The organism is Nocardia sp. CA-136227 (assembly GCF_050955695.1).
Taxonomy (GTDB): domain Bacteria; phylum Actinomycetota; class Actinomycetes; order Mycobacteriales; family Mycobacteriaceae; genus Nocardia.
Genome location: NZ_CP192081.1, coordinates 6,207,923 through 6,322,332 on the forward strand (window position 1 = coordinate 6,207,923; position 114,410 = coordinate 6,322,332).

The window sequence follows — 114,410 nt, forward strand, 5'->3', positions numbered from 1 at the left end:
TCCTGCCCCAGCGGGTCCCACCCGTTCGCGGTGAACGAGTCACCCAGAATGACCAGTTCTCTACCTTGCGGAGTCGAATCCGCCTGTGCCCCCGAAGTTCCCGCCATGGTCGCGGCGACTGCCATCACCGCGGCACACAGCCACCGTCCGTTGTTTCCCGACACGTGCACTTATCTCCGTCTTTCAGAACCTGCGCTGGTGCGTCAGTACCCTGCGCGAGGCTCGAAGCCGGGGGCGTCCAGCGTCGGCGGCGCCTGCTTGGCGGGCGCTTCGACCTGCGGCGCGGGCTTGGGCGCGACCGGCTGCGGCGCGACCTGCTGCGGCGCGGGTGCCTCGACCTGCGGCGCGGGCGCCGGGGCGGGGGCCTCGGCCTTGGGGGCCTCGGTGGTGGCCGGCGGGGCGGCGGGCGCGGGGGCCGCGCTGCTCGCGGGAGCGGCCGAGCTGCTCGCCGGGGCGACCACGGAGGTGGTCGTGGCGGGCGAGTCGGTGGCCTTGTCGCTGCCACACGCAGCGAGTCCACCGATGAGCAGGACGGAACCGATGGCGGCCACGGTGGCGCGAGCGGTCGACTTGCCGGTGATGCGGATGTTCATGTTGGAACCCTCGTATCGCAAATTGAACTGCGGATTTTTCACTTTTGCGCGGAGTGTACAAGAGGCTGCGAGAGCCGCGACAGGGGTTCGGCAAACTGCAAAACCCCTGCGCAACCAGCAGACTCGACGAGTAGCTACCGACGGACAAACCGTCGATAACCGGCTGTGCACACGGTCAGTGACCGTAGCGGTCGTAGATGGCGCGGGCGACGACGGTGTCACCCTGGGTGGACGGATGGAAGAACAGACCGTCGAGATCTGTCCGGGGGTCGAACACACCGTTCAGCCACGGCTGCGACGAGCAGAGCCCATGACCGGTGGTGAGCCCGCGGGCATCGAGGAACTCGATCCCGAGTAGTTGGGCGGCTTCTCGCTCCGCCTTGTCGATGCGGTCGAAGTACTCGACCACCGCGCGACCGCGCGACTGGATGAAGGGCGCGACGCCGCCGATGCTCAGGCAGACCGTGCCAGTGCCCGGCGTGAACAGCTCCGGGTAACCGACCAGGACGATCTTCGCGTTCGGCGCGTAGTACTTGATGTAGGTGACGGCATTGCTCATGCGCTTGGCCATCAGCGCGCCGGAGACCCCGTTGTAGTCGGGGAAACGGTTCTCGTCGACGGCCTCGGGGTCACAGCCGAGCGGAAGGTTGAACACGCACTTCTGCAGCGACCCCCACAGCGTCTGGTCGTTCTTGCCCCACTTGTCGTTGAGGCTGAACTGCAGCGTCACCAGCTTGGTCCTGGGACCGAACGCGCCTTCCTTGTCGGCCTTCTGCGCCTGCTGGGCCATGGTCCAGCCCGGGCCGCTGTCGATCGACGAACCGGGGCAGGACGGGTCCGACACCCGGTCGGTGCCGTGCACGCCCATCAGCTCGGCCAGCTGCACCGGCCAGGCGGTGCGCCCGTGCCGATTGCAGGAGTTGTCCGCGTCCATGAAGTCCCAGGCGTTCGCCGAGAACGAATCGCCCAGGGTCACAAGCTCTCTGCCCCCGGCGCCCGGATCGGCGCCGGCGGGGGTGGTACTCATCGCGGAGACCGAGGCCGCCACCGCGACGACGGCAGCACACAGCCACCGTCCATTCTTGCCCAGCAACTGACTAGTCCAGCTCTCTCAGTATCCGGCGCGGGGTTCGAAGCCCGGTGCGTCCAGGGTGGGCGGGGCGGGCTTCGCGGGCTGCTCGACCTGCGGAGCGGGCTTGGGCGCCACCGGTTGCGGGGCGACGGGCTGCGGCGCGGGGGCTTCCGGCGCGACGGGCTGCGGGGCGGCCGGTTCGGTGGCCGCGGGCTCCGGCGCGGGAGACTCGGCGGGCGCGGGAGCGGCGGCCGTGGTGGTGGGCGCGGGGGCGCCCGTGGCCTTCACCGCCGACGACACCACCGCACCACCGGTCGGTGAGCCCTCTGAGGACTTGTCGCTGCCGCACCCTGTGACCCCCGCGAACAACAACGCCCCGCCGAGCACTGCCGCGGCGGCACGAACGGCGAACACCCCTGGTGTAGCAGACTTCATCAGTACCTCGAATCGGAGCTCAAAACTGAAGTGATAGATGTTCACTTCAGCGGGGAGTGTACAAAACCAGCCACCCCTACCCGCCCGGATTCGGAAAACTGGCCCCGACTGCTGGGGGCATCGGATCCGGTCCGCCCTGATCAGGCAAACCGTACCCGCAACCACCGGTTCCAGTCGGTCGGCACCCGAAACTATCCCACCCAGTGGTCCGGGGCTACCCCCCAGCGAGCCCCGGACCCCTCGGCGCGCCGCGGAACTAGTCCGGGATCGCGACCGTCGACGGGAGGTTCACCCAGCTGGGGGCGTCGGGATCCAGCCGCAGATGTTCGGGCTTCAGACCGGAATCGGCCAGGAAGATCATCGGCGGGAGGGCCTTGGGGAAATTGCTCGCGTAGACGTCGATCCGGAGGCGGTGGCCGGGCCGCAGGACGGCCTCGATCGGGGTCAGGGCGATATCGAGGGTGACCGGGACGCCGGGGACGGTCTGCTGCCGCCGAGCCAGGTCCAGGTAGTAGTGGGGTTCGGTGTAGTCGCCGTTGGCGGAGCGGAGGCTGGCGTCCTCGTCGATCTGACGCATGGAGGCAACCAACTGGCCGGTCGCGATCTCGTGCGAGACACCGTCGGGGGCAACATCGTTGACGGTCGCGACCCAGTACCCGTCGGCGGCGTCCTCGACCACGTTCAGGTGGACGTTGATCGGGCCCGACACCGTGGTCGGGGCGGACACCGGGCTACTGGTGAAGGACAGGCCGTCGTTCTCCCAGACACGGGAATCGTTGGTGCACAGGTCGAGAATCGCGGTCAGGCCCGCGGTGATGCGGGCGGCGTCGCGGCCGCACAGGCTCGACAGGGCCGGGGTGACCGTCAGATCGCGCACGGCCGGCTGCCCAGGGTCGGCGGACAGGCCGCCGTCGTAGCGGGAGCCGGGACCGGTGCCGGACGGGATGTCGTTCAGATACATCCGGCGGTAGACGGCGTCCGCGCGCGGGAACTCCGGCGCGTCGGTCCAGCCGCCGCCCTGCTGCTTCACGATCAGCGGCGTGAATCTGTCCACGCCATTGTCGATTCCGCGCAGCCAGTGGTCGAACCAGGCCCGCTGCAACACATCCAGGCGCGGCGGCATCCCCGGATGGCCGAAACCGCCGACGCCGGAACCCAGGTGGTAGCCGTCGCCCATGATCAGTTTCTTCTGCTCGGGCGGCAGCGGGATGGCGGCGAAGGTGTCGGTGGGCGTGGTGCCGAAGATGTCGAACCACGCGCCCACCATGAAGGTCGGGACCCGGATGTGGGTGATGTCGGTCTTCAGGCCCCGCCGGAAGCCCGAATTCGGGTCCACCAGTTCACGGGTCCGCGCGGTCAGCTGGTCGGGGGTCAGGGCGGTGTAGCCGTTGACGACCATGTCGACCAGGGTCAGCGGATCGGCAAGGCGGTCGCGCAGCCAGCGGGATTGCTGTGCGGGATCGAACTTTCCGACCAGCAGCGCGGTCACGTCCGGAATCATCTTGAGCGCGTTGACCCCCAGCAGCCACGGCACCAGGAAGCCGACGCCCACCGCGGCGCCCGGGCCCGCGATATCGGTGAAGATGTCGGCGCTGCCCTCGTAGGCGAACACCGCCTTCAGGCCCGGCGGCATCCGGTCGGTGGCCTCCAACGCGGTGATCGCGGTGAACGAGATCCCCATGGCCCCAACGGTTCCGTCGCTCCAGGACTGGCGGGTGATCCAGTCCACCACCTCGGCGACATCCTGCTTCTCCCGGTCGCCGAAGACCTGCCAGGCGCCCTCGGAGGTGCCGGTGCCCCGGGTGTCGACCTGCACCAGGGTGTATCCCGCCTCGGCGAGCGCCCAGTCCTGCGCGGCCGCCTCCAGCGCCCCGGAATCCAGCTGCCGGGTCATGTCGAACAGGCCGTCCACCCCGACGCCCGGCAGATTCAGCGACGCGGCCCACGCCTCCAGCGGCTGTTTGATGCCGAGGCCGTCGGCGGCGCTGAGCACCGCCTCGCCGATCAGCAGCGGCAGCTTGCCGTATCCCTGCATCTGGAGGATCACCGGCCGGCGACCGTCCGGGACACGGCCGTTGTCGGCGGGATGAATGATGTCGGCCTTCAGCACGACGCCGTCGGACATGGTGATCGGCACGGCGAGATCGGGGACGATCCCGTTGTGCGGCTGCGGTCCGTCCACCGCGGCGGTCCAGTCCGCCGCGTACGGGCCGCCGTCGATTCCGGTGAATGCGGTGTCCGACACGGCCATCGGGGCGAGGAACTGGGTTCCCGCCACCACCGCGGCCATGATCACCAGCACTTTCCCGGCCGATCTCCGGGTTCGCCATCGCACCTTCAGCATTGAGTCCCACCTCTCGCACCGTTGTTGGGACAGATTGTTGCTACTGGCCGGTAATAACGACTCGCCCCAGGGCGACATCGTTTTACCCCTGTACGACAAGCCCATTCGGCCATTCCGTCCCAGACAGTCGGCGGGCCGGGTTACGATCCCCCGCGCAGACGAAGAACCGGCGGGAGGGCGACCGGCCGATGGCGATCATGGCGCGCGCGGCGAGCCTGCGCGGATACCGCGAACTCATCGACGAGCTGGGCGGCGACGGCGCGGCCCTGCTCCGGCGATTCGGGATCACCCCCGAGGCCATCGCCGACGGCGACGCCCTGGTTCCCGCCGAATCCCTGGGCCGGGCACTGAAAGTCGCCATGGAGTTCCTGGACCGCAACTACCCCGGCCCCGACCGGACCACGGCCGCGCGGGTCCGGGCGGCCATCGATCGCGCCCTGCTCGAATCCCGGGCCGACATCGACACCGTGGCCCGCATGCTCACCGTGCACGAGCGCACCCTGCAACGCGCATTGGCCGCCGAGGGAACGACTTTCACGGCCCTGCTCGACGCGGCCCGCCGCGATATCGCGCACCGGCTGCTGTGCGAGACCGATCTGCCGATGAGCCGCATCACCACCCTGATCGGGCTGCGCGAACAGTCCGCGCTGACCCGGGCGGTGCGGCGCTGGTACGGCCGGACGCCGCAACAGGTCCGGAACGCGGCCCGCGCGGTCGAACCACGCGGGGCCGGGACCGGTGTCGACCGACCTACGACGACGGGGCGATGAGGCGTTCGGAGAGCCCCCACAGGGCCGCGGCGGTGGCCGGGTCGGTGGCGTGCGGACTGGCCTGGGCGACAGCGCAATCCGCGAGGTAGCCGCCCGAGTGCGTGGTCAGGTCGGGGGCGGTCGCCGCCAGGACCGAGGTCGCGGCCGCTTCCGGGATCGTCTTCAGGGCGGTCACGGCCGAGGGATTGCGGGAGGTGAGTTTGCGCATCTCGGCGAAGTCCTCGCGGGACATGTGCCGGGACAGGTCGGTGGCGCACACGCCCGGGTGCACGGCGTAGGCGTGGATGCCCCGCTCCGCGCCTCGGGCCGCCAGTTCCACCGTCATCAGGATGTTCGCGGACTTGGATTGCCCGTAGCTCGCGAACTTGTCGTACTCGCGGCGCTCGAAGTTCGGGTCGTCGAGGTCGGCCGGGTACGCGTGATGCGCTGCCGAGGACACGGTGACGACGCGGCTCGCGGCACCGGACCGGTCCGCACCCGCCGACAGTGCGGGCAGCAGGCCGGTGGTGAGGGCGAAGTGGCCGAGATGGTTGGTGCCGAACTGCGATTCGAAGCCGTCGGCGGTGCGGCCGAACGGCGTGTACATCACCCCGGCGTTGTTGATCAGGAGGTGCAGCGCGGGCGCGCGCTCGGCCACGGCCCGCACGGCCGCGCGGACGCTGCCGAGATCGCTCAGGTCCAGCCCCACGACATCGACTGTCGCACCGGGAAACCGCTCACGGATACCGGCCGCGACCGTGCCCGCCGCGGCGGTGTCACGCGCGGCGAGCAGGACCGTGGCGCCGGCGGCCGCGAGGGCACGGGCGGTCTCGGCTCCGAGACCACCCGTGGTTCCCGTGACCAGGGCTACGCGACCGGTGAGGTCGATTCCGGCGATGACCTCATCGGTGTCCATCGCGTACCGCTCAGCCCGCGAGCTTCGCGAGGTTGGGGAAATTGCTCAGCTCCCAGCCGCCGTCCACCACCATGTCGATGCCCGTGACATAGGAGGCCTCGTCGGAGGCGAGGAACAGGCACGGGCCTGCGATCTGTTCCGCGGTCGCGGGCGCGCCCATCGGAATGCGGTCCAGGAACATCTGTTTGGCGGGCTCGTACCCCATGACCGCCGCGACCAGCGGGGTGTCCACCAGGCCGGGCAGCACGGCGTTCACCCGGATGCGGTGCTGCGCCAGTTCCAGGGCCGCGTTCTTGGAGAACATGACCACGCCCGCCTTACCCGTGGAGTACGGGCTGCCGCCGGGCATGGGGACCCGGGCGTCCAGGGACGAGATATTGACGATCGAGCCGCCACCGGTCGACTTCATCAGGCGCGCTTCGTGTTTGGTGCACAGGAAGACGCTCTTCTGGATGAGGTCGATGGTGAAGTCCCAATCCGCCTCGGTGAGGTCGGTGACCGCCCCGATGCGGGACGCGCCCGCGCAGTTGAAGGCGGCGTGCAGACCGCCGAACCGCGATGCGGCGACTCCGATTCCCGCCTCCACCTGGGCCTCGTCGGTGACATCGGTGACCGCCGGGACGAAGGCGTCACCGAGTTCGGCCGCCCGCTTCTCCAGTCCGGCCGCGTCGATGTCGAGGCCGACGACATTCCCGCCCTCGGCGATCACGGCGGCCGCGATGGCCGAACCGATGCCGGAGGCGGCGCCGGTGACGACCGCGGTGCGGCCCTCGAATCTGCGTGCGTTCATCGGGCACCCGCCTTCAGGAATTCGCCGGTCCGTTCCGTGCCGAGCGTCTCGGCCTTCTCGCCGAGCCCGAACACGAACTCGCCGTTGACCAGCACCGCGGTGACGGTCTCGTCATTGCGGTTGACCATGCGCGACAGGTTGTCGTACTCCGGAACCGGGTTCTCGGCGTAGGCGGTGAGGCTGTCGTCGAGCCGCTCGGGATCGATGATCAGCACATCGGCCCGGTCGCCCTCGCGCAGATGCCCGGCGTCGAGGTCGTACCAGTCGGCCAGCTCACCGGTGACCCGGTGCACGGCGTGCTCGACCGTCATGAACGGGTTGCCCGCCCGCTGCGCCCGCTGCACCCGCTCCAGCAGCCGCAGCCCGAAGTTGTAGAACGCCATGTTCCGCAGGTGCGCGCCCGCGTCCGAGAAGCCCAGCTGCACACTGGGATCCGCGGCCAGCACGTTCAGCACCTCGGGCCGGTGGTTGGAGATGGTGGTGCGCCAGCGCACCTTGGGCCCGTACTCCACCACCAGATCCAGGAAGGCGTCCACCGGGTGCACGCCGCCGCGATCCACGCCGACCTGACCGAAGGTCTTGCCGATCACGCTCTCATCGGGGCATTCGGTGATCTCGGCGTCGAAGAAGTCGCGGTGCCAGACTCGCGGGCCCCACTTCTTGTCGTAGTCCTTGCGGAACCAGCGCCGGTATTCCTCGTCGGCCAGCAGCGCGCGGCGTTCCTCGATCTGGTTGGACAGGTGCAGAGCCGCGGCGCCGGAACCGAATTCCTCGAACACCGGCAGGTCGATACCGTCGGAGTACACCTCGAACGGCACCGGCAGGTGCTGCCAGCGGAAGTCGCCGCCCAGCTTGTTGATGATCTTGCCGAGCAGCGGGAAGACCTTCACCACACCGGGAATGGCCTTGATGTCGGCCGCCGACAGCAGGCTCACCTTCAGGTGCGGGCGGAAGAAGCCGAGGCTGCTGGCCGCCATGCCGATCAGGCTCTGCGGCTTGGCCACGTCCGGACCGCCCTGCAACGCCCGCTTGCGATCGCGCAGAATGCGATTCAGGCGACGCCGCTCCTTGGCGGTGGCGTAGGTCGAGGGCAGGGTGCGCGAACGGCACACCTCGCCGTCGAGCTTGTCGAACAGCAGCTGCTGCGAGGACATGCCGACGAAGCCCGCGTCCAGGGCCTCGGTCAGCTTGTGCTCCATGGCCGTCAGCTCGTTCTCGGTCGGCTTCACCTTCGGGTCGGTGGCGCGGGTCAGACCCAGCTGCGCCGCCCGGATGTCCGAATGACCGATGAACGCGGCCACATTCGGGCCCAGCGGCAGCGACTCCAGCGCCGCCACATAGCTGTGCGCGCTGTTCCAGGTCTTGAGCGCGTCGACCGCCTCCACCACGTGCTTGCGCGGAATCGCCTCCACCCGGCCGAACAGGTCGCCCGCGTCCGAACCGCCGACGTGCACGGTGGACAGCGAGCACGAGCCCAGCAGCAGGGTGGTGACGCCGTGCCGCAGCGACTCCGACAGCGTCGGGTCGAGCAGCACCTCCACGTCGTAGTGGGTGTGGATGTCGATCATGCCAGGCATGACCCAGCGGCCGGTCGCGTCGATCACGCGCCCGCAGTCGGTTTCGTCCAGCGGCGCGGCCGAGACCGTCGCCACCCGGCCGTCACGGATGCCGAGATTGCGGATGGCCGACGGCGCGCCGGTTCCGTCGAACCAGCGGCCGTTCTTGATGATGGTGTCGTACACAGGAATTCACTTCCCCAGAGTGAGGTCGCGGCGCAGCACCTTGCCGGTGGCGTTGCGCGGCAGCGGATCCGCGGTGACCAGCCAGCGGGCGGGCACCTTGAAGTAGGCCAGTTGCTTGGCCACGTGGTCGCGTAGTTCGTCCTCGGTCAGCGCCTCCGGATCGTCGATCACGACGATGGCGGCCACCTCCTGACCGAGATCCTCGTGCGGGACACCGATCACGGCCGACTCTCGCACCAGCGGGTGCTCGTCGAGGACGTTCTCGATCTCCTGCGGGTAGACGTTCTCGCCGCCGCGCAGGATGAGATCCGAACGGCGGCCGGAGATGTAGAGCTTGCCGCCGCGCAGGGTGCCGTAGTCGCCGGTGCGCAGCCAGCGGTTCTCGTCGATGGCCGCCTTGGTGGCGTCCTCGTTGTTCCAGTAGCCGAGCATGACGTAGGGGCTGCGGATGCAGATCTCCCCCTCCTCGCCGTCGGGCACCGGCTTGCCGTCCGGATCCCGGACCTCCAGCGAGACGCCGACCACCGCGCGGCCCACGGTCTCGTTGTCGGCGGCCAGTTCCGGCGGGGTCGCCACGGTCGCGGCGGTGCCGGACTCGGTGCACCCGTAGCTGGTGGTCAGGCCCTGCAGCGCCACCGGGAACTTCTCGCGCAGCCGCTGCACCAGCGCCGGGGAGGACGGCGCGGAGTTCAGCGAGAACGCGGTCAGCGAGGACAGGTCGTACTTCGAGATGTCCACGCCCAGAATGCGGCTCGCCAGCGTCGGCACGGCCGCCCAGTTGGTGACCTGCTCGGTCTCGACCAGCTCGAGCAGCGATTCCGCGTCGAACTCGCCCGAGGTCGGGAAGACCACGGCATCACCGGTGGTGAGGCGCGGGATCGACAGGTTGTGCAGGCTCGCGATGTGGAACAGCGGCATGGTGGCCAGGTAGCGGCGGCCGGCCGGGGAACCGTCCCAGGCCTGGCCGCGGAAGCCGGCGGCCAGCGCGTCCATGAAGCGGTGGTAGTCGGCGACCGCCACCATGTTCCGCTGGGTGTGCACCACGCCCTTGGGGCGGCCGGTGGTGCCGGAGGTGTAGAGGATGATCGCCGGATCGTCCTCGGTCACCTCGGCGGCCGGGTTGCCACCCGCGAACTCCGCGATCAGCGCGGGCAGATCGGTCTCCATGGTCAGCACCGGGATGTCGGTGCCGGTCTCGGCGGCCAGCGCGGCGCGCTTGGCGTCGGCGATCACCACCTTCGGGGCGGAGTGCTCGAGACCGTACTCGATCTCGCGCGGCACCCACCAGGCGTTGTAGCCCACCGGGATCGCGCCCAGGCGCTGCGCGGCCCAGAAGGTCAGCACCCATTCGGGGGTGTTGGCGGCCAGGATGCCGATCCGGTCGCCCTTGCCGACGCCGTAGCGCTCGGCCAGCGCGGCCGCGAGCGCGCCCGCGGCGGCGTAGTGCTCGGCGAAGGTGTAGCGGGTGCGCGCGGACACGAGGTAGTCGAGTTCGCCCAGGTCACGGGAGGCGTCCAGCAGCTCCAGCAGCGACGCGTGGCGGTGCTTGAACACCGGCTGCGGCACGCCCAGCACCTGCTCGACCGTCATCTCGAACGGGCCGCCCGGGCCGGTCAGCTTTCCGGCGACCTGCGCGGCGAGCGCCTGGAGGTCAACTGCGTTGGTCATGAATCAAGTCCTCGAATCCTTGTGCGCGAACCGTGGCGGGTGATCGGAGTGAGGCCGGTCACGCCGCCCCCCGGACTGTATCGAAGGTCGCTTTCAGGTAGGCGTCGGCACGAGGCGAACCGATCAGGCCGGCCTCCATCCGGTTCATCGCGTAGGCGAAGGTGACCCGGTGGTCCAGGTCGTTGACCACCATCGACCCGCCGATCCCGGCCCACCAGCACACCCGGCCGTCCGGCACGTGCGGCGCGGTCTGCGGCTGCGGCAGGCCGTACCCGATGCCGAAGCGCAGCGGCACCATGATGGCCAGGTCCACGCCGTCGGACTGCTGCTCGAAGATGAGGTCGATGGTCTTGTCCGACAACAGCTTCCGGCCGCTCAGCTCGCCGCCATTGCTGATCAGCGACTGCAGCCGGGCGATGGAACGGGCATTGCCGTGCCCGCCCATGCCGCCCAGCTCGGCCTGCTGCCACTGCGGGGTGCCGCATTCGGCGAAGTCCAGCAGCGGCTGGAACAGGGTCTTGAACATGACGCTGTCCTGCGGCAGCAGCGACGGATCGAAGTCCGGCAGCTCCGGCGGGACCAGGGTCGCGACGCGGCCCAGATCCTCGGTGGCCATGCCGATGTGGAAGTCCGCGCCCAGCGGGCCCGCCAGCTCCTCGGCGAAGAAGCGGCCCAGCGGGCGCCCGGTGACCCGCTTGACCAGCGCGCCGAGCAGGTGGCCGTAGTTCATGGCGTGATAGCCCGACGCGGTGCCCGGCTCCCACCAAGGTTCCTGCGTCGCAAGGCGATCCGTGGCCGCGTCGGTGTCGTAGATGTCCGACAGCACGATCGGGGCCTCCCAGCTGGAGACGCCCGAGGTGTGCGACAGCAGGTGCCGCACCTCGATATCGGCTTTGCCGTTGGCGGCGAACTCCGGCCAGTAGTGGGCCACCTTCTGGTGCACGTCCAGCTCACCGCGGTCGACCAGCAGCAGCACACTCAGCGCGACCATGGTCTTGGTGATGGAGAAGGTGTTCACCACGGTGTCCGCGGCCCACGCCGTGGTCTTGCCCGGGTCGGCGTAACCGCCCCAGAGATCCACCACGGTCTCGCCGTCCACGGTCACGCAGACCGAGGCGCCCAGCTCCGCGCCCGACTCCACCTGCTCGGTGAAAGCGGTACGGACAGCTGCGAATTCGTCGGCACAGAATCCAGCGACGTTGCTCATCCCGACCGTTCCTCCCTTACGCCTCGACCAGCGCGCGACTGCGGACCGGCAGGCTGTTGCCCACGGCCGCCGCGCGGCGCGCGCCATCGGTGAGTTCCTTCTTCAGCTCGCGCACGTAGACGTCGAAGTCGATCTGGATCGTGTGCCGCGGCGAGTTGTAGTAGCGCTCGGCGCGCTCGGCCTCGGCCTTGGCCACGGCGGAGCTCATGTCGGCCTGCGACGGGAGGCGGTAGTTGCCAGACAGGTACGCCGCGACCAGCTTGGACTGCTGCTCGGCGAAGTTGACCAGGGTCGGCATCGGCTGGGCCAGACCGAGATAGAACAGATTGTCGATATCGGGCCTGACCATCTGACGCCACAGCGGCAGCTTGTTGCTGGTGTCGGGCTTCAGCGCCGAATCGGCGAAGAACGGGAAGCTGATGTGATAGCCGGTGGCGCACACGACCACGTCCACCTCTTCGGTGGAACCGTCCGCGAAGTGCACGACCTTGCCGTCGAGCTTGGTGATGGCGGGCTTGAAATCGATGTCGCCGCAACCGACCTTGTGCAGGAACTCCTCACTGGCCGACGGATGCGCCTCGAAGGGCAGGTGATCCGGCTTGGGCAGGCCGTAATCCTCCATGCGGCCGCGGTTCTTGACCACGAAGCGCTGCTTGAGCTTGAGCGCCAGCTTCTGCGGCATCCAGGACGGCACCACCTGGGTGTCGCCGACCTTGCCGCCGACGTACTTGGGCAGCACCCACACGCCACGGCGGGCCGAGACCCACAGCTTGTCGGCGATGAACTTCTGCGACAGCTCGCAGGCGACGTCCAGACCCGAATTGCCCATGCCCACCACGACGATTCGCTTGCCGCGCATGTCGATCGGGTCGAAGGGGTCGTTGTAGGAGTGCGAGTGGATCAGGGTGCCGTCGAACTCGCCCGGGTAGTCGGGGGTGCGCGGATCCCAGTGGTGGCCGTTGGCCACGATCAGGGCGTCGTAGGTCTCGACGGTGCCCTGGTCGGTGGTGACCGTCCACAGGCCGTCGGCGGCGCGATCGGCCGAGGTCACCTTGTGGTTGAACCGGATTCGGTCGCGGAGGCCGAAGTGCTCGACGTAATCCTTGAAGTACTGGTGCAACTGGCTGTGGTGCGGGAAGTCCGGCCACTCGTCGGGCGCCGGGAAGTCCTCGAACTGCAGACGGAACTTCGAGGTGTCGATGTGCAGGCTCTGGTAGCAGGCCGACATCCCGTTCGGGTTCTTGTAGTACCAGTTGCCGCCCACCTCATCGGAGGCTTCGTAGCAGTCGAAGGGGATGCCGTATTCGGCCATGCGCTTCGCGGCGGTGATGCCCGAGGGGCCCGCGCCGATGATGGCGACCCGGGGTAGCTCGCGGTTCTGTGCGGATTTCGCAGCCAATTCACTCTCCTGATTCGGCGACGGGTCTGAGAGCCCTGCCGGACGTGACGTGCCACACACGCTAACACTCACTAGACAGTGTGTCTAGTGAGTGAACTTGCGTCTATCATTCAAGCGTGACCCGATCCGATGTAGACCACCCCGAAACCCCGCGGCGCACCTCGCTGCGCGACGAACAGAAACGGCTCACCCGCAGCCGGCTCATCGACGCCGCCAAGCAGCTGTTCACCGAGCAGGGCTACGCGCCGGTCCGCGTCGACGACATCGCCGCCGCCGTCGGCTGCAGCCGCGCCACCTTCTACCTGCACTTCACCGGGAAACCGGACGTGCTGCGGGCCATCGCCGAACAGGGCACGCTGCCCAGCGTCCGGAACTTCTACGAGGACCTCGACCACGTGCTCGACACCGGCTCGCGCGAGGAATTCGCGGCGTGGATGCGCCGGGCCATCGACTGGTTCCAGGAATACAAGGACCTGCTCCCCGCCTGGGACGAGGCCACCACCCTCGAACCCGAATTCCGCGAAGTGGCCAAGGAGGGCATCATGTCGCTGCCCAGCGTCATGAGCTCCTACCTGTCGCGCTGGCCCGCCGATCGTCAGGAGGAGGCGCGCCTGCGCGTCGAACTCCTGGTCGCCCAGCTGGAACGCTTCTTCACCCGCTGGGCCATGCAGGGCACCATCGACGTCTCGGCCGACGAGGCCGCCGCCGTTCTCACCGATATCTGGTACCCGGCGCTCCAGACGCCGAAGGGCTAATTCGAGACCGGTGTGACGCGGGCGCGATCCAGTTCCCAGAACGCGCGCAGCGTAATGATTTTCCCGTCCGCGTTCACGCGGTAGACGGCCACCAGATCGACTTCGACGCTCACCTCGGGGCGCGTACTGCGAATGGTTCCGGTGAAGGCCGCCTCGTCGCCGCAGGCGAAGGAATCCGACCAGGTGAATTCGATTCGGCTGGGCTCGATCGCCAGATCCCAGAATGCCGCGATGGCCGCGTGCCCGGAATGCCCGTGACCCACCGGGTCGTACGGGGAGACGCCGACGGGATCCTCGACACGGGCGTCATCGGCGAACAGGGCCAGCCACTCGTCCTTGCGCTTGGCGCGCACCGCCGCCTGCGAGGCGAGTCCGGCACGGCGAGCGGGATGTTCGGGCGACATCCCGCCATCCTGACCGCCACTCGCGCGGACCGAACCGGCAAATTCCGGTGAGCGGGATGGCGAGTGCGCGAAATAGACTCGGGCCGGCGTCGAATGACGCCGGCCCGAGATCTGAAAATCAATTGTTTTAGAGATCAGCGGGAGAACGAGGAACCGCTGTAACCCAGACCCGCGCCCTGATCGGTCGGCTGGGTGTTGTTGACCAGCGCCTGGCACTGCTCGACCGTCTGACCCGCCTGGATGCAGGCCGCCCACGGGTCGTAGATCGTGGGGAAATCGGCGGCGGCGGTGGCGGCCGGGCCGGCGATACCGCCCGCGATCACAGCGGCGACGACAAGCTTCTTCACGTGGGAATCCTCCAGAGTCTTTACCGAATTGCGGTAAAGGTTGCCACGCGAATCCGAAAATCACCAAGCGGTACGGGAATTCGGCGTGGGAATTAGGGCAGAACCCCTAATCCCCACGGGACGGAAGGGACCGATCAGGCAACTCGGACGTCGGCCGCCGAGGTGTCGGCCGTCAAGGATTCGACGGCCCTGTAATAGCGATCGGCGAGCAGGCGCACCACCGACGGGTGCACGCCGATCGGCTCGGCGACGCCGTCCGCGCCCGCCTCGTGCAGGCGCTGATGGAACAGGCCGTGCGCGAGCAGGTACGAGGCCACGAAGACCCGGCGCGCGCCCGCGGCCCGGACCCGGGCCACCACTTCGGGGACCTTGGGCTCGCCGGTGGCGATGTAGGCCAGATGGGCCGGCGTGCCGACCCGCTCGGAGAGCAGGTTGGCGGCGCGCTGCACATCCTGGCGCGCCCGGGCGTCCGAGGAGCCCGCGGCGGCGAAGACCACCGCGTCCCCCGGCCGCCAGCCCGCCGCGCGCAGCCGCAGGTGCATGACCTCGGCCAGCGCCGGGTCCGGACCCATGGCCTGGGTGACCGCGACCGCGTCGTGCGCACTCGCGGCCACCTCTCGCGGCACATCCTGATACACGTGGTAGCCCGAGGCCAGAAAGGCCGGAACCACCACGGCGGGAACCGGATCCAGATCCCGCAACACCTCGGCCGGGGACGGGCCCAGCACGTCCACGAACGCGGTCCGCACCTGCGGCGCGGCCGTGATCGCCACTTCACGCAACGATGCCGATGCGGCCCCGAAATCGGCACCGGCACCTGTCCCGGACAGCCGGGCCGCGTGTGCGAGCGCCGAGGCGCCCAGCTCCCGCGCGACCGCCTCGGCCAGCTCGGCGATCATCTCCACACCGCGCGCGCTGCGGGTGCCGTGGGCGACCAGCACCAGCGCGGGGGCGCTCACCACGCACCCCGCGGCGGACGGACGGCTCCCGACCCCGGCGGGATGCCGGGAGAGCCGTACGAGCGGGGCGGGAAAGCCTGCCGTGATACCGAACTCGACTGTGTGGCATTGGGATTCGACGGGCGCGACGCCGACACGGCGCGAGCGGTGGCCGCCGACCGGGCCGAGCCGGCCGCCGGACCCGCGACCGGGGTCACGGGTGCCGCGCTGCCGGGCTGCGCCGGAAGACCAACGGGGCGAACATCATTCGCCGGGGACGCCGATCGCACCGGGGCCGCGCCCGGTCGCGCCGCCCCGGTGCTCGGGCCCGCCGGAGCGGGCGCCGATCGCAGCGGCGCGGCGGTGGACCGCGCCACCGGCGACGGGGCCGCGGACGGGTGAGCCGTGCCGTTGACGGCCGACGGGGCGCCCGGGCGGCGAGGAGCCACGGCGGGCGGGGTGTCGGTCAGCGGCTGCCGGGTGCCCGGGATCCGCGACGCCGGGACCTCGCGACGGGCGCCCAGACCGGTGCTCCGAGCCGGGCCCGCCTGGCGGGCAACGGGATTCGCGGCCTCATGCGGATTGTCGATGCACTCGGCCGGGTCCAGGGCGAGACGGTACCCGCGCTTGACGACGGTCTGGATGGCCTTGGGGGTGCCCAGACCCGCCCGCAACCGGGCGATCGCGGTCTCCACGGCGTGGGTGTCGTCGCCACCGCCGGGGAGGGCGGCGAGCAGGTCCTCACGGGAGACAACGCGGCCGGGCTGGCGGGCCAGCGAACGCATGAGCGCCATCGGCGCGGGAGCCAGCTGCCGCACCTGACCATCCACCACGACGCAGCCGCCGCGGACGCTCAGGACGTGACCGGCGGCCTGAATCCGGTTGGCGCGCCGGGGCAGTTCCTCGGCGACGTGCCGGGCCAGGGCGCCCAGGCGCGCACGACCGGGGCTCGTGGTGGGCACGCCCAGCTCCTCCAGCGGCGCGGCCGTGATCGGGCCGACGCAGGCGGGCAGCACGCGGGTGCGGAAGGCGTGCAGTACCGCCTCCAGCAGACCGGTTTCCTTGGCGCGCATGAGAAGTGACGCGACGGCCGGGGCGCTGGTGAAGGTCACGCAGTCCAGTCCGGCCGTGACGATCCCCTCGATGAGGCGATCCATCGGGGTGCGGTCGTCCGGCGGGATCCACCGGTAGACGGGCACCGGAACCACGTCGGCTCCGGCGCAGCGCAGCACCTCGCAGAAGTCGGGGACGGGCTCCCATTCGGTGGTCGCGCCGTGCAGCTGCACCGCGATCCGCACTCCCTCGACGCCCTGCGCCAGCAGGTGATCGAGCACCTCGGCACTGGATTCCGAAGCGGGAGACCATTCTTCGCGCAGCTCGGCCGCGCGGATGGCGCCCTTGGCCTTGGGGCCGCGGGCCAGCATGCGGGTCGAGGCCAGCGTGGAGCGCAGCTCCTCGGCCAGGCCCCAGCCCTCCGCGGCCTCCATCCAGCCGCGGAAACCGATGCCGGTGGTGGCGACCGCGATCTGCGGCGGGTCGGCGACCAGCTGTCGCGTCACCCGCTCCAGCTCGTTGTCGTCGGCAAGGGGAATGATCCGGATGGCCGGGGCGGACACGACATTCGCGCCCCGGCGGGCCAGCAGGGTGCCGAGTTCGTCGGCACGCCGGGCAGCCGTGATGCCGACCGTGAAACCGGCCAGCGGAGTACCGCCGTCGACCTCGGTCATGCGGTACCGCCGACGAATTGCACGGGGTCGTTCGACACCGCGACCACGCCGTCCTCCACGCGCACCGCGTAGACCGGCAGGGAGATGGCGTCGTCGTCCAGGCAGCGCCCGTCGATCAGCGAGAACGCCTGCTTGAGCAGCGGGGACGCCACGACGGGCACGCCGCCGCGGTCGCCGACCAGGCCGCGCGACATGACCGCCGCGCGCCCGAACGGATCGATATTGCCGACGGCGAACAGCGTGCCGTCGGTGGTGAGGAACAGGGCCGCCTGGCGGCCGCCCTTCAGCAGCACCGCCACGCCGCGGCCGGGAATCAGATAGTCCTGCCGGCAGGCCTGGGTCCACCCCGAGGTGGTGGTGACTGCGGTGCCGGGTGTGTCGATCACGGTCATCGGTAACTCTCCTCCGAACGCCTTACCTATTGGTACCGGCGCCCTGTTTCCAAGTCGTTAAGCAGTCATTTCCCGGTTGTGGCGGCTTCTGTGGCCTGGGCCGCACCGACCGGAAGCTCCGGAATGCCGAGCAGGACGGGCACCTTGCGCTCGCCGCTCTCGTCGAAGCCGATGGTCGGGTCCGACTCCTCGGGGGCGTTGACGAAGGACACGAAGCGCGACAGCTTGCCCTCGTCCTCGAGCACGGCGGCCCACTCGTCCTTGTAGCCGTCCACGTGCTTGGCCATGGCGGCCTCCAGGTCGGCGGCGATGCCCAGGCTGTCCTCGCAGACGACGGCCTTGAGGTAGTCGATGCCGCCCTCCAGGGCCTCCTGCCACGGCGCGGTGCGCTGCAGGCGGTCCGCGGTGCGGATGTAGAACATCAGGTAGCGGTCGATGTACTTGATCAGGGTCTCGTCGTCGAGCTCGCCGGCCAGCAGCACCGCGTGCTTCGGGGTCAGACCGCCGTTGCCGCCGACGTACAGGTTCCAGCCGTTCTCGGTGGCGATGACGCCGACGTCCTTGCCGCGCGCCTCCGCGCACTCACGGGCGCAACCCGACACGGCCAGCTTCAGCTTGTGCGGGGAACGCAAACCGCGGTAACGCTTTTCGAGCAGCACCGCCATGCCGACCGAGTCCTGCTGGCCGTAGCGGCACCAGGTCGAGCCGACGCAGGACTTCACCGTGCGCAGCGACTTGCCGTAGGCGTGGCCGGACTCCATGCCCACGTCCACCAGGCGCTTCCAGATCAGCGGCAGCTGCTCGACGCGGGCGCCGAACAGGTCGATGCGCTGACCGCCGGTGACCTTCACATACAGGTCGAATTCCTTGGCGATCTCACCGATGGTGATGAGCTGGTCGGCGGTCACCTCACCGCCGGGCATCCGCGGCACGACCGAGTAGGTGCCGTTCTTCTGCAGGTTGGCCAGGAAGTGGTCGTTGGTGTCCTGCAGCGAGGCCTGCTCGCCGTCGAGGATGTGATCGCTCGAGGTGGAGGCCAGGATGGAGGCCACCGTCGGCTTGCAGATGTCGCAGCCGGCGCCCTTGCCGTGCTTGGCGATCAGCGCCGAGAAGGTGCGGATGCCGGTCGACTGGATGATGTGGAACAGCTCGGCGCGCGACTGCGAGAAGTGCTCGCACAGCGACTTGGAGACCTCGACGCCCGACTGCTCCAGCAGCTTCTTGAGCATGGGAACGCAACCGCCGCAGGAGGTTCCGGCATTGGTGCAGCTCTTGATGGCCGGGACGTCGCAGGCGCCGTCGGCGATCGCGCCGCAGATGGAACCCTTCGAGACGTTGTTGCAGGAGCAGATCTGCGCGTCGTCGGGCAGCGCGTCCGCGCCCAGTTCCGCACCGGCCGGGGAGATCAGCGCGGCCGGATCGGCGGGCAGCGGACGGCCGACCAGCGGACGCAGCGCCGAGTACTGGGTGGCGTCACCGACCAGGATGCCGCCGAGCAGGGTCTGCGCGTCGTCGGAGACGACCAGCTTGGCGTAGGTGCCCTTGGCGGCGTCGTGCAGCACCACCGACAGCGCGCCCTCGGTCCTGGCGTGCGCGTCACCGAAGGAGGCCACGTCCACGCCGAGCAGCTTCAGCTTGGTCGACATGTCCGCGCCCGGGAACTCGCCCTCGCCGCCGAGCAGGCGGTCCGCGACCACCTCGGCGGTGCTGTAACCCGGGGCCACCAGGCCGTAGCAGACGCCCTGGACCGCGGCCACCTCACCGATGGCGTAGATGCTCGGGTCCGAGGTGCGCAGGCCCAGGTCGGTGATGACACCGCCGCGCGGGCCGACCTCGATGCCGGCGGTCTTGGCGATCTCGTCGCGGGGACGCACACCGGCGGCGAAAACCACCAGCGCGGCCCGCAATTCACTCTCGTCGGACAGCTTCACCGACAGCTTCTCGGCGAGCGCGGCATCGGCGACGATCTCGACCGAGGAGGTGCCGACGCCGGTGTGCACCTCCAGGCCGAGCTCGGTGACCAGCTTCTCCAGGATCGCGCCGCCGCCCTCGTCGACCTGGGCGGGCATCAGCCAGTTGTTGTACTCGATCACGTGCGGGGTCATGCCCAGCAGGCGCAGCGCGTTGGCCGCCTCCAGACCGAGCAGACCGCCGCCGACCACGACGCCGACCGCGCCCGGACCGGCCGCCTCGGCGGTGGCCCGGATGCCGTCGAGGTCCTCGAGGGTGCGGTAGACGTAGCAGCCCTCGGCGTCGGCGCCCGGCACCGGCGGCACCCAGGCGTAGGAGCCGGTGGCCAGCACCAGCGCGTCGTAGCCGATCACGTCGCCGGTGGAGGTGGTGACCTTGCGGGCCGCCTTGTCGATGCTGTCCGCGCGCTGGCCCAGCCGCACCTCGACCAGCTCGTCACCCTCGTAGTCGTTGCCGGGCAGCGCCAGCGCCGAGGTCTCCCAGATGCCGACGTAGGACGAGAGCCCGACGCGGTCGTAGGCGGCCAGCTTCTCCTCGCTGAGCACGATGACCTGCCACACGCCGGCCTCGTCGCGGGAGCGCAGGGCTTCCACGAAGCGGTGTCCGACCATGCCGTGGCCGACCACTACGACGGTCTTGCGTTCGATGTTGTTGGTCATGACGGTCCCTTTCGAGAACGGGCAGGTCAGGCGCGAGCCGACGTAGCGGACGAAGCGGGGTTGGATGCAAGATCGGCTGCGGCGGAGTGGGATTCGGCCTCGAGGACCACGGCCTCCGCCTCGACGACGACATCGGCGCCAGAGGTCTCGGCGGACAGCGCCCGCAGGCTCGGACGGCGCATGAAGACCGCCCAGCAGACCACGCCGCACAGCACGTAGAAGGCCATGAAGACCCAGAAGGCGGTGGTCGCGGACTTGGTGGAGGCGTAGGAGGTGCGCAGCATCAGGTTGATGCCGACGCCGCCCAGGGCGCCGATGGCGCCGACGAACCCGATCAGCGCGCCCGAGGTGTTGCGGGCCCATGCCGCGCGGCTGGCCGAATCACCTTCCAGCGAGCGGGATTTGGCCTCGAACACCGAGGGGATGATCTTGGTGACCGCGCCGTTGCCGAAACCGGAGATCACGAACAGCGCAGTGAAGCCGATGATCATGGCCACCAGCACCCCGCCCGTCGGGTGCCCGGCGCGATCGCCGAGAGTCGAGGCCACCGCGACCACCACGGCCGCGGCCGTCATCGCGACGAAGGTGAACAGCGTGACCTTGCTGCCGCCGATGCGGTCGGCCCACTTGCCGCCGTAGGGGCGGGCCAGCGAACCCAGCAGCGGGCCGATGAAGGCGATCTGCGCGGCGTGCAGCGCGGCGGCGGCGACGGTCGCGCCGTCGGCCTTGAAGGTGATCTGCAGGACCTGGCCGAACGCGAAGCTGTAGCCGATGAACGAACCGAAGGTGCCGATGTAGAGGAAGGCGATCGCCCACGACTGCGGGATCCGCAGCGCCTTGATCATGTAGGACAGGTCGGCCTTCTGGTTCTTGACGTTGTCCATGAACAGGGCCGCGCCCAGCGCCGCCACCACGATCAGGACCAGGTAGACCGCGCACACCACCGAGGCATTGCCGTAGTGGTTGCCCAGGGTCGCGATGACCGCCAGGCCGATCAGCTGCACCACCGGCACGCCGATATTGCCGCCGCCCGCGTTCATGCCCAGCGCCCAGCCCTTGAGCCGCTGCGGGTAGAAGACGTTGATGTTGGACATCGACGAGGAGAAGTTGCCGCCGCCCAGGCCGGCGAAGGCCGCCACCACCAGGAAGGTGGTGTAGGAGGTCCCCGGCTGATTGATGAAGTACAGCGTCAGCAGCGCGGGGATGAGCAGCAGCAGCGCGGACACGATGGTCCAGTTGCGGCCACCGAACTTCGCGGTCAGCACGGTGTAGGGGATCCGCATGAACCCGCCGACCAGCGTCGGGATCGCGCCCAGGAAGAACTTGCCGGCCGGATCGATGTGGAAGACGTCGGTCGGCATGAACAGCACCATGACCGACCAGATCGACCACACCGAGAACCCGATGTGCTCGGCGAAGACCGACCAGATCAGATTGCGGCGCGCGATGTCCTTACCACCGGCTTCCCAAGCCACGACATCTTCGGCATCCCAATGCTCGATGTCGCGCTTGCGGGTCAGCGTCGTCAACAAGAGGCCCTCCTGAAATCTGGATGGCCCCAAGGTAGAAAACGGGTATTGCGCCCGTGCTGCGCGAAATGTCCGGCAAATCAACGGTTGCTCACGAAATCCGGGATTACGGCGTGAGATCCGGTCTTATGTTTCGCCTATGTGACACAACGGTTTCCGGCGGTCACAAAATGCCTGAAAACGAGTTTCCGAGCCGTGAGGTGAGAGCCTTGCCACACAGCATGGCCCCAACCTCACGACTCGGCAACTCGAAAAGTGAAATTCCGGCTAGCTCCGGGTGACCGTCAGTTCCAGCTGTCTTCCAGGAAACGCGGCTTGCACGCGACCCACGCGCCGGCCATCAGAATCAGCACCGCCACCGTGAGGAAGGCGAACGGCACCGGCCAGCCGCCGGTCATGGTGTGCAGCGTGCCGAACAACAGCGGACCCACGCACGCCACCGAGTAGCCGACACCCTGGGTGAAGCCCGACAGCGCGGCCGAACCGGCGCCGGTGCGGGTCCGCAGGTTGATCAGCGTCAGCGCCATCGGGAAGGTCGACGGGCCCAGGCCCAGCGCCAGCACCCACACCAGCGGGGCGCTCATCGGCGCGAACAGCAGGCCGGCGAAACCGATGAAGAAGAACACCGCGCAGCCGATCACCACCGGGAACGGATTGGCCATGCGGCCCACCACGATCGGCGCGCTCAAGGCCGCGACCAGGCCGATCAGCGCGAAGATGCCGACCATCGAGCCGCCGAACGCCGCGTCCGCACCCGCGTCGCCGAAGATCGTGGGCAGCCAGGTGAACATCGAATAGGTGATCAGCGAGGTCATGCCGAACATGAAGGCCATGCCCCAGGCCAGCGGCGAGCGCCACACCTTGCCGGTGGACTCGGCCGGGTCCGCGGGCAGCTCGGTGGTGTCGAACCGGGCGTTCGCGCGGCGGGTGCGCAGCACCGCGATCCACGGCAGCGCGGCGGCGAAGGCCAGCGCGGCCCACATGCCCAGCGACAACCGCCAGCCGTGCGCGTCCGCGATCGGGACCGTGATCAGCGCCGGGAACACCGTGCCCAGCTGCACCATCACGATGTAGACGGAGCTGAGCAGCGCCAGCCGATCCGAGAAGTACCGCTTGACCAGCGGCGGGATAACCACATTGCCGATGCCCATACCGGCCAGCGCGAAAGCCGAGAAGGCCAGCAGCTGCCAGGTGTCCGGCACCAGGGCGCGCAGCACCGAGCCGATGCCGGTCATGAGCATGGCCGCCAGCGCGGTCATCTCCAGGCCGAATCGGCGCGAGAGCACGGGGGTGAGCAGGCCGCCGAGGGCGAACATAGCGGTCGGCAGCATGCCGAAGACGCCGACCACGGCGGTGGAATAGCCGATGTCATCGCCGATGCGGGCGGCCAGCGGGGTGAACGCGGTGACCGCGATACGCAGGGTCAGCGCGGACATGACGATGGCGACCAGCACCAGCAGGCGACCCTCGAAGAGCGCGCGCTTGGAAATCGCGGACTGGAGGTTCGGCGCTTCGAGATGGACGCGCCCCGGCTCGGCAGGGGTACGGGTCGTGCCCCGCCCGGGGGCCATCGTCTCATCCATCGTCGCAGTCACCACGAAATCATAGGATGACCCGATGATGTGATGCAACGAATGTGAGGCAAGGTACGCTGTCCCCCGTGCAACCAGTCCGGCGCACGAGCCTCATCGCCCAGGTGACCGAGCAGCTTCGTGCCGAAATCCGTTCCGGCCGTTGGGCCGTCGGCTCGCGCATCCCCACCGAGCCCGAACTCACCGAACTCACCGGCACCGGCCGCAATACCGTGCGCGAGGCCGTGCAGGCCCTCGTGCACGCCGGCATGCTCGAACGCAGACAGGGTTCGGGCACCTACGTCATCTCGACCTCCACCCTCGGCGGCACCCTCACCGAGTACTTCGCCGACGCCCAGCAGCGCGACGTCCTCGAACTGCGCCAGGCCCTCGACACCACCGCCGCCCGGCTGGCCGCCACCCGCCGCGACGACCACGACATCGCCGAACTCCGGCGACTGCTCGACGACCGGACCCGGCTGTGGGACAGCGACTTCGACGCCGCCATCGAGGCCGACGTGCAACTGCACCGCGCCATCGTGGTCGCCAGCCACAACGCGGTGTACCTCGAGTTCTACGACTCACTGCTGCCGGTGATCGCCGCGGGCATCCGTTTCCGCTCCGCGCGCGAGGGCGAGACCTACCATGACGAGCACGCCGAGCTGGTGGCCGCGGTGATCGACGGCGACCCCGACCGGGCGGCCCGCACGGCCAACTGCTTCCTGGACTCGCTCATGGCTGAATACCGGACGCTCGATAAGAATTTCGGGTAACCGAAGGGTCACCATGCGAATCCGGGCCAAGTGAGCCCGAATTGTCATCTCCGTCATGGAAAAACACCCGGACGTAAAACGGGCTTCCTACGGTTGACGGGACCGCAGATGAGGGCGGTCGCATCAGCCGAGAGGACAACCGCTCATGGCAACAGTTATCGAGCCTACCGAAATCACGTATCAGAAACGCGGGCGCTGGATCGACCGTTGGGAACCCGATAACACCGAATTCTGGGAAAACGGGGGTAAACAGACCGCCCGCAAGAATCTGATCTTCTCGGTATTCGCGGAGAACCTCGGATTCAGCGTCTGGGTGCTGTGGGCCAGCGTCGTCACCGCCATGGGCTCGGCCGGATTCGCCTTCCTGGGCAAGAACAATCCCGACGCCGTGAACAACGCCCTGCTGCTCACCTCCACCCCGACCCTGGTCGGCGCGGCGCTGCGGGTGCCCTACACCTTCGCGATCCCCCGCTTCGGCGGCCGCGCGTTCACCGCGTTCAGCGCGGGCATGCTGCTGCTGCCCACACTGGGCCTGGCCTATTTCATCAACCAGCCCGGCACCCCCATGTGGGTGTTCATGCTGCTGGCCGCCATCGCCGGTGTCGGCGGCGGCAACTTCTCGTCCTCCATGGCGAATATCAACTTCTTCTTCCCCGAGGGCAAGAAGGGCGCGGCCCTGGGCATCAATGCCGCGGGCGGCAATCTCGGTGTGGCACAGACACAATTGTTCGTACCGCTCATCATCACGCTGGGCACCCACATCATGGCCAAGGACGCCGCCGGATACCGCTTCGGCATCACGCTCGCGGTGCTGGTGTGGATTCCGTTCATCCTCGCCGCCCTCGTCGGCGCGCTGCGCTACATGGACTCGCTGTCCGGCGCGAAATCCGATGGCACGTCCTACAAGCGGGCGCTGGCCAACCGCCACACCTGGGTGATGGCCATCCTCTACATCGGCACCTTCGGCTCCTTCATCGGCTTCTCCTTCGCCTTCCCGACCCTGCTCAAGGCCAACTTCCCGAGCCTGGCCAAGATCGGCTGGATGAGCACGCTGGGCAACCTGGCCTTCCTCGGCGCGCTGGTCGGATCCTTCAGCCGGCCCTTCGGCGGGTGGATCGCCGACAAGCTCAGCGGCGCCCGGATCACGCTCTACGTCTTCGGCGGCATGGCCTTCGCCACCGCGCTCATCGTGGCGTCGTTGTCCGCCAAGAACTTCCCGCTCTACCTGGCCTCGTTCCTGCTGCTGTTCGTGCTCAGCGGCATCGGCAACGGATCGACCTACCGGATGATCCCGATGATCTTCACCGCGGAAGCGCGGCGGCACGCCTCGGAGACCGGGCAGGACATCGGTGACGCGCTGATCTCGGCCAAACGGCAGGCGGGCGCGGCCATCGGCGTGATCGGCGCGATCGGCGCGGCGGGCGGCTGGATCCTGCAGCAGGCGCTGCGACTGTCGAACACCCACTACCACAGCATGAATCCGGCCTTCTGGGGCTACGTGGTGGCCTACCTCGCCATGGGCGCGCTGTGCTGGTGGTTCTACCTGCGATCCTCGTTCGCCGTCGGCCGGGCGCCCTCGCTCGCCCACGCGAACGTGTAAGACTCCCCAACCGCCCCTGGGGAAACGGAAAGGCCGCACCGGAATTCGTCGCCCGGTGCGGCCTTTCCGCATGATTTCGCGGGGACCCCTAGAGCAGCAGGCGGGTCATGTCCGCGGTGCGAGCCAGACCCGGGAACGCCTCGGGGGTCGAGCGCGGGTGCAGGGCGTGCACGGCCAGCCGGAACATGACCGCGCGCACCAGCATCTGCGGCCACTCGGGCAGCTGGGCCCAGCGCTCCAGCAGACCGTCGTCCGCGCCGCCCCAGGACAGGGCGTCCACCACGATGACCGCCGCCGCCCACGGCGCGGGACGCCAATAGGGGGTGATGTCGGTCAGACCGGGCGCGTAACCGCCGGAGAACAGCACGGTGCCGAACAGATCGCCGTGCACCAGCTGCGGGGGCGTGGTCACCGGCTTGCGCAGGGTCGACAACTGGGTGATCAGGGTCAGGCTGCGGTCGCCGTCCGGCGAGGTGGACGGCAGCATGCCGCCCAGCTTCAGGCTGCGCAGCGGAACCGCTTCCCACGCCGCCCGATCCGCGGCCGCGAACACGTCCACGTCGGCCCACGGCGCGACCGGCTGCGCGGCCAGGAAACGCGGACGTTCCAGTTGCGCGGTCACCTGGTGCAGCCGCAGCGACAGCGACACCACTTCGTCGTGCCGCGGTTCCGGCACGCCTTCGAGGTAGGTGTCGGCGCGCCAGCCGGATACGACGTACCGCCCATCGGTGGCCCGTACCGGCCGCGCCAGGCGCAGCCCGTCCACCCGCAGCGTCTCGCGCACCTTCGCCGACCAGGCGGCCCGGGCATGATCGGTCACCGGGCTCAGGACGACATCGCCACACCGCCAGCCGCCATCCCAGTTCCCCAACGGGACCGGCGGTTCCTCGCGCAACCCGAAGGTTGAGCGCACATGCTCAGGAGGTTCCACAACAGTCATCGTCACGCGCGTACGGTACCGCTGGCCAGGTTTTCGCGACTCTCGCCGCGCCGACCGTTCCACACGCCGAAACCATGGTGTGAAACACCGGCGACCGAGGCGTTACCTCCGGGCTCCCGGACCGCCGCCGAACAGGCCCCCGCGCTACCGCCGAGGGCCCGTCCGCGCGGACTCAGTAGACCGGCAGCGAGGGGTCGACCTGGTTGGCCCAGGCGATGATGCCGCCCTGCAGATGGGTGGCATCGGAGAAGCCCGCGTTCTTCAGGGCCGCGAGCGCCTCCGCGGAGCGGATACCGGTCTTGCAGTGCAGCACGATCGGGGTGTTCTGCGGCAGCTCCGACAGCGCCTCACCCGAGAGGATGCGGTCCTTGGGGATCAGGGTCGCGCCCTCGAGCCGGACGATGTCCCATTCCACGGGCTCGCGCACGTCGATGATGGCCACGTCCTTGCCCGCGTCCAGCATCTCCTTGAGCTCGCGGGCGGTGATGGTGGAGCCGATGGCCGCGGCCTGGCCCTCCTCCGACACCACGCCGCAGAAGGCGTCGTAGTCGATGAGCTCGGTGATGGGCTGACGCTCCGGATCGCGGCGCAGCTTGATGGTGCGGTAGCTCATGTCCAGTGCGTCGTACACCATGAGCCGGCCGAGCAGCGGGTCGCCGATACCGGTGATCAGCTTGATCGCCTCGGTCACCATGATCGAGCCGATGGACGCGCACAGCACGCCCAGCACGCCGCCCTCGGCGCAGGACGGGACCATGCCCGGCGGCGGGGCCTCCGGGTACAGGTCGCGGTAGTTGATGCCGCGGCCGTCGGGGGCGTCCTCCCAGAAGACCGAGACCTGGCCCTCGAAGCGGTAGATGGAACCCCACACGTACGGCTTGCCCGCCAGTACGGCGGCGTCGTTGACCAGGTAGCGGGTGGCGAAGTTGTCGGTGCCGTCCACGATCAGGTCGTACTGCCGGAACAGCTCGATCGCGTTGTCGGGCTCGAGCCGAATCTTGTGCAGCTCCACCGTGATTCCGGAATTGATCTCCAGAATCGAGTCGCGGGCGCTGTCGGCCTTGGAGCGGCCGATATCGGATTCGCCGTGGATGATCTGCCGCTGCAGGTTCGACGCGTCGACCTCGTCGAACTCGACGATGCCGAGGGTGCCGACACCGGCGGCGGCCAGGTACAGCAGCGCCGGGGAGCCGAGCCCGCCCGCGCCGATCACCAGCACCTTGGCGTTCTTCAGACGTTTCTGACCGTCCACCCCGAGATCCGGGATGATCAGATGGCGGCTGTAGCGGGCGACCTCGTCCCGCGTCAGCTCCGCCGCCGGCTCCACCAGGGGCGGCAGGGAGGGATGCGATGCTGTCACGTGTGCGGACTCCTCAATCGAATTCGCCGGAAACTCGCGGCCATTTCTGCAACACAGAGACCGGGGCCGTTCTTCCCCAAGCCTAGGCCCTGACGAACCGGGGTGATCAGAGGCCGGTCGGTAGCCCGAACGCCGGGAACAAGGCGGGCGCGTGGAACAGATCCATGCGGGCGACACCCGCGCGATCCAGCGTCAGCACATGCAGATTGGCCGCCTCGAAGCCACCGCCGGGCGTGCGCCGGACGTACGCGCCCAGGGCCGGGCGGCCGTTGGCGCGGGTGGGGAGCAGACGGAACGCCTCGCCGCGGGCGAACACCCGGGCCAGGAAGTCCGTGACGGCGTCGCGGCCCAGGAACCAGGCCTCGAACGGCGGCATCTGCAGCAGGGCGTCCTCGCGCAGGACCGCTTTGAGGGCCTCGATGTCCATGGTCTCGAACGCGGACACGTAGCGCTCCAGCAGTGCGCGCTGCAATGGCGGCAGATGCTGGAGCGCGGCCACGAACGCCAGCCGCACGCTCTCCCGGGCCGCCACCACCGCGGCCGGGTCGCCGTCGCCGAGCAGTGCGTCGGGAAACGGCTCCAGCCAAGGCAATTCGGGCGCGGGCGTCAGACGACCCGGGCCCACCACGGGATTCGGCTCCGAGATCCTGGGCGCGCTGCTCGGCGGGGTGGCGCTGCTGGCCGGGGTCGGGGTCTCGGCCGCCATGCCCGCGGTGCAGAACGCGGCCATCAGCTCGGTCGGGCCGGAAGCCATCGGCACCGCCTCGGGGGTGTACAACGCCATGCGGCAGCTCGGCGGAAGCTTCGGGATCGCGGTCACCTCAGCGGTTTTCACCGTCGGCGGCGGCTACGGGTCCGATGTGGCCGTGCAGCACGGGTTCCGGGCCGCGGTTCTCACCGCCGCGGCGAGTGCCGCTCTCGGGGCATTGGCCGGACTGGGAGTGGCGCGACACCGGCGTTCCGCCGCAATGGAATCCGCGCGACCCGCGACGACCGAGCTGCCCGGCGCCGCGCCCGAGGTCGCTCAGGCGCGGGGGTAGGGCCAGGGGTTGAAGCGGCAGGTCTTGCCGTCCATCGGCACCACGCCTTCGGGATCCAGCTTCGCGATGTCGTTGTTCCGGGTCCCGAAGGTCTGCTGCATCATGACCGGGGCCAGCCCGCCGTCGGTCTCGCACGGCTGATGCTCGTGGTAGCCGAGGGCATGGCCCACTTCGTGATTGATCTGGTACTGCCGATACGAGCCGACGTCACCCTCGAAGGCCGGGGCCCCGCGCACCCACCGCACCTCCGAGAGCACGACGCGGCCCAGTTCGGTGTTGTAGCAGGAGGAGTCGACCGGGATCTCGAAACCGCACGACTTGCGGGTGGTGTCCCGCGAGGTCAGCGAGATGCGGAAGTCCGGGTTGCCGGCGTCGACGCGGCGCAGCGCGAAGCGCGGATCATGGGTCCAGGACTTGGGATTGGCGAGAGTGGCGTCGATCATCTGCGCCACCGCCGCGTCACCGCCCAGGGACGCGGTGTCCACCCCGTTCTCGATCTCGACGGAGTAGGTGAAGGCATGCTGGGTGCCGGTGCCGACCTGCGCGGTGGTGCCCGGAATCACCCGCCAGGTGCCCGCGCCGGTGTCGGTGTAGGCCCCGCCGGGCGGGACCGCGCCGGTGGGCAGGTCGACGGCGTACTTGCCGTCGCCCTTGGGCGCGCCGCCGATGATGCGGCCCGGCTTGTCGGTGTACTCGCTCAAGCGTCCGAATCCGGGCAGCCCGGCATCGCTGTCACCGGTGTGGCGGAAGGCGTCGACGGCGACCACAACGGTGATCACCAGCAGCACCGGCAGCGCGTAGGCGCGCCAGCCGTAGGTGTTCACGAACCGGCCCAGCGGACTCTGCTTCTTGGTCTCGCGGTCGGGGCGCGGGCGATTGCGGGCGTCGGCGGGCGGGGAAGTCGGGTCCCAGCGGGCGCGCAGCGGCTGATGCGGCAGCGGGCGGTCCTCGGCGGGGAGATCCGGATCGGGTGGCGCGATGAGCCCAGAAGATACCGACGGGCCGGTCTCCGATGCGCCGTCGTCGTCGAACAAACCGAGCGGATCGTAGATCGGCCCGCTGGGTCTACCCCGTCGCTTGTTGCCGGCGGCCTTCTCGGTCACGCCTGACAGACTCTCACAGCCCGGCCGGTCGCCGAGAGCTGCCGTCCCAGCCCGTGATCATTGCTGCGAGATATCTCACGCTAATGCGGCAGACCTCACAAATCGGAACATGTGCTACACAGTTGTGATCGGCCTCGCATAATCAATGCGAGCATCACGCGACCAATATTCGGAACCTGGATCGGCAGCGGCCCCCTGAGCGCGTATCGTTCGTGGGATACCGGTGAACATCCTTCCCACCGGGAATCAACTGGGAGAAATAGGCAATGACTGACCTCGTGGACCGGATGACATCGCACCGTGTGTCGTCCGAGGCCATGGCGACGAGCAAGCGCGGCACCCGTCTGCCCCGCGAGGCGCGGCGCGCGCAGCTTCTCGCCGCAGCCAGCGAGGTCTTCGTGCAACGCGGCTATCACGCCGCCGGCATGGATGAGATCTCGCAGTGCGCCGGCGTCAGCAAACCGGTGCTCTACCAGCACTTCTCGAGCAAGCTCGAGCTGTACCTGGCGGTGCTGCAGAACTACGTCGACGTGCTGGTGTCGAGCGTGCGCCAGGCGCTGCGCTCCACCACCGACAACAAGCAGCGCGTGCGCGCCGCCGTCGCGGCGTACTTCGACTTCGTCGACCATGAAACCCAGGGCTTCCGCCTGGTTTTCGAATCGGATCTGACCAATGAGCCGCAGGTGCAGCGCCGGGTCGAGCAGGCCACCGAGGCCTGCGTGGACGCGGTGTTCGACCTGGTCGCCCACGACTCCGGTCTGGACCCCTACCGGGCCCGCGTCCTCGCGGTCGGCCTGGTCGGCGCCAGCCAGCTCAGCGCGCGGTACTGGCTCGAGGCGGACCGGCCGATCCCCAAGGACGACGCCGTCGACACCACGGTCGCGCTGTGCTGGGGCGGACTCAAGCACGTTCCGCTGCACCCGATCGATTGAGAGATAACAACTCTCGTTGAATCAAAAAGAATGGCCCGCCGACAAAGTCGGTGGGCCAATTCTTTTCGCGCGATCTACCGCGTCGCGCGCGGGAAACTAGACGGCGGCGAAGCCGACACGACCCGAGGACGGAGCGCCGATCTCGACATAGGCGACCTTCGCGGCCTGGATCAGGAACTTGCGGCCCTTCTCGTCGGTGAGCGCCACGACGCCGCCCTCACCCTGCAGCGCACCGCTGACGAGCGCCTCGACCTCGGCCGGGGTCTGCGAGCTGTTGATGACGAGCTCACGCGGGCTATCCGAAATGCCGATCTTGACCTCCACGGCCAACCTCCGAACCTAGAGTCGTAGTCCTGTCCCGATCACGCTAGCGCAGGCGCGACCGCCATCGGCCCCGACCGCCTGCGCTGATAGCGAAACTCAGCCCAGACCGAGCACGCGCATGCGCTCCGCGTGACTGTTCTGCATGTGCTCGAACAGCGTGGCGATGCCGTTCAGGTCGCCGGTCGCGATGAGCACCAACTCGGTGAGCTCATCGCGCTGCGCCATCACGTACTGCGCCTGGGTGATCGCCTCGCCCAGCAGCCGGCGGCCCCACAGCGCCAGCCGGTCGCGCTCGGAGCGGTTCTGCGCGACCGCGCCGCGCACCTCCTCGATCACGAACTCGGAGTGGTTGGTCTCGGCCAGCACATCGCGCACCACGTCGGCGACCTCGGGAGCCAGGGCGCCGGCGATCTCGGTGTAGAAGTCGGCGGCGATGCCGTCGCCGACGTAGAACTTGACCATCGACTCCAGCCAGGTGGAGGGGTCGGTGGAGGCGTGATAGGCGTCCAGGGCGCGCACGAACGGGGCCATGGCGTCGAAGACATCCGTGCCGCGGTCGGCGAGGGCGCTTTCCAGGGTCTGGAAATGCTCGGCCTCGTTACCCGCCATCTTGGCGACAGCCACCTTGCCGCGCAGCGTGGGCGACAGCTTGGCCTCTTCGGCGAGACGGTAGAAGGCGGAGATCTCGCCGTAGGCGAGGACGGCGAAAAGGTCGGTGACACCCGGGTGTTCGGCGGCGATGAGGTGGCCCGTGGGCTCCGGGACGGTGGACGAGTTTGCTCCCATGGGTCACCACCCTAGCCCCAGAAATTGACGGGCACCGGTCACCGATCAGGCCAGGTCGCGCAGGAACTTGTCCAGATAGGTCCACGTGGTGTCACGGGCGATGAGGATGCCGAGGTGCGAGCCGGGGGCGGTCTCGTACCGCACATCCGGCGACCCGGTCAGGGTCTTCGTCCCGTGCTCCACGGCCGCGGCCGCGGTGATCGCGTCCCGCGGTCCGCCGACCAGCAGCACCGGCTGGGTGACCTCGGCCAGCGCGATCTCACGCTCGCCCAGCCGCAGCCCGCCCTTGCCGATGTCGTTGTTGAGGATGAAGCGACCCCACAGCTGGTTGTAGAACCGTCCCGGATAGCCGGGCAGCGAATTCTGGAACCGGTCGATGGTCTCCATCCGGGCCAGCGTCGCGGTGTCGGCGATATTGCTCGCGATGAACAGGGGGCGCTCGAGTTCCCGGTTCCAGGCGGTGGCCCGGTACGCGAACCGGGTGATCTGCGCCGAGACGCCGCCGAGGGCCCGGATCGCGGTGGTGGCGGTGCGGCCGCCGTCGAGGCGGGCCAGTGAGCGCAGTTCGCGCGCGCCGAACATGTGGTCGTAGCTCAGGGGCGCGCCCACCGCGGTGATCGAGCGGATCGGCAGGGTCTGGTCGGCCGCGGCGGTCAGCAGGGCCAGCACGCCGCCGATGGACCAGCCCACCAGGTCCACCGGGCGGCCACCGCGATCGGCTGACACCTGGCGGATGGCCTCGGGCAGGATGTCGTCGATCCAGGTCTCGAAGCCCATGCGGCGGTCGTCGAAGGTGATGTCGCCGTAGTCGACGAGGTAAGGGGCGCGGCCGGAGTCGAGCAGGAACCGGGCCAGGCTCTGGTCGGGGCGCAGGTCGAAGCAGAAGGCGGGCGCGGCCAGCGGCGGCACCAGCAGCACGGCCGGATCGTCGGGGCCCGCGCCGTCGTAGCGGCGCAGTTCGCGATGCGGCGCCTCGGACAGCACCGTCGAGGGGGTGGGATCGGGGGCCTCGATGCCGTCGCCGAACGTCAGGGCCCACGCGTTGCGCGCAGCGGTTGTCACGGTGTCTGCCAAGCTCACGGCACCACCATGACAGATAGTGGTACACGACGTATCACACATGTGAGCAACTCAACTGCCGATGACGCGGCCCGCGCCGGCTCCCGGACCGAATTATGGTGCGCCGCAATCATTAACGCTACTGCGAAACCCCGGATCGGACCCCTGTCCGATATCGATAAGCGCGCCTACCAGCGCAATAATGCCGCACATCGGCGGTGGCGGAAAACAGGGCGAAGGTTGTATCACGCTACAATCTCCGCGGACGGTGGAAATTCATACCCGCCAGTCCATGGAAAATGTGCGCGCACTCCGATCCGCAGCACTGCACCGCCGCGCCAGGTCGACGCCCATCCCCCCGGACAGGCATCCCAGCAGCGGCGAGAAACCGGATCTAGTGGTCGTCGCGGGCCGTCCGGGTCCGCCCCACGCCTCGTGCGCGCGAGACGCGATAACGAGGAAAGGCAAGAACCTGAGCAAGATCACCGTAGAGCAGGAACCGGGTGTGGCGGACACGCTGCTGACCGCGGAACTCGACGACACCCACCTCGCTCCCACTTTCGCCGAATTGGGCGTGCGCCCCGAAATCGTCCGGGCCCTCGCCGACATCGGCATCGAACGCACTTTCGCCATTCAGGAACTCACCCTGCCGCTCGCGCTGGCCGGTGAGGATCTCATCGGCCAGGCCCGCACCGGTATGGGTAAGACCTTCGGTTTCGGTGTGCCGCTGCTGAACCGGATCGCCACCGCAGGCTCCGGCACCAAGACTCTCGACGGCACCCCGCGCGCCCTGATCATCGTGCCGACCCGCGAACTCTGCATGCAGGTCACCGAAGATCTGGAGAACGCCAGCAAGTACCTGAAGGACGACCACGGCACCCCGGTGCGCGTGACCGCCATCTACGGCGGCCGCCCCTACGACACCCAGATCGCGGCGCTGCGCGCCGGCGTCGACGTGGTCGTCGGCACCCCGGGCCGTCTGCTGGATCTGGCCCAGCAGAACCACCTGATCCTGGGCAAGGTGGAGGTGCTCGTCCTCGACGAGGCCGACGAAATGCTGGACCTGGGCTTCCTGCCCGATATCGAGCGGATCCTGAACATGGTCCCCGAACAGCGGCAGACGCTGCTGTTCTCGGCCACCATGCCGGGCCCGATCATCACCCTGGCCCGCACCTTCCTGAGCCGGCCCACCCACATCCGCGCCGAGGAGCACCACGAATCCGCGGTGCACGACCGGATCACCCAGCTGATCTACCGGGCCCACGCGCTCGACAAGAGCGAGCTGGTCGCCCGCATCCTGCAGGCCGAGACCCGCGGCGCGACAATGATTTTCGCGCGCACCAAGCGGACCGCGCAGAAGGTCGCCGACGATCTGGCCGAGCGTGGCTTCGCGGTCGGCGCGGTCCACGGCGACCTCGGGCAGATCGCCCGCGAGAAGGCGCTGAAGAAGTTCCGCGAAGGCAAGATCGACGTGCTGGTCGCCACCGACGTGGCCGCCCGTGGCATCGACATCGACGACGTCACCCACGTCGTCAACTACCAGTGCCCCGAGGACGAGAAGACCTACGTGCACCGCATCGGCCGCACCGGCCGCGCGGGCAAGACCGGCGTCGCGGTCACCCTGGTCGACTGGGACGAGCTGAACCGCTGGGCCATGATCGACAAGGCGCTGGGCCTCGGCATCCCGGAACCCGCGGAGACCTACTCCCGCTCCCCGCACCTGTACGAGGAGCTCGGCATCCCGCAGGGCGTCACCGGCACCGTGCGCAAGGGCCCGGCCCCGCGCGACGAGGACGCCGTCGTCGTCGAACGCGAGCGCCGCGCGCCGCGGGAACGCAACCGCCGCCGCACCCGTGGCGGCCGCCCCGAGGGTGACGCCGCCCCGGCCGCCACCACCACTGAAACCGTTGCCGCCGAGACGGATTCGACCACCGGCGATCCGGAGAAGACCGGCCGCCGTCGTCGCCGTCGTCGCCGCGGCAAGGGTGGCGCGGAGACCAACGCGACCGTCCAGGCCACCACCTCGGTGGAGACCGAGGCCGCCGCCGAACCCGCGGGCGAGACCCCGGCCGAGGGTGGCCGCAACCGCCGCCGCAACCGCCGTGGCAGGCGCTCCGAGAACGGCACCGTGGAGGTCACGACCGAGAACGTGACGGGTGACGCCGCGTCCGGCGAGAGCCGCCCGGCCGAGGCCACCACCGCCGTCGCGGCTCCCGTCGCGGCGCAGGACCAGGCTCCCGCGGTTGCCGCGACGACCGATTCCGGTGCGGAAGCGACCGCGACGACCGCTCCGCGCAAGCGCACCCGTGCCGCCAAGGCGGCCGCGCCGGTGACCGAGACGGATTCGGCCGCCGAGGCCGTGGTGGTCGAGGCCGCGTCGCAGGATGCGGAAGCGCCGCGCAAGCGCACTCGCCGCAAGGCCACCGCCGAGGCCGGTTCGGCGATTGTCGCCGACAGCGCCGTGGCGGACCCGAAGCCCGAGGCCGCCGTGGTCGCGGAGACCGCGCCGGAGGCGGCGGCACCGCGTAAGCGGGCCGGCCGAACCAAGGCGACCGCCGAATCCGCTACCAGCGCAAACGGTTCCGCCGCAACGGTGACCGCCGAGAGCGATGCGGATGTCGCGATGGCCGCGCCGAAGAAGCGGGCGAGCCGCGCCAAGGCCGCCGTCGAGGCAGTGACCGAGGAGTCGGGTGCGGTCGCCGAGGCGGCGCCGCGCAAGCGCACTCGCAAGGCCGCGGCCGAGACCGTCGCCGAGGCTCCGGCCGCGGAGACCGTCGAGGCGCCGAAGAAGGCTCCGGCCAAGCGGACTCGCAAGGTCGCCGCCGCGGCTGCCGACACCCAGGCCGAACCCGCCGACAGCAAGACGGAGCCGGCCACCAACGGCAAGGCGAAGTCCGCCACCGCGAAGGCCGCGCCCGCCAAGGCCAAGGCCGGGGCGAAGAAGGCGACCGCTGAGGTCGTGGCCGAGGCGGAGGCGCCGAAGAAGCGGGTTCGCAAGGCCGTGAAGGCGGCGGCGAAGTCCGAGGTCGAGGCCGTCGAGTCGGGTACCGCGGCAAGCGGTTCCGAAGCGGCCCCGGTGAAGCGGACACGTCGCAAGAAGACCGAGGACGGGGCGGAGGGCGCCGTCACGGTGGCCGACACCGCGGTCGCGGCCTCGGCCTAGTCCACCGGATCGGCTACTCTCGCTGTCGTGCTCGCACCCGAGCGGCGGACGCGCGCCGATATTCTCACCGCTGTCGCGATCGCCGCTCTGGTGGCGATCGCGACAGTGGTCGTGGTGCTGACCAGCGGTGTTCGCGGTACCCACGCCAGTACCGCCACCCGCACCCTGCCCGCGCCGATCTCCACCGATCCGGTGCCCCAGCAGGTCGCGGAGCTGTGGCACGCCCCCGACGGGGCGACCCAGCGGTCGCTGGTGGTGGGCGGCGTGGCCGTCACCGCCGACGGCGGCACGGTGTCGGGGCGCGATCCCCGCACCGGCGAGCAGGTGTGGACCTATGAGCGGGATCTGCCGCTGTGCGCGGTGGAGGTCCAGTTCGGCACGGTCATCGCCACCTACCAGGATCAGCGCGGGTGCAGTCAGACCACTCTGCTCAACGCCGAGAACGGATCTCGGGTGGCGGCCCGGTCCAGCTACATGGACGACAAGATCACGCTGGCCCCCGACAGCACCTACATGCTGGCGCAGGGTCCGCGGCGGCTGGAACTGTGGCGTTCGGACATGGTCCGCACCCTCGAGTACGGCTATGTCGACGCCCCGGTGAATCCGCACACCCAGCCGCGCAGCGGCTGCACCCTGCTGTCGGCGGCTTCGGCTCCCAGCCGGGTGGCGGTGCTGGAACGCTGCCCGAACGAGGCGGCCGCGCGGCTGACCATCCTCAATCCCGCGCCCAAGGACGGCACCACGCCGGAGGAGTACAGCTCGCACGTGCTCACCGAGCCGGGCGGCGCGGTCGACGGGGCGAAGGTGATCGCGGTGTCCGACACCAGGATCGCGCTCTACCTACCCGGAACCCCGTCCACCACACCGGTTCTCGCGCTCTACGACGTGAACGGCAATCTGGTCGCCACGCACCAGATGCCGGCGTTCTCCGACACCGCCATGGTGGCGCGGCTGTCGTCGGGCTACTTCGTCTTCACCGGTGAGGCGCTGGTCGCGCTGAACCTCGCCACCCTGGACCCGCTGTGGGGCACCCACAATGTGCTCGGCACCGCCGCGATGATGTCCGGCCAGCTGATCGCTCCGATCCCGGACGGACTGGCCATCCTGGATCCCGCCACCGGCGCACAGACTTCACGAATCCCACTGCAGCGCAGCGACTATCACAAGGAACCCATCTCGCTCGGAGTGTCCGGAACCGTGTTCCTGGAACGCCGGGGCACGCAGGTGTACGCAGTCGGCGCCCGCTCCTGAGCGGTCGTATGCCACCGCGACAGCGGATTTCGCAACGGCCGGGGTAACTCCCCGGGGACGCCCAGGGTCGGATCGGCTCCCAACCGCCGGCACGGGTGCGCAATTCCGACGGCAATCTGTCGCCCGCCGAGTATTCGGGGAGGCGGTGGAGCATGATCGATTCATGAGCGGTGGCGAATTTCGGCTGGTATTGCTTCGACACGGGGAGACTGCCTGGTCGGCCGCGCGGCGCCACACCGGGCGCACCGACATACCGCTCACAGAACTCGGGGAGGCCCAGGCTCGGGCGGCCGGAAAACTGCTGTACGACCTGGACCTGTCGAATCCCCTGGTGCTCAGCAGTCCCAGGCAGCGGGCGCTGCGGACCGCCGAACTGGCCGGGCTGAGCGGGGTCATCGTCGACGACGACCTGGTGGAGTGGGATTACGGCGAATACGAGGGCCTGACCACGCCGGAGATCCAGCGGATGTCGCCCGGCTGGACCATCTGGACCGGGGAGGTCCCCGAGGGCGAGACCGCCGACCACGTCCGTAAACGCGCCGACCATGTGCTGGCCACGGTCATCCCCGAACTCGCCACCCGCGACGTGGTGCTGGTCGGGCACGGTCACTTCTCGCGCGCTCTGATCGCCCGCTGGGCCGAGTTCGAGGTGGCCGAGGGCCGCCGGTTCTACCTGTCGACCGCCGCGGTTACGGTGCTGGGACACGACCATCGTGCGCGAACCGTGCTCGCGCACAATCTGGTCGCGCCGCTGGAACCGATGGAAGGAAACCCCGAATGATCCGCCGCGCCACACCCGACGACGTTCCCGCGCTGGTGGGTCTGGTCCACGATCTGGCCGAGTACGAGAAGGCCCCCGAGGAGTGCACGCTCACCGAGGAGCAGCTCCGGACCGCGCTGTTCGGGCCCACGCCCGCGCTGTACGCGCATGTCGCCGAGAGCGATCACGGCGTGGTGGGCTGCGCCATCTGGTTCCTGAACTACTCCACCTGGAAGGGCGTGCACGGGATCTACCTGGAGGATCTCTACGTCAAGCCGGAGGCGCGCGGGCGCGGGCTGGGCAAGAGCCTGCTGGCGACGCTGGCCCGGGAGGCCGTGGAGCAGGGGTACGCGCGGGTGGACTGGTCGGTCCTCACCTGGAACACCCCGAGTATCGACTTCTACCGGTCCATCGGGGCCGAGCATCAGCACGAGTGGACCGGCTATCGGCTCTCCGGTTCTCCCCTGGCGCGCCTGGCGTCGCACGCCGACGACTGAGGGCCGAGAGGCCCGGGAAAGCGCTCGCTCACCCAGGAGGTGGGCGAGCGTCCAAAAATCGGCTCGGCGGCCGCCGAGCCGGGCGCGCGGCGCTACTCCGAGCCCGAGCCGTACCCCTCGGCCATCCACTTGACCGAGGCGGGCGCGAACAGCGCGCCCAGAGTTCCCAGCGCCAGCAACCCCAGCGGCGTCCCGAATTCGGGCCGCCCCGAGGTGAACATGTAATACGCGACACCGAGCAGCAACAGCTGGGTCAACGTCGCCAGCGCCCGCCCCCAGCGCTTGCCGCGCATGAGCGTGAGCCCCGCCGCCAGCACCGCGCCGCCGAGGATCGCCGCGTACCCGGCGGTGAGATAGCTGTTCTTCGCGCTCTGCGCCTCGCCGTTCAGGCCGACGATGATCAGGATGACCATCGCCACCAGCCCGGCCGCGCCCTCGAGCGCGACCAGCGCCCCCGCGACCCGCACGGTCGTGGGCACGCCCCCGGCCTGCGCGGCCCCGGCCCCGGTGTCGCCCGCCGACTTGCTCTCGCCCTGGTTCTGCTCAGCCACGCCCCCAGCCTACGACCGAGCGTCGTTGGCGAATGCATCCGCACGGCGTTTGACCAGTTGAGAACTGGCACTGGAAGGTTCGCGGCCGTCTCGTTCTGGACTGACGGAGCGGGGGAGCGAAGCGGAGGAGCGGAGGAGGGAAGAACGAGACTTCGGGGCCGCGAACCAGCCGGAGCGAAGCGGAGGCAGAATGGCACCGTGCGGACGCTGCTGATCGTGAACCCGAATGCCACTTCGACCACTCGGTCCACTCGCGATCTGCTCGCCCACGCACTGGAAAGCCGCACCGAACTCACCGTCCGCCAGACCGAGCGCCGGGGGCACGCCGCCGAATTGGCGAGCTGGGCCGCCGACAATCGGATGGATCTGATCGTCGTGCACGGTGGCGACGGCACCGTGAACGAGACGATCAACGGTTTCCTCCCGCTGCCCGGGCAGCCGCAGCGCGAATGGCTGCCGCGGCTGGGCATCATTCCGGGCGGTTCGGCGAACGTGTTCGCGCGCTCGCTCGGCATCGAGCCGGATCCGGTGACCGCGACCAATCAGCTCATCGATCTGGTGGCCGACAGCGCGGATCGCCGCATCGGTCTGGGCGTGGCCGACGATCGCTGGTTCTGCTTCAGCGCGGGAGTGGGCCTGGACGCGGACGTGTGCGAGGCCATCGACGAGAAGCGCGCGAAGGGCAAGGCCGCCACGCCCGCTCGTTATCTGCGCACCACGGTCAAGCAGTTCTTCCGCGCCAAACGCCGTGCCCCGCAAGTGACCTTGGACATTCCAGGTCACGAACCGGTCACGGATGTGCATTACGCATTCGTGACCAACGCCAGTCCCTGGACGTATCTCGACAACACGCCCGTGGTCACCAACCCGGGGACCAGATTCGAATCCGGTCTCGGGGTGTTTGCCATGCGCACCATGGGTGTTCTGCCCACCTTGATGGTCGCGAGACAGTTGCTGGCAGCCCAGGGGGATCCCAAGGGCCCCACATTGTTTCGCGAGGACGACGTTCCGGGCGTAACCGTCACGGCGGAAGAACCGATCGGGTTGCAAATCGACGGCGACTTCATCGGTCGCCGCAACATGGTGAATTTCACAGCCGTCCCGGATATCCTCGATGTGGTCGCGCCGAAGCCCTAGCCGGCTCGACACACCTGAGAAAACTCGTTGTTGCGCTGCGAAAACCCGCTCGACCGAGTACAAATGACACGGCGGACCCCCATGTAGGGGTCTTACAGCGTGAGCTTCCCCACGGTGCACCAGGTATCTATTGACATCTACGGTGTTCGTGAAAGCATTCACAAGCAACCGTGCGGAAACATTCGAGTCGCACAAGTGAACGGACCACAAACCCGAGGGGCAGCGCCATGCGTGCCCTAGCAAAGGAGCAGAGGAATGGACTGGCGCCACAAGGCCATCTGTCGCGACGAGGACCCCGAGCTGTTCTTCCCGGTGGGTAACAGTGGTCCGGCGCTCGCGCAGATTGCCGATGCCAAGCTGGTCTGCGCTCGCTGCCCTGTCACCGCTGACTGCCTTTCCTGGGCCCTGAAGTCGGGCCAGGATGCCGGCGTGTGGGGTGGAATGAGCGAGGACGAGCGTCGCGCGCTGAAGCGTCGCAACGCGCGCACGCGCACCCGCAGCGTCGTCTAACCACCTAGACGACAAGGCGTTACGGCCCAACCCAGCCTCGGGGCCGCAGCGCAATTCGGCCCGGCACCAACACAGGTGCCGGGCTTCAGTGTGTAAATGGCCGACTCGCGGCTCCCGCAGGGGCTTCGCCCCCGAACCCCGACGAGAAGAATTCCCCGGGCAATTCCCGTTCAACGGGATTCGCGCCTCGAACGAAAGTTCGGGCGCGGCTTTTCAGCTCACGCCCGAACTTATGCGTCGAAGTTGATATTTCAGCGCGCGGAGCGCCGGCCGAGCGGAACTCGCAGCACCGCGTCGGTTCCGACATCGGCTCCGGGGTGAAGTCCGATCGAGCCGCCCAATTCCGCCGTGACCAGTGTGCGGACGATTTGCAGGCCCAACCGGTCGGAGGCCTCCAGGCTGAATCCGTCGGGCAGGCCGCGGCCGTCGTCGCTGATGATGACGTCCAGCCAGCGCGCCGAACGCTCGGAACGGATTGTGACCGTACCGTTCTCACCCGCGTCGAAGGCGTGCTCGATGGCGTTCTGCACCAGCTCGGTCAGCACCATGACCAGCGGGGTGGCGCGTTCGGCGGAGAAGACGCCCAAGGATCCGGCGCGGCGGACCTTGATGCGGGCGGTGTGCACGGTCGCCACGTCGGCCATGATCGGCAGCAGGCGGTCCACCACCTCGTCCAGATCGACCTCTTCGTCAACCGACATCGACAACATTTCGTGCACGGACGCGATGGAGGTGACCCGGCGGACCGATTCGGTCAGCGCCAGGCGGGCCTCCTCGTTCTCGGTGCGGCGGGCCTGCAGGCGCAGCAGCGCGGCCACCGTCTGCAGGTTGTTCTTCACCCGGTGGTGGATCTCGCGGATTGTGGCGTCCTTGGACAACAGCGCGCGGTCGCGGCGCTTCACCTCGGTCACGTCGCGGACCAGCACGGCGGCGCCGCCGAGCTCACCGTGCGGGCGCAGCACCAAGGTGCGCAGCAGCACGGTGGCGCCGCGCGCCTCGACTTCCATTCGGCGCCCGCCCTTTCCGGCCAGGGCCGCCTGGATGTCGCCGACCACCTCCTGCGCGTCGAACGGGTCGGTGATGAGCGAGCGCGTGGTCAGCGCCAGGTCCTGGCCGACCAGATCGTTCTGCAGACCCATGCGGTGATACGCCGACAGCGCGTTGGGGCTGGCGTAGACGACGGTGCCCTCGGTGTCGAGCCGGATGAAACCGTCGCCCGCGCGCGGGCTGGAATGCGAGCCGGTGCGGTCCTCGAGCGCCGGCCAGGTGCCGTCGGCGACCATCTGGCACAGGTCGTCGGCGCAGGACATGTAGGCGATCTCGAGACTGGACCGCATCTTGCGGCGCTGGGTGTCCGTATCGCGGCCGAGGACGGCGATGATGTCGTCGCCGACCCGCACCGGAATGGCCTCGCGCATGGCGTGCACGGGATGCGGGTGATAGACCCCGGTCAGGGCGGTGTCGGCCTCGAAGCGCTGGATTTCGCAGTTCAGCAGGGCCTCGAACACGTGCGGATTGGCCTCTTTGGTGGCGTATCCGCCGACCAGGTCCTCCGGGTGCACGGTGGGGGCGGTGGTGGGGCGGCACTGCGCCACGCAGACCACCTCCGCGCCCTCGGTCACCGGTCCGGTGCCCACCCACAGCAGCAGATCCGCGAAGGACAGATCCGCCAGCAGCTGCCAATCCCCCACCACCCGCTGCAAATGGTCGACCGCCGCGCCCGGTAGATCGGTGTGCTCGGCCAGTAGCTCACTCAGGGTCGACATTCACCCACACTCCTCTGTTCCCACGTCGGGTGTATGTTCCCACGCGACACGGCAAGGATGCGTCAGGAGCGGGCGGGGCTCGCGCTCAGGAGATGACGGCGATCAGGTCGCCGGGCTGCAGGACGTCGCCGGGCTTGACGTTGATCGAGGCCACGGTGCCGGGTCCCTCGACGATGACCGGGATCTCCATCTTCATCGACTCGAGCATGACCACGGGGTCGTCGGCCTTCACTTCGTCGCCGACGGAGACCAGGATCTCCTGCACGGTCGACACCATCTCGGCCAGCACTTCCTCAGCCATGAACACCTCTCGCTTTCGAGTCACCTGTAGCCCCTGAAGGTACAGCAGATCACGCGTGAAAGAATGGCGACCGACTGAAGGGAGATTACCTATGGGTAAGCGTGGACGTAAGAAGCGTGGCCGCAAGAAGAATGCCGCCAACCACGGCAAGCGGCCGAACGCCTGAGCTGCTTCGATAAGCTCGAAAACTGCTGAGCGGCACCACTTCCCACCGGGGAAGGGTGCCGCTCAGCTGTATCCGGGATGTCTTATTCGGCCGGTTCGATCCGGGTCTCGACCACGGTGTAGCTGGTCCGGATCTCCATGGTCAGGCGCTGCCGGAGCGAGTCCGGTGCGCGATCGCCGCCGCACTTGCGGTTCAGCAGCGACTTGAGTTTCTCCTCCAGGCCGTAGGCCTCGACGCACGGCGAACAGCGGTCGATGTGCTCCCGCAGCCGCGCCTTCACGGTCTCGTCGCACTCGTTGTCCAGGAGCAGCCAGACATCGGCGAGCACCGCCGAGCAGTCCAGTTCTTCCATCTCGTCGCTCACTGGGTTACCTCCTCGCGCGCCGCATCGCTGCCCGACCGGTTGAATCCACGTTCCCGCGCCACGTCCGCGAGCAGGCCCTTGAGCTGCTTGCGGCCCCGGTGCAGGCGGGACATGACAGTACCGATGGGAGTACCCATGATCTCGGCGATTTCCTTGTAGGGGAAGCCCTCCACATCGGCGTAGTACACCGCCATCCGGAACTCCTCCGGCAGCGACTGCAGAGCGGCCTTGATGTCGTCGTCCGGCAGCGCCTCGAGCGCCTCCATCTCCGCGGAGCGCAGGCCCTGGGAGGTGTGCTCGGCGGTGGCGGCGAGCTGCCAGTCGGTGATCTCGTCGGTCGGATACTGCGCGGGCTGGCGCTGCTTCTTCCGGTACGAGTTGATGTAGGTGTTGGTGAGGATGCGGTACAGCCAGGCCCGCAGGTTGGTGCCCTCGCGGAAGGACTTGAAGCCCTGGTAGGCCTTGGCGAAGGTCTCCTGCACCAGGTCCTCGGCATCGGCCGGGTTGCGGGTCATGCGCAGGGCCGCGCCGTAGAGCTGGTCCAGCAGCGGCAGCGCGTCGCGTTCGAACCGGGCGGCCAGTTCGGCCGTCGATTCGGAGCTTCTGGCCCCGGATTCGCTCACTTCGTCGTCATAGTCGACCGCTTGGTCGTCACCGGCGTCGATGCTGTCCGCATCGTCATCACGCCGGCGATCGACCATGTCGTCGTCGCTCGTCACGCTAATCCCTTCGATCGCCGTAGCAATTGAATCTACCGCGAACAGGGATTCGGCCCGGAAACCGGTTGGTCGCTCCTCGAGCAGAACGGACACCGACTCCTCCTTGGTCATGGGATCGAGTGCTTCCCGTCCGTGGGCCCGACGGTTGCCGAGAAGCGCGTATCGCATGCAACAGGGTGAACGCTCCGCCTGTTCCCACACTCTGAAATCGGCTTGCGCGCGGTGTCTAGGGTGAGCCGCATGGCCGCTTCTACTCCCGCGATCAAAGCCCTGGTACAGGCGAAGGTGGAGCATCGGGTGCACGCGTATGCCCATGACCCGCGCAGTGATTCGTACGGCGCGGAGGCGGTGGACGCGCTGGCGGCCGAGGTCGGGGTGAGCGCCGGGCAGATCTTCAAGACGCTGGTGATCGACCTGGGTTCGGGCGGGCTCGCGGTGGCGGTGCTGCCGGTTCCGACCACGCTGTCACTGAAGGCGGCGGCCGCGGCGCTGGGCGGCGGCAAGGCGGCGATGGCGGACAAGGCGAAGGCCGAGCGCACGACCGGCTATGTGCTGGGCGGGATTTCGCCGCTGGGGCAGAAGAAGCGACTGCCGACGGTCGTCGATTCCTCGGCGCTGGAGTGGGATCGGGTGTTGTGCAGCGCGGGCAAGCGCGGGCTGGAGATCGAGCTCGCGCCTGCGGATCTGGTGCGGCTGACGGGGGCGGTGACCGCGGCGGTCGCGGTGGCCTGACCTGCCGATTCCTGGGCGAATTGTCCGATTCGGCCGTGAGCGGAGACACAACCTCCGGAAATCCCTTGCCAAGGGACAACTATGTCGGAATACTTGCGCCGTACAACTAGTTGCCTTTTACAAGCAATTGCCCGACGCAAGGAGGTGAGACCGACCGTGACCGACGATGACCCGGCGACCAGCACCGACATCGACGACGGCCTTGTCGATGCCATCGCCTACGAGATCGCCCGGCTCACCAAGCTGCGCGATCGCACCAACGCGCAGATCTCGGCCCTCACCGGGGGCGAGATCGAACCGGCCGCGTTCAGCATCCTGTTCCAGCTGATCCACGGCGGCCCGAAACGCTCGGGCGCGCTCGCCGAGGCCCTGTACTCCGACGCCTCGACCATCAGCCGCCAGGTCGCGAGCCTGGTCAAACGCGGACTCATCGAACGCCGCGCCGACCCCGCCGACGGCCGCGCCAGCGTGCTCGACGTGACCCCCGCCGGACGGACCGTGGCCGCCCAGATCCGGGCCCGCCGCAACGATTCGCTGCGCGACATGCTCACCGACTGGGCCCCCGGCGAACGGGAGGTCTTCTCCCGGCTGCTGCGTCGCTTCGTCGACGGCTACGAGGGGACCCGGCAACGCATGCTGGCCGATATCGCGGCCCACAAAGACCTGAAATCCTATTACGAACCCGCGGAGAGCAATTCGTGACAACCCAAGCGACAGTGGCGGAGCCGGAACTCAATTCGGCCGGCTTCACCCACAAGCAGATCCTGGTGATCATGAGCGGCCTGATGATGGGCATGCTGCTGGCCGCCCTCGATCAGACCATCGTGTCGACCTCCATCCGCACCATCGCCGATGAGCTGCAGGGCTATTCGGCGCAGGCGTGGGTCACCACCGCCTACCTGATCACCTCGACGCTGGCCACCCCGCTCTACGGCAAGCTGTCGGACATGTACGGCCGCAAGCCGTTCTACCTCGCCGCCATCACCATCTTCGTGGCCGGGTCACTGGCCTGTTCCGTCGCGACCTCGATGTACCAGCTGGCCGCCTTCCGGGCCTTCCAGGGCCTGGGCGCGGGCGGTCTGATGTCGCTGGCGCTGACCATCATGGGCGACATCGTGTCCCCGCGGGAACGCGCCCGCTATCAGGGCTACTTCCTGGCCGTGTTCGGCACCTCCAGCGTGGTGGGGCCGGTCATCGGCGGTCTGCTCTCGGGCACCGACCAGATTCTGGGCGTCACCGGCTGGCGCTGGGTGTTCCTGGTGAACGTGCCGATCGGCATCATCGCGCTGGCCGTGGTGACCCGCGTGCTCAAGCTGCCCAAGCGTCCCGGCAACAAGGTCGCCATCGACTGGATGGGCATCTCGGCGCTGGTCGTCGGTCTGGTGCCGCTGCTGGTGATCGCCGAGCAGGGCCGCGAATGGGGTTGGACCAGTGGACATGCCATCATCTGCTACGCCCTCGGCGCGTTCGGCGTGCTGACCTTCATCGCGGTCGAGGCCAAGCAGGGCGACGCCGCGCTGATCCCGCTGCGCATGTTCAAGAACTCCACCTTCGCCCTGGGCGTGCTCATCTCGGTGGTGGTCGGCGCGGCCATGTTCGGCGGCATCACCCTGCTGCCGCAGTACCTGCAGGTGGTGCAGGGCGCGAGCCCGACCAAGGCGGGTCTGCTGATGCTGCCGCTGGTGGCGGGCATGATGACCGGCTCGATCCTGGCGGGTCAGCTGATCTCGCGGACCGGACGGTACAAGTTCTTCCCGCCGGTCGGCGCGGGGCTGCTCACCGCGGGCCTGTTCCTGCTGCACCTGGTCTCGGCCGACACCAAGCTGTGGATCGTCATGATCTTCATGGCCATCACCGGCTTCGGCCTGGGTAACCTGATGCAGCCGCTGACCCTGGCGCTGCAGAACGCGTTGCCGCCCAAGGACATGGGCGTGTCCACCGCCGCCGCGACCTTCTTCCGGCAGATCGGCGGCACCCTGGGTGTGGCGGTGTTCCTGTCGGTGCTGTTCACCCAGCTCACCCCGAACATCACCACCTCGCTCGAGCACGCCGCCCAGCAGCCCGCCTACGTGCAGGCCATCCAGGACGGCCGGAACAGTGACAACCCGGTCGACAAGCAGGTCGCCAACGGGCTGATCGCCAAGGATCCGGAGGTCGCGAAGCAGGTGCTCAACGACAGCTCGGTCATCCAGAAGCTGGACCCGACCCTGGCGCATCCGTTCAAGGAGGGCTTCGCCGAGTCCATGGACCGGGTGTTCCTGGCGGCCACCGCGGTCGCGCTGATCGCCTTCCTGCTGGTGCTGTTCTGGAAGGAGGTGCCGCTGCGGACCGCGGGCGGCATCCAGGCCCGGGACGAGGCCGCCGAGAAGGCGGATCCCGCGACGGTCTGACCGGCGACAATCGAATCGACAGTGCCCCCGCCGCGGAGACGCGGCGGGGGCACTGTCATTTCACTATCCCGGCGGTTTTCTGTGAGTTACTGGGGAGCGAGCAGTGAGGTTGTTGTGAACGTGTGCAGTCCGCAAGGTCCGTTCGAACCCGAGGATGTGATGCGGTTATGTCTCGCAATCGGCGCATTGGCACGGCTGTCGCCACCGGAACACTGATCCTGGCACTGGGCGCGGGCCCATTGACAGCCGTCACCGCGATGGCCGAGCCCGTCCCCGTCCCCGTCGCGCCGCAGGGGCCCAGCTTCCCGGACCCGGGCACACCGGGCGGCGGAGCGCAGCCGAAGAAGGACGAGAGGGTGGAGAAGGCCGAGGCGCTCGGCGGCGGCATCATCACGAAGATGATCGACTCGTCGGCCGAAACGCTGAGATGCACACTGAATATCGCTCTGCCGACAGTGAAGTGCAAATAGCGCGTCGAACGTTCACGGGCCGGTCAGATCAGGCTGATCTGACCGGCTTGTTCGTCCACAGCCGCCAACAGGTCGGGTCCATTGTTCTTCACACTGTTCACCAGCGACGGGACCTCACGGATCAGGATGTCCGAAACCGCCGCGGCGGCGGGTGTTTCCAGCAGTTCCTCCGGGGCCGGGTGATCCGGGTCCAGCCAGGCGGCCCAGTGCTCGCGCGGCATGGGCAGCGGCATGCGGTCGTGCACCTTGGTGAGATCGCCGACGGCGTCGGTGGTCAGGATCGTGCAGGACAGCAGCGGCTGCGCGGCGTCACCGAGCTCGCGGTCGCGCCAGACCGACCACAGGCCCGCCATATAGAGGCGGCCGCCGTCGGCGCGGGACATGAAGTACGGGCGCTTGACGGCCTTGCCGGCGCCGCCCGCCTCGGTGATCCACTCGTACCAGCCGTCCATCGGCACCAGGCAGCGGCGCTTCTTCACCGCGTCGCGGAACGAGGCGGTGGTGGCGGCCTTGTCGGCGCGGGCGTTGAAGAGCGGTTTGCCCTTCACCGGGACGCCCGGTTCGGCGGTCTTGGTCCAGGGTGGGATCAATCCCCAGCGCATGGCCCGGACGCGCAGGGCGGCCGGGTCCTCGGGGTGGTCGCGGTCGTGGCGTTCGACGACGGTGAGCACCTGGTTGGTGGGGGCCACGTTGTAGTTGGGGTCGAAGCCCTTGTCGCCGGTCTCGTCGATGGCGTCGAGCTCGACGGCCAGCTTCGCGGGATTCGTCGTGGTCGCGTATCTACCGCACATGCCGACCATGCTGCCACCGGTCACCGACACCCACCAGGACCACCGCGCCCGCGAATCGAATCGTCATCGATGTGATGGCAATTGACATCACTTGGACGGTGTGAGACGTTCGTCTCATCACACTCTCATCAAGGGATCGCCGCACAATGACTGCAACCGAAGCCGCCCCGCTCGATCAGGCCGAGACGCTGACTTCCGTCAACCCTGCCACCGGCGAGGCCCTCGCCACCTACCGGATCGATGATGAGGCGGCCGTGCGCGCTGCCGTCGCCAAAGCCCGCAGCGCCGCCGCCACCTGGGGCGCGCTGAGCTACGCCGAGCGCAAGAAGCACGTGCTGCGCTGGGGCAGCAAGCTCGTCGAGAAGTCCGACGAGTTGTGCGAGCTCATCCACGCCGAGAACGGCAAGCCCGTCGACGACGCCTTCCTCGAGCTCATGCTGGCGCTCGAGCACATCAAATGGGCCGCCTCCAACGCCGAGAAGGTGCTCAAGCCGCGCAAGGTCTCGCCCGGCACGTTCATGGCCAACTTCGCCGCCCACCTGGAGTACCGCCCGCTGGGCGTGGTCGGCATCATCGGCCCCTGGAACTATCCGGTCTACACCCCCAACGGCTCCATCGCCTACGCACTGTCCGCGGGCAACTGCGTGGTGTTCAAGCCGAGCGAATTCTCCACCGGCATCGGCAATTTCGTGGCCAAGGCGTTCGCCGAGGCGAACCCGGAACTGCCGGACGGGGTGTTCGTCACCATCAACGGCTACGGGGCCACCGGCGCCGCGCTGGTGAAGTCCGGCGTCGACAAGCTGGCGTTCACCGGGTCCACCGCGACCGGTAAGAAGATCATGGCCTCGGCCGCCGAGTCGCTCACCCCGGTGCTGCTGGAGTGCGGCGGCAAGGACGCGGTGATCGTGGCCGCCGACGCCGACATCAAGGCCGCCGCCGACGCCGTCGCCTGGGGCGCCACCGCCAACTCCGGCCAGACCTGCGCGGGCGTCGAGCGCGTGTACGTGGACAAGTCCATCGCCACCGAGTTCGTGGCCGAGGTCAAGCGCATCCTCACCGACATCAAGCCCGGCTCGGACGACAAGGCCTCCTACGGCCCGATGACCATGCCCAGCCAGGTCGACATCGTGCGCCGGCACATCGAGGACGCGCTGAAGAACGGCGGCACCGCGGTGCTCGGCGGGCCCGAGTCCGTCAAGGGCTCCTTCATCGACCCGGTCATCCTGGTCGACGTGGACGAGTCCTCGGAAGCGGTGTGCGAGGAGACCTTCGGCCCGACCGTCACCATCCGCACCGTCAGCGGCGTGGACGAGGCCGTGGAGCTCACCAACAAGAGCAAGTACGGCCTGGGCTCGGCGGTCTACTCCAAGAAGCAGGGCATGGAGATCGCCCGGCGCCTGGAGGTCGGCTGCACCTCGGTGAACTCGGTGCTGTCCTATGCCGCCATCTCCGGCCTGCCCTTCGGCGGCGTCCGCGATTCCGGCATCGGCCGCATCCACGGCGCCCCCGGCCTGCTGGAATTCGCCCGCCCGCACTCGATCGCGGTGCAGCGCTTCACGATTCCGGGCATGGCGCTGCTGTCCTACACCCGCACCGACCGCACCATGAAGCTGCTCCGCAAGATCGTGCCCCTGGTGCACGGCCGCGCGAAGTGATCTGACGCTCGCGAATGCCGGTTCCCTTCGCGGGCACCGGCATTCGGCGTTCAGGGGGTCGGCGGCAGCGGCGGTGCGGCGAAGAACTCCTCGAGCGGAGTCGGACCGGTATAGCGCTGGCAGTTGCAGCGCGACCAGGCTTTGATCCCGGCCCCGGTCTTGCGGAAGTTCTCCGCGTGACAGTGGCCCGCCGCACGGTCGTGCAGGGCCAGGTCATGGCCGCAGCCGCACCGGGCGGGACTCTGCTGAGCTGGTTTGGGGCGACGGGAGCCGAACCGGCCCGCGAGCCAGCCGCCGCCGACCAGAGCGCCACCGATTACCAGGCTGAGAGGATCGATCACCCACCCAGCATACGTACCCATATACGTATACGTCGAGCAGTCCGATAGTGCCGAGAACGGGATGTGGACCCCGCGAGAGCCCGGTCATTTGGGAAGATGGTGCGGTGACTTTCTGGCCCGCGCCCCATGTCCGAGTTCCCGTCCACGCTTCCGTGACCCTGCCCGGGTCCAAATCCATTACCAATCGGGCGCTGATCCTCGCCGCGCTGGCGGATCGGCCGTCCACCATCACCGGGGCGTTGCGCAGCCGGGACACCGATCTGATGATCGCGGCGCTACGGGCCATGGGCACCGGGATCGAGGGTGACGGCAGCACGCTCGTGGTCACTCCGCCCGCCGAATTCGGCAGCGCCATGGTCGATTGCGGCCTGGCGGGCACGGTCATGCGGTTCCTGCCGCCGGTGGCGGCGCTGGCGCGCGGCGACGTCGCCTTCGACGGCGACGAGCAGGCGCGGGCGCGGCCGCTGGGCACCATCCTGGACGCGCTGCGGGCGCTGGGCCTCGACATCGACGGCAACCAGCTGCCTTTCGTGGTGCACGGGATGGGGGCGCTGCGCGGCGGGCCGGTCACCATCGACGCGTCGGGTTCCTCGCAGTTCGTGTCGGGGCTGCTGCTGTCGGCGGCGCGGTTCGAGCAGGGCGTCACGGTGAACCACGACGGCGCGGCGCTGCCGTCCATGCCGCACATCGAGATGACCGTGGAGATGCTGCGCCGGGCCGATGTTCGCGTCGACGCCCCCAACGATCCGCGCAAGGCGCAGACCTGGACCGTCGCGCCCGGCCCGATCCGCGCGGTGGATTGGGACGTGGAGCCGGACCTGTCCAACGCCACCCCGTTCCTGGCCGCCGCGGCCGTCACCGGCGGTGAGGTGAGCATCCCGCACTGGCCCCGATTCACCACCCAGCCCGGCGACGTGATCCGCGAGATCCTGGTCCGGATGGGCGCGGAGGCGCGGATCTTCGACGGCGTGCTCACCGTGCGCGGCCCGGAACGCCTGGCGGGCATCGACATCGACCTGCACGACGTGGGCGAGCTGACCCCGACCGTGGCCGCGCTTGCGGCCCTGGCGGATTCGCCGTCGCGGCTGCGCGGCATCGCGCACCTGCGCGGGCACGAGACCGACCGGCTGGCGGCGCTGGCCACCGAGATCAACCGGCTCGGCGGCAAGGTCACCGAGACCGAGGACGGGCTGGCCATCGTGCCGAACCCGCTCACCGGCGGGCAGTGGCGCTCCTACGCCGACCACCGGATGGCCACCGCGGGCGCGATCATCGGCCTGGTGACCCCGGGCGTGGAGATCGAGGACATCGGCACCACCGCCAAGACGCTGCCGGGATTCGTCGAGTTGTGGGAGAGCATGCTGGCCGGAGCGGACCGCACCGGCGAGCCGGGAGCAGACCGCTGAGGCGCCGCGAGTACGACGAGTCCGATGTCCGGGTGCGCCCGGGCAAGGGCTCGCGCCCGCGCACCAAGACCCGGCCGCAGCATCTGGATGCCGAAGCGGCCATGGTCGTTTCGGTGGACCGCGGCCGCTGGGGGTGCGTGCTGGACGGGGATCCGGAGCGCGGCGTGGTCGCCATGCGGGCGCGCGAACTGGGCCGCACCCCGATCGTGGTCGGCGACCAGGTGGATCTGGTCGGCGACCTGTCCGGCAAGCCCGACACCCTGGCCCGCATCGTGCGGGTGTCCGAACGGCGAACGGTGTTGCGCCGCACCGCCGATGACACCGACCCGTTCGAGCGGGTGGTGGTGGCCAATGCCGAGCAGCTGTTCATCGTGGTGGCGCTGGCCGATCCGCCGCCGCGCACCGGGTTCGTGGAGCGGGCCATGGTGGCGGCGTATGTCGGTGGGCTGCAACCGATCCTGTGCCTCACCAAGCACGATCTGGCCGCCGACTCCGAATTCGCCTCGGCCTTCGAGGATCTGGATCTCACCATCGTCTACGCGGGCATCGAGGATCCCCTGGAACCGGTGCTGGAGCTGCTCGACGACAAGCTGACCGCCTTCATCGGACATTCGGGGGTGGGCAAGTCCACCCTGGTGAACCGGCTCGTCCCCGACGCCGAGCGCGCGGTCGGCGAGGTGTCGGGGGTCGGCAAGGGGCGGCACACCTCGACCCAGTCGGTGGCGCTGCCATTGCCCGATGATGGCTGGGTGGTCGACACGCCCGGCGTGCGATCGTTCGGTTTGGCCCACATCACACCCGACGACGTGATCGCCGCCTTCTCGGACCTGGCCGAGGCCATCGAGGACTGCCCGCGCGGCTGCACCCACCTGGGCCCGCCCGCCGATCCGGAATGCGCGCTCGACCTGCTGGAAGGTAAGGAGCAGCGGGTGGCGGCCATCCGCCGCCTGCTGACCGCGCTGAATTCCAACGACCCCTGGTTCCGCGGCAACAGCGAATCCTGAGGCGACACGGGCCGCCACCGGTAGCTGAAGAATCGCCCATTCGATACCTTTTGTGCATAACCGGCACGAAGGGATGTCATGAGCGAGGAAACTCCGCCGCGCGAGCATGACGACGACGCCGACTCGCGCGAGGACGAGAAGAAACAACTGCGCCGCGAACACGACGAGGACCGCTCCCCCACCGACCCGAACGACTGGAACGAGGACTGGGACCGGGCGCGTTGGGCGCCCTAGTGGCGGCCCGGCAACATAATCGGGGACATGGTTTTCGCTGAATGGCAGCGCGGCCCCGGCGCGCCCGCCCGCTGGAATCCGGTCCCCCGGCTGGGGCGGGCACTGGCCCGCCGCCGCACGGTCATGCGCGCCGCCCCGCTGGTCTTCGCGCTGGAACGGATCGCGCGGCGAACCACCAAGGGCCGCATGGGGATTCTCGACGTGGCGGGCCTGCCCGCGGTGGAGCTGACGGTGGCGGGCCGCCGCACCGGACTGCCGCGCACGGTCAGCCTGCTCTACACGCCCGATCTCCTGGACGAGAAGCGGTTCCTGATCGTCTCGTCGAATTGGGGCAAGCTCGAAGAGCCGTCCTGGTCGGCCAATCTGCGGCACGCCGAAGCGGCCGAACTGACGGTGCGGGGCGAGCGGTTCCCGGTCCTGGTGCGCGAGCTGACCGGCGACAGTCGGGACCGGGCCTGGCGGCGGGCGCTCGAATTCTGGCCCGGCTACGCCATGGAGCAGCGGCTCGCGGGGACGCGCCGGTTCCGGCTGTTCGAACTCACCCGCGCCTGAGCGGAGTCACAGCGGCGGACGGGTCAGCCGCATGCCGTTGTCGAAGTCGATGCCGCGCAGCTCGGAACGGCCGGTGAGACCGAGCTTCTCGAGAATCCGCGACATGTGGTGGCCGACGGTGCGCGGGCTGAGGAACAGTTCCGCGCCGATCTCCCGATTGGTGAGGCCCTGGGCGGCGAGCCGGGCCACCTGGGACTCCTGCACGGTCAGCGGCGTGTCCGAACCTCCGGCGGGTTTGGTCCCGGTGCCGGTGAGATCGAGTTCGGTGCGGGTGCGCGCGGCCCACGCGGTCGCGCCGATCAGCTCGAAACCGTCCGCGGCGAGGCGCAATTGCTCGGCGGCGTCGCGGCGGCGGCGGACCCGGCGCAGCCACTTGCCGTAGAGCAGCTGGGTGCGGGCGCGCCCGAAACTGCCGTGCCGGGAATCGCCGACCGCGACGGCACGCCGGTAGTAGTGCTCGGCGCGGTCCTCCTCCGCGAGCAGCGCGCGGCAGGCGTAGGCGGCGGCCAGCGCCCAGCGGGCCCGGGACCGCCGCGCCCAGAGCACGATGTGCTCCGAGTGCGCGGCGGCCTCGTCGAAACGACCCACGCGGCACGCCGCTTCGACGAGATCGAGGGTGGCCAGCCGGGCCAGCGTGGGGTGCGCGGCCTCGTGGCCCGGCTGGGACAGCGCGCGCAGCCGGCGGTAGGCGGCCTCGGCGTCACCGGCGGTGAGCGCGTGGAAGCCGTGGTGCCAGTAGGCGCCGCCGGTGAGCAGCGGCACCGCGTGCGGGCGGGACAGCGCCAGCGCGCGCTCCACGCTGTCGGTCACCAGGTCCGCGTCGCCGCGCTGGGCGGCCAGCCGGGCCCGCAGGTTCCAGCACTGGGCGAGGATATTGTCGGCGCCCGCACCCGAGGCCAGGTCGAAGGCCTCCTCGAGGGTGGCCTCCCCGGCCTCCCACCGCCCGGTCGCGAACTGCATGGTCGCCAGCTGCGGCAGCACCCCGACCGCCGCCGCCCGATCGCCGGAGGCTCGAAGTCCGGCCGCCACCCCCAGATACGGTTCCAGTCCCGCCTCGGCCAGCCCCCACTCCAGCAGTTGCGCCGCGGGCGGCAGCAGCTGCGCCGCGAGCATCGGCGACGGCTCCGCCACCACCGCCTCGAGCTGCCCGTCCATCGGCCGGTCGACGCCCTGCCCGAGCACCCACTCGGTCCGTTCCGCCAGTAGCCGCAGTCCCGCGACCAGGTCTGCCCCGCGCGCCGGCCGCGACTCCCCGCCCGCGAATTCCGTAGCCGCGGCGGACGGCGCAGCCGAATCGCGGCCGGACAGAGCCGAATTCGCGGTCCCGACGGTGACCTGCCCCGGCGACGCGGCGCGCACCGCCGATACGGGCGGCACCGGCAGCGACGTGCCCGCGCCGGCGACGGGGGATTCCGGGAGGCGGGCGGCGATGGCGTCGGCGTCGCGGAGCAACAGGATGCGGGCGCGGACGGGGTCGCCGGCGACGAGCTCGAGCAGGCCGGGCAGGCCCGCGGCGGCGGTGGTGATGGCGGCCGGGGTGGTGCGCGATTCGGCGAGGGTGAGCATCCGGCGGGCGGATTCGATATCGCCGCCCTCCCAGGCGAATTGGGCCGCGGCGGCGAGGCGGAGACCGGCGGTGGCCGGATCGTCGGTGATGGCGGCGGCGCGGCGCAGGACGGCGGCCGCGGCGAGGGGGCCGTTGTGGCGCAGGACGCGGGGTGCGCCGTCGGCGAGGGCGCGGGCCAGTTCGGGATCGGGGGTGTCGAGTCCGGCGGCGAGGTGCCAGGCGCGTAGTTCGCCGGCGCCGGAGCCGGGGAGGGCGGCGGCCAAGGCGAGGTGGACGGCGCGGCGCTGGGCGGGCGGGGCGGCGTCGTAGGCCGCGCCGCCGAGCAGACGGTGCCGCATGTCGACGCGGCCGTCGGTGACGACCAGCAGACCCGCCTCGAAGGCCCGCTCCCAATCCGCCGGGGCGACACCGAGTTCGGTGGCGGCGGACGCGATCGGGCACAGGGTGCCGCGGTCCTCGGCGGCCGCCACCACCAGCAGCAGGCGGATGCCCGGGTCCAGGGCGGCGAGCCGGTCGGCGAAGGCGGCGCGCAGGCGGGGGCCGAAAGGCGCGGGTCCCCACGCGATTCCGGCGGTGTCCTCGGTGTCGATCGGGAATTCACGCAGGGCCAGGGGGTTTCCGCCGGCCAGTTTCAGCATGCGGTTCGCCCGGGGCGCACCGACGCCACCCGCCCGCCGCGCCAGTAGCCGCCGCGCCTCCGGGTCGGGCAGCGGGGCGATCGGCAGCACCCGCAGCGACTGCCACACCGTGGTGGCGGGGCTGTCCCGCATGGCGATCAGCAGGGCCACCCGGACCCCGCCGAGGCGGCGCAGCGCGAACGTGAGCGCCCGGGCGGTCGCGAGATCCACCGACTCCGCGTCGTCGACGACGAGCAGGACCGGCTGCTCCGCGGCCACCGCCGCCAGCAGGGAGACCACGGCCGCGCCCACCAGGAACCGGTCCGCCGGGCCGGGTCCGCGGCCGAGGGCGGCGGTCAGGGCGCGGGCCTGCGGACCGGGCAGCGCGGGCACGCGATCGGCGAGCGGGCCGAGCAGTTCGCGCAATGCCGCGAAATCCACTCCATTGTCGGCGGAATTTCCGCGGCAGTGCAGAACTCTGAATTCGGTGGCGCGTTGTTCGGCGTCCCGCAGTAGCGCGGTTTTCCCGATCCCGGGTTCTCCCCAGAGCAGCATTCCCCCGCCGTGACCGGCGCGTGCCTGGGTCAGGACCCGAGACAGTTCGTTCTGTTCTCGTTCCCTCCCCTGGAGCACCCGGATCTCGCGCACGTCGCAAGGTACCTCGCATTACGAGCAACCGACAAACCTGTAAACGCGATCTTCCCAGCGGCTGAGATCCTAGCCGGGATAAGCGATTCCGGACATTTCGCGATCGACCGATTGACCGACCGATACGATGACCGATTCTCTTCCGGATCGGGAAGACTAAAATGCGGGCGCGAATAGGGAACCCCAATTCGGGCATCGCTCCGAAACGCTTTCCATTGCATTCCCGGCGGCGCCCCGGTTAAACATTCCGGCCCGCACCGGGCCGGGCCCAGGACACGTTTCGGTCGCACGGCGTGCGGACCCCGCCGGAAATAGTTAGCCTGCGCAGGTGGAAGACCGTGAGCGCAAGGAATTTTCGCCGCTCCTCGACGCAGCCCTCGGCCCGGGAGCACCCGTCACCCCGGAGGTCCGGATCGGGCGCAACGACCCGGACGACGCGCTGCCCGAATGCGTCCGCTGCGGCAGACCCGCGGCATTGCACCTGCGCGCGGTCTGGCTGTCCACCCGCGCCGTGATGGCCGGGGACACCGACGTGGACAGCGTGATCCAGGTGCACGCCTGCGGCGGCTGCGCGGGCAGTGTGGCCGGCATGATCCTGATCAACTGGGACCCGCGCTACTGGGGCGAGTCGGTCAACCTGGACTGACCGGTCGACAGCCGCACCCACCTCGAGCCGGAACCGTCAGCGCGGCCGCACGATTCGCATGCCGTTGTCGAAGTCGACATCCACCAGATCGGACCGGCCGCTGAGCCCCAGCTTGCCGAACACCCGCGACAGGTGGTGCCCGACGGTACGGGGGCTGAGGAACAGCTCGGTCCCGATCTCCCGGTTGGTGAGCCCGTGGGCGGCCAGCCGCGCCACCCGCAGCTCCTGCGCGGTCAGCACCGAGGTCTCGCCGTGCGCGGTGACCGGCGTCGCCCGGCGGCCGGTGAGTTCGAGCTCCTGCCGGGCGCGCAGCACCCACTGGGCCGCGCCCATGCCCTCGAACGCCTCGGCTGCCGAACGCAATTGCTCGGCGGCGTCGGCGCGGCGGCGGGCCCGGCGCAGCCACTTGCCGTAGAGCAGACGGGTGCGCACCTGGTTCAGGTCGTGGCGGGTGCGCCGCGCGGCCAGCGCGCGCTGGAAGTACTTGTCGGCGCGGTCGTCCGTGCACAGCAGCGCCCGGCAGGTGTAGGCGGCCGAGACCGCCCAGTCGGCGCGGGAGCGCACCGCCCAGTCCCGGATCTCCTCGTAGTACCCGGCGGCCTCGTCGTGGCGGCCCACCCGGACCGCGGCCTCCACCAGATCCACGGCGGCCAGCCGCGCGTAGGTGGGATGCCGGGCGTCGTGGCCCGGCTGGGCCAGGGTGCGCAGACGCAGATATGCGGTCTCCGGATCGCCGAGGCTGAGGGCGTGGAAGCCCAGATGCCAGTGCGCCGACGCGATGACCGCGTGCGCGCGCCGCGGCCGGGCCAGCGCCAGCACCTGATCCGCGGCCGCCAGCACCCCGTCCGAATCACCGTGCAGAGCCGCGATTTTCGCGCGCAGCGCCCAGCACTGGGCGAGCACGTTGTCCACGCCGCCGGCCTCGGCCAGCTCGAACGCCTCGTCCAGGGTGCGTTCGGCGGCCGGGAAGCGGCCGTTGGCGAATTGCAGGATGGCCAGCTGCGGCAGCAGCGACACCGCGGCGGGAGCGGCACTGCCCCGCAGCGACGCCGCCGCTTGGGTGTACGGCTCCAGAGCGGTCTCGGCGAGTCCCCACAGCAGCACCAGCGGCGCGGGCGGCAGCGGCCGGATCATGGTGTGGAAGCGGGAGATGCCTTCCCGCACGGTCATTTCCGCGGGATCCAGATCGAGCACGCCGTGCCCGGCCACCCAGCGCGCACGTTCCGCGTCGACCCGCAAGTTGGCGGCGGTCGCCGGGTCCACCAGCTCGGCGTCGCGCAGCAGCAGGCGGCTCGCCCGTTCCGGTTCTCCCGCAACGAATTCCAGCAGTCCGGCCAGGCCCCGGGCGGCCGTCGCGGCCCGTTCCGGGCCCAGGCGGGCGACGGCGCGGTCGAGCAGGCCGTGCGCGGAGGCGATATCGCCGCCCGCCCAGGCGAATCGGCCCGCGGCGGCGAGCCGTTCCCCGGCCCGCTCCGGGTCGGGTGAGATGGCGGCGGCCTGGCGCAGCATGGCGGCCGCGGCCATCGGCCCGTGCGCGGCGCCGGTCGCCCGTTCGGTCAGCGCGGCGGCGAGGTCCTCGTCGGGGCGGCCCGCGGCGAGGGCGCGGTGCCAGGCGCTCAGGTCGTGATCGCCGGTCCCGGTCAGCGCGTCCGCGACGGCCAGCTGGGCGGCCCGGGTCTCGGCCACGGTCGCGGCCGCGTGCACGGCGGCGCACAGCAGCGCGTGGGTGCGTTCGACGCGGCCGTCGCTGATGGTGAGCAGCCCGGCGGCCGCGACGTACTCCCAGGCCTGGGCGTCCACGCCGAGGGCGGCCGCGGCGGTGGTGACGATGCCCAGCACGCCGCGGGTCTCGGTGGCGGCCACGGTCAGCAGGGTCCGGACGGTGGTGGGCAGGGCGGCGACGCGTTCGCCGAACGCGGTGCGCACGCCGGGGCCCAGGGCCATGGGTTCGGGGGCGGTGCCCGCGAGATCGCCGACGACACCGGGCAATTCGAGCAGCGCGAGGGGGTTGCCGTCGGCCACGGAGAGAATCCGGCCCAGGCGCAGCGCGCCGAGCGGGCCGTACCGGTCGGCGAGCAGGCGGCGGGCCTCGGCGTCGGGCAGACCGGTGACCCGCAGCGCGGGCAGGTCCCGCCACAGCGTGTCGGCGGGGTCGTCGCGCAATGCCGCCAGCAGTACGACGGGGGCGGCGGTGAGGCGGCGGATGGCGAAGACGATGGCCCGCGCCGATTCCGGGTCGACCAGTCGGGCCTCGTCCACGATCAGCAGCAGCGGCTGCTCGGCGGCGAGTTCGGTGAGCAGCCGCACCAGCGCGGCCCCGACCAGGAACGGGTCGGCGGGACCGGCGTCGAGGCCGAGCACCACGCCCAGGGCGCGGGCCTGGGCGGGCGGCAGCAGCGGCAGCCGGTCGGCGACCGGCAGCAGCAGCTCGTGCAGGGCCGCGTGGTCCAGGCCGGATTCGGCGCGGATGCCCTGGCAACGCAGCACCCGGAAGTCCGCGGCCTGGTCGAGCGCGGCGCGTAGGAGCGCGGTCTTGCCGATCGCCGGATCCCCGGACAGCACCAGCGCCGCACCGCGGCCCGAACGCGCCGCCGCGAGAACGCGATCCACGTGGACGCGTTCTCGTTCCCTCCCGTAGAGCTTCAGGTCCTCCCACACATTCGGGAAATTTAGTCTAGCTAATAGCGTGCAACCAAGCCCTTCGCAAGCAACTGGCACAAATTGTCCCGAATGACGCAGATCACAAGATCAATAGGAGCAATTCAATTAACGCGCAACCGAGTTCGCGCGATAGAAATGCCCCTTATTGTCACCGTTGAAGCGAAAAGCACCCGAATGGGATTCGCCGGGCAGCTCGCCGATCAGCGGAAGATGGTCATGTACCAGAGCCCGTCGGCGCCCTGATCGCAGCTCCACCGCCAGCCGTCCTCACCGCGCAGCTGCACGCCACCGGCCTGGAACTGGCCATTGTTGCCGTCCGCGGCACAGGCGTCGACCGTGGCGTAGTTGCCGTCCACCGTCAGGGTCTCCGCGTGCGCGGTCGCCATACCGAGTCCGGCGAGTCCGACAGTCATGGCGGTGAGCGCGAAAGTCTTGAACATTATGCGATTCCTTCCTTTTCGATCGCCACCCGGCGATCGGTCCGGAACCAATTACAGCGAACCGATCATGACCGTTTCATGATCACACGAAAACTCCTGGCGCACTGCGGAAAACACCGCGCCCCGGGTGAGAACACCCGGGGCGCGGCACGTTTCGACAGGGTCGCGAACTCAGTGGCGGCGCTTGGTCCGATCCGCCTTGGACTGCGCCCGGGCCGCCTCGCGACGCTCGCGGCGGGTGCCGCCCTGCGCGTCCTCGGCGCCGTACTCGTCGCTGTCGCTGCGCACGGCCGCGTGGCCGCCCTCGTCCGGGCCGCTGTAGGACAGCCCGCGCGGGCCGGACTCGTCGATTCCCTTGGCGCGCAACGCCGCCGGAGCGCCGTTGCCCGCCTGCGCCGCGTCCTCCTGGGTGGGCAGCGGGCGGTTGCCGACCGGCGACTGCAGGCCCGCGGCCACGTTCACGCCCACCGGCTGCGGCTGCTGCACCTCGACCTGGAGGTTGAACAGGAAGCCGACCGACTCCTCCTTGAGGCCCTCGAGCATGGCCGCGAACATGTCGAAGCCCTCACGCTGGTACTCGACCAGCGGGTCGCGCTGCGCCATGGCCCGCAGGCCGATGCCCTCCTTGAGGTAGTCCATCTCGTAGAGGTGCTCGCGCCACTTGCGGTCCAGCACGCTCAGCAGCACCTGGCGCTCCAGATTGCGCATGCTGCCCTCGCCCGCGAGGCCGTCGATCTCGCCTTCGCGGTTGTCGTAGGCGGTGTGCGCGTCGTCGAGCAGCGCGTCCAGCAGTTCCTCGCGGGACAGGTCGCCGGGCTCGCCGTTCTCGATCTCACCGGTGAGCTCGCGGTAGTCGATGCCGCCGGGGTACAGCGTCTTGAGCGCGCCCCACAGCTTGTCCAGATCCCAGTCCTCGACGTAGCCCTCCGCGGTGGCGCCGTTGACGTAGGCGGTGATCACGTCGGTGATCATCTCCTGCACCTGGCCCTCCATGTCCTCACCGTCGAGGATGCGGGCGCGCTCGGCGTAGATCACCTTGCGCTGCTGGTTCATGACCTCGTCGTACTTGAGGACGTTCTTGCGGATCTCGAAGTTCTGCTGCTCGACCTGGGTCTGCGCCGACTTGATGGCCCGCGAGACCATCTTGGCCTCGATCGGCACGTCGTCGGGCAGGTTCAGCCGGGTCATGATCGACTCCAGCGCCGCGCCGTTGAAGCGCCGCATCAGCTCGTCGCCCAGCGACAGGTAGAAGCGGGACTCGCCCGGGTCGCCCTGCCGGCCGGAACGACCGCGCAGCTGGTTGTCGATACGCCGCGACTCGTGGCGCTCGGTGCCCAGCACGTACAGGCCGCCCGCCTCACGCACCGCCTCGGCGTCCGCGCCGACCTGCTGCTTGACCCGGTCCAGGGTGGCGTGCCACTGGGCCTCGTACTGGTCGGCGGTCTCGACCGGGTCCAGGCCCTGCCGGCGCAGCAGGATGTCGGCGATGATGTCCGGGTTGCCGCCCAGCACGATGTCGGTACCACGACCGGCCATATTGGTGGCGACGGTGACCGCGCCCGGCCGACCGGCCTCGGCGACGATCTGCGCTTCCTGCTCGTGGAACTTGGCGTTCAGCACGCTGTGCGCGATGCCGCGCTTGGTGAGCAGCTTGGACAGGTACTCCGAGCGCTCGACCGAGGTGGTGCCGACCAGGACCGGCTGGCCCAGCTCGTGCTTCTCCTGGATGTCGTCGGCGACCGCGGCGAACTTGGCCTCTTCGGTCTTGTAGATCAGGTCGGACTGATCCTGGCGGACCATCGGCTTGTTGGTCGGGATCGGCACCACGCCCAGACCGTAGGTCTGGTGCAGCTCGGCCGCCTCGGTCTCGGCGGTACCGGTCATGCCCGACAGCTTGTCGTACAGGCGGAAGTAGTTCTGCAGCGTGATGGTGGCCAGCGTCTGGTTCTCCGGCTGGATCTCCACGCCTTCCTTGGCCTCGATGGCCTGGTGCATGCCCTCGTTGTAGCGGCGGCCCACCAGGATTCGGCCGGTGAACTCGTCGACGATGATGACCTCACCGTCGCGGACGATGTAGTCCTTGTCCTTGGTGTAGAGCTCCTTGGCCTTGATGGCGTTGTTCAGGTAGCTCACCAGCGGCGAGTTCGCGGCCTCGTACAGGTTGTCGATGCCCAGCTGGTCCTCGACGAACTCGACGCCCGCCTCGTGCACGCCGATGGTGCGCTTCTTGATGTCGACCTCGTAGTGCAGGTCCTTCTTCAGCAGCGGGGCGATGCGCGCGAACTCCGCGTACCACTTCGAGGAGGCGTCGGCCGGGCCCGAGATGATCAGCGGGGTGCGGGCCTCGTCGATGAGGATGGAGTCGACCTCGTCGACGATGGCGAAGTTGTGCCCGCGCTGGACCAGATCGTCCAGCGTGTGGGTCATGTTGTCGCGCAGGTAGTCGAAGCCGAACTCGTTGTTCGTGCCGTAGGTGATGTCCGCGGCGTAGGCCTCGCGGCGCTCGGCCGGGGTCATGCCGCCCAGGATCACGCCGACCTCGAGACCGAGGAAGCGGTGCACGCGGCCCATCCACTCGGAGTCGCGCTTGGCCAGGTAGTCGTTGACGGTGACGACGTGCACGCCCTCGCCGGAGAGAGCGTTGAGGTAGGCGGGCAGCACACAGGTCAGGGTCTTGCCCTCACCGGTCTTCATCTCCGCCACATTGCCGATGTGCAGGGCGGAACCGCCCATGATCTGGACCTTGTAGTGCTTCTGGTTGAGCACTCGCCAGGACGCTTCCCGCGCGGTCGCGAAGGCCTCCAGCAGCAGTTCGTCGAGGGTCTCGCCCTCGGCGTAGCGCTGTTTGAACTCCGCGGTCTTGGCCTGGAGCTCGGCGTCGGAGAGCGCCGTGTACTCCTCGTCGAGGGCGATGACCTCGTCCGCCAGGCTTGCCAGCCGCTTGACCGTGCGACCTTCACCAATCCGTAGCAACCTTGAAAAACTCAGCGCAGGCACGGGTCTTGTAGTCCTCTGGTCGGTGTTGTCGGTAGCCCCCACCATGGCGGGAGGCCTGCGCGCGGGCGCGCATTCACAAGCCATGGTAATCCGGCCCCCATCGTAGGTGCTGAACTGCGCACGGGACTGCCCGGGCGCTGAGGAGAAGCTGTGAAAACGCGACGCCCGCACCGCCGCTCCCGGCCCCGGCGAACGCCCAGCGAATGGGCTTGCGGCCGAAGCTGATTCGACACCCCTGACGTACCATGTAGGGGGTCCGGCGTGCGGCGGTCCGCGTCCGCGCACCCGGAACCGCGGCACCGACGACGGTGCGTGATCTCGGGCAGTGCGGCCCATACATTCCCCCAGGTGACCGGATTGCGATAGCTTGCCTCCAGGCGGTTCGTCCGCATGAAAGCCGGCGCCTCGGCAGGGGGAAAACTGCGAGGCGCGGGCAGGGATAAGGGAGTAGCGGGCAGCGTGATCACCAGACTGACGCCGCAGGACGCGTCGTTCTACCGGCTGGAATCCAGCAGCAACCCCATGCACATCGGCTCGCTGGCGATCCTGCGCAATCCCGCGCCCACCGGTAGATCCGGGCCCGGGCCGCTGGATTACGACCGGCTGGTGTCGCTGGTCGAGTCGCGGCTGCCGCTGGTGCCGCTGTACCGGCGCAAGGTGCGGGAGATCCCGTTCTCGCTGGGCCGCCCGATCTGGGTGGACGACAGCCACTTCGACATCACCTACCACGTGCGGCGTTCCGCGCTGCCCGAGCCGGGCACCGACGAACAACTGCTGGACCTGGTGGCCCGGCTGGCCTCGCGCCCACTCGACCCGAGCCGCCCGCTGTGGGAGATGTACCTGGTCGAAGGCCTGTCCGAGGGCCGCTGCGCGATCTTCACAAAGACCCACTCGTCCCTGGTGGACGGCGACAGCGCGCTCGAGATCGGGCATGTGATCCTGGACACCTCCACCGCGCCCCGCGACGTCGCCGACGACGCCTGGGTCGCCCACCGCGAGCCCGCCGAACTGGAACTGCTGCTCGGCGCGGTCGGGCACCTCGCCACCCAGCCGCGCGAGGGTCTGGAGGTGGCGCGGCACCACATGGCCGAGGCCTTCGCCATGGTCGATGCCACCGGCAAGGCTGTGCAGAAGCTGGTGTCCATGGTCCGCACCGCGGCCATCGGCGCGCCCGACAGCCCCCTGAACACCCGCACGTCCCGCAATCGCCGCTTCGAGGTGGTGCGCACCGATCTCGAGGACTACCGCAAGATCCGCAAGCGGTTCGACTGCTCCATCAACGACGTGATCCTCGCGGTGGTGACCGGCGCGCTGCGCAATTGGCTGCTCTCCCGCGGGCAGGTGCTGACCGAGGCCGACGCGCTGCGCGCGGTGGTCCCCATGTCGGTGTACGCCGACGGGCCGCACGGCGAACTGAAACCCGCGGGCGAGGTCACCTCGCTGCTGCTGGATCTGCCGGTGGGCGAACCGAATCCGGTGATCCGCATCGAGCACATCAAGCACGCCACCGAGGCGCACTCCCGGCATCAGCGCGGGGTGCGGGCGCGGACGCTGGTGCACATGGCCGGATTCGCTCCGGCGAGCCTGCATGCCATGAGCGTGCGGTCGGCGAGTACTTTTGCAGAGCACACGTTCAATCTGGTGATCACCAACGCGCCGGGTCCGCAGCAGGCCATGTACATCGGCGGCGCGCGGATGCTGGAGATGTATCCGGTATCGCCGTTGCTGCGCTTTCAGGCTCTGAGTATCGGGCTCACGTCCTACGACGGGCGGGTGTTCTACGGACTCACGGCCGATCGCGACGCCATGGCCGATATCGCGGTGCTGACCGCTTCGGTGCACGAGTCGATGGAGGAGATGCTCGGTGCCTGCGTCCAGTGAGTCGTCCGCCGTGCCGAAGAAGCTACGGGTCTACGTCCCGGCCACGGTGCCGATGCTGCGGGAACTGGTGAAGGACCGGGAGATCCGCGCCCTCAACGACACCGCCTTCGCGGTGACCCCGGCGCTGCGCGAGGCCTACGCCTCCGGCGACGACGAGGAACTCGCCGAGGTCGCGATGGCCGAGGCCGCGCGCGCCTCGCTGCGACTGCTCGCCGAGGAACAGGCCGCCGCCGACCTGGGCGGCGAGGACGCGGGCGACGAGTCGGGCGAGGCCGCGCCCCGCGGCCCGATCTTCCGCCGCGCGGTCATCGCCGCCGACGTCACCGGCGCGACCCTGCGCCCCGACCTCGACGACGCCGTGGTCCGGCTCTCCGCCGCCATCCCCTACGACCGCATCGCGTCCATCCACGTGGACCTGGCCGAGGCCGAATCCGAGGTGGCCAAGGCCGTCGAGGTCATCGACGCCGCCGACATGGGCGACGCCGACGCCGAATTCGTGCTCGGCGATGCCGAAGACCACCAGCTGGCCTGGTACGCCGCCCAGGAACTCCCCTTCCTGCTCGACCTCCTCTGACCGCTCGAAGCCGTCTCCGCACCGCCATCCACAGCCCTCGATCCGAGCCCCCGATTCCCGGAATCGGGGGCTCGTGAGCTTCGAGAGGTACTCCGAACCTACGATGCCGTAACCTGGCTGTGATGGTTGCCTGTCACAGGGGCGACCGGTGCGCGACGAAGCGCTGACCAGCGTGCACGACGACAGAAAGCGTTCCCGGATATGGCATCGAAGAGTGGCGGATTCTCCGTGCGAGGACTGCGCGAGTGGCTGGAGGCCCCCGTGGCCGAAGGCGGGAACGCCGGGCGGACCCCGCTCGACGCCCTGCGCGGAGCCGCCGCCCGGATCACCACTCCCCTGCTGCCCGACGACTACCTGCACCTGGTGAACCCGCTGTGGTCGGCGCGCGAGCTGCGCGGCCGGATCGTGGAGGTCCGCAAGGAGACCTCCGACTCGGCCACCCTGGTGATCAAGCCGGGCTGGGGCTTCGACTTCAAGTTCGCCCCCGGCCAGTACATCGGCATCGGTGTGCTGGTGGAGGGCCGCTGGCACTGGCGCTCGTATTCGCTGACCAGCCCGCCGGATTGGACCGGCGACGGCGCCCACAAGGGCCGCCGCCTGATCTCCATCGCGGTGAAGGCGATGCCGGAGGGCTTCCTGTCCACCCACATCGTCTCCGGCGTCCCGGCGGGCACCATCGTGCGCCTGGCCGCGCCGCAGGGCGGTTTCGTGCTGCCGGATCCGGCGCCGCGCAAGGTGCTGTTCCTGACCGCGGGCTCGGGCATCACCCCGGTGATGGCCATGCTGCGCACCATGGATCGCCGCGACGCGGTCCCGGATGTGCTGCACGTGCACTCCGCCCGCACCCCCGACGACGTGATGTTCGGCGACGAGCTGCGCGAATTGCACGACCGCCGGCCCGGATTCACCGCCCACCTGCACCTCACCGGTGAGAACGGCAAGTTCGCGCTCGCCGATCTGGACACCGTGTGCCCGGACTGGCGTGAGCGCGAGACCTGGGCCTGCGGCCCGCTGCCCATGCTGGACGAGATCGAAAAGCATTGGGCCGCCGCCGGTATCGGCGACCAGCTGCACGTGGAGCGGTTCGAGATCGAGCGCAACGCCACCGCCGAGGGCGGCACGGTGACCTTCGCCAAGACCGGTCGCACCGCCGAGACCGACGGTGCGACGACCCTGCTGCAGGCCGGCGAGGACGCCGGCGTGCAGATGCCGTTCGGCTGCCGCATGGGTATCTGCCAGACCTGTGTGGTGACCGTGACCGAGGGTCATGTGCGGGATCTGCGCAACGGCAAGGAACACCGCGCCGGCGACAAGATCCAGACCTGCATCTCGGCGGCCGCGGGCGACTGCACCCTCGAGGTCTGACCGACACTGCCCCGGGCCCGTCCCACACCGCACCGTGTGGGACGGCTCCGCCCGAGAACCGCTACCCTCGATAGCAATCGAGCCTGACCGGCCCCCGTCGGGGCCGCCCGTCCGCGCAGCGGCGCGAGGCAGATCAACCACGGAAGGACCTGCCGGTGGCCATCACCGACATCAAGGCGTTCGCCCATCTCACGGCGTCCGATATCGAGACCCTGGGCCAGGAGCTCGACACCATCCGGCGCGATGTCGAGCACTCGCTCGGCGAGCGTGACGCGCGCTACATCAAGCGCACGATCGCCGCGCAGCGCATCCTCGAGGCCGCCGGTCGCGCGACCCTGTTCGCCTCCAAGAAGCGCTGGGCCTGGCTGACCGGCACCGCTCTGCTCTCGGTCGCGAAGATCATCGAGAACATGGAGCTCGGGCACAACGTCAGCCACGGGCAGTGGGATTGGATGAACGACCCGGAGATCCACTCCACCACGTGGGAGTGGGATATGACGGGGACGTCGGCGCAGTGGAAGGCCGCGCACAACTACTCGCACCACATGTACACCAACATCCTCGACATGGATGACGATCTGGGCTTCGGCATCCTGCGCATGACGCGCGACGAGGAGTGGAAGCCGATCAACCTGGTGCAGCCGGCCGCGAACCTGGTGCTGGCCGCGCTGTTCGAGTGGGGCATCGCGCTGCATGATCTGGCTGCCACCAAGGAGCAGATGGGTGTGCCCCCGTCGCAGCTCTTCCCGCCGCGCCACATCCTGACCGAGCCGAACAAGGCGTTCTGGCGCAAGGCCGGTAAGCAGGTCGCCAAGGATTTCGTGATCTATCCGGCGCTGACCGGTCCGGCGTGGAAGTCGACCCTGAAGGCGAACGCGACCGCGAACCTGGTCCGCAATCTGTGGGCCTACGCGGTCATCTTCTGCGGCCACTTCCCCGACGGCGCGGAGAAGTTCACCGAGGAGCAGTTCGAGAACGAGACGCAGGGCGAGTGGTACCTGCGGCAGATGCTGGGCAGCGCCAACTTCGACGCGGGCCCGGCCATGGCGTTCATGAGCGGCAATCTGAGCTACCAAATCGAGCACCACCTGTTCCCGGACCTGCCGAGCAACCGCTACGCGCAGGTGTCGGTGAAGGTGCGCGAGCTGTGCGACAAGTACGACCTGCCATACACCACGGGCTCGCTGGGCAAGCAGTACCTGCTGGCGTTCCGCACGATTCACAAGCTGGCGCTGCCGGACCAGTGGCTGAAGCGGACGGCCGACGACGCCCCGGAGACCTCCTCGGAGCGCAAGTTCGCGGGCATCTCACTGCCGGCGTGGAACGGCTCCGAGTGGCTGGCCGAGCACAACAAGTCCGGCGAGTGGCTGGCCGTGCACAATGCGTCGGAGTGGCTGGCCGAGCATCAGCCGAGCTGGGGCCTGGACCCGGAGACGGGTGAGCGGCGCGGGCTGCGGTCGGCGCTGCAGGAGGCCAAGGTGGCGCTCAAGGAGAAGGCCGCGCACGAAAAGCAGGTGCTGCGCGAGGCCAAGGAGGCCTTGCGCGAAAAGGCTTTGGCGGAAAAGGCTTTGCTGACCGAGAAGGCTCAGCGCGAGGGTTGGTTCTCGCGTAAACTCCGCCGTAATCGCTAGCAGACGAGGGTCGCGAAAACAATGCGGGATTCGACACGGTAGAGATTCGATCGTCGTAACCTACGGGACCGTAACCTACGGTACTGTAACCAGCATGGCGATCTCGGATGTCAAGGAATACGCGCACCTCACCCCGGAGGATGTCGAAGCGATCGGGGCGGAGCTGGACGCGATCCGCCGCGAGGTCGAGTCAACCCTGGGCGAGCAGGATGCCCGTTACATCCGCAATGTGATCCGTCTCCAGCGCGGCCTCGAAATCAGTGGCCGCGCAGTGCTTTTCGCTAGTCTGTTCCCGCCCGCGTGGCTGGCCGGCGTCGCCCTGCTGGGCACCGCCAAGATCATCGAGAACATGGAGATCGGCCACAATGTGATGCACGGGCAGTGGGACTGGATGAACGATCCGGAAATCCACTCCACCAAGTGGGAATGGGACAACGCCGGTCCCTCCGAGCACTGGAAGATCACCCACAACTTCCTGCACCACAAGTACACCAACGTGCTGGGCATGGACGACGACATCGGCTACGGCCTGCTGCGCGTCACCCGCGACCAGCGCTGGACGCCGTTCTACCTCGGCCAGCCGGTCTACAACCTGCTGCTGCAGATGTTCTTCGAGTACGGCGTCGCCATCCAGCACCTCGAGCTGGGCAAGGTCGCCAAGAAGAAGTGGGCCCCGGGTTCGCCCGAGCGCATCCAGTTCGAGGAGGACCGCAAGACGGTTCTGAAGAAGATCGGCAAGCAGGCCGCCAAGGACTACCTGATCTTCCCGCTGCTCACCGGCCCGTCCTTCCTGGGCACGCTGACCGCGAACCTGGCCGCCAACGTCGTCCGCAATGTGTGGACCAACGCGGTCATCTTCTGCGGCCACTTCCCCGACGGCGCGGAGAAGTTCACCAAGTTCGACTGCGACAACGAGACCCAGGGCGAGTGGTACCTGCGCCAGATGCTGGGCTCGGCGAACATCTCCGGCGGCCCGGTCATGCACTTCATGAGCGGCAACCTGTCGCACCAGATCGAGCACCACCTGTACCCGGACATCCCGTCCAACCACCTGAAGGACATCGCGGTGCGGGTGCGGGCGCTGTGCGAGAAGTACGACCTGCCGTACACCACCGGGTCGCTGCCGGTGCAGTACGCCAAGTCGTGGCGCACCATCATGAAGCTGTCGCTGCCCAACAAGTACCTGCGCCGCTCCACCGACGACGCTCCGGAAACCAAGTCGGAGAAGATGTTCGGCGGCGCGACCACCGTGGACCCGATGACCGGCCGCCGCCGCGGCCTGCGCACCGCGCTCAGGGAGGGCCGCCGCAAGCTGGCCCGCCGTGAGCCCGCCATGGCGGGCTAGTCCCCCACGACCGCGAACGCCTCCCGCCGGACTCTCCGCGGGGGGCGTTTTCGCTGTGGAGGGCTGCCAGGTTCGGCGCGGATCCGGCCTGGTTCACTGGACCGCGTGTGTTCCGAAGGCCCGATCAGCCCCCTCGAATGTCTGAGCGTCTACGACGCCATCAAGTTGCGTCGTGACGTCCGCGCCGAATTCACCGGCGAGGTGGTCGACGACGCCACGCTGCTGCGGATCCTCGAGGCGGCCCATCGCGCGCCCAGCGTCGGCAATTCCATGCCGTGGGATTTCGTGGTGCTGCGCGATCCGGGCACGCTCGGCAAGTTCGCCGATCACGTGGCCGAGAAGCGGCAGGAGTTCAACGACTCGCTGCCCGCCGACCGCGCCGAGACCTTCAATCCGATCAAGATCGAGGGCATTGTCGAGAGCGGCACCGGGATCGTGGTGACCCACAATCAGGCCCGCGGCGGCACCCACGTGCTCGGCCGGGCCACGGTGCCCGAGACCGGCATCTACTCCACCATCCTGGCCATCCAGAACCTGTGGCTGGCCGCCACCGCCGAGGGCGTGGGCGTGGGCTGGGTGAGCTTCTACGACGAGCCGTTCCTGATCGACCTGCTCGACCTGCCGCCCGGCGTGAAGCCGGTGGCCTGGCTCTGCGTCGGCCCGGTCCACGAGTTCCAGCAGGTCCCGGACCTGGAACGGTTCGGCTGGCGCAATCGCCGCCCGCTCGAATCGGCCATCCACTGGGAGCGGTTCACGCCCCGCGCGGACGACTGACCTCGACGACTCGGTGCCGCGGGGCGGTGGCGTACCCGACGCCCGCACCCGCGGCGGCGGCCTGCTGGCCCATGAGGTTCAGGGTGTCCACCCGGTTGCCACGACCACGCCCGTCCGGCGCTTGCTCCGCAGGTTCGACAGCCCGATCGCCGAGCCGGTCAGCAGCACGAGGGTGTCGAGCGGAATTCGCCACTGCCAGAACAGATCCGCGTAGCGACCGGGATCCGCGGTCGCCGCGCCGCGCAGCACGGCAAGCACGATCCAGCTCGAAGCCGAAGCGGCGAACCAGAATTGGACGCGAGCGAACGGACGGGCCAGCGCCACCGTGATCAGCACCGACACGTTCACCGCGATCATCAGCAGCGACAGCAGCAGGCCGTAAACCGTTGCGAGGCTGTTCACATCGCCGGTGTGGCCGCGATGCGAACCGGCGTACTCGGCGACGGCGTAGACGACGATCAGCACCAGCCCACCGGCGACGGCGATCGTCAGGGCCGCCCGGTGCAGCCACTCGTTGTCCCACACCCGCGCCACGTACGCGCACAGCAGGCAGGCCGCCGCCAACAGCAGCACATCGGCGATGATGCCCGCGAATCCGCCGGTCGCGACGAAGGAGTCGACATTGTCGCGGCAGCGCGGCTCGATGAGGATCGCGCCGAGGGCCAGCAGCGCCGCCGCCACGGTGAGCAGCCGGGTGCGGGGCGCGGCGCACCACAGGGTGAGCCGGACCAGGGCCACGGCGGCCGTGACGGCGATGGCGGCCGCGAAGACGATCTCCATTCGTTCCTCCCGCGGCCCGCGCGCTATTCCTCCAGCAATCCGTGCCCGAGCCGTTCGCGTGGTGTGGTTGTGGACTGGTCCTCGGCGGCGTCCGGTTCGGGATCGGCCAGGCGCCGGGCCACCTCGGCGGCCAGTTCCGCGCCGGTCGCCTCGCGCAGCGCCTCCACCAGGGAGGCGCGCAGGACGTCGTCGCGGGTGAGGAACCCGGCCGCGATCAAACCTTCGATCGGACTCACACCATAGGTGCGGCAGAACGCGATGACCGTTTCCGCGACCGGCGAGTCGCTGCTCAGGTGCCGGGACACCCGCATCTGGTTGGTGCCCATCCGCGCGGCGATGGCGCGGTCACTGTCGCCGTTGGATACCGTCTGCTTCCACTCCCGGAATCCCACACCTCGATTGTGTACCGGATGTGTTTCACGCTGCAATCATTCCGAGAGGCGCGGCGGGTCCCGGCTCAGCGCAGCGCGTCGGTGGGGTGGTGCCCGATGACGGACACGTCGTCCAAGGTGACCACGGGATCGCCCGAGTCGTTCTTGCCGTTGATGGTGATGGTCCCGGTGAACTCGTCACCCTGTTTGACCGACTCCCGGACCGGTCCGGTGAGCTCCACACGCGCCCCGTCGATCGTGTAGTACCGGGTCGGCTCCCCGTGCACGAACCCGAGCGTCCACACCGCCGCGTCCGAATACACCAGTCCGTAGACGGAATACCGTTCCCCGACATGCCGTCCGGCATCGTGCAGCCGCAGCTTCAGATCGGAGACCGGCTGCCCACCCTCGGACCCGGTCGCCGGAAGTGGCAGCGCCGCAGCGTTTCCCGCCCCGGCGATCCCCGCCGCGAGCAGGACTGCCGCGGTGCCGATCATCGTCCTGCCGTTCATGATCCGCCTCCGCCCAGCTCGTTTCCCCCGGGATACCCATTCGACGCCGAGTCTCCACCAACGATTTTCGATCCGCCCGCCGGAAACCCCGGTCCGCCGTGGCGGATCGGGGTCTCACCTGCACGAAGGCGCATCCGCGCCGAATGTCCGTACTGCGGCGCAGTCGCGAAGCCGGCCACCGGCATTCACGCCGGTGACACAGAAGTGTGTCAGCTAGACGGCTTCCAGCACCGCCGAGGCTCCGATGCCGCCCGCGGCGCAGATCCCGAGCAGTGCGGTGGACTTGCCGGTGAGGGCGAGTTCATTGGCCATGGTGGTGACCATGCGCGCGCCGGTGGCGCCGAACGGGTGGCCCAGGGAGACCGAGCCGCCGTGGACATTGAGCTTGGCCGGGTCGATCTCGCCGACGGCGGTGTCGCGGTCGAGGCGGGTCTTGGCCCATTCGTCGCTGGCCAGGGCGGAGACCACGGACAGGGTCTGGGCGGCGAAGGCCTCGTGGATGTCGACGAAATCGATGTCACCCAGCGACATTCCGGCCTGGTCGAGGGCGCGCGGCATGGAGATGGCGGGGCCGATGAGGACCTGGTCGCGCGGGTCGACGCTGACGAAGCTCCAGGAGCGGAAGGCGGCGAGCGGCGTGAAGCCGAGGGCGCGGGCCTTCTCCTCGCTCATCAGCAGGACCGCGGACGCGCCGTCGGTGAGGGGGCTGGAGTTGCCCGCGGTGACGGTGCCGTTCTCGGCGAAAACCGGTGCCAGTTTGGCGAGTTTGGCCAGGCTGGTGTCGCGGCGGACCAGGCCGTCGCGGGTGACGGCGGTGCCGTCGGGGGTGCTGACGGAGAGCACCTCGCGGTCGAAGCGGCCGGATTCGATGGCGGCCGCGGCGCGGTGGTGCGAGGTGGCGGCGAAGTGGTCCTGCGCGCCGCGGGAGACGCCGTGGATGCGGGCCATCTTCTCGGCGGATTCACCCATGACCTCGCCGGTGGTGCGCTCGGCGATCTGCGGGCGGCGCGGCATGAGGTCGTAGAACGGGGCCAATTGCGTTGCCGCGGTGAGGTAGTCCTTGGCCTTGGGCTTGCCCAGCGCCAGCGGCGCGGCAGCGTGCACCAGCTTCTGCGGCAGCTTGACCTCGGCGTTGCTGGTGGAGTCGCTGCCGCCGGCGATCATGATGTCGTGTTCGCCGCGCTCGATGGCGGCGGCCGCGGACACCACGGCCTGCAGGCCCGACGCGCAGGCGCGGGTCACCATGTAGCCCTCGCAGCCCGGGTCGAGTTCGAGGTCGAGCGCGATCTCGCGGGCGATGTTCGGCGCGGCGCTGGGCAGCACCACGCCGCCCCACACGATGCCCTGGACGTCACCCTTGGGCAGTCCGGTGCGTTCCAGCAGCCCGCGCACGGCGATGCCGGCCAGGTCGATGGAGTCCATGCGTGTGAAGTCGGTGAATGCCCGCACGAACGGGGTCCGAGCCCCGGCGACGATGACAGCACGGCGAGCGCCCTTGGTAGCCATGGCACAGTCTTAACTGATACGCGCCGTAACAGCAAGACTTGCCCCGGACAACAGGCGACCGGGGCCTGTCCCATGACCCCGGTCGAAAAGTGGATGTCCCTGGTTACCGACTACGCGAGCCTGATGAGCCCGTAGTCGAAGGCGTGACGGCGATAGACGACCGACGGTCGGTCGGTCTCCTTGTCCTGGAACAGGAAGAAATCGTGACCGACGAGCTCCATCTGGTAGAGGGCGTCATCGACCGTCATGGGTATCGCGGGGTGCTGCTTGGTGCGCACGACATGGCCGGGACCGGCGGAATCGCCTTCCATCGCAGCCGAATGGTCGTGGGCCTCGGATCCGTTGTCGGAGAACAGCGATTCGTCAACCAGACCCGCGGTCGCCTCCGCGACCGAGATCGGCGTCTTGTCCCCGTGATGCACGCGGCGGCGATCCTTGAGCCGGCGCAATCGGCTCTCGAGCTTCTCGACCGCGCCCTCGAGGGCCGCGTAGAAGCTGTCCGCACAGGCCTCGGACCGCACGATCGGGCCCTTGCCCCGGGCGGTGATCTCGATCCGCTGGCAGTTCTTGCGTTGACGACGGTTACGTTCGTGGGTGAGCTCCACGTCGAAAAGGTAAATGGTGGGGTCGAAGCGCTCGAGCCGAGACAGCTTGTCCGCCACATGAATTCGGAAATGGTCGGGCACTCCGCCCTCCCCCAGGGTCCTGCCCTTGACCACGACGTCCGCCGTGGTGGCCCGACTGGCTGATTCGTCGATGAGCTCGTCATCGAGCAGCACCGAAGTGCTTGCATTCTTCGCTGAGAGTCGTGAAGAAGTCGTCACGCGTACCTCCCGGATCTGGCCGCACAAGCCGCTCGTGCGGCGGGATTGAAACGTGTGCCGACCGATGGAACTCGCATCGGCACATATGTCCGAGGCGCCACCTCCAAACTTGCGGTTCGGGTGTCTGATCGCCAACCTAGTGCGCCAGCGACCTGTCCGCCAGTGTTCACGCAAATTTCGGAGAATCAAGCAGCGCAGGTAACCAGCACGGCACGCACGGCGATCCGCGCGGCGGTGAGCGCTCGGACCGATTCGGTCACCGTGACACCGGTGGTCAACACGTCATCGATCACCACTACCTCGGCATTTGCCGGAAACAGCGCGCTCGGGGGCCGGGTGGTGGCTACCATGATCCGCCCGTGCAGATTGTGCTGGCGATCGCGGCGCCCGAGGCCGACCGAATCCCGCACACCGGGACCCATGCGCAACACGCGTACCAGGCGGCAACCCGGTAGCCAACCCGCCGCGACGCTCGCGGCACGCACCACCGGATCGCCGCCGCGCCGCCGGGCCGCGGCCGCGCGACTGGGCGCCGGCACCAGCGCCAGGGGCCGGGACGCATCCCGCAAATGATCCAGCCCCCTGGCCAATCCGGTTCCCAAGGGCCGGGCCAGCTCCCGCCGACCCTGTTCCTTGACGCCCAGTACGGCCCGTCGCGGCGGACCCGCGTAGGCGGCCAGCGCCCAGCACGGCACCCCGGGATCGGCGCGCGGTCGGATCCGGATGGGCGGGCCGGACAGCGCGGCGGCGCAGTCCGCGCACCACCAGATACCGGCTCGCCCGCACCCGCCGCAGGCGCGCGGCAGGATCAGATCCAGCAGTTCCCCCATGCCCCCAGTGTGCGCCTAGCCGGGCAGCACCGGAACCGCGTTGGCCCCCAGACCCGGAACTTCGCGCCAGTAGTCCTCGCGCCCTTCGGGATTGCGGGTCAGTTCCAGCACCGCGCGCGAATCGGCCACGTACTCCTGATCCGGGGAGGCGCTCACCACCCGCACCGGCGGGGTGAGGTTCTGCGAGGACTGGGCCCGGTACTCGGATCCGTCGACCAGCACGCCGGCCACCGGGTCCACCGTGCCGTCACGGGCCACGATGACCCGTTCGTCGGTGAGCCAGTCGATGGACACCGCGGGCGTGGACAGTCCGATGGCCAGCGGCAGCGGCGAGGACAGCGCGAACTTCCCGTTCGGCTTCGGGACCACCACCGCCACGTACACCTTGCCGTTCGCGATGATCGCCGCCCGCGCCCCGGACGGGGAGATGCGCAGTTCGGTGATGGGGGTGCGCGGCGAGGTCGAGTTGATCGCCGCCGCCATCAGGTCGGCGATGTCGACGTCCTGCACCGACACATTGCCGGTGCTGCGGTCGTGCACGGCCCGGATCACCCGGTCCCCGTCCACCACCGACCAGGCCGAACTGCCGTCGGCGGGCCAGGTGGGCCGGGTGAAGGTGCCGCCGGCGGCGACCGGAAAGCCCTGCCCGTCATAGGTTCCGACGATCAGGGTGCGCTCGGGTTCGGGGTCCGGACGGCCGGAGCGGGCCACCGCGGCGACCAGCGTCCCGTCCGGTGAGAGCCCCACCGACTGCAACGCGTGGGTGCTGCCGAAGAAGCCGGGGGCGGGCGTGATGCCGCTGCCGTTGACCGCCACCAGCGAACCGTCACGGACCGCGTGCAGACCGGTCCGGTTACGGGCGATCACATCCGGACTGCGGGCCTCCACATCGGCGCGCTGCCAGCCCGCCGAGTACTTCTCGACCAGCGGTTTGCCGTCGGCGTTGATCAGATACGGGCCCAGCACGTCGGCCCCGGACAGGGTGAGCACCACCTGGGTGGCCAGCAGGTCCCGGTTGGCCGGGTCGAGCGCGGCCGCGCCGGAGAAGTCGACGGCCATCCCGCCGCCCCCGACCCCGACGCTGTCGGGATCGCCATTGGCCTTGGTGACCGGGCCGCGCTGCGACACGGGCGCGCCCATCGGATTGTGCACGGCCGGGGCCAGCCCCGACTGCGGTCCCTCGCTGAGCATGCTGAGCAGCCGCTGCGCCACCTGGTCCTTGCGCGCGGAGATCCAGCGCAGGTCCGGCACCATCCCGGCCCCGGCCAGATTCGGGAAGAACAGCGAGTACCGGTGGTAGAACTTGGCGAACGCGGCCTGCTCGACGATGACGCCCGAGGGCAGATCCTTGATCCGCCACTCACCGCCGATCTTCTCCATGTCGATCTTGGTCTCCAGCGTGCCGTCGGCGGCCCGGTAGGAGCCGTCCGCGGCCAGCTCGCCGATCTTGCGCGCCCGGATCACATAGGTGGCCGAGTCACCCGTGCGGGACTCGCGCAAGGTGTTCGGCTGCGAGTCCACGATGGTGATCCCGGCCCCGTCGTCCCACTGCACATTGGCCGCGGGCGAGAGGAATTGGCGCGCCAGCTGATGCCGGTTCGCCGGGTCCGCGGTGGCCTGCAGGTAGTCCAGCAGCAGCTGTTCGGGCTCACGCCCGGCCACCGGCGGGTTGAGCGCGGTGCTGGTGGGCTGGTGGTCCAGGCTGCCCAGCGCCTGCGGTGCCGACGAATCCGGCAGGCTCGCACAGGAGCTCACCGCGATCAGGCAGCCGAGGGCCGCCAGGGCCCGGAACAGGGCCCTCGCCGGCCGCCTCATGATTGGCCGTCACCCGGCTCGGCCGGTGCGGAGCCCCCGGAAGCGTCACGCCCGGAACCGGTTTCATCGGCGCCGCCGGGAGGTGTTCCGGCGGTGCCGTTGTCGGGGGGCTCGGGCTCGAAGCCCTCGCGGACGGCCAGGTCGGCGGCGTCGGCCAGGTCGGCGGCGGTCACGTCGCCGTGGTCGGCGGTGGTGTCGTCGATCCCGGTGGCGGCCGGGAATTCCGGGGCGATGGCGTCGAATCCCGGTTCCACCGTGCCGGCGTCGAGGCCATCGGCGTCCGGTTCGATTGCGGTGGGCTCGGATTCGAGCGCGGCCAGGCCGAGCAGGCCCCCCGGGACCGCGTCGGGGCCCGCGGCGGCATCGCCGGACGCGGTGTCCGAGCCGGCCGGGGTATCGGAGCCCGCGATATCCAGGGCCAGTTGTTCGGGTGAGAACGCGCCGCGAATCTTGGGCGGCTCCAGCGAGAGTGGGCTCGTGCCCAGTTTGCGGCCGCGGACCAGCGGCAGGGTGAGCCGGAAGCTGGCGCCCACGCCGATCTCGCCCCACGCCTCGAGCTTGCCCTCGTGCAGGTTGGCGTCCTCGACGCTGATGGACAGGCCCAGGCCGGTGCCGCCGGAGCGGCGCATGCGGGAGGGGTCCGAGCGCCAGAAGCGGTTGAACACCAGCTTCTCCTCGCCCGGGCGCAGGCCCACGCCCTGGTCGCGCACCACGATGGCGACGGCGTTGGCGTCCACGTCGCCGCGCATGCGCATGAGGACCGGTTTGCCCTCGCTGTGGTCGATCGCATTGGCGAGCAGGTTGCGCAGCACCCGCTCGACGCGGCGCGGATCCACCTCGGCGACAAGGGGTTCCTCGGGCATGTCGACCACGAGTTCCACGCCGGATTCGCGGGCCAGGTGCCGCACCGTGGAGACCGCGGCCCGCGCGCACATCCGCACGTCCAGCGATTCCACCTGCAGCTCGGCCACACCCGCGTCGTGGCGGCTGATCTCGAGCAGGTCGTTGAGCAGGCCCTCGAACCGGTCGAGTTCGTTGACCAGCAGTTCGGCGGAGCGCGCCAGCGCGGGGTCCAGGTCGTCGCTGGATCCGTGGATGAGGTCGGCCGCCATGCGCACCGTGGTCAACGGTGTGCGCAGTTCGTGGCTGACATCGGAGGTGAAGCGGCGCTGCAGATTTCCGAACTCCTCGAGCTGGGTGATCTGGTTGGACAGACTCTCGGCCATCTCGTTGAACGACATGGCCAGCCTGGCCATGTCGTCCTCACCGCGCACCAGCATGCGTTCCTTGAGGCGCCCGTCCGCGAATCGGCTCGCGATGCGGGCCGCGGATCGGATGGGCAGCACCACTTGCCGGGTCACCAGCGCGGTGATGGCGGCCAGCAGCACGATGCCGCCGATGAGCATGGTGCCGCGCATGAGCGACAGGCTGCGTTGCTCATTGGTGAGCGGAAAGATCAGATAGATCTCCAGCGAGTCGATATCGGCCGACGGACTGCCGATGATCAGCGCCGAACCCTTGTACCCGTCCGGGCTGGAGACCGTGGAGAACTGGTAGGAGACCTGCCGCTGCTTGACGAATTGCCGCAGCTCGGTGGGGATCTCCTGGATCGAGCCGGAGGTGAGCTCCTGTCCGCTGTCTCCCGTCATCGCCAGGGCGGCCTCGTAACTGCCTGCGGCGCCTCCGGTCTGGGTCCCGCCGGCGCTGGAGAACAGCGCGCGGCGGGCATCGTCGAGTCGACTCTGCTGGGTGCCCGAGTCGTGCACACCGGTCAGTTGATTCTGAACGGTGTTGCGGGCGCGACCCATTTCCTCGACGGCCGCGTTGATCTTCGCGTCCAACAACCGGTCGGTGATCTGACTCGTGAGCACGACGCCCAGAATCGTGATGACGATCAGCGACAGGGTGAGGGTGGACACGACGACCCGCAACTGCAGCGAACGCCGCCACACATGGCCCAGTTGCTCGCCCAGATTGCGGAACCAGGCCATCACTACCGCCAGCCACCGCTGCACGCGGTTTCTGGAGCCATCGATCACGGCGGTCCGGCCTTGTAGCCCACACCTCGAACGGTCAACACGATCTCAGGGTTCTCCGGGTCCTTCTCCACCTTGGCGCGCAACCGCTGCACGTGCACGTTGACCAGGCGGGTGTCGGCGGCGTGCCGGTATCCCCAGACCTGTTCCAACAGCACCTCGCGGGTGAACACCTGGCGCGGCTTGCGGGCCAGCGCCACCAGCAGATCGAACTCCAGGGGAGTCAGCGAGATCTGCGCGCCGCCGCGAGTCACCTTGTGCGCGGGCACATCGATGACGATGTCGGCGATCGACAGCAGTTCCTGCGGCTCCTCCTCGGTGCGACGCAAGCGCGCCCGCACCCGGGCCACGAGTTCCTTCGGCTTGAACGGCTTGACGATGTAGTCGTCGGCACCGCTTTCCAAACCCAGGACGACGTCGACCGTGTCGGTCTTCGCCGTCAGCATCACGATGGGCACACCCGAGTCGGCTCGCAACACCCGGCATACGTCGATGCCGTTCATGCCGGGCAGCATGAGGTCCAGCAACACGAGGTCCGGGCGCAACTCCCGGACCGCGGTCAGCGCCTGCGTGCCGTCTCCGACGACGTGGGGGTCGAAACCCTCACCGCGCAAGACGATCGTGAGCATCTCCGCGAGAGCCATATCGTCGTCGACGACCAGAATCTTCGGCTTCATAACGTCTAGTTTGTCACCTCTCCGGCTCTGATTCGGCCGCCACGCCAACACTCGTGACCTGTCGGCGGACATCCAACCCTATCCAGCAACAATTTCCGCGAGGCGCGCGGCGAGTGTTGCCGGATCGTCTCCGGTTCGATGCACCCACCACGGTCCACGCCAGCTGATTTCGGCCAGCTCACGGTAGACCCTACCGGTGCGACGCTGCAGTCCACCGTCTTTCTCGTACGCGTCCAACGCGCGCGCGGCGTCGGCCTCGCCGCGCAGGCGGGCGCGCTCCTCGGCCACATCGACCGGAACATCCAGGAGAATCTGGACATCCGGGGCCGGCAGTCCGAATCGTTCGAACTCCAATGTGGCGATCCAGTCCACGATTTCACCGCGCGCGTCCTGTTCCATCCGCGCGGCGGAATAGGCGGCATTGGAGGCGACGTAGCGGTCCAGTAGCACGATGTCGTTGTCCGCCAGCAGCTTCGAGAGCTGATCGCGCGCGTCGGCCCGGTCGAGGGCGAACAGCAGCGCCATGGCGTTCACAGACTGGGCGGTATCTCCATGGCCGCCGCGCAGCGCCTCGGCCGCCAGATCGGCGTGCACCGAGACCCCGTACCGCGGGAAGGCCAGCGTCGCGACGCGCAGTCCGCGGGCGCGCAGGTCCGCGACGACAGCCTCGGTGAGCGTGCGTTTCCCCGCGCCGTCGAGTCCTTCCACCGGAACCAGTGCACCCATGCGGCGAGACTACCCAACCTCCGCCGCCATATAACGGCAGGTTCCCCTTTGTCCGGCAAGCCCGATCCGCGATCGCTGGAACAATATGGGCGAATCTGAAACGTTCACGATTCAACCCTTGTAGGTTCTAGCCACCACTCCCCCCGCAAGGAGCGCACCCCCTGATGAAGACACGCCTCACCTTGGCCGCCGTCGCCATCTCCACCGCCGCCCTGTCCCTGGCCGGCACCGCGAACGCGGCTCCTCTCACGCTCGACCCCGCCACCCCCGCCGCGGCCATCCAGGTCGCCAACTCCGGCTCGGCCTCCTCCCTCTCCTCCTCCGGTGGCTCGAGCGACTTCGTCGGCACCGACTCCAGCGTCAGCCAACTCCTCAGCGCCGGCCTGTGCATCATCACCGGCGGCACCTGGCTCCCGGTCTTCAAGACCTGCGCCCGCTAGTACCCACCGGTCGACTGTGCCGCCGCCCCGAACGGGTCGGCGGCACAGTCGTTTCCACACCCCACCCCGGTCTCATGCCCCCAGAATTCACGGCACAGTTCCGAAACACGTTCCTTTTAGAATTTGCCAACGTTGAACCATCAAGGAGCCGGCCGATGAAATCCACCCTGACGCACCGCGTCTCGACAATCCTGGCGACCACCCTGGCCACCGCCGCCCTCGCCACCGGCACCGCCACCGCGGCCCCGATCACCCTCGACCCCGTGGCGGCACCCGCCGATCCGGCGTCGATCGCCGACCCGTCCCCGACCGGATCCGCTGGGCTCGATCTGGGCAATGCGGTCCTCGCCACCGTCCTCAACCGGTTGGCCACCGGGTCCGCGCTGGCGAGCGGGAGCAGTCAGTGGGCTTGCAAGGGGCAGGGCGGCACCTGGATCCCGGGCGACAGCACCCACGATTCCTATTGCAAATATCCCCCGTTCAACCCGACCGCCCTCACGACCGACCCCGCCCCGGTCGCCGCGCAGCCGGTGGCGACGACCGCCGATTCGGGATCGTCCGGCTCTGGCTCAGTGGGAGAAACCAACTAGTTCGCGCGATAACGAGATTCGGCCGGTCACCCCGTGGGTGACCGGCCGAATTTTCAGCTGTTACAAGCGGTTTCCGCTCAGTAGCGGTAGTGGTCCGGCTTGTACGGGCCCTCCACGTCCACGCCGATGTACTCGGCCTGGTCCTTGGTGAGCTTGGTCAGGGTGCCGCCCAGGGCCTCGACGTGGATCTTGGCGACCTTCTCGTCGAGGTGCTTGGGGAGGCGGTAGACCTCGTTGTCGTACTCCTCCGGCTTGGTCCACAGTTCGATCTGCGCGATGACCTGGTTGGAGAAGGAGTTCGACATGACGAACGAGGGGTGGCCGGTGGCGTTGCCCAGGTTGAGCAGGCGGCCCTCGGACAGCACGATGATCGCGCGGCCGGTCTCCTTGAACGTCCACAGGTCGACCTGCGGCTTGATGTTCAGGCGGTCGGCGCCCGAGCGCTCCAGGGCGGCCATGTCGATCTCGTTGTCGAAGTGGCCGATATTGCCCAGGATGGCCTGGCCCTTCATCGCCTTCATGTGATCGAGGGTGATGATGTCCTTGTTGCCGGTCGAGGTGATCACGATGTCGGCGTCGGCGATGGCCTGCTCGACGGTGACCACGTCGAAGCCGTCCATCAGCGCCTGCAGCGCGTTGATCGGGTCGATCTCGGTGACCTGCACGCGCGCGCCCTGGCCGGCCATCGACTCCGCGCAGCCCTTGCCGACGTCGCCGTAACCGCAGATCAGCACCTTCTTGCCGCCGATGAGCACATCGGTGCCGCGGTTGATGCCGTCGATCAGCGAGTGGCGGGTGCCGTACTTGTTGTCGAACTTCGACTTGGTGACCGAGTCGTTGACGTTGATGGCCGGGAAGACCAGCTCGCCCGCGGCGGCGAACTGGTACAGCCGCAGCACGCCGGTGGTGGTCTCCTCGGTGACGCCCTTGACCGACTCGGCGATGGCGCCCCACTTGCCGCCGTCCGCCTCGAGACTCGCGCGCAGCAGGTTCAGGAAGACCTTGTACTCCTCGGAGTGGGTCTCGTCCTCGGGCGGCACGACGCCGGCCTTCTCGAACTGGGCGCCGCGCAGCACCAGCATGGTGGCGTCACCACCGTCGTCGAGGATCATGTTGGCGGGCTCGCCCGGCCAGGTCAGCATCTGCTCGGCGGCCCACCAGTACTCCTCCAGGGTCTCGCCCTTCCAGGCGAAGACCGGGGTGCCCTTGGGCTCGTCGACGGTGCCGTGCGGGCCGACCACGACCGCGGCGGCCGCGTGGTCCTGGGTGGAGAAGATGTTGCAGGACGCCCAGCGGACCTGCGCGCCCAGCGCGACCAGGGTCTCGATCAGCACGGCGGTCTGCACGGTCATGTGCAGGGAGCCGGAGATGCGCGCGCCCTTCAGCGGCTGCACGTCGTGGTACTCGCGACGCAGCGCCATCAGGCCCGGCATCTCGTGCTCGGCAAGGCGAATCTCCTTGCGGCCGAACTCGGCCAGTGACAGATCCGCCACCTTGTAGTCGATCCCGTTGCGAACATCAGGGGTCATCGTGCTGGACACTGAGGTCGTCATCTGCCTCTCCTGGTCGGCTGCTTCTCCCAAACCCTACGCGGCCGCCCGGAGGTCGTACGCGGCGAGGATGCGCTCCCGCTTGCGGGGTTGGATATTGGCCCGGCTGACGTCGCCCGCGTAGTGCGCGAGCAGGCGCGGATCCATGACAATGCGCCACAGCGGCGGGAACAGCGCCAGCACGATCATGGTCGCGTAGCCGGCGGGCAGCTGCGGGGCCTCCTGCGAGCTGCGCAGGGTCTGGTAGCGGCGGCCGGGGTTGGCGTGGTGGTCGCTGTGCCGCTGCAGGTGGAACATGAAGATGTTGGTGACCAGGCGGTCGCTGTTCCAGCTGTCGCTGGGCGCGCAGCGGGCCCAGTTGCCGTTCGGGCGCCGCCGCCGCAGCAGGCCGTAATGCTCGACATAGTTCACGGTTTCGAGCAGGCCCGCGCCGATCACGGCCTGCAGCACCAGGTACGGAAGGATGGTCGGGCTGTAGATCGCCATGAGTCCGCCGAACAGCACGACGGTCATGCTCCACGCCTGCAGGATGTGGTTGTGGACACTGAACCAGCGGTGTCCCTTGCGCGCCAGCCGCTCGCCCTCGAGCGCGATTGCCGACCGGAAGCCGCCGATCACGCTGCGGGGCAGGAACTCCCACAGGGACTCGCCCATGCGGGCGCTGGCGGGGTCCTCGGGGGTCGCGACGCGGGCGTGGTGGCCCTTGTTGTGCTCGACGAAGAAGTGGCCGTACGCCGACTGCGCCAGCGCCATCTTCGACAGCCAGCGCTCCAGGCTCTCGACCCGGTGGCCGAGTTCGTGGGCGGCGTTGATGCCGATGCCGCTGACGAGTCCCAGGGTGGTTGCCAGCCCGATCTTGTCGACCACCGACAGGTCGGTTCCGGCCCACATGCAGGCGGCGATGATCAGGCCGATCACCTGGATCGGCAGGAACAGGTAGGTGCACCACCGGTAGTACCGGTCGTTGCTCAGTAACTCGTAGTCCTCGTCGCGCGGGTTGGTGCCGTCCTCCCCGACGACCCAGTCCAGGACGGGTATCGCGATCAGGATGATGATCGGACCGATCCACCAGAACACCTCGAGCTTGGTGTGCAACACCAGCTGCGACGGCAGCAACGCACACCCGGGGGCAATGAGCCCCAGCACCCACAGGTGGCGTTTGGGATCCGGCGAACCCAACCGTTTGCCGAACATTCGCACCTTTTCTCCGCTACTCAACCTCATCGAACTTCGCAGCTACATATCTTGGAACCTAGCCGCTGTTACAGCACGTGTGCGGACCGAAAGGTGGCCACCGTTACATCATGAGCAGTCGGTTCCGGCGCAACCGACCCTGTGGTTCCCGTCACTGCCCCGTACGCGCAAACCAGCCGCGAACCGCGCTCGGCGTGCGATCCCCCCGCACTCAGCGCAACCACACGTAGCGAACCTGCGGCCGTCCCGTCCGACCGTAGTCGGTTCGCCGTTCCACCACGCCGTCTTCGGCCATACGTTCCAGGTATCGCCACGCGGTCACCCGCGAAACCCCCACCGCGCGGCCCGCTTCACCCGCGGACAGGCCTTCCGGCGCGGCCCGCACCGCGCGCGACACCTCGTCCATCGTCTGCGGCGCAATGCCTTTCGGGGACGTGGGCCGCTGCTCGGGTGTGCGCAGCACCCCGAAGGCGCGGTCGATGTCGTGCTGCGACACCGCCGTCTCGCCGGCGGGCAGGGCGGCTCGGTACTCGCGGTAGCGTTCCAGCTTCTCCCGGAAGGCCGCGAAGGTGAAGGGCTTCAACAGATACAGCACCACGCCGTGCGCGACGGCGGCGCGCACCATGGCCAGATCCCGGGCGGAGGTGACGGCGATGACGTCCGGGCGCGGGCGCAGCACCGCGAGCGCGGCCGCCACCGCGAGCCCGCTCATGTCCGGCAAACCGATGTCCATCAGCACCAGGTCGATCGGGACGCCGGAAGATTGTGACCTTTTCGCGATCGAGAGGGCCTCGCGCCCGGTGTGCGCGACCGCCACCACGTCGAAACCGTCCACCCTTTCCAGGTAAGAGCGGTGTGCCGCAGCAATTTTCGGCTCATCCTCGACGATCAGCACCCGGACCGGCGCCTCGCGGTCGATTCTCATCGCGGAAACCTCACGATCACAGCGGATTCCGGCTCGCGCCGGGCCCGCAACTCACCGGCGTGCCGGGCCACCAGCCGCCGCACCAGCGCCAGCCCGAGCCCGTGGTGGTCGGTCTTGGTGGAGTAGCCGCGCTCGGTGGCGCGGGTGAACAGCTCCTCGGACATGCCGGGCCCGCTGTCGGCGACCCGGATGTACAGCTCGGTGTCGTCGCGGCGCACCGTCACCTCCAGCCAGGCGTCCTCATCGTGGCCGACCTCGTCGAGGGCGTTGTCGATGAGATTGCCCAGCAGCGTGACCATCTCGTGCGGGGTGAGCGGCTCGGTGGTGTCGAGCAGGGTGTCGCCGGTGACGGTCAGCTCGACGCCGTATTCGGCGGCCTGCTCCACCTTGCCCAGCAGCAGCGCCACCACCGCGGGTTCGGCGACCGCCCCGGTGAGCCGGTCGATGAGGGCCTGGGACAGTTCGAGTTCCGCGGTCGCGAAGCTCACCGCTTCCCGGGACCGCCCCAGCTCGACCATGGTGACCACGGTGTGCAGCCGGTTGGCGGCCTCGTGCGCCTGGGCGCGCAGCGATTCGGCGAAGCCGCGCACCGAATCCAGCTCGCCGAGCACGTCCCGCAATTCGGTGTGGTCGCGCAGCGTGACCACGGTGCCGATGCGGCGTCCGGCGTGCTCGACCACATCCTGGTTCACCACCAGCACCCGTTCGGGGGTCACGTGCATCTCGTCGCGCACCACGCCGGTCCCCAAGCGCTGCAACGACACCGGCAGGTCCGCGCGCGTGATCGGCCCGTCGGGCAGGCCGAGCAGCAGGCGCGCCTGATCGTTGACCACCTCGGCGTCGGCGTCGGACTTGCCGAACACCAGCAGCCCCTCGTGGATGGAGTGCAGCACCGCGTCGTGGTGCTCGTACATCATCCGCAGTTCGGCTGTGCCCAGCCCGTGGGTCTGCCGTAACAGCCTGCGCCGCAGCAATAGTGAGCTGATGGTGGCGAGCGCCAGCCCGCCCGCGGCGACCGCCAGGATGAGCGGCAGCTGGGCGCGCACCTGCTCACCGATGTGGGTGCGGGTGACACCCGCCGACACCAGCGCGACGATGCGGCCGTCGGCGTCGCGGACCGGGGTGACCGCGCGGATGGAGGGGCCGAGGGTGCCGGTGAACGTCTCGGTGAAGGTCTCCCCCGCCAGCGCCCGATCGATATTGCCGCTGAACGGTTTTCCGATCCGGTCGGTCTCGGTGTGGGTGTAGCGGGTGCGGTCGGGGGCCATCACCACGATGAAGTCCATGCCGGTGGCCTTGCGGATGGCCTCGGTCACCGGTTGCAGCGCGGCGGTCGGGTCCGGGCCGCGCACCCCGGCCAGGGTGGAGGGCGACTGCGCGACCGCGACCGCGGTGTCGCGCACCTCGGCGCGGGTGGCGTCGTCCTGCACCCGGCGGGTCTGCAGGAACGTCAGCAGCGCCGCGGCGGCGATCACCGCCGCGAGCACCAGCACCTGGACGACGAACACCTGCCCGGCCAGGGTGCGGCGGGGTCTTCGGCCCTTCACGATTCCTCCGCGAACGTCATGAACATAATTTACGAAACAGTGACCGGCGTCACTCGGTGGAACATGATTCTCACGTTATGAGCGACAGTGCAACACCACCGGCCCGAGACCGTACCCACTGGCTGTACCTGGCCGTCATCGTGGCCGTCATCGCCGGTGTCGTGGTCGGCAAGCTGGCCCCGGGCTTCGGCAAGAGCGTCGGTGAGCTGGGCACCATCTTCGTGAACCTGATCAAGATGATGATCACGCCGGTCATCTTCTGCACCATCGTGCTGGGCATCGGCTCGGTGCGGGCGGCCGCCAAGGTCGGCCGGGTGGGCGGTCTGGCCATCGGCTACTTCCTGATCATGTCCACGGTGGCGCTGGGCATCGGCCTGCTGGTCGGCAATCTGCTGCATCCGGGGTCGGGCCTGAACGTGGCCGCGCACGCGAAGGAGGTCACCAAGTACGCCACCGACGCCAAGGCGGCGGGCGGCACCTGGCAGTTCTTCGAGGACATCGTGCCGACGACGCTGCTGTCGTCGCTGACCTCGGGGAAGGTGTTGCAGGCGCTGTTCGTGGCGCTGCTGGCGGGATTCGCCATCCAGGCCATGGGCGCGGCGGGTGAACCGATCCTGCGCGGGGTGGCCTCGATCCAGAAGCTGGTCTTCCGGATTCTGACCATGATCCTGTGGCTGGCCCCGATCGGCGCGTTCGGCGCGATGGCGAATGTGGTGGCGCGCACCGGATTGGACGCGGTGAAGCAGCTGGCGCTGCTGATGGTGGCCTTCTACCTGACCTGCGTCGTGTTCATCTTCGGCGTGCTCGGCCTGCTGCTGCGCCTGGTGGCGGGGACCTCGATCTTCAAGCTGGTCCGCTATCTGGCGCGCGAGTATCTGCTGATCTTCGCGACCTCGTCCTCGGAGTCGGCGCTGCCGCGGCTGATCGCCAAGATGGAGCACGCCGGGGTGGATCGCACCACGGTGGGTGTGGTTGTGCCGACCGGGTATTCGTTCAACCTGGACGGCACCGCCATCTACCTGACCATGGCGACGCTGTTCGTGGCCGACGCCATGGGCAAGCCGCTGGCCTGGCACGAGCAGCTCGGGCTGCTGCTGTTCATGATCGTGGCGTCCAAGGGCGCGGCGGGTGTCACCGGCGCGGGCCTGGCCACGCTGGCGGGCGGCCTGCAGAGCCATCGCCCGGAGCTGCTGGACGGGGTCGGCCTGATCGTGGGCATCGACCGGTTCATGTCGGAAGCCCGTGCGCTGACCAACTTCTCGGGCAATGCCGTCGCCACCCTGCTGGTCGGCACCTGGACCGACACCATCGACCCGGCCCGCGTCCGCGCGGTGCTGGACCGCGAGATCCCGTTCGACGAGCGGGCCATGGTCGACGACGACCATCCCGGCCCGCACGACAAAGACCTGGTTCCGGCCTGACCCCAACCCCTGGGCCGAAACCGGACCGCCGGCGCGTTCCCCCTGCTGCGCGCCGACGGCACCCGCACCCTGGTCCTAGGCGCGCACCGCGCCCAGGGCCAGGGTCGCGGCGATCGCGTTGGCGAGCTCCGCGCCCTTCTTCACGAAATGGCGGGCGAAGTACTCGAGATGTTCGGCGTGCTCGTGGAAGTGGTGCGGGGTGAGCACCGCGGAGAACACCGGCACATCGGTGTCGAGCTGCACCCGCATGAGCGCGTCGACCACGGTCGGCGCGACGAAGTCGTGGCGGTAGATGCCGCCGTCCACCACCAGCGCGACCCCGGCGACCGCGGCGTACGCGCCACTGGTGGCCAACCGCTTGGCCTGCAACGGAATCTCGAACGCACCGGGCACCTCGATCACGTCGATCTCGGTGTACCCGCGCTCGAGCAGCTCGGCCCGGCAGGATTCGACGGCCTTGTCGACGATGTCGCTGTGCCAGCGGGCGGCGACGAGAGCGATGCGATTCGGCATGGGTGACATGGGGATTCCTCCTGTTCGCTGTCACCCAGGGCATAGACGCGAACAGGGCCCGACCGCGCGGGCGGACGTGCCGGTGCCGCGTTCTCTTCCATCCGGACTCTGACCGTCGGCTCCGGGATCACACCGGAATCTGCTGGACCCACACCCGAGGGTGTGGCGCTCGCGGGCTCGTGCGTCCCGGATCGGTCCGGATCGCCATTGCCGCCGGTGGGGAATTCCACCCCGCCCTGAGAACGTGTACGACCGGACAGTAACACGGGGGTTCCGCCGTCCGGAACCCCCGTGTCCCGGTCAGCGCAACAGCACGTCCGCGTCGGCGGGGAGGGCGTCGACGGGCCACCAGCGCAGGTCGGTGGATTCCGAACTACGTACCGGGACAGCGCCTTCCGGGGCCTTGATCTTGAAGAGCAGGTCCAGGTGCCGGGTGGGGACGCCGAGGGAGCAGGTGATGGGGTGGGCCTGCGCGCCGTAGAGGCCGGGCTCGAGGGTCAGGCCCTCGATGCCGGATTCCTCGGTCGCCTCGCGGAAGGCGGCCGCGGCGACCGAATCGTCGGATTCCTCGCAGTGGCCGCCGAGCTGGATCCACCGGCCCACCCGCGGGTGCAGGGTGAGCAGCACCTCGCGCTCGTCGTGGGAGAGCACGATGGCCGAGGCGGTGATGTGCCCGGCCGCGTGCTCACGCAGGCAGCCGCGCGGCGCGGAACCGAGGAAGGCCAGCATGGCCTCGCGCAGCGACTGCTCGGGACCCGTTGCCGGGGACCAGGTCTCGAGCAGCTCGGTGGCGGACTTGTGTAGCGACTCCGCGCTCACAGCTCGACCAGGCCGATGCCGGGCTCGCCGACCTCGCGCGGGGCGAGCTCGTCGAGGGGGTAGCCGACGGCGATCGCGCCGAGCGGACTCCAATCCTCGGCCAGACCCAGCACCTCCCGGGTGACGTCGGGCGCGAAGATGGTGGACCCGATCCAGCAGCTGCCCACCCCGCGCACGGCCAGCGACACCAGCAGACCCTGCACGGCCGCGCCGACCGCGACGGTGAACATGGTCTTCTCCGCGGCCCGGCGGGTCTCGTCCGGATAGTCGTGCGCGCCGTCGGGCACGCAGAACGGGATGATCACCTCGGGGGCGTCGAACAGGATGCGGCCCCGCGCGACTCGCTTCTCCACGCTCTCCGGGGAGCGGCCGTCACCGGACAGGTCGGTCCGCCACTTCTCGGCCATGGCCTCGAGCAGCTGGTCGCGCAGACCGCGCTTGCGCACCCACACGAACCGCACCGGGCGGGTGTGGTGCGGGGCGGGAGCGGTGAGACCGGCGGCGACGGCGGCCCGGATGATCTCGGGTTCGACCGGGGTGTCGGCGAACTGGCGCACCGAGCGGCGCAGCAGCAGCGCCTGTTTGCGGCCCAGGTCCACCGATTCCTCGGTGCCGAGCCAGAACAGGTCCTCCTCGCCGCGGCGCAGCAGGTCCCCGGCGGTGGAGCCGTCGTCGGCGTAGTCGAGCCCGCGCACCACCGCGACCGGGACGCCGCCGAGCTTGCCCTTCACCAGGTCCGCGGCGGCGGCCAGTTCGTCGGCGACCGCGACCAGGGTGACGTGCAGTTCGTTGCCCTGCCCGTCGACCGCGCCGTTGTAGTCGTGCAGCACCCGCAGCCCGGCCGCGCCGATGGCGGCGTCGATCTGGCCGTTGCGCCAGGCCCGGCCCATGGTGTCGGTGATGACCACGGCCACCTGCACGCCGAGCCGTTCGGCCAGGCCCGCGCGCAGGGCCTTGGCGCTGGCGTCGGGATCCTCGGGCAGCAGCACGAGTTCGTCCTGCTCCACATTGGAGCCGTCGATGCCGGCAGCGGCCTGAACGATGCCGAGTTTGTTCTCGGTGATCAGGGTGCGGTTCTTGCGGGCGAGCACCCGCACCGACTCCTCGAGCACCAGCCGGCGGCGGGCGGCGTCGCGCTCCTCGGGGTCGGTGGGCACGGAGACCACGCGGCCCTCGGCCTTGGCGACGATCTTGCTGGTGACCACCAGCACGTCGCCGTCCTGCAGCCAAGGCGCCTGTGCCGCAATGGCTTCGGCGACGTCGTCGCCGGGCCGGAATTCGGGCAGGCCCGGAATCGGCAGGATGCGCAGTTCGCCGCCGGACGCGTGGTCGCCCTGGGTCTGGATGGAATCCGTTGTCACGGCTTGACTCCCGCGATGTCGAGGGCTTCGCGAACCATCTCGGCGGTGGTCGCCGGGTCGGTCATGAGCAGGGGGACGCTGCGGACTTCGACGCCCGGGATGTCGGCGGTGTCGCCGGTGTGGACGAGCCAGCCGTCGAGGATGCCGGTGCCCGAGCGCGCGCCGTAGTAGGCGCCGACCGCCTCCGCGGAGGTCTCCACGCCGATCACCGACAGGCATTCATCGGCCATGCCACGCAAGGCTTTTCCGCCGATCACCGGGGACAGGCCGATCACCTTCGCGCCCGAAGTGCGGATTGCGCCCCGGATGCCGGGGACCGAGAGGATGGCTCCGACGCTCACGACGGGGTTCGACGGAGCGAGCAGGATCACATCGGCCGACTCTATGATTTCCGTCACACCCGGTGCCGGTTTCGCAGCTTCTGCCCCAATAGTCACAAATCCATGGGTCTCAACGTTCGCCCGGTACCGGACCCACCACTCCTGGAAATGGATCGCGCGGCGTTCGCCAGCGTTCTCCGGGTCCGCGATGACGACATGGGTTTCGCAGCGGTCGTCGGTTGCCGGGAGCAGCTTCACCCCGGGCTGCCACCGATTGCAGAGCGCCTCGGTCACCGCGGAGAGCGGATAGCCCTGACGCAGCATTTCCGAGCGGATGAGATGGGTGGCGATATCGCGGTCGCCGAGGCCGAACCAATCGGGCTGGGCGTGGTATTTCGCCAGCTCCTCCTTGGCGCTCCAGGTCTCGTTCGCGTGTCCCCAGCCGCGTTCCGGATCGATGCCGCCACCCAGGGTGTACATGCAGGTGTCCAGGTCAGGGCAGATGCGCAGCCCGTGCATCCAGACGTCGTCACCGACATTGACGATGGCCGTGGTGTCGGCTCCGGGCAGCAGCTCGCGCACGCCCATCAGGAACCGGGCGCCGCCGACTCCGCCGACCAGGACCGCGATCCGCAGGCCGGTGCCGGGCGCGGTGTCCGCTTGTTCTCGAGTCACATCCGCACAGCCTATGCCGTGACGGGCCGAAAGCGGCTCGCAGCTCATTTGCTGTGAATTTGCTGTCTGATCTGCGGGAACGTCGCCAGCGGGGGTCACAGATGGTAACGGAATCGCTTCGGCAGCTTGACCATCGCCGCTCCCGGCGTGTCTAATCACAGGCATGTCATTCCGGGTCCGCGTGAGAGTGCAAGGCGCGGACGGGTTTTCGAACAGCTGTTCGCACCGGAGTGGCGCAAGCTCGGGGATGGCCGCGGGACTACGCCGCGGTGTTGGGCCGTCGGTGGGATCGGCTCCGACGGATTAATCATTCTGCGCTAACACACAGTGAGGAGGCGGAGCGATGGCCGATGAGCTGGCCCCGTCGGGTATTCCGGGCGGTGTATCGCAAACCGATTCCACGACTGGCGCAGCACCTGACTTCTGCGCCGACGATCGGAACGGATACGAGGGGGGTGAACCGATGACGACGCGGCCGGGGGGCGGACAGTGGGCGCGAGCTGCCTACCAGCCCGAACCACCGCGGCTGAGCCTGATCGTCACCGGTGCCGAGGATATGTACGACACTTTCGCGCGCGGCGGTCGCATGATGACCGAAGCTGAACAATGGCAGGAACGGGCACTCTGCGCCCAGACCGACCCGGAGGCGTTCTTCCCCGAGAAGGGCGGCTCCACCCGCGAGGCCAAGCGCATCTGCCTGGGCTGCGAGGTCCGTGACGAGTGCCTGGAATACGCCCTCGCCAACGACGAGCGCTTCGGCATCTGGGGCGGCCTCTCCGAACGTGAGCGCCGCCGCCTCAAGCGCGGCATCATCTGAAGGAAACCCGCTGTAGCCGAGGGGAATTCCGGGCCGGGCGGGCCCGGGTCCCCTACTCCGGCTCGGGATCGATGATGTCCGGCTCCACCCCGAGATAGGTCGCGATCTGCTGCACGAGAACCTCGCGCAGCAGGTCGACCAGGTCGTCCGGGTCACCGGCCCGCAACTCCAAAGGCTTGCGGAACAACACGACTCGCGCACGGGTGGCCATGCCGTAGCGATCCACCCCCGCGGGGATCAGACGCGACAGCGGCACCGGCCCGTCGGCCACCACCTCGTCGGGCCAGGTGACCGAATCCGGGTGCAGCGGACGGATTTTCGGCACGTCGTCCACCGCGATGTCGAGCTTGGTCAACTGCTCGTGCCAGCGGCTCTCCAAAGGCGCGAACGCCTCCAGCACCAGCCGGTCGAACTCCTGGCCGCGGGTGCGCCGGGCCGGAACCGTCGGAGGCAGCATCGGCCCGCGCACACCCCGCCCGCGGCGGATGACCGACCGCGCGGTGGGCGGCCGCCTCTTACGTGAACGGGTCATACCTTGAATCTAACCCTTGCCCCGACCGGGTGCGCGCACCCGGCTCACGGGCTCGCGGCGGTGTCCGAGACACGCCCGGCGGGAACCTTCCGGGCCACGATCGCACAGGTACCGCAGGTCCTTGTGGCACGAGTGAGACGCGGTTCATTGAGCGTGTCTGTGTCCACGGGGCCGTGAGGGGGGTTACCCTGCTTGGCGTGATCCCCATGCGTCGTTGCTGCCGTCCAGGCTGCAAGAACCCGGCCGTCGCGACGCTGACCTATGTGTACTCCGACTCGATGGCGGTCGTGGGTCCCCTGGTCACGGTCGCGGAACCACATTCCTGGGACTTGTGTGAAACACATGCCTCCCGGATCACCGCGCCGAAGGGATGGGAGTTGGTCCGGCACGAGGGCGGGTTTTCCAGCTCCACCCCCGACGACGACGATCTGACCGCCCTGGCCGAAGCCGTCCGCGAAGCCGGATTGCGCCGTCGCACAACGGATCCCGACCCGCGCGCCTACGCCGACTACGCGCCGGCCCCGCAGCGCACCACCCGCACGGGCCGCACCGGCCGCCGCGGGCATCTACGCGTCCTACCCGACCCGCCCAGCTGATCGAGCGCGCGCCGTCGAGCCATACCCGACGAATCGCCCTCGGTTCACCGAATCACTTGACCCGACAAGTAGGGGCAGGCGAAGTCTGCCTCGGCAAGGGTCTGCTACTAGGGTGTTCCCCATGACAGTCGCCCGGTCCGCCGAGTCCGTTCAAGCAGTCATCAAGGCATACGACGTTCGCGGCGTGGTCGGCGAGCAGATCGACGCGGACTTCGTCCGCGATGTCGCGGGCTCCTTCGCCCGGCTGATGCGCACCGAGGGCGCGCAGCGCATCGTGATCGGTCACGACATGCGTGACTCCTCCCCCGAACTGGCCGCGGCCTTCGCCGACGGCGTGCTCGCCCAGGGCCTGGACGTGGTGCACATCGGCCTCGCCTCCACCGACCAGCTGTACTTCGCCTCCGGCCACCTGGACTGCCCGGGCGCCATGTTCACCGCCAGCCACAACCCGGCCAAGTACAACGGCATCAAGCTGTGCCGCGCCAAGGCGCTGCCGGTCGGTCAGGACACCGGCCTGGCCACCATCTCCGAGGAAGTCATCGCCGGCGTCCCGGCCTTCGACGGCCCGCGCGGCACCGAGTCCCGCGAGGACCTGCTCACCGCCTACGCCGACTTCCTGCACAAGCTGGTCGACCTGAGCGGTTCGCGCCCGCTGCGCATCGCGGTGGACGCCGGCAACGGCATGGGCGGCTACACCGTGCCCGCCGTGCTGGGCACGCTGCCGCAGTTCACCATCGAGCCGCTGTTCTTCGAACTGGACGGCTCCTTCCCCAATCACGAAGCCAATCCGCTGGATCCGAAGAACCTGGTCGACCTGCAGGACTACGTCCGCAAGACCGGCGCGGACCTGGGCCTGGCCTTCGACGGCGACGCCGACCGCTGCTTCGTGGTGGACGAGAAGGGCGACCCGGTCTCCCCGTCCGCGGTCACCGGCCTGGTCGCCGAGCGCGAGCTGACCAAGGAGCCGGGCGCCACCGTCATCCACAACCTGATCACCTCGAAGGCCGTGCCGGAGCTGGTGACCGAGCTGGGCGGCACCCCGGTGCGCACCCGCGTCGGCCACTCCTTCATCAAGCAGCAGATGGCGGCCACCGGCGCGATCTTCGGCGGCGAGCACTCCGCGCACTACTACTTCCGCGACTTCTGGGGCGCCGACTCCGGCATGCTGGCCGCGCTGCACGTACTGGCCGCGCTGGGCGAGAAGGACCGCACGATGTCGGAATTGGCTTCGGCCTACGCGACATACGCGGCCTCCGGCGAGATCAACTCGACGGTCGCCGACGCGCAGGAGCGGACCACCGCGGTGGTCGAGGCCTTCGGCGGCCGCGCCACCTCGGTCGATCGGCTGGACGGCGTCACCGTGCAGCTGGCCGACGGCGCCTGGTTCAACCTGCGCGCCTCCAATACCGAACCGCTGCTGCGGCTCAACGTCGAGGCGCGATCGCAGGACGATGTAGACGCACTCGTAACCGAGATCCTGAGCATCGTGCGCGCCTGACTGGAATAGTGGAATCACAGAGCTTGGATTCACCAGCGCCTGGTGACCCGATGAGGGGAGGTGGCAACGCCCGATGATCGCTGGGACACCGGTAATCGACCTCGATGACGTCGCCTCGCTGGAGGCGGCGGACGCCGGGGGTGTGCTGCGCTCCGCCGCATCGGGGGGAGCGCAGGTAAGGGCAACCGCCGCCGCGCTTTCCGAGGATGCGCTCGCCCGGCTGACCGATCTGCGCCCGCGCAGTCTGGTCCTGGTCTCCGGGAGCGGACGCGCCGCCCGCGCGGCCGCGCTGCTGATCGCGGCCCTGGGTGACCACACCAGCCTGCCGCTGGTGTCGGCGACCTCGATCCCGCCGTGGGTCGGACCGCTGGACGTGGTGCTGGTGGCCGGTGACGACGCGGGTGATCCGCGCCTGGCCGAGGCGGTGGACCGAGCGCTCCGACGGGGCGCCGAAGTGGTCGTCGCCGCACCGGACGAGGGCCCCATCCGGGCCGCGGCCGCCGGACGCGCCACCATTCTCGCGCCGCGGGTGCGGGTGCTCGACCACAATCTGATGCTGCGCTATCTGGCCGCGGGCCTGGCCGTGCTGAGCACCATCGACCCGCATCGGGTCGGACCGCTGGTGCCCGAATTGAACGCTCTCGCAGACCTGCTCGACGAGGAGGCGCTGCGCGACGGCCCGCAGCACGAGGCCTTCCACAATCCGGCCAAGACCCTGGCCACCCGCATGACGCAGCGCAAGCGCGTCGTGCTGGCCGGTGATTCCACCGCGGCCGCCGAGCTCGCCGGACACGGGTCGGAGGTGCTGCTGGCCGCGGCCGGGCAGATCACCGCGGCCGTCTCGCTCTCGGAAGCCATTGCCGCGCACGGCCGCCTGGTGCAGGCCGCGGGCGTGGCCGCGCCCGGTTTCGATCCGCTGTTCCACGACGAGGAGCTCGACGGGCCCGCGCCGGTGGAGCAGGTCCGGATCTTCGTGGTGAGCGCCGGCCCGGACGAGGTCGCGGTGCGCCGACGGCTGGCCGTGTTCGGCTCGGACGCCGGGCTCGTCGACACCGACCTGATCACCGTGGACACGGAGGCGGCCGCCGCCCCGCCCGCCACCGCGCCCGGGCAGCCCGTGCCCGCCGCCGCGAGCGGCGAGGTCACTGAGCTTGCTACGAGCAGGCTTGCGGTACTCGCACTTCGGCTGGAGATGGCGGCTGCCTATCTCCGACTACTCGGTTCCCGCCCGGCCACCGGACCGGGTCGCTACGACGGGGGCAATTACTAGTGCACGAACTCGTTGGTGCGCTGCGTTCCTACGCTTGGGGTTCGCGCACCGCGCTCGCACAGCTGTGCGGACGACCGGTTCCCTCCGCGCATCCGGAAGCCGAACTCTGGTTCGGGGCGCACCCCGCCGATCCGGCCCGCGTACAGATCAACGGTCACAGCGAATCCCTGCTGGAGCTGGTCAGCGCCGACCCGCAACACGAACTCGGGCCGGTGGCAGGCGAATTCGGCGGACGGCTGCCGTTCCTGCTGAAGATCCTGGCCGCCGAGGAGCCGCTCTCGCTGCAGGCGCATCCCAGCGTCGAACAGGCCCGGGCCGGGTTCGCCCGGGAGAACCACGCCGGGGTGTCCATCGACTCGGCCATGCGCAACTACCGCGACGAGAACCACAAGCCGGAACTGGTGGTGGCGCTGGGCCGCTTCGAGGCGCTGGCCGGGTTCCGCGATCCGCGCCAGACCGTGCGGCTGCTCCTCGCCCTCGACGTCCCGGAACTGAGCCAGTACGCCGATCTGCTTGCCGCCCAGCCCGACTCCGCGGGCCTGCGCACGCTGTTCACCACCTGGATCGCGCTGCCGCAGGCGAGCCTGAGCACGCTGCTGCCCAAGGTGCTCGACGGTTGTGTGCGCTACCTGTCCGAGGCGGGCAGCGGCAGCAAGGAATTCGTGTCCGAGGTGCGCACCGCGCTCGAGCTGGCCGAGGCCTACCCCGGTGATGCCGGGGTACTCGCGGCGCTGCTGCTCAACCGCATCACGCTGGAGCCCGGCGAGGGCCTGTTCCTCGATGCCGGGAACCTACACGCGTACCTGCGCGGGGTGGGCGTGGAGATCATGGCCAACTCCGACAATGTGCTGCGCGGCGGGCTCACCCCCAAGCACGTGGACGTCCCCGAACTGCTGCGGGTGCTCGACTTCGAGCCGCTCGACCTGCCGGTGGTGCACGCGGAGCAGGTGTCGGACAGCGTCTTCCGCTATCACACGCCCGCGCCGGAGTTCGGGCTCAGCCGCTTCGAGCTGGCGCCGGACGCCGAGCCGGTGACGGTGGTGCGTTCCGGTCCGGTGATCGCGCTGGCCACCCATGGCCGGGTGCGGTTGTTCCAGGGCAATCACGACCTGATCGTGGAGTGCGGTCGGGCGGCGTGGATCTCGGCCGCGGAGGGCGGAATCCGGGCTCAGGCGGTGGACGGTCCCGCGCAGCTGTTCTGCGCCGCGGTCGGCGAGGAGTGACGAGCGGACGGTAGGCTCCTCCCGGTCACACACGTTTTCTAGGCAAAACGGACATCGGAAGGGGCGGTTCATTGTCTGCGGGCGGCGGTAAGAAGGCCATCCTGGCGGCGCTGAGCGCGAATGCCGGCATCGCGGCGGCCAAATTCGTCGGCGCGGCCATCACCGGCTCCGCGTCCATGCTCGCCGAGGCCGTGCACTCGGTGGCCGACACCTCCAACCAGGGCCTGCTGCTGCTCGGTCAGCGCCGCGCCGCGCAGGAGGCCGACGAGCTGCACCCGTTCGGCTACGGCCGCAACCGCTACTTCTATTCGTTCGTGGTCGCGCTGGTCATCTTCGCGCTCGGCTCGGTGTACGCCATCTACGAGGGCATCCACAAGATCGAGCATCCCGAGGAACTGACCAACCCGATCGTCGCGATCGTCATCCTCGGCCTGGCCATCGGGCTCGAGGGCTTCAGCTTCATCACCGCCATGCGGGAATCCAAGCCGCTCAAGGGCAATGCCAGCTGGTGGCGGTTCATCCGCAACTCGCGCAACCCGGAACTGCCGGTGGTGCTGCTGGAGGACTCGGGCGCGCTGATCGGCCTGGTCCTCGCCTTCGCCGCGATCAGCCTGACCATGATCACCGGCGACCCGGTCTGGGACGGCGTCGGCACCCTGTCGATCGGCATTCTGCTGGGCGTCATCGCCGTCATCCTGATCGTCGAGATGCAGAGCCTGCTCATCGGCGAGGGCGCGACCCCGGAGGAGGACGCGGCCATTCGCGCCGCGCTGGTCGACGACCGCTGCATCGACAAGGTCATCCACCTGCGCACCCAGTACCTGGGCCCGGAGGAGATGCTGGTGGCCGCGAAGGTCGCCATCGTGCCCGGCCTGGAGATCGCCCAGATCGCCGCGGCCATCGACGAGGCCGAGGCGCGGGTGCGCGCCGAGGTTCCGGCCGCCCGGGTCATCTACCTGGAACCCGACCTGTACCGGGCCCAGCCGGTCGAGAAATAGTCAGCGATCGGCGAGGCGGACCACGAACCGCAGTCCCGACCAGGTGCCGTCGATGGCGGCGACCTTGTTGTCCACCAGGCCCTGCCCCAGACCGTAAGCGCGAGCGGCGTTCTCACCGAGATCGGTGGGGACGCCGCTCGACTTCTTGGGCCAGGCCAGCCACAGGCCGCCGTCGATCGCGAGCCGCTCCCGCCAGCCGGGAAACCGGCGGGTCAGAGCGGCGCGGTCGGGGCAGAAGCCGAGGATCACATCATAGGGCCCGACCCCGGCGCGGCGGTGCAACAGCACCCCGCCGGGCAACTCCCCCAGCTCGAATCCCGCGGGCGCCGAGGCCAGCAGCACCCGGCTCCCGGGTTTGATGCCGAGCTTGCGCGGGAGCGGCGTGCCCGAGTAACCGGCCATGGCCGCAGCGTAGCAATCAGTTGCGCCAGCGACCGGTAAGCAGTTCCAGCGGATCGGTCGGGATGCCGAACTCCTTGCGCAGGGCGTGGCAGGCGGCGTGGTAGCCGTTCATGCCGTGCACGCCCGGCCCCGGCGGAGTGGCCGAGGAGCACAGGTAGACGCCGGGCAGCGGGGTGGCGTACGGGTTCCAGCGCGGGGCGGGCCGGAAAACGGTCTGGCGCAGGGTCATCGCGCCCGCGGAGATGTCGCCGCCGATGTAGTTCGGATTGTGCGCGGGCATGGTCACCGCGGTGCGGACATGGGTCGCGAGGATCAGGTCGCGGAAGCCGGGCGCGAAGCGTTCGACCTGGGCGGTGATGGTCTCGGTGAGGTCCTCGGCCGAGCCGTTGGGCACGTGCGCGTAGGTGTAGAGGGTGTGCTTGCCCGCGGGCGCGCGGGTGTCGTCGACGACGCCGGGCTGGATGGCCAGCACATAGGGTCGCTCGGCGTGCCGCCCTGCGGCGACGGCCTTTTCGGCGGCCACGGCCTCGGCGCGGGAGCCGACCAGGTGCAAGGTTCCGGCCCGATCACACCCCTGCGCCTGCCACGGCACCGGACCCGAGAGCGCGAAATCCACCTTGCAGGCCGCGCCGCCGTAGCGGAACCTGTTGAGCGCGAAGTTGTATCGCGCGGGCAGCGTCGCGATGCGCTGCAGCTCGGCGGGCGCGACATCGAGCAATACCGCTCGGACCTCGTCGAATTCGTCGAGGGAGTCGACGCGGTGGCCGGTGACGATGCGCCCGCCGTGCGTGCGCAGATCCTCGGCGAGGGCGTCGATGATGGCCTGGCTGCCGCCGCGCGGCACCGGCCAGCCGCGCACATGGGCGAGCGTGCCCAGCAGCATGGCCACACCGGCGCCCGGGAATCCGCGCGGCGGCCGGATGGCGTGCGCGGACACACCGGTGAGCAGCGCGGGCGCCACGTCCTCGCGAAAACGCATGTTCCACAACGGCGTCGCCTGTTCGACCATCCGGCGCAGGACGCGCAGTTCGATCCCGGGGTCCAGGCGCAGCATGCCGGTCGGGTCGATCGGCGGATGCCGCAGATCCGACATGAGCAGGGCGACCAGGTCCTCCCACTTGCGCACCAGCGGACCGAACAGCCGCCGCCACGCTCCCCCGTCGCGGCCCAGGCCGTCGGCGGTGTGGTCGAGGTCGAGCCAGGCCAGCCCGGCGCGGCCGCCGTCCAGCGGATGCGCGTAGGACACCTGCGGGGTGAGCAGTTCGACCCCGTGCGCCTTCAGATCGAAGGCCCGGAAGAACGGGGACGCCACCGCCATCGGATGCGCGCCCGCGCACAGGTCGTGGTGGAAGCCCGGCAGCGTGACCTCGCCGGTGCGGCACCCGCCCCCGATGCCGTCGGAGGCCTCGTACACCTCGACGTCGAGCCCGGCGCGGGCCAGGATCACCGCCGCCGCGAGCCCGTTGGGACCGGATCCGACCACCACCGCGTCAGCCATGCTTTCAGCGTATGCCCGGGTGGGAGGTCCGTGGGTGATCAGTGGGGTCGGTCACCGCGAACCCATTGGGCGACCAGGATTTCCAGGCGCTGCTGTCGAAAGTCGGGCCGCAGTCGGCCACCCCGATCCAGCGTGGCCAGGCCGTGCATGGTGCTCCAGGCGACCTCGGTGAAGGTCTCCGGGTCGTGCGGCGGCGCGAAGGGCGCGAAGGTGAGCAGCAGTTCGACGAACGCGTCCTTGAGGGCCTGCGGCGCGTCGGGGCCGAACTTCAGGTCGGTGCGCAGCAGGAAGATGGCGTCGTAGAGGGCGGCGCTGTCGCGGGCGAAGTCGAGGTAGCCCTGGACCACCGCGCGCAGGGCCTGTTCGGGGGTTTCCGCGGACTCGCGGAGTTCGCGGACCACCCCGGCGAATTCGGCCATCCCCGCCTCGGCGACCGCGGAGACGATCGCGTCCTTCCCGGCGAAGTGGCTGTACAGCACGGGCTGGCTGTATTCGATGCGATCCGCGAGCTTGCGCACCGTGACCGCGTCCCAGCCCTCGGTCTCGGCGATCTCCCGCGCCGTGTCGATGATGCGCTGCCGCCGTTCGATGCGTTCGCGTTCCTTGCGGGTCTGAATGGCGCTCATGACCGAACTCTAGCACTGCTAGACAATCTACCGATGCATATGTTGTGACCCGCGACACGGCACGATGAATTCCGGTGGGGCGCACCGTCCCCACCTCTGACACCCCAGCGCACAGGAGACTGACATGGCGACCACCAAGCCCCAGGGCCCGGCTTCGTACTTCCCGTCCATCGAGGCCAAATACGGCCGCTCCGTGGACGACTGGTTCACCCTGCTCGCCGAGACCGGCATCACCGGACAGAAGGACCTGGTGAACTGGCTGAAGACCGAGCACGAGATGGGCCACGGGCACGCCACCGCGCTGGCGCAGTTCCACCTGAACCCCGGCAAATGGGAGCGCTGACCGCGCCCGCGGAAAACTCCGCCACACACCCGAAATCGGCCGCCCCATCCATGGGAGCGGCCGATTTCGTTGTGACGGATCAGACGTCGGTGGAGAAGCGGATGCCACCGTCCGGGATGTCGACCCCCGGCCAGATGCGCGCGCCGCGCAGCAGTTCACAGCGCGCGCCGACATTCGCGCCGTCGCCGATGACGGCATCGCGGACCAGGGCGCGCGGACCGATCCGGGCGCCGAAGCCGATGATCGAACGTTCCACGGTGGCGCCGGCTTCCACCCGCGCCCCGTCGAACAGGATCGCACCGTCCAGGCGAGCGCCCGCGCCGACCTCGGCCCCGCGGCCGACGACCGTGCCGCCGATCAACAGCGCGCCGGGCGCGACGCCCGCACCGGGGTGGACCAGGGATTCGCCGCGCTGCCCCGGCAGCGCCGGGGACGGGGCGATGCCGCGGACCAGGTCGGCCGAGCCGCGCACGAAGTCCTCGGGGGTGCCCATGTCACGCCAGTAGGAGACGTCGACGTGGCCCTGGATGTGCGCGCCCTCGGCAAGCAGGGACGGGAAGGTCTCGCGTTCGACCGACACCGGTCGGCCCGCGGGGATCTTCTCGATGTACTCGCGGCGGAAGACGTAGCAGCCCGCGTTGATCTGGTCGGTCGGCGGATCCTGGGTCTTCTCCAGGAACGCGGTGACGCGGCCGTTCTCGTCGGTGGGGACGCAGCCGAAGGCGCGGGGGTCACTGACCCGCACCAGGTGCAGGGTGACATCCGCACCGGAGGTGTGGTGGGTCTCGAGCACCCCGCCCAGGTCGGTGCCGCCGAGCACGTCGCCGTTGAACACCAGCACGGTGTCGGCGCGCAGCTTGGGCAGCACGTTGCGGATGCCGCCGCCGGTACCGAGCGCCTCGTCCTCGGTCACGTATTCGAGCTCGAGGCCCAGGTCGGAGCCGTCGCCGAAGTGCTCTTCGAACACCTCCGCCTTGTAGGAGGTGCCGAGCACCACATGGGTGATGCCGGCGTCGGCGATGCGCGCGAGCAGGTGCTGCAGGAACGGCAGTCCGGCCGTGGGCAGCATCGGCTTGGGGGCGGACAAGGTCAGCGGACGCAGGCGGGTGCCCTGGCCTCCGACCAGGATCACCGCGTCCGTGGACCCGGCGGTGTTACCGCTGTTCGCCATCTTCTCCCCTGTGTCAGGTGGTCAGTGATACGCGACCGCAGATCCTAACCGCCCCAGATGTTAAACAGAGCCGTTTCGATCTCGTTCGCGCAGTGCGGATCGAACCGCAAGTTTGCAACGCACCGCAAGTCCAGCTTTCAGTGCCACCCGAAGTGGGGCCTGCCACCAGTGCGGATGCCGGTCGGCCTGGAAACGGTACGCGCTGGCGTGATGCGCGGGCAGCATGGTCTCCGGATGACGACCCGCGGCATGCCCCTTGGCGTGCGTGACCTCGGCGGACGGCACGAAGACATTGTGCCAGCCCGCCCGGCCCATCCGGTCGCCGAAGTCGACATCCTCCATGTACATGAAGTAACGGGAGTCGAAACCGTCGATGGAATCGAAGGCCGCACGGCGCACCAGCAGGCAGGAACCCGACAGCCAGCCCACCGAACGCTCCGAGATGGCCTCGTTGTCCTGGCGGTAGCGCAGCGTCCACGGGTTCTTGGGCCAGATGCTGCCCAGGATGGCGTGGCCGGCGCCGTCGGCGATGCCGGGCACCGAGCGGGCGGACGGGTAGGTGCTGCCGTCCGGCTCGAGCACCTTCGGGCCCAGCGCACCCGCGCGCGGCCAGCGGCGGGCGGCGGCCAGCAGTTCGTCGATGGCGTCGGTACCCCAGCGCACGTCCGGGTTGGCTATGACGATGAACTCGATGTCCGGGTCGATCTCGGCCACCGCGCGGTTGATCGCGCCGCCGTAGCCGATATTGCCGCCGGTGCGCAGCAGGCGCACGTGGGCGTTGGCCTCGGCCGCCAGTTCCGGGGAACCGTCGACCGAGCCATTGTCGGCCAGGATGACCTGCGGCTTCTCACCGGTCGCGATGGCCAGGGTGCTGATGAAGTGTTCCAGGTGCTCGCCGGGCGAGTAGGTCACCGTGACGACTGCCAGCTGCGGTTTTTTCGCCGCGGCGGGGGGCTGTCCGACAGAATCCGAGGGGCTCACGGGGGCCCAGGATAGTCGGAGACGGCGGCCAATGCGTCGTTCAGTGCCAGCTTCCAGTCCCGCAACGGCGACAGGCCGCCCGAGACCCACGAATTGCCCGAAAGGACCGAATACGCCGGGCGCGGAGCGGGTCTCGGGAAATCCTCGGTGCCACAGGGCCGTACGCGTTCGGGGTCCGCGCCGAGGCCCGCGAAGACCGCGCGCGCCAGATCGAACCAACTGGCTTGTCCGGCATTGGTGGCGTGCAGGATTCGGGGTCCCCCGGGATTGACGCCCGATCCCAGCATCCCCGCGAGTTCCAGCAGACCGGCCGCGAGATCGAGGGCGTAGGTCGGTGAGCCGATCTGGTCGTTCACCACCGTGATGGTGTCGCGCTCGCCTTCCAGCCGCCGCATGGTCGCCACGAAATCACCGGTGTCGCCGGTGTAGACCCAGGCGGTCCGCACGATGCGCGCGTCCGGCGAATACTCCAGAACCGCTTGCTCGCCAGCGAGTTTCGTCCGCCCGTACACCGTGGCCGGTCCGGTCGGATCGTCCGGTTCGTACGGGTGGGAGGCGGTGCCCGGGAACACGTAATCGGTGGAGACGTGAATGAGCCGGGCGCCGCGTTCGGCGCACACCCGGGCCAGCACGCCCGGCCCGGTGGCGTTCACCGCGAAGGCGGCCTCGGGCTCGGACTCGGCCTGATCGACGGCGGTGTAGGCCGCGCAGTTGATCAGTACGTCACCGGGTTTCACCAGTTCACGCACGGCGTCGGCGGCGGTGATGTCGAGATCGGCGTGGGCCAGACCGCGCGCCCCGGGGGCGAGGGTGGTCAGGGCCCGGCCGAGCTGGCCGCGCGCTCCGGTCACCAGCAGCCGGGCGGTCTCGTGGCGCGGCTGCCCGGTGGTCGGGCTCACGTCGTCGGCAATCACGGCTGTCAGTGTGGCACGCCACGTCCGCCACCCCGCGAACCCGTCGCGACCTGTGAATTCATTCGGACAGACCGGGGTAATCGGGCGACATCGCGCGACTCACGGAGTCCGTGCTACGGCAACTGAACGGTTACCGCCACTAGCCTGCAGGGTGGGGGTCTCCCATTCGATTCGACCTCGCTTGCCGGGGTCCAGTGGGCCGAGTTCGGAAAGGACAGTCGGTTGCCGGAGAGTGCCTGGGCATCCGTGCCGAAAGGGTCCCGCCCATCAGCGATGCGCCCGCGGCAGCGGGGCGGGCCGGGCCGGGCGCTGGCCGCGCTGGCCGCGGTGCTGGCCCTGACGGTGACCGGACTCGGCTGGCACAGCGTGGACCAACTGGTGTCGGGCATCGAGCGGATCGGCAATCTGGGGCTGGGCGGCGGCAAGTCCGACGGCGCTACCGACATCCTGATGGTCGGCATCGACGCGCGCACCGACGCGCACGGAAATCCGCTCACCCAGGACGAATTGGCCATGCTGCACGCCGGCGACGACGGCGAGGGCGGGCTCAATACCGACACCATCATCCTGATCCGGGTGCCCAACAACGGGCGATCCGCTGTGGCCGTCTCCATCCCGCGCGACTCCTACGTGGACATCCCGGGCCTGGGCAAGGGAAAGATCAACTCCGCGTACGGCATCACCAAGTCGACCCTGCAGCAGAAGCTGATCGATCAGGGCGTCTCGCCCACCGAGGCGGACCAACGATCCACCCAGGCCGGGCGACAGGCGCTGGTCAAATCGGTGGCCGGGCTCACCGGCATCACCGTCGACCACTACGCCGAGGTCGGGCTGCTGGGCTTCGTACTGCTCACCGACGCGGTCGGCGGTGTCGACGTGTGCCTGAACAACGCGGTGGACGAACCGCTCTCGGGCGCGGACTTCCCCGCGGGCAAGCAGAAGCTCGACGGCGCAGAGGCTTTGAGCTTCGTGCGCCAGCGCCACGACCTGCCGCGCGGCGATATCGACCGCATCGTGCGCCAGCAGGTGTACATGGCGCAGCTGGTGCACCAGGTGCTCAGCGCCAAGGTGCTCGCCAGCCCCGGCCGGTTGAAGGAGCTCAGCGACGCGGTCGGCCGCACCGTGGTGCTCGACGACGACTGGGACGTGCTCAGCTTCCTGCACCAGCTGCAGGACCTCGCGGGCGGCGAGGTGAAGTTCGAGACCATTCCGGTCAAGGACCTCAACGGCTGGACCGACAATGGCGAATCCGTGGTCCGGGTGGATCCGACCGCCGTGCACAAGTACGTGACCGCCGCGGTCGGCGACGACGACGAGACCAAGGGCGACGGCGGCATCGAGCCGTCCACGGTCGTCGCGGACGTCTACAACGCCTCCGGCGCCGGCGGCCTGGCCGGGCAGGCCGCACAGGCGCTGGCGGCCAAGGGTTTCCGCACCGGCACGGTGGACAACTGGATCGGCGGGCCGGTGCAGAGCAGCCGGGTGCTGGCCGCCTCGGGCGGCGACCCCAAGGCGCGCGCGGTGGCGCAGGCGCTGGGCGGGCTGCCGGTGATGGCGGAGCCGGGACTGCCCGAGGGCTCGGTCCGCGTGGTGCTGGCGGGTGACTATTCTGGTCCGGGTTCGGCGAAGGGCAGCGCCACGTTCGATTTCTCCGGAACCGCGACCGCGACGCCTGTGCCCCCAGCCCCACCTATCGACGCCGGCACGAACGGACCGAAATGCGTGAACTGAACGAGACCCTCACCGAAGCGGTACTCGACCCCATCCTCGCCCGCGACCCCGCCGGGCCGCGCATCACCTATTACGACGACGCCACCGGCGCGCGCATCGAACTGTCCGCGCTCACGCTGGCCAACTGGGCGGCCAAGACCGCCAATATGATTCGCGACGAATTCGGGCTCACCTCCGGCGCCCGGGTGGCGGTCCTGCTGCCGGCGCACTGGCAGACCGCCGCGGTGCTGCTGGGCTGCTGGTGGGCGGGCGTCGAGGTGGTGCTGCACGCCGATCCGGACGCCGAACTGGCGCTGGTGACCGCCGACCGCATCGACGAGGCCGACGGCATCGCCGAGGTGGCCGCGCTCTCGCTGGACCCCATGGGCATGCCGGTGCGCGACCTGCCGATCGGCGTCACCGACTACGCCACCTCGGTCCGCGTCCACGGCGACCAGTTCCGCCCGCACGGCATCGGCTGCGCCCTGGACGGCACCTCGGTCTCCGCCGTCCTCGACGAGGCTCGCAAATCGGCTGCCCGCCAGGGCTTCACCGCCGAGGACCGGGTCCTGTCCACCACGTCCTGGGACACACCCGCCGAACTGATCGACGGCTTCGTCGCGATCCTGGCGTCCGGCGCATCACTGGTCCAGGTCACCAACCCCGACCCCGCCGCCCAGGAGCGCCGCGTCGCCACGGAGCGCGTCACCGCCCAACGCCGCTGACAATCGAGTGCTCCTACCCGGGTAGGAGCACATTTTCCCTCCTCGGGATGTTTATCCACAGCAAGCGTGTACGTACCGTGGAATCATCCGATGACGAGGGAGTCCCGCGATGATGAGTCCCCGATACTGGGCCCGATGGATGGTCGAGCACGGTGCCCCGCGCTGGGGCCTGCGTTGGCAGGCCCGCCACGACGTTCCGTTCGCCAAACTGATCACCACGTCGGACGCGCTCCACGATCCGTATCCCCTGATCGAGGACATCCGTGCCCGCGGCCGCCTGGTGCACAACCCGTACACCTGGTCGACGGCCGACTACGAACTGATCCGCACGATCCTGCGCGACAACCGCTTCGGCGCGTTCGGCCCGGACGGCGTGGACATGCCCGCCTGGCTGCGCGATCGCCTGAAGCGGGCGCAGACGCCGCCGAATCCGGTGGAGCCGCCGTCCATGCTGATGATCGATCCGCCCGATCACACCCGCATCCGCAAGTCGGTGTCGGCGGCGTTCACGCCGCGCGCCATCGGCCGGCTGCGCGATCGGGTGGAGTCGGTGACCGCCGAACTGCTCGACGAGCTGCCGCCGGAGGGCTCGGCCGACCTGATCGCGGCCTTCGCGCAGCAGGTGCCGATCGCCATCATCACCGAGATGCTGGGTTTCCCGCAGGCGTCCCGCGACGAGTTCCTGAGCTGGGGTGACGCCGCCAGCCCGCTGCTGGACATCGGCATCTCGTGGCGGGCCTGGCGCGACGCGTACGCGGCCATGGGGGTGATGGACGAGTACCTGAACGGGCATCTGGCGAAGCTGCGCGCCACCCCGGGCGAGGACATTCTGTCCAGTCTGGTGACGGCCGGGGAGCTGAACGAGCGCGAGCTGAAGGCGACCGCGAGCCTGCTCATGGGCGCGGGGTTCGAGACCACCGTGAACCTGATCGGCAACGGGGTGGTCCAGCTGCTGTCGCATCCGGAGCAGCTGGCCATGCTGCGCGCGGATCCGGACCTGTGGCCGCAGGCGATCGACGAGATCCTGCGCTTCGACCCGCCGGTCACCATGACCGCGCGCATCGCCCTGGCCGACGCCGAGGTCGGCGATCAGCGGCTGGCGGCGGGCAGCGTCCTGGTGATGTCGCTGGCGGGCGCGAATCGGGATCCGAAGAAGTTCACCGACCCCAATCGGTTCGACATCACCCGCGAGAACGCCCGCGAGCATCTGACCTTCTCCAGCGGCATCCACACCTGTCTGGGCGCGAGCCTGGCCCGGATGGAGGGTGTGCACGCGCTGCGCGCGCTGTTCGACGCGTTTCCGGATCTGGCGCTGGCGGGAGCGCCCGAACGCCGCCCGCTCTACACGCTGCACGGGTACGCGCACATGCCCGCGCACCTGGGCCGCCGCGCCACCGCCACCGTGTAGCCCGCCGCGGTGGGGCGGGATCGGTTGCGGCTCAGTAGAAGCCGACGACGTCGTCGCCCCACACGGAGTTGCGGTCGCGGTCGGGATCGTCGATGACCCGGTCCATGCTGTCGATGACGAGCGTGGTCCGGGTGGCGGCGTGGTAGGGCGGCCAGTGCTTGGATCCGTCGATGGCGGCGGGCACGCCGTATTCGGCGAAGGCCAGCCAGCGGCGCATCACCCGGCCCGAGACCTCCTGCGCCGCTTTGCGTCCGCCGAGCCAGAAGGTCGGGTCGTAGTCGAAGGAGCCGAAATTGCCGAAGACATACGGCAATTCGGTGGCGTGGCCCGCACCGACCCGCGCCGCCTTGAGCATCGGGGTGGCGTGGTCGAACCGGTACATCCAGGTCGGCGAGTGCGTGGAGTGCGCGTCGGCCACCCACTGCGAGGGCATTCGGAACGCGGCGTCGGTCGACATGATCATCGCGCCGCGCGACGTGCCCGCGGCGTAGGCGGCCGCGAACTCGGCGACGCGTTCGGGTGACAGGCCCGGATGCTCGGCGGCGACCGAGCGCAGCATGGAGTTCACGGCGTCCGGGGTGACCGGCATGATCGGTGAGCGCAGCAGCCGGAACAGCGAGGATTCGTCCTTGTTGGTGCCGATGAGCAGCGGCACCCGATGCGACCGGCCCTGCTGGAAGCGCTCGCTCGGGTAGCCGGGCAGCACATCGCCGTCCACCACGGGCGCGGCGGCCAGACGGCCCGGTTCCCGCGCGGGCACCTCGTCGAAGAGGGTTCCGGCCGCGGTCACCATGCGTTCGAGGGGCATGGTGAGCAGTTCGGGCGCGCGGTCGGGTGTCAGCTCCAGCAGTTCCAGATAACGCTTGGCCACCACGGCGGCTCGCTCCGGACCGAAAACCGCTGTGGCTGGCGGGGATTGGGCGATGGCCCGATGGAACAGGCCTGCCGACAGCGGCGAGGTGAGCAGCGCGGTGACGCAGCCCGCGCCGGAGGATTCGCCGAAGATGGTGACATTGCCCGGGTCCCCGCCGAAGGCCGCGATATTGTCGCGCACCCAGGCCAGCGCGGCGATCTGATCGTGCAGGCCCAGATTCGGGACGAACTCCCCGCCCAGCGAGGACAGGTCCAGGAAGCCCAGCGCGCCGACCCGGTAGTTGACGCCGACCACGATCACCTGACCGGCCTCGGCGAGGCGGCGGCCGTCGTAGATGGCCTGGGCGGCGGTCCCCAGGCAGTACGCGCCGCCGTGCAGCCACACCATGACCGGGCGGGGTTCGCCGAGGGCGGCGGCCGGGGCCCAGACATTGAGCCACAGGCAGTTCTCGCCCATGCGCAGATTGGCGTCGACGGGCACGAAGCCCGGGGTCTGCGGGGCGACGTCGCCGTAGCGCACGCATTCGCGGACGCCGGTCCAGGGCCGCGGGGGCTGCGGCACCCGGAAGCGGTGCGGACCGGCGGTGCTGTCGGCGTAGGGAATGCCCTTCCAGACCGCGGCCGATCCGATGACGGCGCCGGACACGTCGCCGTACACCGTCCGTGCCACCGGCACGTCATCGCCTTCGGTCCGCTCGTCGAAGATCCGAGTGTTCATACGACACCTCCTCGTACTCCGTAAATCGAGGGTACTGGTGGTTCGCGGGTCGCCGGGCGATCATCGTCAGCGCGCCGCACGAGCTCGGCGGTGTGGTCTACGCTGGCCGGGTGCCGAGCTATGCGTATCGATGCCGCAGCTGCGGCGACACCTTCGAGCTGACCCGTCCGATGGCCGAGGCGTCCGCCCCCGCGACCTGCCCCGACGGCCACGACGACACCGTCAAGCTGCTGACCACCTTCGGAACCGTGAGCCGTGGCGGCGCCGCCCCGGTGTCCATGCCCGCCCCACCGGCGGGCGGCGGCTGCTGCGGTGGCGGAGGCTGCTGCTAGCTCGCCGGTCCGGCGTTCTCGTCCGTCTTCTTGTCCGCGTGGCCCAGTGAGCGATCCGGGGCCACGCGGTCGCGGACGCGTTGTTTCAGCAGGGCGATATCGGGAAAACCGCCGTCGGCCTTGCGTTCCCAGATCTGCTCGCCGTCGACGGTGATGCGGAAGACGCCGCCCTCGCCGGGGACCAGGGCGACCTCCGACAGATCGGTGGCGAAGGTGGTCAGCAACTCCTGGGCCATCCAGCTCGCGCGGAGCAGCCAGCGGCACTGTGTGCAGTATTCGATCGCTACGCGAGGCATGTCCGCGACCCTATCCCGCCCCACCGACAGCCCCGCCCGCACCCGTCGGCGGCCCTCGGCACGCACTGCCCGCATCGTCCGAATCGGTGGCGGCGGAACGACTTCCGCATCCAACCCGGCCGCGCCGTGACGCCCGGATCTGTCGGTGCCCTCGGATAGAAATATGTCAACCGAGGAAGGGGGATGGATGACCACCGCTTGGACCGCCGATCACATCGGCTCGCTCGCACCGGACGCCGCGTCACTGACCGCCGCCCGCAAGTTGCGCGGCAAGTGGAGCGGCACCGGGATTCACGACACGGCGCTCTGGGGGCTGTGCAAGGGCAGCGGCAGCCGCCCGTACCAAACCATCGTCGACCTGGCCGGACCCGCGTACAAGTGCACGTGCCCGAGCCGCAAGTTCCCGTGCAAGCACGCCCTGTCGCTGCTGCTGTCGTGGAGCGCCGGCGAGGTGCCCGCCGCGGACGCCGTGGGCGATTTCGCGGCCGACTGGCTGGGCGGCCGGGCCGCCCGCGCCGCCAAGAAGGCCGCGCCCGAGACCAAGCCCGCGGCGAGCGCCGGGGCCACCGCCGATCAGCGCCGCGCCCGGGTCACCGCGGGCCTGGCCGACCTGGACACCTGGCTCACCGATCAGGTCCGCACCGGCCTCGCCCAGTCCGACCGTTCGATGCGGGCCTTCGAGACCGTGGCCGCGCGCATGGTCGACGCGCAGGCCCCCGGCGTGGCCGCCACGCTGCGTCAATTGCCGCTCGCCACAAGCCATTCCGACTGGCCCCGGCTACTGTTGCGCGAATACGCCCGGCTGCACCTGCTGGCGGCCGCGCACACCCGCCTCGACGAGCTCTCCCCCGGCCTGCGCGCCAGCGTGCGCACCCACATCGGCTACCAGACCCCGGCCGACTCGGTCCGCGTCGAACCCGCGGTCCGCGACCGCTGGCAGGTCCTGGGCGTCCGCACCACCACCGAGGACGGCCTCTACACCCGCCGGGTCTGGCTGCGCGGGCGGGCCTCGGGCCGCTGGGCCCTGATCCTGGACCACCACTACGGCAGTCCCGCCTTCCCCAACGACACCCCGGCTCCGGGCTTCCAGGTGGACGCGAACCTGCACTTCTACCCCGCTGCCGCGCCCTTGCGCGCCGTCTGGGGCGACCGCCACGAGGACATTCCCGAACCCTTCACCACGATCCCGCTGCCGGACGCCACCGGCGAGAACCACGGCGACCAGGTCGCGGCGGCGACCAGGTCGCGGCCGGGCAGCATCGCGGCGGCACTGGTCGAACAAGCGCGGGCATTGGGAGCCGATCCGTTCCTGCGGTCATGGCCGGTGCTGCTCGTCGATGTCGTTCCGGTTCGCGGCGAAAAGACTTGGGAAATAGTGGAATCCGGTGGCGACGCGTTGCCGGTGGCGACGGCCGAGGGTGAGCCGTGGCGGCTGCTCGGGCTGTCGGGCGGGCACGCGGTGACGCTGCTGGCCGAGTGGACCGCGGACGGGCTGGTTCCCGTCGCGGCGCTCGCCGACGGAGTGATGGTGGATGTCGGTGTGGCGCTGGGGACTCCGAATCCGGTCCGCGGCGGAATCGAGGACGCCGGGAGCGCCGAGCTGGTGTCGGCGGCGCTGGTCGGCACGGCGCGACGGCAGGCGGACCTGTGCGGATTGGCCTCGCCCGTCACCGCGGCGGCGACCGCGCTGAGCGGGGATCCGGCTGTTGTCTTGCTGGAATCCATTGCGCTGCAGGATTGTTTCGCTCGCGGCGGCGTCACCGCCGGTTCCGGTGAGCGCGGCGCCGCCGCGTCCGATGACGAGCGGCCCTTGCTGCCCGCCGCCGCGGGAGCGCGCTTGATCGACATGCTGTCGGACAATTCGTCGTTTCTCGAGGAGTGGTTCGCCCTGGCCGGGCCGCGGGACTTCCGCGCGCCGGACGGCCTGGTGAGCGTCCTGCTCGATCGCGCCAAAGCGCTCGCGCCGCATCGGGAGCCGCTGTTGCGGCTGGCCGGGGCGCGGGGACGGTGGCTGGCTGGACAGCATCCGGGCTGGAAGTCGCTGGTGCGGGCGGCCGCCGAGGACGACAGCGTGTGGTCGCACGGCCGGGCGACGGAACGGCGCAGCTGGCTGGCCCAGCTGCGGCAGCGCGATCCGGCGGCCGCGAGCGCCGTGCTGGCCGGGTCGTGGGGCACCGAGTCCGGGCCGGGCAAGGCCGACCTGCTGGCGGTGCTCGCCGACGGGCTCTCGCTCGCCGACGAGCCACTGCTCGAGACCGCGCTCGACGATCGGCGCGCGGAGGTGCGGCGGCTGGCCGCGGATCTGCTGGGGCGGCTGCCGGATTCGGCTCTCGCGCAGCGGATGTCGCAGCGGGCGGCGGCCTGGCTGATGTTCGGCGCGCGCCCGGTCACGGCGTTGCTGGTCACCACCGGACCCGGCGTGCTCGACGACGCCGCCCGCCGCGACGGTGTCGGGGATTCCTTCGGCTACACCGCCTACCGCGCCGACGGCGCACCCGATCTCGCCACCGAATGGCTGCACCGGGTGGTGGCCGCCACCCCGCTGCGGCACTGGGAACGGCTGCTCGGGTCCCCCGAGGAGGCGGTCCGGGTGTCCATGGGCGACGGCGTGCGCGGACCCATGTTCGCGGGCTGGACCGATGCCGCACTGGCACAGGGTGATCCGGCGTGGGCGCGAGCCCTGTTCGGGGCGATCTCCGGCCCGGCCGCCCGCGACGCCGATTCGGACAAGCTGCGTGCCCTGTTCGCGCTGCAGCCCGAAGCCGATCAGGTGCGTTACCTGCGCGGCCTGGATTCCAGCTGGCTCGCCGAGATCGAATCCCTGTTGCGCGCCATGCCCCGGCAGTGGCCCGGCCCGATGGCCGAGCACGTGCTGCGGCTGCTCACCGAACGCGCGCGGCTGTGCGCCGACCGGCCGGGTGCGCCCAGCCTGGTGCCCGGCTCGTATCGGACGCTGTTCCGCGCGGCGTCCGCCCACTTCCCGGTGGAGCTGGCCGGGATGGTGTCCGGCCTGGCC

Annotated in this window: 106 protein-coding genes, 2 pseudogenes and 1 riboswitch (2 of these 109 running past the window's edge); of the genes and pseudogenes, 44 read left to right on the plus strand and 64 right to left on the minus strand. The window is 69.4% G+C overall.

Going from position 1 to position 114,410, the window contains the following annotated elements:
- The 5 genes from ACQP06_RS28800 to ACQP06_RS28820 all read right to left on the minus strand — a co-directional run.
- Positions 1-164: the 5' portion of an SGNH/GDSL hydrolase family protein gene (locus ACQP06_RS28800; protein ID WP_433667779.1), read on the minus strand. The gene continues 742 nt to the left of window position 1, outside the view; the window shows 164 of its 906 coding nt (coding positions 1-164); the start codon lies at positions 162-164; the stop codon falls past the left edge of the window.
- A gap of 39 nt (positions 165-203) precedes the next feature.
- Positions 204-593: a hypothetical protein gene (locus ACQP06_RS28805; protein ID WP_433667780.1), complete on the minus strand. Its 390-nt coding sequence runs from the start codon at positions 591-593 to the stop codon at positions 204-206.
- A gap of 175 nt (positions 594-768) precedes the next feature.
- On the minus strand, positions 769-1,620 hold the full coding sequence (locus ACQP06_RS28810; protein WP_433667782.1) for an SGNH/GDSL hydrolase family protein: 852 nt from the start codon (positions 1,618-1,620) through the stop codon (positions 769-771).
- An 84-nt stretch (positions 1,621-1,704) separates the two neighbouring features.
- On the minus strand, positions 1,705-2,100 hold the full coding sequence (locus ACQP06_RS28815; RefSeq protein WP_357086951.1) for a hypothetical protein: 396 nt from the start codon (positions 2,098-2,100) through the stop codon (positions 1,705-1,707).
- Between the two features lie 256 nt (positions 2,101-2,356).
- Entirely contained in the window at positions 2,357-4,444 is a 2,088-nt protein-coding gene (locus ACQP06_RS28820; protein WP_433667784.1) for a CocE/NonD family hydrolase, read from the minus strand.
- 188 nt (positions 4,445-4,632) lie between these two features.
- Here ACQP06_RS28820 and ACQP06_RS28825 point away from each other — a divergent pair, with 188 nt between their 5' ends.
- A complete protein-coding gene (locus ACQP06_RS28825; protein ID WP_433667786.1) occupies positions 4,633-5,214 on the plus strand; it encodes a helix-turn-helix domain-containing protein in 582 nt (193 codons plus the stop codon).
- Here the strand turns inward: ACQP06_RS28825 and ACQP06_RS28830 are convergent.
- From ACQP06_RS28830 to ACQP06_RS28855, 6 genes are read right to left on the minus strand one after another with little or no spacing between them, the layout of a single operon-like run.
- Complete coding sequence (locus ACQP06_RS28830; RefSeq protein WP_433667788.1) at positions 5,195-6,109, minus strand: SDR family NAD(P)-dependent oxidoreductase; 915 nt, start codon at positions 6,107-6,109, stop codon at positions 5,195-5,197. The genes ACQP06_RS28825 and ACQP06_RS28830 overlap by 20 nt on opposite strands.
- 10 nt (positions 6,110-6,119) lie before the next feature.
- Entirely contained in the window at positions 6,120-6,899 is a 780-nt protein-coding gene (locus ACQP06_RS28835; RefSeq protein ID WP_433667790.1) for an SDR family NAD(P)-dependent oxidoreductase, read from the minus strand.
- Positions 6,896-8,641 carry an N-acyl-D-amino-acid deacylase family protein gene (locus tag ACQP06_RS28840; protein ID WP_433667792.1) on the minus strand — a complete coding sequence of 582 codons (1,746 nt, stop codon included), beginning with the start codon at positions 8,639-8,641 and terminating at the stop codon, positions 6,896-6,898. Before ACQP06_RS28840 ends, ACQP06_RS28835 begins: the two co-directional genes overlap by 4 nt.
- A gap of 6 nt (positions 8,642-8,647) precedes the next feature.
- On the minus strand, positions 8,648-10,309 hold the full coding sequence (locus ACQP06_RS28845) for a class I adenylate-forming enzyme family protein (RefSeq protein WP_433667794.1): 1,662 nt from the start codon (positions 10,307-10,309) through the stop codon (positions 8,648-8,650).
- A gap of 58 nt (positions 10,310-10,367) precedes the next feature.
- A complete protein-coding gene (locus ACQP06_RS28850) occupies positions 10,368-11,516 on the minus strand; it encodes a serine hydrolase domain-containing protein (protein ID WP_433667796.1) in 1,149 nt (382 codons plus the stop codon).
- Between the two features lie 16 nt (positions 11,517-11,532).
- Complete coding sequence (locus tag ACQP06_RS28855) at positions 11,533-12,915, minus strand: flavin-containing monooxygenase (RefSeq protein ID WP_433667798.1); 1,383 nt, start codon at positions 12,913-12,915, stop codon at positions 11,533-11,535.
- 116 nt (positions 12,916-13,031) lie between these two features.
- Between ACQP06_RS28855 and ACQP06_RS28860 the strand changes: the two genes are divergently transcribed.
- The gene (locus ACQP06_RS28860; protein ID WP_433667799.1) at positions 13,032-13,670 is read left to right on the plus strand and encodes a TetR/AcrR family transcriptional regulator; all 639 of its coding nucleotides are present in this window, start codon (positions 13,032-13,034) and stop codon (positions 13,668-13,670) included.
- On the opposite strand, the gene ACQP06_RS28865 is transcribed toward ACQP06_RS28860, so the two are convergent.
- From ACQP06_RS28865 to ACQP06_RS28900, 8 genes and pseudogenes are all read right to left on the minus strand, one after another.
- A complete protein-coding gene (locus ACQP06_RS28865) occupies positions 13,667-14,074 on the minus strand; it encodes a nuclear transport factor 2 family protein (RefSeq protein ID WP_433667801.1) in 408 nt (135 codons plus the stop codon). The genes ACQP06_RS28860 and ACQP06_RS28865 overlap by 4 nt on opposite strands.
- Positions 14,075-14,208: 134 nt before the next feature.
- On the minus strand, positions 14,209-14,421 hold the full coding sequence (locus tag ACQP06_RS28870) for a hypothetical protein (protein WP_433667802.1): 213 nt from the start codon (positions 14,419-14,421) through the stop codon (positions 14,209-14,211).
- Between the two features lie 134 nt (positions 14,422-14,555).
- On the minus strand, positions 14,556-15,380 hold the full coding sequence (locus ACQP06_RS28875) for a sirohydrochlorin chelatase (protein ID WP_433667804.1): 825 nt from the start codon (positions 15,378-15,380) through the stop codon (positions 14,556-14,558).
- 551 nt (positions 15,381-15,931) lie between these two features.
- Positions 15,932-17,086 (minus strand): annotated as a pseudogene (locus ACQP06_RS28880) (uroporphyrinogen-III synthase); the annotation flags it as partial.
- The gene (gene nirD / locus ACQP06_RS28885; protein WP_357283661.1) at positions 17,083-17,478 is read right to left on the minus strand and encodes a nitrite reductase small subunit NirD; all 396 of its coding nucleotides are present in this window, start codon (positions 17,476-17,478) and stop codon (positions 17,083-17,085) included. The gene nirD and the pseudogene ACQP06_RS28880, both read right to left, overlap by 4 nt.
- Positions 17,479-17,543: 65 nt before the next feature.
- On the minus strand, positions 17,544-20,096 hold the full coding sequence (gene nirB, locus ACQP06_RS28890) for a nitrite reductase large subunit NirB (RefSeq protein WP_433673454.1): 2,553 nt from the start codon (positions 20,094-20,096) through the stop codon (positions 17,544-17,546).
- 38 nt (positions 20,097-20,134) lie between these two features.
- Positions 20,135-21,640 (minus strand): nitrate/nitrite transporter, encoded by a 1,506-nt coding sequence (locus ACQP06_RS28895; protein ID WP_433667806.1) that lies wholly within the window; start codon positions 21,638-21,640, stop codon positions 20,135-20,137.
- Positions 21,641-21,921: 281 nt separating this feature from the next.
- Positions 21,922-23,073: an MFS transporter gene (locus ACQP06_RS28900; RefSeq protein ID WP_433673455.1), complete on the minus strand. Its 1,152-nt coding sequence runs from the start codon at positions 23,071-23,073 to the stop codon at positions 21,922-21,924.
- 224 nt (positions 23,074-23,297) lie between these two features.
- Here ACQP06_RS28900 and ACQP06_RS28905 point away from each other — a divergent pair, with 224 nt between their 5' ends.
- Both ACQP06_RS28905 and ACQP06_RS28910 read left to right on the plus strand, forming a co-directional pair.
- Positions 23,298-23,981 carry a FadR/GntR family transcriptional regulator gene (locus ACQP06_RS28905; RefSeq protein WP_379277676.1) on the plus strand — a complete coding sequence of 228 codons (684 nt, stop codon included), beginning with the start codon at positions 23,298-23,300 and terminating at the stop codon, positions 23,979-23,981.
- A gap of 145 nt (positions 23,982-24,126) precedes the next feature.
- A complete protein-coding gene (locus ACQP06_RS28910) occupies positions 24,127-25,581 on the plus strand; it encodes an MFS transporter (protein WP_433667808.1) in 1,455 nt (484 codons plus the stop codon).
- Positions 25,582-25,669: 88 nt separating this feature from the next.
- On the opposite strand, the gene ACQP06_RS28915 is transcribed toward ACQP06_RS28910, so the two are convergent.
- The 3 genes from ACQP06_RS28915 to ACQP06_RS28925 all read right to left on the minus strand — a co-directional run bounded on the left by ACQP06_RS28915 (position 25,670) and on the right by ACQP06_RS28925 (position 28,635).
- Positions 25,670-26,521, minus strand: coding sequence for a TIGR02569 family protein (locus tag ACQP06_RS28915; RefSeq protein WP_357087345.1), 852 nt, complete (start codon positions 26,519-26,521; stop codon positions 25,670-25,672).
- A gap of 172 nt (positions 26,522-26,693) precedes the next feature.
- The gene (gene moeZ / locus ACQP06_RS28920; protein ID WP_433667810.1) at positions 26,694-27,881 is read right to left on the minus strand and encodes an adenylyltransferase/sulfurtransferase MoeZ; all 1,188 of its coding nucleotides are present in this window, start codon (positions 27,879-27,881) and stop codon (positions 26,694-26,696) included.
- Positions 27,882-27,987: 106 nt separating this feature from the next.
- Entirely contained in the window at positions 27,988-28,635 is a 648-nt protein-coding gene (locus ACQP06_RS28925; RefSeq protein WP_433667812.1) for a nuclear transport factor 2 family protein, read from the minus strand.
- On the opposite strand from ACQP06_RS28925, the gene ACQP06_RS28930 reads away from it, so the two are divergent.
- Positions 28,595-28,921: a hypothetical protein gene (locus ACQP06_RS28930; RefSeq protein WP_433667814.1), complete on the plus strand. Its 327-nt coding sequence runs from the start codon at positions 28,595-28,597 to the stop codon at positions 28,919-28,921. The genes ACQP06_RS28925 and ACQP06_RS28930 overlap by 41 nt on opposite strands.
- Here the strand turns inward: ACQP06_RS28930 and ACQP06_RS28935 are convergent.
- On the minus strand, positions 28,906-29,901 hold the full coding sequence (locus tag ACQP06_RS28935) for a DUF3152 domain-containing protein (protein WP_433673456.1): 996 nt from the start codon (positions 29,899-29,901) through the stop codon (positions 28,906-28,908). The two genes, ACQP06_RS28930 and ACQP06_RS28935, sit on opposite strands and share 16 nt — an antisense overlap.
- Before the next feature lie 389 nt (positions 29,902-30,290).
- On the opposite strand from ACQP06_RS28935, the gene ACQP06_RS28940 reads away from it, so the two are divergent.
- Positions 30,291-30,956 carry a TetR/AcrR family transcriptional regulator gene (locus tag ACQP06_RS28940; RefSeq protein ID WP_433667816.1) on the plus strand — a complete coding sequence of 222 codons (666 nt, stop codon included), beginning with the start codon at positions 30,291-30,293 and terminating at the stop codon, positions 30,954-30,956.
- Positions 30,957-31,052: 96 nt separating this feature from the next.
- On the opposite strand, the gene ACQP06_RS28945 is transcribed toward ACQP06_RS28940, so the two are convergent.
- The 3 genes from ACQP06_RS28945 to ACQP06_RS28955 form a co-directional block, all read right to left on the minus strand.
- Positions 31,053-31,280, minus strand: coding sequence for a DUF3107 domain-containing protein (locus tag ACQP06_RS28945; protein WP_213559758.1), 228 nt, complete (start codon positions 31,278-31,280; stop codon positions 31,053-31,055).
- Between the two features lie 96 nt (positions 31,281-31,376).
- Positions 31,377-32,066 carry a ferritin-like fold-containing protein gene (locus ACQP06_RS28950; protein ID WP_433667818.1) on the minus strand — a complete coding sequence of 230 codons (690 nt, stop codon included), beginning with the start codon at positions 32,064-32,066 and terminating at the stop codon, positions 31,377-31,379.
- A 45-nt stretch (positions 32,067-32,111) separates the two neighbouring features.
- On the minus strand, positions 32,112-33,146 hold the full coding sequence (locus ACQP06_RS28955) for an alpha/beta fold hydrolase (protein WP_433667820.1): 1,035 nt from the start codon (positions 33,144-33,146) through the stop codon (positions 32,112-32,114).
- 430 nt (positions 33,147-33,576) lie between these two features.
- Between ACQP06_RS28955 and ACQP06_RS28960 the strand changes: the two are divergent.
- The 4 genes and pseudogenes from ACQP06_RS28960 to ACQP06_RS28975 form a co-directional block, all read left to right on the plus strand.
- Positions 33,577-34,999 (plus strand): annotated as a pseudogene (locus ACQP06_RS28960) (DEAD/DEAH box helicase); the annotation flags it as partial.
- Between the two features lie 1,316 nt (positions 35,000-36,315).
- Positions 36,316-37,539 (plus strand): Rv3212 family protein, encoded by a 1,224-nt coding sequence (locus ACQP06_RS28965; protein ID WP_433667822.1) that lies wholly within the window; start codon positions 36,316-36,318, stop codon positions 37,537-37,539.
- Positions 37,540-37,702: 163 nt separating this feature from the next.
- The gene (locus ACQP06_RS28970; RefSeq protein ID WP_433667824.1) at positions 37,703-38,320 is read left to right on the plus strand and encodes an acid phosphatase; all 618 of its coding nucleotides are present in this window, start codon (positions 37,703-37,705) and stop codon (positions 38,318-38,320) included.
- Positions 38,317-38,796, plus strand: a complete 480-nt coding sequence (locus tag ACQP06_RS28975; RefSeq protein WP_433667825.1) for an N-acetyltransferase family protein — start codon at positions 38,317-38,319, stop codon at positions 38,794-38,796. Before ACQP06_RS28970 ends, ACQP06_RS28975 begins: the two co-directional genes overlap by 4 nt.
- A gap of 92 nt (positions 38,797-38,888) precedes the next feature.
- On the opposite strand, the gene ACQP06_RS28980 is transcribed toward ACQP06_RS28975, so the two are convergent.
- Positions 38,889-39,347: a hypothetical protein gene (locus tag ACQP06_RS28980; protein WP_433667827.1), complete on the minus strand. Its 459-nt coding sequence runs from the start codon at positions 39,345-39,347 to the stop codon at positions 38,889-38,891.
- Positions 39,348-39,545: 198 nt separating this feature from the next.
- On the opposite strand from ACQP06_RS28980, the gene ACQP06_RS28985 reads away from it, so the two are divergent.
- Positions 39,546-40,484 carry a diacylglycerol/lipid kinase family protein gene (locus tag ACQP06_RS28985; protein WP_433667829.1) on the plus strand — a complete coding sequence of 313 codons (939 nt, stop codon included), beginning with the start codon at positions 39,546-39,548 and terminating at the stop codon, positions 40,482-40,484.
- A 255-nt stretch (positions 40,485-40,739) separates the two neighbouring features.
- Positions 40,740-40,994, plus strand: coding sequence for a WhiB family transcriptional regulator (locus ACQP06_RS28990; RefSeq protein ID WP_033087439.1), 255 nt, complete (start codon positions 40,740-40,742; stop codon positions 40,992-40,994).
- A gap of 251 nt (positions 40,995-41,245) precedes the next feature.
- Here the strand turns inward: ACQP06_RS28990 and ACQP06_RS28995 are convergent, their stop codons facing one another.
- Together ACQP06_RS28995 and ACQP06_RS29000 are read right to left on the minus strand one after the other, a co-directional pair.
- Entirely contained in the window at positions 41,246-42,760 is a 1,515-nt protein-coding gene (locus tag ACQP06_RS28995) for a sensor histidine kinase (RefSeq protein ID WP_433667831.1), read from the minus strand.
- Positions 42,761-42,845: 85 nt separating this feature from the next.
- Positions 42,846-43,061, minus strand: a complete 216-nt coding sequence (locus ACQP06_RS29000) for a biotin/lipoyl-binding carrier protein (RefSeq protein WP_213559751.1) — start codon at positions 43,059-43,061, stop codon at positions 42,846-42,848.
- 91 nt (positions 43,062-43,152) lie between these two features.
- Between ACQP06_RS29000 and ACQP06_RS29005 the strand changes: the two genes are divergently transcribed.
- Complete coding sequence (locus tag ACQP06_RS29005; protein WP_153805149.1) at positions 43,153-43,227, plus strand: 50S ribosomal protein bL37; 75 nt, start codon at positions 43,153-43,155, stop codon at positions 43,225-43,227.
- A gap of 82 nt (positions 43,228-43,309) precedes the next feature.
- Here the strand turns inward: ACQP06_RS29005 and rsrA are convergent, their stop codons facing one another.
- Positions 43,310-43,579, minus strand: coding sequence for a mycothiol system anti-sigma-R factor (rsrA, locus tag ACQP06_RS29010; protein WP_246598627.1), 270 nt, complete (start codon positions 43,577-43,579; stop codon positions 43,310-43,312).
- An 8-nt stretch (positions 43,580-43,587) separates the two neighbouring features.
- Positions 43,588-44,316 (minus strand): sigma-70 family RNA polymerase sigma factor, encoded by a 729-nt coding sequence (locus ACQP06_RS29015; RefSeq protein ID WP_379095821.1) that lies wholly within the window; start codon positions 44,314-44,316, stop codon positions 43,588-43,590.
- 234 nt (positions 44,317-44,550) lie between these two features.
- On the opposite strand from ACQP06_RS29015, the gene ybaK reads away from it, so the two are divergent.
- The 4 genes from ybaK (at position 44,551) to ACQP06_RS29035 (ending at position 47,902) form a co-directional block, all read left to right on the plus strand.
- A complete protein-coding gene (gene ybaK / locus ACQP06_RS29020) occupies positions 44,551-45,042 on the plus strand; it encodes a Cys-tRNA(Pro) deacylase (protein ID WP_379278411.1) in 492 nt (163 codons plus the stop codon).
- Between the two features lie 156 nt (positions 45,043-45,198).
- On the plus strand, positions 45,199-45,744 hold the full coding sequence (locus ACQP06_RS29025) for a MarR family winged helix-turn-helix transcriptional regulator (protein WP_433667833.1): 546 nt from the start codon (positions 45,199-45,201) through the stop codon (positions 45,742-45,744).
- A 71-nt stretch (positions 45,745-45,815) separates the two neighbouring features.
- Positions 45,816-47,432 carry an MDR family MFS transporter gene (locus ACQP06_RS29030; RefSeq protein ID WP_433673457.1) on the plus strand — a complete coding sequence of 539 codons (1,617 nt, stop codon included), beginning with the start codon at positions 45,816-45,818 and terminating at the stop codon, positions 47,430-47,432.
- 167 nt (positions 47,433-47,599) lie between these two features.
- Complete coding sequence (locus tag ACQP06_RS29035) at positions 47,600-47,902, plus strand: hypothetical protein (RefSeq protein WP_433667834.1); 303 nt, start codon at positions 47,600-47,602, stop codon at positions 47,900-47,902.
- 23 nt (positions 47,903-47,925) lie between these two features.
- On the opposite strand, the gene ACQP06_RS29040 is transcribed toward ACQP06_RS29035, so the two are convergent.
- The gene (locus ACQP06_RS29040) at positions 47,926-48,693 is read right to left on the minus strand and encodes an SOS response-associated peptidase (RefSeq protein ID WP_433673458.1); all 768 of its coding nucleotides are present in this window, start codon (positions 48,691-48,693) and stop codon (positions 47,926-47,928) included.
- A gap of 146 nt (positions 48,694-48,839) precedes the next feature.
- Here ACQP06_RS29040 and ACQP06_RS29045 point away from each other — a divergent pair, with 146 nt between their 5' ends.
- A complete protein-coding gene (locus tag ACQP06_RS29045) occupies positions 48,840-50,348 on the plus strand; it encodes an aldehyde dehydrogenase family protein (RefSeq protein WP_433667835.1) in 1,509 nt (502 codons plus the stop codon).
- Positions 50,349-50,398: 50 nt separating this feature from the next.
- Here the strand turns inward: ACQP06_RS29045 and ACQP06_RS29050 are convergent, their stop codons facing one another.
- Entirely contained in the window at positions 50,399-50,689 is a 291-nt protein-coding gene (locus ACQP06_RS29050; RefSeq protein WP_433667837.1) for a hypothetical protein, read from the minus strand.
- Between the two features lie 104 nt (positions 50,690-50,793).
- On the opposite strand from ACQP06_RS29050, the gene aroA reads away from it, so the two are divergent.
- From aroA to ACQP06_RS29070, 4 genes are all read left to right on the plus strand, one after another.
- The gene (gene aroA, locus ACQP06_RS29055; protein WP_433667838.1) at positions 50,794-52,095 is read left to right on the plus strand and encodes a 3-phosphoshikimate 1-carboxyvinyltransferase; all 1,302 of its coding nucleotides are present in this window, start codon (positions 50,794-50,796) and stop codon (positions 52,093-52,095) included.
- Entirely contained in the window at positions 52,092-53,099 is a 1,008-nt protein-coding gene (rsgA, locus tag ACQP06_RS29060) for a ribosome small subunit-dependent GTPase A (RefSeq protein WP_357087350.1), read from the plus strand. Before aroA ends, rsgA begins: the two co-directional genes overlap by 4 nt.
- 78 nt (positions 53,100-53,177) lie before the next feature.
- The gene (locus ACQP06_RS29065) at positions 53,178-53,333 is read left to right on the plus strand and encodes a hypothetical protein (RefSeq protein WP_433667840.1); all 156 of its coding nucleotides are present in this window, start codon (positions 53,178-53,180) and stop codon (positions 53,331-53,333) included.
- Positions 53,334-53,360: 27 nt separating this feature from the next.
- Positions 53,361-53,885 (plus strand): nitroreductase family deazaflavin-dependent oxidoreductase, encoded by a 525-nt coding sequence (locus tag ACQP06_RS29070; RefSeq protein ID WP_433667841.1) that lies wholly within the window; start codon positions 53,361-53,363, stop codon positions 53,883-53,885.
- Between the two features lie 6 nt (positions 53,886-53,891).
- Here ACQP06_RS29070 and ACQP06_RS29075 read toward each other — a convergent pair whose 3' ends face one another.
- A complete protein-coding gene (locus ACQP06_RS29075) occupies positions 53,892-56,717 on the minus strand; it encodes an AAA family ATPase (protein ID WP_433667843.1) in 2,826 nt (941 codons plus the stop codon).
- Positions 56,718-57,045: 328 nt separating this feature from the next.
- On the opposite strand from ACQP06_RS29075, the gene ACQP06_RS29080 reads away from it, so the two are divergent.
- Complete coding sequence (locus ACQP06_RS29080; RefSeq protein ID WP_357283604.1) at positions 57,046-57,363, plus strand: hypothetical protein; 318 nt, start codon at positions 57,046-57,048, stop codon at positions 57,361-57,363.
- Between the two features lie 36 nt (positions 57,364-57,399).
- Here the strand turns inward: ACQP06_RS29080 and ACQP06_RS29085 are convergent, their stop codons facing one another.
- The 3 genes from ACQP06_RS29085 to secA form a co-directional block, all read right to left on the minus strand.
- Positions 57,400-60,021 (minus strand): LuxR C-terminal-related transcriptional regulator, encoded by a 2,622-nt coding sequence (locus tag ACQP06_RS29085; protein WP_433667845.1) that lies wholly within the window; start codon positions 60,019-60,021, stop codon positions 57,400-57,402.
- A gap of 203 nt (positions 60,022-60,224) precedes the next feature.
- On the minus strand, positions 60,225-60,464 hold the full coding sequence (locus tag ACQP06_RS29090) for a hypothetical protein (protein WP_433667847.1): 240 nt from the start codon (positions 60,462-60,464) through the stop codon (positions 60,225-60,227).
- Positions 60,465-60,635: 171 nt separating this feature from the next.
- A complete protein-coding gene (gene secA / locus ACQP06_RS29095; RefSeq protein ID WP_433667849.1) occupies positions 60,636-63,461 on the minus strand; it encodes a preprotein translocase subunit SecA in 2,826 nt (941 codons plus the stop codon).
- Positions 63,462-63,920: 459 nt separating this feature from the next.
- Between secA and ACQP06_RS29100 the strand changes: the two genes are divergently transcribed.
- The 6 genes from ACQP06_RS29100 (at position 63,921) to bluB (ending at position 71,031) form a co-directional block, all read left to right on the plus strand.
- The gene (locus tag ACQP06_RS29100; RefSeq protein ID WP_433667851.1) at positions 63,921-65,342 is read left to right on the plus strand and encodes a WS/DGAT/MGAT family O-acyltransferase; all 1,422 of its coding nucleotides are present in this window, start codon (positions 63,921-63,923) and stop codon (positions 65,340-65,342) included.
- On the plus strand, positions 65,326-65,916 hold the full coding sequence (locus ACQP06_RS29105; protein WP_433667852.1) for a DUF6912 family protein: 591 nt from the start codon (positions 65,326-65,328) through the stop codon (positions 65,914-65,916). The genes ACQP06_RS29100 and ACQP06_RS29105 overlap by 17 nt, the downstream gene beginning before the upstream one ends.
- Positions 65,917-66,117: 201 nt before the next feature.
- A complete protein-coding gene (locus tag ACQP06_RS29110; RefSeq protein ID WP_379280008.1) occupies positions 66,118-67,281 on the plus strand; it encodes a ferredoxin reductase in 1,164 nt (387 codons plus the stop codon).
- Positions 67,282-67,436: 155 nt separating this feature from the next.
- The gene (locus tag ACQP06_RS29115) at positions 67,437-68,912 is read left to right on the plus strand and encodes a fatty acid desaturase family protein (protein WP_379280007.1); all 1,476 of its coding nucleotides are present in this window, start codon (positions 67,437-67,439) and stop codon (positions 68,910-68,912) included.
- Between the two features lie 94 nt (positions 68,913-69,006).
- Positions 69,007-70,257 (plus strand): fatty acid desaturase family protein, encoded by a 1,251-nt coding sequence (locus tag ACQP06_RS29120; protein WP_433667853.1) that lies wholly within the window; start codon positions 69,007-69,009, stop codon positions 70,255-70,257.
- A 141-nt stretch (positions 70,258-70,398) separates the two neighbouring features.
- A complete protein-coding gene (gene bluB / locus ACQP06_RS29125) occupies positions 70,399-71,031 on the plus strand; it encodes a 5,6-dimethylbenzimidazole synthase (protein WP_433673459.1) in 633 nt (210 codons plus the stop codon).
- Between the two features lie 78 nt (positions 71,032-71,109).
- On the opposite strand, the gene ACQP06_RS29130 is transcribed toward bluB, so the two are convergent.
- From ACQP06_RS29130 to ACQP06_RS29175, 10 genes are all read right to left on the minus strand, one after another.
- Entirely contained in the window at positions 71,110-71,811 is a 702-nt protein-coding gene (locus ACQP06_RS29130; protein ID WP_433667855.1) for a hypothetical protein, read from the minus strand.
- 23 nt (positions 71,812-71,834) lie between these two features.
- On the minus strand, positions 71,835-72,203 hold the full coding sequence (locus tag ACQP06_RS29135) for a hypothetical protein (protein WP_433667857.1): 369 nt from the start codon (positions 72,201-72,203) through the stop codon (positions 71,835-71,837).
- A 65-nt stretch (positions 72,204-72,268) separates the two neighbouring features.
- Positions 72,269-72,694, minus strand: a complete 426-nt coding sequence (locus ACQP06_RS29140; protein WP_433667859.1) for a hypothetical protein — start codon at positions 72,692-72,694, stop codon at positions 72,269-72,271.
- Between the two features lie 213 nt (positions 72,695-72,907).
- Positions 72,908-74,200, minus strand: coding sequence for an acetyl-CoA C-acyltransferase (locus ACQP06_RS29145; protein WP_433667860.1), 1,293 nt, complete (start codon positions 74,198-74,200; stop codon positions 72,908-72,910).
- Between the two features lie 110 nt (positions 74,201-74,310).
- Positions 74,311-74,958 carry a ribosome hibernation-promoting factor, HPF/YfiA family gene (gene hpf, locus ACQP06_RS29150; protein ID WP_433673460.1) on the minus strand — a complete coding sequence of 216 codons (648 nt, stop codon included), beginning with the start codon at positions 74,956-74,958 and terminating at the stop codon, positions 74,311-74,313.
- Between the two features lie 251 nt (positions 74,959-75,209).
- On the minus strand, positions 75,210-75,854 hold the full coding sequence (locus ACQP06_RS29155; RefSeq protein ID WP_433667862.1) for a ComF family protein: 645 nt from the start codon (positions 75,852-75,854) through the stop codon (positions 75,210-75,212).
- Between the two features lie 15 nt (positions 75,855-75,869).
- Entirely contained in the window at positions 75,870-77,669 is a 1,800-nt protein-coding gene (lpqB, locus tag ACQP06_RS29160) for an MtrAB system accessory lipoprotein LpqB (RefSeq protein WP_433667863.1), read from the minus strand.
- Positions 77,666-79,660 carry an MtrAB system histidine kinase MtrB gene (gene mtrB / locus ACQP06_RS29165; protein ID WP_433673461.1) on the minus strand — a complete coding sequence of 665 codons (1,995 nt, stop codon included), beginning with the start codon at positions 79,658-79,660 and terminating at the stop codon, positions 77,666-77,668. The genes lpqB and mtrB overlap by 4 nt, the downstream gene beginning before the upstream one ends.
- 44 nt (positions 79,661-79,704) lie before the next feature.
- A complete protein-coding gene (gene mtrA / locus ACQP06_RS29170; protein ID WP_033090495.1) occupies positions 79,705-80,382 on the minus strand; it encodes an MtrAB system response regulator MtrA in 678 nt (225 codons plus the stop codon).
- A gap of 78 nt (positions 80,383-80,460) precedes the next feature.
- The gene (locus ACQP06_RS29175) at positions 80,461-81,108 is read right to left on the minus strand and encodes a dTMP kinase (RefSeq protein WP_357087078.1); all 648 of its coding nucleotides are present in this window, start codon (positions 81,106-81,108) and stop codon (positions 80,461-80,463) included.
- Positions 81,109-81,272: 164 nt separating this feature from the next.
- Between ACQP06_RS29175 and ACQP06_RS29180 the strand changes: the two genes are divergently transcribed.
- Positions 81,273-81,548 carry a hypothetical protein gene (locus tag ACQP06_RS29180; RefSeq protein WP_433667865.1) on the plus strand — a complete coding sequence of 92 codons (276 nt, stop codon included), beginning with the start codon at positions 81,273-81,275 and terminating at the stop codon, positions 81,546-81,548.
- 155 nt (positions 81,549-81,703) lie between these two features.
- The gene (locus ACQP06_RS29185; protein WP_433667866.1) at positions 81,704-82,138 is read left to right on the plus strand and encodes a hypothetical protein; all 435 of its coding nucleotides are present in this window, start codon (positions 81,704-81,706) and stop codon (positions 82,136-82,138) included.
- Positions 82,139-82,215: 77 nt separating this feature from the next.
- Here the strand turns inward: ACQP06_RS29185 and ahcY are convergent, their stop codons facing one another.
- The 4 genes from ahcY to ACQP06_RS29205 all read right to left on the minus strand — a co-directional run bounded on the left by ahcY (position 82,216) and on the right by ACQP06_RS29205 (position 87,354).
- On the minus strand, positions 82,216-83,691 hold the full coding sequence (gene ahcY, locus ACQP06_RS29190) for an adenosylhomocysteinase (protein WP_433667868.1): 1,476 nt from the start codon (positions 83,689-83,691) through the stop codon (positions 82,216-82,218).
- A gap of 33 nt (positions 83,692-83,724) precedes the next feature.
- Positions 83,725-84,882: an alkane 1-monooxygenase gene (locus ACQP06_RS29195; protein WP_433667870.1), complete on the minus strand. Its 1,158-nt coding sequence runs from the start codon at positions 84,880-84,882 to the stop codon at positions 83,725-83,727.
- A 211-nt stretch (positions 84,883-85,093) separates the two neighbouring features.
- On the minus strand, positions 85,094-85,807 hold the full coding sequence (locus ACQP06_RS29200) for a response regulator (RefSeq protein ID WP_433667872.1): 714 nt from the start codon (positions 85,805-85,807) through the stop codon (positions 85,094-85,096).
- On the minus strand, positions 85,804-87,354 hold the full coding sequence (locus ACQP06_RS29205; RefSeq protein WP_433667874.1) for a sensor histidine kinase: 1,551 nt from the start codon (positions 87,352-87,354) through the stop codon (positions 85,804-85,806). The genes ACQP06_RS29200 and ACQP06_RS29205 overlap by 4 nt, the downstream gene beginning before the upstream one ends.
- A gap of 77 nt (positions 87,355-87,431) precedes the next feature.
- Between ACQP06_RS29205 and ACQP06_RS29210 the strand changes: the two genes are divergently transcribed.
- Positions 87,432-88,775: a cation:dicarboxylate symporter family transporter gene (locus ACQP06_RS29210; protein WP_433667875.1), complete on the plus strand. Its 1,344-nt coding sequence runs from the start codon at positions 87,432-87,434 to the stop codon at positions 88,773-88,775.
- A gap of 75 nt (positions 88,776-88,850) precedes the next feature.
- Here ACQP06_RS29210 and ACQP06_RS29215 read toward each other — a convergent pair whose 3' ends face one another.
- The 4 genes from ACQP06_RS29215 to cofD form a co-directional block, all read right to left on the minus strand.
- Complete coding sequence (locus tag ACQP06_RS29215) at positions 88,851-89,297, minus strand: 6,7-dimethyl-8-ribityllumazine synthase (RefSeq protein ID WP_357087100.1); 447 nt, start codon at positions 89,295-89,297, stop codon at positions 88,851-88,853.
- A gap of 76 nt (positions 89,298-89,373) precedes the next feature.
- A riboswitch (FMN riboswitch) is annotated at positions 89,374-89,536 on the minus strand.
- Between the two features lie 52 nt (positions 89,537-89,588).
- Positions 89,589-90,107: an NUDIX hydrolase gene (locus ACQP06_RS29220; RefSeq protein ID WP_357283541.1), complete on the minus strand. Its 519-nt coding sequence runs from the start codon at positions 90,105-90,107 to the stop codon at positions 89,589-89,591.
- Positions 90,104-91,468, minus strand: coding sequence for a coenzyme F420-0:L-glutamate ligase (locus ACQP06_RS29225; protein WP_433667877.1), 1,365 nt, complete (start codon positions 91,466-91,468; stop codon positions 90,104-90,106). The genes ACQP06_RS29220 and ACQP06_RS29225 overlap by 4 nt, the downstream gene beginning before the upstream one ends.
- Positions 91,465-92,424, minus strand: coding sequence for a 2-phospho-L-lactate transferase (gene cofD / locus ACQP06_RS29230; protein ID WP_379275090.1), 960 nt, complete (start codon positions 92,422-92,424; stop codon positions 91,465-91,467). Before cofD ends, ACQP06_RS29225 begins: the two co-directional genes overlap by 4 nt.
- A gap of 595 nt (positions 92,425-93,019) precedes the next feature.
- Here cofD and ACQP06_RS29235 point away from each other — a divergent pair.
- Positions 93,020-93,280, plus strand: coding sequence for a WhiB family transcriptional regulator (locus ACQP06_RS29235; RefSeq protein ID WP_213560898.1), 261 nt, complete (start codon positions 93,020-93,022; stop codon positions 93,278-93,280).
- A 52-nt stretch (positions 93,281-93,332) separates the two neighbouring features.
- Here ACQP06_RS29235 and ACQP06_RS29240 read toward each other — a convergent pair whose 3' ends face one another.
- Positions 93,333-93,812: a metallopeptidase family protein gene (locus tag ACQP06_RS29240; RefSeq protein WP_357087107.1), complete on the minus strand. Its 480-nt coding sequence runs from the start codon at positions 93,810-93,812 to the stop codon at positions 93,333-93,335.
- A gap of 206 nt (positions 93,813-94,018) precedes the next feature.
- Between ACQP06_RS29240 and ACQP06_RS29245 the strand changes: the two genes are divergently transcribed.
- The 5 genes from ACQP06_RS29245 (at position 94,019) to ACQP06_RS29265 (ending at position 99,397) form a co-directional block, all read left to right on the plus strand.
- Positions 94,019-94,408 carry a DUF3499 domain-containing protein gene (locus tag ACQP06_RS29245; protein WP_379275089.1) on the plus strand — a complete coding sequence of 130 codons (390 nt, stop codon included), beginning with the start codon at positions 94,019-94,021 and terminating at the stop codon, positions 94,406-94,408.
- A 121-nt stretch (positions 94,409-94,529) separates the two neighbouring features.
- Entirely contained in the window at positions 94,530-95,906 is a 1,377-nt protein-coding gene (locus tag ACQP06_RS29250; protein ID WP_433667879.1) for a phosphomannomutase/phosphoglucomutase, read from the plus strand.
- 73 nt (positions 95,907-95,979) lie between these two features.
- Positions 95,980-97,176 (plus strand): tobH protein, encoded by a 1,197-nt coding sequence (locus ACQP06_RS29255; RefSeq protein WP_433667881.1) that lies wholly within the window; start codon positions 95,980-95,982, stop codon positions 97,174-97,176.
- On the plus strand, positions 97,176-98,399 hold the full coding sequence (manA, locus tag ACQP06_RS29260; RefSeq protein WP_433667882.1) for a mannose-6-phosphate isomerase, class I: 1,224 nt from the start codon (positions 97,176-97,178) through the stop codon (positions 98,397-98,399). The genes ACQP06_RS29255 and manA overlap by 1 nt, the downstream gene beginning before the upstream one ends.
- A 71-nt stretch (positions 98,400-98,470) precedes the next feature.
- Positions 98,471-99,397, plus strand: coding sequence for a cation diffusion facilitator family transporter (locus tag ACQP06_RS29265; RefSeq protein WP_433667884.1), 927 nt, complete (start codon positions 98,471-98,473; stop codon positions 99,395-99,397).
- On the opposite strand, the gene ACQP06_RS29270 is transcribed toward ACQP06_RS29265, so the two are convergent.
- From ACQP06_RS29270 to ACQP06_RS29280, 3 genes are read right to left on the minus strand one after another with little or no spacing between them, the layout of a single operon-like run.
- Positions 99,398-99,799, minus strand: coding sequence for a hypothetical protein (locus tag ACQP06_RS29270; protein ID WP_433667886.1), 402 nt, complete (start codon positions 99,797-99,799; stop codon positions 99,398-99,400).
- Positions 99,800-99,815: 16 nt separating this feature from the next.
- Entirely contained in the window at positions 99,816-101,297 is a 1,482-nt protein-coding gene (locus ACQP06_RS29275; RefSeq protein ID WP_433667887.1) for a phytoene desaturase family protein, read from the minus strand.
- A 38-nt stretch (positions 101,298-101,335) separates the two neighbouring features.
- Entirely contained in the window at positions 101,336-101,923 is a 588-nt protein-coding gene (locus ACQP06_RS29280; RefSeq protein ID WP_379275064.1) for a TetR/AcrR family transcriptional regulator, read from the minus strand.
- A gap of 124 nt (positions 101,924-102,047) precedes the next feature.
- Here ACQP06_RS29280 and ACQP06_RS29285 point away from each other — a divergent pair, with 124 nt between their 5' ends.
- Positions 102,048-102,266 (plus strand): DUF4287 domain-containing protein, encoded by a 219-nt coding sequence (locus tag ACQP06_RS29285; RefSeq protein ID WP_433667890.1) that lies wholly within the window; start codon positions 102,048-102,050, stop codon positions 102,264-102,266.
- A 79-nt stretch (positions 102,267-102,345) separates the two neighbouring features.
- On the opposite strand, the gene ACQP06_RS29290 is transcribed toward ACQP06_RS29285, so the two are convergent.
- The 3 genes from ACQP06_RS29290 to rfbD are packed head-to-tail and all read right to left on the minus strand — an operon-like array spanning position 102,346 to position 105,332.
- Positions 102,346-103,437: a sugar phosphate nucleotidyltransferase gene (locus ACQP06_RS29290; RefSeq protein WP_433667891.1), complete on the minus strand. Its 1,092-nt coding sequence runs from the start codon at positions 103,435-103,437 to the stop codon at positions 102,346-102,348.
- A 60-nt stretch (positions 103,438-103,497) separates the two neighbouring features.
- Positions 103,498-104,418, minus strand: coding sequence for a glycosyltransferase family 2 protein (locus ACQP06_RS29295; RefSeq protein ID WP_357087136.1), 921 nt, complete (start codon positions 104,416-104,418; stop codon positions 103,498-103,500).
- Entirely contained in the window at positions 104,415-105,332 is a 918-nt protein-coding gene (rfbD, locus tag ACQP06_RS29300; protein ID WP_433667893.1) for a dTDP-4-dehydrorhamnose reductase, read from the minus strand. Before rfbD ends, ACQP06_RS29295 begins: the two co-directional genes overlap by 4 nt.
- A 273-nt stretch (positions 105,333-105,605) precedes the next feature.
- On the opposite strand from rfbD, the gene ACQP06_RS29305 reads away from it, so the two are divergent.
- The 3 genes from ACQP06_RS29305 (at position 105,606) to ACQP06_RS29315 (ending at position 109,175) form a co-directional block, all read left to right on the plus strand.
- Positions 105,606-107,063, plus strand: coding sequence for an LCP family protein (locus ACQP06_RS29305; RefSeq protein WP_433667895.1), 1,458 nt, complete (start codon positions 105,606-105,608; stop codon positions 107,061-107,063).
- Positions 107,051-107,767 (plus strand): TIGR03089 family protein, encoded by a 717-nt coding sequence (locus ACQP06_RS29310; RefSeq protein WP_433667896.1) that lies wholly within the window; start codon positions 107,051-107,053, stop codon positions 107,765-107,767. Before ACQP06_RS29305 ends, ACQP06_RS29310 begins: the two co-directional genes overlap by 13 nt.
- Before the next feature lie 112 nt (positions 107,768-107,879).
- Positions 107,880-109,175 (plus strand): cytochrome P450, encoded by a 1,296-nt coding sequence (locus ACQP06_RS29315; protein WP_433673462.1) that lies wholly within the window; start codon positions 107,880-107,882, stop codon positions 109,173-109,175.
- Between the two features lie 31 nt (positions 109,176-109,206).
- On the opposite strand, the gene ACQP06_RS29320 is transcribed toward ACQP06_RS29315, so the two are convergent.
- The gene (locus tag ACQP06_RS29320; protein WP_433667898.1) at positions 109,207-110,766 is read right to left on the minus strand and encodes a carboxylesterase/lipase family protein; all 1,560 of its coding nucleotides are present in this window, start codon (positions 110,764-110,766) and stop codon (positions 109,207-109,209) included.
- A gap of 110 nt (positions 110,767-110,876) precedes the next feature.
- Here ACQP06_RS29320 and ACQP06_RS29325 point away from each other — a divergent pair, with 110 nt between their 5' ends.
- Positions 110,877-111,098 (plus strand): FmdB family zinc ribbon protein, encoded by a 222-nt coding sequence (locus tag ACQP06_RS29325; RefSeq protein WP_379093988.1) that lies wholly within the window; start codon positions 110,877-110,879, stop codon positions 111,096-111,098.
- Here ACQP06_RS29325 and ACQP06_RS29330 read toward each other — a convergent pair.
- A complete protein-coding gene (locus ACQP06_RS29330) occupies positions 111,095-111,394 on the minus strand; it encodes a SelT/SelW/SelH family protein (protein WP_357087150.1) in 300 nt (99 codons plus the stop codon). The genes ACQP06_RS29325 and ACQP06_RS29330 overlap by 4 nt on opposite strands.
- A gap of 187 nt (positions 111,395-111,581) precedes the next feature.
- Here ACQP06_RS29330 and ACQP06_RS29335 point away from each other — a divergent pair, with 187 nt between their 5' ends.
- Positions 111,582-114,410, plus strand: the 5' portion of a protein-coding gene (locus ACQP06_RS29335; RefSeq protein WP_433667899.1) for a DUF5691 domain-containing protein. 93 nt of this gene lie beyond the right edge of the window; 2,829 of the gene's 2,922 nt are visible here — the first part of the coding sequence; its start codon is at positions 111,582-111,584; its stop codon lies off the right edge, out of view.

What these genes read in the sequence shown, in the direction of transcription:
- ACQP06_RS28805 (WP_433667780.1), bottom strand. Translation starts at nt 593, where the DNA reads ATGAACATCCGCATCACCGGCAAGTCGACCGCTCGCGCCACCGTGGCC.
- ACQP06_RS28810 (WP_433667782.1), bottom strand. Translation starts at nt 1,620, where the DNA reads ATGAGTACCACCCCCGCCGGCGCCGATCCGGGCGCCGGGGGCAGAGAG.
- ACQP06_RS28815 (WP_357086951.1), bottom strand. Translation starts at nt 2,100, where the DNA reads ATGAAGTCTGCTACACCAGGGGTGTTCGCCGTTCGTGCCGCCGCGGCA.
- ACQP06_RS28820 (WP_433667784.1), bottom strand. Translation starts at nt 4,444, where the DNA reads ATGCTGAAGGTGCGATGGCGAACCCGGAGATCGGCCGGGAAAGTGCTG.
- ACQP06_RS28825 (WP_433667786.1), top strand. Translation starts at nt 4,633, where the DNA reads ATGGCGATCATGGCGCGCGCGGCGAGCCTGCGCGGATACCGCGAACTC.
- ACQP06_RS28830 (WP_433667788.1), bottom strand. Translation starts at nt 6,109, where the DNA reads ATGGACACCGATGAGGTCATCGCCGGAATCGACCTCACCGGTCGCGTA.
- ACQP06_RS28835 (WP_433667790.1), bottom strand. Translation starts at nt 6,899, where the DNA reads ATGAACGCACGCAGATTCGAGGGCCGCACCGCGGTCGTCACCGGCGCC.
- ACQP06_RS28845 (WP_433667794.1), bottom strand. Translation starts at nt 10,309, where the DNA reads ATGACCAACGCAGTTGACCTCCAGGCGCTCGCCGCGCAGGTCGCCGGA.
- ACQP06_RS28850 (WP_433667796.1), bottom strand. Translation starts at nt 11,516, where the DNA reads ATGAGCAACGTCGCTGGATTCTGTGCCGACGAATTCGCAGCTGTCCGT.
- ACQP06_RS28865 (WP_433667801.1), bottom strand. Translation starts at nt 14,074, where the DNA reads ATGTCGCCCGAACATCCCGCTCGCCGTGCCGGACTCGCCTCGCAGGCG.
- nirD (WP_357283661.1), bottom strand. Translation starts at nt 17,478, where the DNA reads ATGACCGTGATCGACACACCCGGCACCGCAGTCACCACCACCTCGGGG.
- ACQP06_RS28900 (WP_433673455.1), bottom strand. Translation starts at nt 23,073, where the DNA reads ATGTCCGCGCTGACCCTGCGTATCGCGGTCACCGCGTTCACCCCGCTG.
- ACQP06_RS28910 (WP_433667808.1), top strand. Translation starts at nt 24,127, where the DNA reads ATGGCAACAGTTATCGAGCCTACCGAAATCACGTATCAGAAACGCGGG.
- ACQP06_RS28915 (WP_357087345.1), bottom strand. Translation starts at nt 26,521, where the DNA reads ATGACTGTTGTGGAACCTCCTGAGCATGTGCGCTCAACCTTCGGGTTG.
- ACQP06_RS28925 (WP_433667812.1), bottom strand. Translation starts at nt 28,635, where the DNA reads ATGGCTTCCGGCCCGACCGAGCTGATGGCCGCGTTCTGCACCGCGGGC.
- ACQP06_RS28940 (WP_433667816.1), top strand. Translation starts at nt 30,291, where the DNA reads ATGACTGACCTCGTGGACCGGATGACATCGCACCGTGTGTCGTCCGAG.
- ACQP06_RS28950 (WP_433667818.1), bottom strand. Translation starts at nt 32,066, where the DNA reads ATGGGAGCAAACTCGTCCACCGTCCCGGAGCCCACGGGCCACCTCATC.
- ACQP06_RS28970 (WP_433667824.1), top strand. Translation starts at nt 37,703, where the DNA reads ATGAGCGGTGGCGAATTTCGGCTGGTATTGCTTCGACACGGGGAGACT.
- ACQP06_RS28975 (WP_433667825.1), top strand. Translation starts at nt 38,317, where the DNA reads ATGATCCGCCGCGCCACACCCGACGACGTTCCCGCGCTGGTGGGTCTG.
- ACQP06_RS28990 (WP_033087439.1), top strand. Translation starts at nt 40,740, where the DNA reads ATGGACTGGCGCCACAAGGCCATCTGTCGCGACGAGGACCCCGAGCTG.
- ACQP06_RS28995 (WP_433667831.1), bottom strand. Translation starts at nt 42,760, where the DNA reads ATGTCGACCCTGAGTGAGCTACTGGCCGAGCACACCGATCTACCGGGC.
- ACQP06_RS29000 (WP_213559751.1), bottom strand. Translation starts at nt 43,061, where the DNA reads ATGGCTGAGGAAGTGCTGGCCGAGATGGTGTCGACCGTGCAGGAGATC.
- rsrA (WP_246598627.1), bottom strand. Translation starts at nt 43,579, where the DNA reads ATGGAAGAACTGGACTGCTCGGCGGTGCTCGCCGATGTCTGGCTGCTC.
- ybaK (WP_379278411.1), top strand. Translation starts at nt 44,551, where the DNA reads ATGGCCGCTTCTACTCCCGCGATCAAAGCCCTGGTACAGGCGAAGGTG.
- ACQP06_RS29030 (WP_433673457.1), top strand. Translation starts at nt 45,816, where the DNA reads ATGAGCGGCCTGATGATGGGCATGCTGCTGGCCGCCCTCGATCAGACC.
- ACQP06_RS29035 (WP_433667834.1), top strand. Translation starts at nt 47,600, where the DNA reads ATGTCTCGCAATCGGCGCATTGGCACGGCTGTCGCCACCGGAACACTG.
- ACQP06_RS29040 (WP_433673458.1), bottom strand. Translation starts at nt 48,693, where the DNA reads ATGTGCGGTAGATACGCGACCACGACGAATCCCGCGAAGCTGGCCGTC.
- ACQP06_RS29045 (WP_433667835.1), top strand. Translation starts at nt 48,840, where the DNA reads ATGACTGCAACCGAAGCCGCCCCGCTCGATCAGGCCGAGACGCTGACT.
- ACQP06_RS29065 (WP_433667840.1), top strand. Translation starts at nt 53,178, where the DNA reads ATGAGCGAGGAAACTCCGCCGCGCGAGCATGACGACGACGCCGACTCG.
- ACQP06_RS29070 (WP_433667841.1), top strand. Translation starts at nt 53,361, where the DNA reads ATGGTTTTCGCTGAATGGCAGCGCGGCCCCGGCGCGCCCGCCCGCTGG.
- ACQP06_RS29090 (WP_433667847.1), bottom strand. Translation starts at nt 60,464, where the DNA reads ATGTTCAAGACTTTCGCGCTCACCGCCATGACTGTCGGACTCGCCGGA.
- ACQP06_RS29110 (WP_379280008.1), top strand. Translation starts at nt 66,118, where the DNA reads ATGGCATCGAAGAGTGGCGGATTCTCCGTGCGAGGACTGCGCGAGTGG.
- ACQP06_RS29120 (WP_433667853.1), top strand. Translation starts at nt 69,007, where the DNA reads ATGGCGATCTCGGATGTCAAGGAATACGCGCACCTCACCCCGGAGGAT.
- ACQP06_RS29130 (WP_433667855.1), bottom strand. Translation starts at nt 71,811, where the DNA reads ATGGAGATCGTCTTCGCGGCCGCCATCGCCGTCACGGCCGCCGTGGCC.
- ACQP06_RS29140 (WP_433667859.1), bottom strand. Translation starts at nt 72,694, where the DNA reads ATGAACGGCAGGACGATGATCGGCACCGCGGCAGTCCTGCTCGCGGCG.
- ACQP06_RS29145 (WP_433667860.1), bottom strand. Translation starts at nt 74,200, where the DNA reads ATGGCTACCAAGGGCGCTCGCCGTGCTGTCATCGTCGCCGGGGCTCGG.
- ACQP06_RS29155 (WP_433667862.1), bottom strand. Translation starts at nt 75,854, where the DNA reads ATGGGGGAACTGCTGGATCTGATCCTGCCGCGCGCCTGCGGCGGGTGC.
- lpqB (WP_433667863.1), bottom strand. Translation starts at nt 77,669, where the DNA reads ATGAGGCGGCCGGCGAGGGCCCTGTTCCGGGCCCTGGCGGCCCTCGGC.
- mtrB (WP_433673461.1), bottom strand. Translation starts at nt 79,660, where the DNA reads ATGGCCTGGTTCCGCAATCTGGGCGAGCAACTGGGCCATGTGTGGCGG.
- mtrA (WP_033090495.1), bottom strand. Translation starts at nt 80,382, where the DNA reads ATGAAGCCGAAGATTCTGGTCGTCGACGACGATATGGCTCTCGCGGAG.
- ACQP06_RS29175 (WP_357087078.1), bottom strand. Translation starts at nt 81,108, where the DNA reads ATGGGTGCACTGGTTCCGGTGGAAGGACTCGACGGCGCGGGGAAACGC.
- ACQP06_RS29180 (WP_433667865.1), top strand. Translation starts at nt 81,273, where the DNA reads ATGAAGACACGCCTCACCTTGGCCGCCGTCGCCATCTCCACCGCCGCC.
- ACQP06_RS29185 (WP_433667866.1), top strand. Translation starts at nt 81,704, where the DNA reads ATGAAATCCACCCTGACGCACCGCGTCTCGACAATCCTGGCGACCACC.
- ahcY (WP_433667868.1), bottom strand. Translation starts at nt 83,691, where the DNA reads ATGACGACCTCAGTGTCCAGCACGATGACCCCTGATGTTCGCAACGGG.
- ACQP06_RS29195 (WP_433667870.1), bottom strand. Translation starts at nt 84,882, where the DNA reads ATGTTCGGCAAACGGTTGGGTTCGCCGGATCCCAAACGCCACCTGTGG.
- ACQP06_RS29200 (WP_433667872.1), bottom strand. Translation starts at nt 85,807, where the DNA reads ATGAGAATCGACCGCGAGGCGCCGGTCCGGGTGCTGATCGTCGAGGAT.
- ACQP06_RS29210 (WP_433667875.1), top strand. Translation starts at nt 87,432, where the DNA reads ATGAGCGACAGTGCAACACCACCGGCCCGAGACCGTACCCACTGGCTG.
- ACQP06_RS29215 (WP_357087100.1), bottom strand. Translation starts at nt 89,297, where the DNA reads ATGTCACCCATGCCGAATCGCATCGCTCTCGTCGCCGCCCGCTGGCAC.
- ACQP06_RS29235 (WP_213560898.1), top strand. Translation starts at nt 93,020, where the DNA reads ATGTACGACACTTTCGCGCGCGGCGGTCGCATGATGACCGAAGCTGAA.
- ACQP06_RS29240 (WP_357087107.1), bottom strand. Translation starts at nt 93,812, where the DNA reads ATGACCCGTTCACGTAAGAGGCGGCCGCCCACCGCGCGGTCGGTCATC.
- ACQP06_RS29245 (WP_379275089.1), top strand. Translation starts at nt 94,019, where the DNA reads ATGCGTCGTTGCTGCCGTCCAGGCTGCAAGAACCCGGCCGTCGCGACG.
- ACQP06_RS29250 (WP_433667879.1), top strand. Translation starts at nt 94,530, where the DNA reads ATGACAGTCGCCCGGTCCGCCGAGTCCGTTCAAGCAGTCATCAAGGCA.
- ACQP06_RS29255 (WP_433667881.1), top strand. Translation starts at nt 95,980, where the DNA reads ATGATCGCTGGGACACCGGTAATCGACCTCGATGACGTCGCCTCGCTG.
- ACQP06_RS29270 (WP_433667886.1), bottom strand. Translation starts at nt 99,799, where the DNA reads ATGGCCGGTTACTCGGGCACGCCGCTCCCGCGCAAGCTCGGCATCAAA.
- ACQP06_RS29275 (WP_433667887.1), bottom strand. Translation starts at nt 101,297, where the DNA reads ATGGCTGACGCGGTGGTGGTCGGATCCGGTCCCAACGGGCTCGCGGCG.
- ACQP06_RS29280 (WP_379275064.1), bottom strand. Translation starts at nt 101,923, where the DNA reads ATGAGCGCCATTCAGACCCGCAAGGAACGCGAACGCATCGAACGGCGG.
- ACQP06_RS29285 (WP_433667890.1), top strand. Translation starts at nt 102,048, where the DNA reads ATGGCGACCACCAAGCCCCAGGGCCCGGCTTCGTACTTCCCGTCCATC.
- ACQP06_RS29290 (WP_433667891.1), bottom strand. Translation starts at nt 103,437, where the DNA reads ATGGCGAACAGCGGTAACACCGCCGGGTCCACGGACGCGGTGATCCTG.
- ACQP06_RS29305 (WP_433667895.1), top strand. Translation starts at nt 105,606, where the DNA reads ATGCGCCCGCGGCAGCGGGGCGGGCCGGGCCGGGCGCTGGCCGCGCTG.
- ACQP06_RS29310 (WP_433667896.1), top strand. Translation starts at nt 107,051, where the DNA reads ATGCGTGAACTGAACGAGACCCTCACCGAAGCGGTACTCGACCCCATC.
- ACQP06_RS29315 (WP_433673462.1), top strand. Translation starts at nt 107,880, where the DNA reads ATGAGTCCCCGATACTGGGCCCGATGGATGGTCGAGCACGGTGCCCCG.
- ACQP06_RS29320 (WP_433667898.1), bottom strand. Translation starts at nt 110,766, where the DNA reads ATGAACACTCGGATCTTCGACGAGCGGACCGAAGGCGATGACGTGCCG.
- ACQP06_RS29330 (WP_357087150.1), bottom strand. Translation starts at nt 111,394, where the DNA reads ATGCCTCGCGTAGCGATCGAATACTGCACACAGTGCCGCTGGCTGCTC.